Below are 105,594 nucleotides of genomic sequence, written 5' to 3'. Positions count from 1 at the left end.
TAGGAGTCTGGGCCGTATCTCAGTCCCAATGTGGCCGGTCACCCTCTCAGGCCGCTACCCGTCGAAGCCTTGGTAAGCCATTACCTCACCAACAAGCTGATAGGACGCGACCCCATCCCATCACCGGTAAACCCTTTCCCACAATCGCATGCACTCATGTGGAACATTCGGCATTACCACCCGTTTCCAGGAGCTATTCCAAAGTACAGGGCAGGTCAGTCACGCATTACTCACCCGTTCGCCACTCTCACCAGAGTGCAAGCACTCCAGATCCCGTTCGACTTGCATGTGTTAAGCACGCCGCCAGCGTTCATCCTGAGCCAGAATCGAACCCTCCACAAAAAAACTTGCAAAGAGAACCAACAATGACTCTCATACATATTGACGGAACATCCTATAAGGAAGGACATTCACACAAAAACCTTGCCATCCATTACCTGCTCACACAGACCCACCACCACAAACAGCAGCAGGCGGACAACAAACTGGCAATCAAAACATTGACTCTAAAAAGTAGTACAAACACGCTCTTGAGTTCTCAAACCACCACCACACGATCAGTCCGCAACCCCAAAGAAGAGAACCACTCGCTGACCGGCAGCAAGAGATAAACATACACGACAACCCACAACCACGCAAACCAACAAACACAACAACACCCCAAAACCACTGAAAACACACGACTCCCTCGGCGTGTCGCAAACGCACCAAACCACGTCTACAACCATCCTAAACCCCAAAAACAACACCCAGATGAACAACACACAACCAATAGACGGCGTGTCACAACAGCTTCATCACGCAAAGCTCACGGGAATCCCGCGAAGCCCACCCGTCATCGCCAACGCAACCAAACCGCATAACCAGCACCCCGTAACCAGCACACAACCAAACGACACCGCCGTGCGTAGCGATACGCAACGCATACACGCGGAACATATGCGGAACGTATCCCACCCGCGCACATATACGCATAAACGAACAGGGTTCCGTCTCCAGCAAGACGAAACCCTGCATCAATTCCGATTCCCATACGCGTCATACATTGGCCACATCAGCGGCGATGCGCACAACGTAAGCGGCATGGACTACACCGGTAGCGACGATCAGACGATCACTCCTCGGTGATCTCCGAACCGAACAGCTCGGCGAGCATCTGCTGACAGGAAATGCCCTCCGACAGCACGCGGCTCATCGCAAACGCCAGCGGCGTCGGCACGCCGAGCTCGTCGCCGAGCGCAACGACCGCATCCGTCGTCGGCACGCCCTCGGCCACGCCGTTGCTCACGCGCGTCGCTTCCTCGACGGACAGGCCCTTGCCCAGATTCGAGCCGAACGTGTAGTTACGGCTCAGCGGCGAACCGCACGTTGCAATCAGATCGCCCACACCGGCGAGTCCGGCGAACGTCTTCGGATCGGCGCCGGCCGCCTGGCCGAGCGCGGTGAGTTCGGCCAGACCGCGGGTCTCGATCATCGCGGCCGTGTTCTCGCCGTAGCCCGCGCCGCGCGCCATGCCGACGGCGAGCGCGACCACGTTCTTCAGCGAGCCGCACATCTCCAGGCCGATCACGTCGGTGGTGACGAACGCCTTGAAATAGTCGGTGGTGCAGGCGGCGGCGACCTTGCGCGCATTGTCGATGTTCGCGCAGCCGACGACCGTGGCCGCGGGCTGACGGTCGGCGATCTCCTTGCTCAGGTTCGGGCCGGAAATGGCGGCGAACCGGTCAGCCGGCAGGTCGAGCGCCTCGCGCACGACTTCGTCCATGCGCTTGCTGGTGCCGCGTTCGATGCCCTTCATCAGGCTGACGACGATCGCGTCGGACGGGATGAGGCCCTTGAAGTCAGCAAGCGCGACGCGCGCGAACTGCGCAGCGATGGCGACGACGACGATTTCGGCGTCCTTGACGGATTCGGCGCGGTCGCCGGTGGCGGTCATATTGTCAGGCAGCTTCTCCACGGACGGCAGACGTACGCCGTTGTGGTGGTGGTCGCGGATGCCTTCGACGATTTCGGGCTCGCGCGCCCACATCGTCACGTTGTTGCCGGCGTCGGCCAGCACCTGGCCGAAAGCAGTACCCCATGCGCCCGCGCCCAGTACCGTTATGTTCATTACGTTGCTCCTTTGTTCCTGTTCCGTTCAGTCCTTGACACGCTTCATGGTGCGGTAGTCCCAGTAGCCGTCCGGCGCGGATTCACCGCGGATTTCGGCCATGATCTCGGTCATGCGCACGCGGATGCGGCGGGTGAGCTCGTCGGCGAGCGCAGCCGGCACACCGTCAATGCCCTCGGTCCAGTCGCCGCTGCCCTCCAACAGGTCCGCGTAGTCGAGCTGCGCGTCGTAGCACATGACGACGTTCTTGCGCGGCCACGGCCACCAGTGTTGATGCTGGCCGCGCCCCACGTCACCGCACAGAACAGCGGAACCTGGTGGCCGAGCCGGCGCGAGGCCTCGAGCGCGATCACGCCGACGCCGTTCTTCATGCTCATCGGCCATTTCTTCGGGTCTCGCGTCACGGTGCCTTCCGGCCAGACGGTGAGCGGACGGCCGGAGGTCAGGATTTCGATGGACGTTTCCTCGATCGCCTTGGCCTTGCCGCTGCGGCGCTGTACGGGCTGCATGCCGACAAGCTGGAACCATTTGCCGATGACGGGCCAATGGGCCATTTCGGCCTTGGCCATGTAGCGCGGGCGACGGCCCATGTGGAACAGGCTGGCCATCGGCACGAACACGTCGAACATGGTCACGTGCGTGGCGGCGGTGATGAACGGGCCGGTTTCGGGGATGTTGTCAAGTCCCCACGCGAGCGTTTTGCAGCTGGCGTTGAAGACGACGTCGACGCCCTTGAGCAGGCGCGCGGTGCCTTTGGGATGCTGCGCGTCAATTTCGGCCTGGTTGATGCGCCGGTTCGGCCCGGTCGGCAGGTCACGCATCGGGTCGACCAGATGGTGCGCCTTTGCCAGTTTCGTCACCTGCGCGTCGGAGAGCGGCTTGACCGCGGAGCGCGGTGACGGTTTTCCTTTGGATGCCATGCGCCCCATTGTACTGATGATTGTGTTCAGCGAATCGTGCTCAATAGGAAAAGTGTGAGGATCGCCCGGTCCGAATCGAACATATGACTCTCGCCGGCGTTGCGATTCCAACGGTTCTTAGGATGTTCAATTGAGCGGTATTGTGCGTTTGGCTCGCACTGTTCTTATCGAGAATGGTTCACTGAACAGCGAACGGGAAACCGACGACACACACCCCTTTTACATACCGACCGTTGGTATGTAAAATGCCGCAATATCGTCTGGACAGACGGGCATAGGGAGGCACACATGGCACGCAACGCGCACCCGGAAGTCACCGAGCGACGCATCCTTGACGCCGCGCGCGAGCTGTTCGCGGAGCAGGGCTACGAGAAGACAACCATCCAGGACATCGTCAACCGCCTCGGCGACCTGTCGAAAGGCGCGATCTACCACCACTTCAAGTCGAAGGACGCGATTCTGGAACGGCTCAGCGACGACGACTGGGCCGCATATCGGAATCTGAAGGAACAGATGGACGCGCGCGACGATCTGACCGGACTGGAGAAGATCCGACTGCTGTTCTCCACATCGATGAACAGTCTCGAACACCTGAACCTCGCGCGCGAGACGATGCCGTTTCTCGATGATCCGGCGACGCTCGCCTCGAATCTGCAGTTCTGGTCAACCAAGCTGCCGGAGTTCCTCCGCTCGCTGATCGACGAGGGCGTGCGCGACGGTTCGATGCCGACCGAATACCCGGCAGAAGTCGCGCAGCTACTGGCGCTGTTGTGCAACTACTGGCTGATGCCGCACTTCTACCCCGCCACCCGCGGAGAGATGGAGCGTCGCGTGCGATGCCTGCGCACGATGCTCGACGCGGTCGGCGCGCCGGTATTCGACGACGATCTCGAACAGCAGACGATCGATGGCATGATGCACGTCGCGCGAACGCAGTAGCCGACACGCAATACGGCCGGCAGCCAGCATTCCGACAGTCGGCCCGGCAGGCAAGGCGACAGCCGACACCAGCAATCAGACGGCACGGCCGGCGGCATCGTTTCATGGCGGCGGCCGCCGGCGGAACATCACCGGTACGGCGTTCACTGTCGCATCAGCAACGACATCCGCCATCGCAACAGCAAAGGACATTCCAGCAATCATGCGCAATCCATCAGCGGTCGTCAATGCAACGGTTTTATTCATACCGTCGGTCGGTATGAATAATCGAGCACCGCCATCAACGCATCCACGCATCAGCGCAACCGCGGCAGTGCAACCAGCAACGCAAGAAAGGAACCATCATCATGACCCATCCAACCGAATCGCGGCAGCAGCCCGCATCATCAGCATCAACGTCCCTCCCGACGTCCCCTACGCTCCCGCACGGCAACGCTCCGGACGGCACACCCGCAGCCAATACGAAAAGCTCGCCCGACGGCACGGTCTCCCCGCTCAAATCGCGCGACTTCGCGCTGCTCATCGCCGGTCAGGGCATCTCCCTGTTCGGCGACGCGACGCTCAGCTTCGCCATGGCGATGTGGGTGCTCGATCGCACCGGCTCCGCCACCGTCTTCGCGTCGATCCTAGCCGCGGCGGTCGTGCCGACCATCGTCTGCTCGCCGTTCGGAGGCGTGCTCGCGGACCGCATGAACCGCCGCACCATCATGGTCGCACTGGACGCGGGCCGCGCAGCCATCGTGGCAGTCAGCGCAATCGTGTTCGCGACGGCAGGCTTCAGCATCGCCGCCGTCGCGGTCATGCAGATTCTGCTCGCCGTGCTCGAGGCGTTCGAAACGCCGACCGTGCAGGCCGCGATTCCGCAAATGTACCGCCGCTACGGTGAGGAGACCGTACGGCAGGCCACGGCCGTGACCAATCAGGTGCAGATGCTCTGCAACCTGCTGCCGAGCTTTCTCGGCGGCGTGCTGTACTCGGCGCTCGGCATTCGTGCGATGATGCTGATCGCCGTGGTCAGTTTCGCGGCGGCGGCCGTGCTCGAACGGTTCATCCGGCTCGGCGCGCCGGAACGCGACGGCGAACTGCCCTCGCCGTTCGACGATTTCAAGGCCGGACTCCGATTCCTGCTGCGCGACCGGCCGAACGTGTTTAAGCTGGCGCTATTCGCGGCCGGGCTGAACTTCGTGATCATCGGATATTCGAACGTCGGCGTCGCGTACACGATCCGCACCGTGCTGGGATTCGACGCGACCGTGTACGGCGTGGCCGACGGCATGGTTGGCGTGGCGGGAGTCGCCGGGGCGATCATCGCCGGAATGTTCGCCGCGAAGCTGTCGATGGACCGTATGCCGGCCGCGCTCGTCGCGTTCACACTGACGCTGCTGCCGCAAGGACTGGTGTTCCTGCTGCCGGTCGGCGCATGGACGAAGCTCGCGGTGATGGTCGCGTTCGAATGCGCGTCGATGATCTGCTGCTGCTTCACGAACCTGATCGCCGCGCCGGCGATTCAGATGAGCACGCCGGAAGCGATGACTGGCAAGGTGATGTCGATCTTCGGCGCGCTGTGCATCTGCGCACAGCCGCTCGGACAGATGACGTACGGCTGGACGTACGACCGGTTCCCGGTCGCGGCGATCCTGCTCGTCACGACCGCGGCGTGCGGTCTGGTCACGGCCATGATGACGCCGTTCTCGCGCCGGTTCGATGAGTAGCGGCTTGCCTCGCACGACGGTCACGCACGACATCGCACGACGTCACGATGGTCGCACGCAATCATCGCATGCGACTGTCGCGTCCGATCCAACGCACGCAATCATCGCGCGCAGCGGATCATGCAATCGTGCATAACGAAACGGCCGACACCCGTACCATACGGATGCCGGCCGTCAGCCGATCAGCCAGCCAAAACTATTGGCCGCGATCAGTCAATCAGCGATCAGTCAAAGTCCGCGCCGAGCGCCTCGAGCTTGCCGCGGAAGTCCGCGTAACCGCGGTCGATGAGCGAAATGCCGTGCACGTCGGACGGACCGGACGCGGCGAGCGCCGCGATCAGGTGCGAGAATCCGCCGCGCAGATCCGGCACGTCGATGTCGCGGCCGGTCAGCGGCGTCGGTCCGAAGATCACGGCCGAATGCTTGTAGTTGCGCTGTTGGAAGCGGCACGGCAGCGAGCCGAGGCATTCGCGGTACAGCTGGATCGTCGCGCCCATCTGCACGAGCGGCTTGGTGAAGCCGAAACGGTTCTCATACACGGTTTCGTGCACGATCGACAGGCCGTTCGCCTGCGTGAGCGCCACGACCAGCGGCTGCTGCCAGTCGGTCATGAAGCCGGGGTGCACGTCCGTTTCGATGGCGACCGGGTGCAGGTCGCCGCCCGGATGCCAGAAGCGGATGCCCTTGTCAGTGACTTCGAATTTGCCGCCGACCTTGCGGAACACGTTGAGGAACGTGATCATTTCCGGCTGGGTCGCGCCCTTGACGAAAATGTCGCCGTGCGTGGCGAGCGCGGCGGACGCCCAGCTCGCGGCCTCGATGCGGTCAGTGAGCGACGTGTGCGTGTAGCCGGACAGTTCCTTGACGCCTTCGATGCGGAACGTACGGTCGACGTCCACGGAAATGATCGCGCCCATCTTCTGCAGCACGCAGACCAGGTCCATGATTTCCGGCTCGGTCGCGGCGCCCGACAGCTCGGTCTTGCCTTCGGCGAGCACGGCAGCGAGCAGCGTCTGCTCGGTCGCGCCGACGGACGGATACGGCAGGTGGATCTTCGCGCCGTGCAGGCCGTTCGGCGCGGTGATGTGGATGCCGTCCTTGTGCTCCTTGTCGACCGTCGCGCCGAGCTTGCGCAGCGTTTCGAGATGGAAGTCGATCGGACGGCCGCCGATGTTGCAGCCGCCGAGCGCGGGGATGAACGCCTCGCCCAGACGATGCACGAGCGGGCCGGAGAAGAGGATCGGGATACGGGACGAGCCGGAGAGCGTGTCCACGTCAGCCACGTCGGCGAGCTGGACATGCGACGCGTCGATCGTGACGATGCCGTTCGCGCCGTCCACGTCGACCTCGACGCCGTGCAAGCGCAGCAGATCGGACACGACGTGCACGTCGCGGATTTCGGGCACGTTCTTGAGCACGGACTTGCCGGGCGCGAGCAGTGCGGCGACCATGGCCTTGCTGACGAAATTCTTCGCGCCGCGCACCTTGATCGTGCCGTTCAGCGGCTTGCCGCCCTCGACGTGCAGGACGTCTTCCTCCGGATTCATGGCCACGCTAACCTCTTTCAGATGCTGGTGATGCTTGGAACGCTCACTTGCGGAAAACAACTACTGATAGTTTGCCACAAGGTGTGTGGTGACGCGGTGAAAGCGCGGCAAAGCCACTCGCAGAGCGGAAACGGTGTATAGTGGTACCTCGTAATTGACGACACGCGAACAGCATTCGCTTGGATTCAAAGCCCGGCTGGTTGGCTTGGCAGTTCAATGTCGGTACCCCTAGGCGTAGGCGGGTGAGAGTCCCGTCGAGGCCCATCCCGTGGGGAGACCGGCGGGATGAACCTTCGTAATACCAGTATGTTGCAGACATTTCTCATTGCCGTTTCCGTTTCCATGGACGCCTTTGCCGTTTCGATCGGCAAGGGGCTCACCGTGCGCAAGCTGCGTCACGTCGACGCGCTCAAGACGGCGCTGTGGTTCGGCGGATTCCAGGCGCTGTTCCCGTTGCTCGGCTTCTTCTTCGCTTCCACGTTCTCCCACTACGTGACTGCCGTCGACCATTGGATCATTTTCGCGCTGCTCGCGTTCATCGGCGGCAACATGATCCGCGAGGCGTTCGAGGAGGACGAGGAGAACGCGAAGGAAACCGCGGAATTCGACTGGAAACACATGCTGCCGCTCGCCGTGGCGTGCAGCATCGACGCGTTTGCCGTGGGTGTGAGCTTCGCGTTCATGAAGGTGAACGTGTGGTCGTCGGTGCTTACGATCGGCGTCACCACGGGCGCGTTCTCGGCGGCGGGCCTGTATATCGGCCGCATGTTCGGCTCGCGCTGGCAAAAGCCCGCGCAGATCGCCGGCGGCGTGGTGCTGGTGCTGATCGGCCTCAAGGTGCTGCTCGAGCATCTCGGCGTGCTGTGAGACGCATGATGAGACGACACATAGCGCAACGTGGGGAAATCGCAGTATGACCGGCCGTTTCGCCCCCACCCCGTCCGGCCGCATGCACATCGGCAACATCTATGCGATGTTCGGCGCGTGGCTTTCCGCCTCCAGCCGCGGCGACGGCGTGATCCTGCGCATCGAGGACATCGACCGTCCGCGCGTGCGCCCGGACGCCGACCGTTGGATCATGGACGATCTGCACTGGCTCGGCCTTGACTGGACCGGCGAGCCGGTGTACCAGTCGCAGCGGCTCGACCGGTACGAGGAGGCGCTGCGCGTGCTGCGCGACGCCGATCTCGTCTACCCATGCTTCTGTTCGCGTGCGGATATCCGCGCCGCGTCCGCGCCACAAGAGGGCGACGGATTCGTGGTGTATCCGGGCACCTGCCGCCGACTGTGGCAGGCCGATCCAGACGAATCCTGGCGTCGGGCGGACGCGGGCGCGCGCCATTCGCTGCGTCTGGTCGCGCCCGACGTCAGCGTCGCGTTCAACGATCGCGTGTTCGGCGCGCAGTCGTTCAATCTGGCCCGCGATTTGGGCGATACGGTGATGCGCCGCGCGGACGGTCTGTTTGCGTACCAGCTTGCGGTGACCGTCGACGATCTGGACATGGGCGTCACCGACATCGTGCGCGGGCGCGATCTGCTGCGTTCGACCGCGTTGCAGCTGTACATCCGCGATCGGCTGGTCTCGCTCGGATTCGGCTCGGCGGGCGGCGAGCGCAACGACGTTCCCTCGTTCGCGCATCTGCCGCTGATCGACAATGCAGCCGGCCGGCGGCTGGCCAAACGCGAACGTTCGCTGGACATGGGCACGCTGCGTGGCGAGGGGCTCTCCCCCGAACAGATCATCGGCTACTGCGCACGGTTGCTGGGATTGTCCGACGCGTCCGCCAACGACGCGGACGACCCGTTCGGCACGCCCATGAGCCTTGACGAGGCGCTGGAACGGTTCTCGTGGAATCGAGTCCGCTCGAATCTCGCCGATCGCCGCACCGAACTCGGCTAGCCAGGCGCGTCGGTCGGCCGCGTCGGTCGGCCGCGTCAGCCGATCCACAGTTCGCCGTCGAGCGGCCACTCGTTGGGCGTGCAACCGTCGAGATGCATGGATTGCTGCAGCATGAGCGGCGCCGGCTGGCCGCTGCCGGCGCAGGCCGTTTCGTTGTCGTAGTGGCCGAGCCGGTGGCCGACCTCGTGGTTAACGACCATTTCGCGGTAGCGCGCGAGCGTACCGCCCGACTTCAGCCAGTCTTCCGCGCCGCCGTTCCAACGGTCGAGGTTGATGATGACCTGATTGTCCACGCGGCAGCTGTACGCGTCCGAACAGCCGGCGGAAAACCCGGACATGTACTGCGCTTCGGACAGGATGAGCGTCATGTCGGCGTTCGCGCAGTCGTCGCCGTCGAGGCGCTCGAACGTCGCGCCGGCGCGCGGCCAGCCCTTCGCGTTGTTGAGCGTGCGGAACACGGTGTTGGCGAACGCGGTCGTGCTGCCGACGTCGCCCTTGGTTTCCAGACAGTACGTGAACGTTTGCGGCGTGTTGCCGCTGGAGGCCGCCGTCGATTGCGCGTCCTGCAGAATGGTATTGCGTTCGGCGTCGCTGAGCGGTTTAGCCGACGCGTCGGATTTCAGCGTTGCGGCGATGTCCGCGGCCTGCGGGTCGGCTTTTGCTGCGGCTTGGGACTTGCCGCTGCCCGCGTTCGACCCGGACGACGACGTGCCGGGCTGCTTGCTGGATTTGCGGTTCGCGGTCGCATCCGCCGACTGCGACGACAATGCGCCGGATTGCGCGCGCACCCGTTCCAGTGTGCCGCCGGCGACGACGGTGGACCAGACCACGGCCGCGATGAACACGACGATCAATGCGGCGGCGATCACACGGCGGATCACGTACTTGGGTTCCCGGCTGAATCTGCCGGCAAAGCGTCGGACAAGCGCGATTCCCGGGCCGAACGCCCCGTGCGATTCCCGCCGATCGGCGCCGCCTGCAGGGACTGGGCCGGGATTGTCGGGCGTATCAGCGTTTCCGGTGCGCTTGGCGTTGCCGGCCTTGCCCGGGAACGATGTTTGCCTCCCACCCGCCATATCTGACGATCGCGTTTCGCGACTGGATTCAGTGAAACGCGACATGGTTTCCTCCTCGCTCCGTCATCCGTGGGGTGTCCGGACGACGACCGTTTCCCGCACTCCGTTGGCGGGCATGATGATGCAGCCGCTACGGGCCGATGCGCTCAGTATAGGCCGCCCCGCGCCCATGCAGCGGGCCGGCGCTGCGGGCGGACGACCGGAACACGGCGTGCGCCTGGGCACCTCGATCGTCGGGATACCAGGAGCATACGGAAAGGCCCGCTCCGGGAACAACCGGGAGCGGGCCTTGTGCAGGTCGGCTGTCGTGCACTGCCGACCGAAGATGAGGCATGGAGATCAGGCGAAGAAGGCGTTGAACAGCCAGGCGCCGATGATCGCGCCCACGATCGGGGCGACGACCGGGATCCACGCTTCGTTCCAACGCGAGGTGCCCTTGGACGGGATCGGCAGGATGGCGTGCAGGAGTCGCGGCATGAGGTCGCGGGCCGGGTTCAGGCCAGGGCCGGTCGGGCCACCCATGGAGGTGACGAGGCCCCACACGATGAAGCCGACAACGATCGCGGCCGCGGCCGGATCCTTCTCGCCCCACGGGTCCATCAGGCAGCACAGCGCACCGAAGACGAGCACGAGCGTGCCGAACATCTCGTTGAGGAAGTAGTTGAGCTTCTTGTTGTCCGCGTCGGTGGTGCAGAAGGTCGCGAGGATCGCCTCAGCGTCCTCGGTGTCCTTGTAGTGCGGGTAGTAGGTCAGGTAGACGATGAACTGGCCGAGTGCCGCGCCGAGCAGCTGCGCGATGATGTACGGCAGCACCTCGTTCCACGGGAACATGCCGTTGATGGCCTGGGCGAGGGTCATGGCCGGGTTGATGTGCGCGCCGGAGACCGCGCCGAACATGAGCACCGGGAACATGACGCCGAAGCCGTAGCCCATGGCGATGTTCAGCCAGCCGGCGTGGTGGCCCTTGGTGTTCTTGAGCTCGACGTTGGCGACGGAGCCGTTGCCGAAGATCATGAGGATGGCAGTGCCGAAGAACTCGGCGGCCAGCTTGGTAAAGAGGGAGTATTCCACTGCTTCTTCTTTTCTTCTTGTCCTGTTGGATGGTCTATTGAAGATGACGTGACGCCGGCGCGAATGCGCCAAGCAAACTAGACAAGTGTACGCCGAGGGCTGAACCGGGACCGCATGGCGAACGACGAGGGCTGGACACGAAAAAGGCCGGAATCTTTCGATTCCGGCCTTGACCGTGCCCCCGCAGGGATTCGAACCCTGGACACGCTGATTAAGAGTCAGCTGCTCTAACCAACTGAGCTACAGGGGCATTGGTTAGATGTTGAAGTGTTCCTTGCAACGAGTGATAAATATACACGATCTCAGCGCGAGCGCAACTTACGGCGTGTCGCCTTTGTTTTCAAGGGTTTTGAAATCAGCTCCAAACCACTGCCCCACACCCGTGCCATCCCCTGCATCACACACGATCCGCATATTCACATTTCCATCACACTTTTGTCTGTCTTCGGCATCATCCGACGGCAACAACGTCATTGCGTGCGCACGATCGGACGAATCGCGCGCACATAGTGGCGTTTCGGACCACCTGATCGTCATTGTATGCGCGCACGTCACGCGATCACGCGCGCAATGACGATCAGATCGCCCGTGAATACGAAAAAGCCCCGCCGGACGGAAACCGCCTGACGGGGCAATGCTTAAGCTCAGACTTTATGGAGTCTGGATGATTCCGACGGAACGAATCCGCCGGAACGGGGTCACTCGGCGACGACCTTCACGAAGAAGGAAGCCGTGATCTCCGGGTGCAGAGCAACCTTGGCCGGGAAGTCGCCGGTGGTCTTGATCGGCTCAACCTCGATGTTCTTCGGGTTGACGGCGGCCTTGTCGGACAGGGCGATCGCGATCTTGTCGGCGGAGATGCCACCGAACAGCTTGCCGGACTCGGAAACCTTGGCGGCGATCTCAACGGTGGTGCCCTCGATGAGCTCCTTGGCAGCAACGGCCTCTTCGCGGGTGGCGACGGCCTTGGCCAGACGGGCGCGCTTCATCGCCTCGACCTGAGCGGCAGCACCCTTGGTCCACGCGAAGGCGAGGCCCTGTGGGAACAGGTAGTTGCGGGCGTAGCCGGACTTCACCTCGACGACGTCACCGGAGTGACCGAGGTTGGCAACGGTAGCGGTGAGAATAACCTTGGTATCAGCCATGTTCCTTTACCTCCTCAATCAGCGGCCGGAAGTGGCGTACGGCAGCAGAGCCATCTCGCGGGCGTTCTTGATCGCCTTCGAGATCTCGCGCTGCTCCTGGACGGTGACGCCGGTGATGCGACGGGAACGGATCTTGCCGCGATCGGAGATGAACTTGCGCAGCAGCGCAACATCCTTGTAGTCGATCGTGGTGATCTTGGCAGCCTTCAGCGGGTTCGGCTTCTTCTTGAACGGCTTGACCGGCGGCTGCGGCCTCTTGCGTGACATGATGTTCTCCTTAAAAACTGTGTTGTTGTTCGCTTGGTAAGCGGTATGCAAACGCCGTACGGCGGTTTGCTCGCGGGATCCGGAAGGCCGGATCAGAACTCGGGCTCGTCGGACGATCCGCCGAAATCGGTGGAACCACCGAAATCGGAGCTTCCGCCGAACGACGAGAATCCGCCGTTCGAAGAATCGGAGGATCCCCACGGATCGGCTGCAGGCTGCTGGGGCTGGGCATGAGGGGCCGCGGCCGGCTGCTGCATGGCGGACGCGCCACCGGAGTAGCCTGCGCCACCCTGATAGCCGCCGTTGTTGCCGGCATATCCGGCACCACCGGAATAGCCACCATTACCGCCGAAACCGTTGTTGCCGGCGTTCTGTCCGCCGAATCCGCCCTGGCCTCGGCCGGCGAATCCGCCCTGACCGCCAGAAATGCGGTTCACCTGGGCGGTGGCGTAGCGCAGCGACGGGCCGATCTCGTCGACCTGCATCTCCACCACGGTGCGGGTGGAGCCGTCCTGCGCCTGATAGGAACGCTGCTGCAAACGGCCCTGAGCGATCACGCGCATGCCCTTGGTCAGGGTCTGGGCGCAGTGATCGGCCAGATCACGCCATGCGGAGCAGCGCATGAACAGCGCCTGACCATCCTCAAACTGGTTGGTCTGACGGTTCCAGGTGCGCGGCGTCGAGGCGATGGTGAAGCTCGCGACGTTGGCGCCGGAGCCGATGGTACGCAGCTCAGGATCGGCGGTGAGATTGCCAATCACGGTGATAATCGTTTCGCCTGCCATGACGTTACCTTCTTACCTTGCGATTCAGCGATATCGCTGAGGGAAAGCTTACTTGGCGTCCTTACGAAGGATCTTCGTACGGATCACGGACTCGTTGAGGTTCAGCACGCGGTCGAGCTCGTCGCTGACGGCCGGCTCGCAGGTGTAGTTCACCACGACGTAGTTGCCTTCGGTCTTGCCGGCAATCTCGTAAGCGAGCTTGCGACGTCCCCAAATATCGGTGTTCTCAACGGAACCACCTTCCTTGGTGACGAGTTCCAGATACTGCTCGGTCAGCTTCTTCAGACCGCGCTCATCCAGCTCGGGATCGGCAATGAACATCAGTTCGTACTTATGCGCAGACATCACCCACCTCCTTCGGACTATTCGGCCACGGACGTTCCGCGGCAGGAGTGTGTATACGCGCTGCCCGCGCGTGCGGGCAACCTGTACAGAGTATCCCCACGCTCAGACAGCGTCTTCCGCGCGGGGTGTCGACTCCATGCACGTTGTTATATTGGAATGTGGCTTAAATTTACCCGTTGGAGCAATTGGAAGGCGGATCATGTCGGCGATTCTCGAAGGCACACCGGATAAGCGACTTGTGCTGGTCACGGGCCGCGCATACCCCGAACTGGCGGACGAGGTCGCCTCGTGTCTGGGCACCGAAGTGCTCGAGACCACGGCGTACGACTTCGCGAACGGCGAGATGTACATTCGTTACACCGAGCCGGTGCGCGGCGCGGACGCGTTCATTCTGCAGTGCCACACCGAACCGATCAACAAGTGGATCATGGAGCAGCTCATCATGATCGACGCGATGAAGCGCGCATCGGCACGCTCCATCACCGTGGTCGCGCCGTTCCTCGGCTATTCGCGCCAGGACAAGAAGCATCTCGGCCGCGAGCCCATCACCGCGCGCCTGATCTTCGACCTGTTCCGCGCCGCCGGCGCCGACCGCATGATGACGGTCGACCTGCACGCCACGCAGGAACAGGGCTTCTTCGACGGCCCGGTCGACCATCTGACCGCCACGCCGATCCTGCTCGACTACGTGCGCAACAACGTGCCGATGGAGAAGGCGACCATCGTCTCCCCGGACGCGGGCCGTATCAAGGTCTCCGAACGCTGGGCGGCCAAGCTCGGCAACCTGCCGCTGGCCTTCATCCACAAGACGCGCGACACAACGCGCCCGAACCACGCGACCGCGCACGGCATCATCGGCGAGGTCGAGGGCCGCGACTGCGTCGTCGTCGACGACATGATCGACACCGCGGGCACGATCTGCGAGGCGGTGCGCACGCTGCGCAACGCCGGCGCCGCATCGGTGACGCTCGTCGCCACGCACGGCCTGCTGTCGGGACCGGCGACGGAACGTCTGCGCGACTGCGGCGCACGCGAGATCATCGTGACGAACACCGTGCCGGTGCCGGACGCGAAGCGACTGCCGAACATGACCGTGCTGTCCGTCGCGCCGCTGCTGGCCGCGGGCATCCGCTCCGTGTTCGAATCCCGCTCGGTCACGCACCTGCTGGAAGGTCTGCCGGCCGACATGCGTCCGCGCAACATCTACGCCTGATCGGCGTTCCGCATTATCCGCGGCGCGCGAACGATCATCGGTGACGGAGGCGGCCCCCGCAATGGGGGCCGCCTCCGCGCGTATAGCCCCCGTGCGTTAGTCTGGGATACCGAAAACGGCACATTTTGCATGGAAGGTTTGTACGATGGCGGAAAACGTGCAGTATCCGGATCTGGTGATCGTGGGCGCGGGCCTGTTCGGTCTGACCGTGGCGCAGCAGGCGGTCGAGCGCGCGGGGGCGCGCGTGCACATCATCGACGTGCGCGACCACATCGGCGGCAACGCGTACAGCTATTTCGACAAGGAGACGGGCGCGGAGATTCACAAGTACGGCGCCCACCTGTTCCACACGTCCAACAAGCGCGTGTGGGACTACGTCAACCGCTTCACCGAGTTCACGAACTACGTGCACCGCGTCTACGCAACGCACGACGGCGTGGTCTATCCGCTGCCGATCAATCTTGGCACGATCAACCAGTTCTTCGGCGCGTCCTACACGCCGGACGAGGCGCGCAAGCTCATCGAGGAGCAGGCGGGCGAACTGGCCGGCACCGATCCGCAGAACCTCAACGATAAGGGCATTCAGCTGATCGGCCGCCCGCTGTACGAGGCGTTCATCAAGAACTACACCGGCAAGCAGTGGCAGACCGATCCGGCCGAGCTGCCGGCCGACATCATCAAGCGCCTGCCGGTGCGCTTCAACTACGACAACCGCTACTTCAAAGACACGTGGGAGGGGCTGCCGAAGGACGGCTACACCGCGTGGATGGAACGCATGATCGACGACCCGCGCATCACCGTGTCGCTGGGCGTGGATTTCTTCGACGAGTCGCAGCCGTACAACAAGAAGGCGCTGCTCGCTGCCGGCGTGCCGGTCGTGTACACCGGCCCGGTCGACCGCTACTTCGACTACGAGCTGGGCGATCTCAAGTGGCGCACGGTCGACTTCAAGGAAGTGCGCTACGACGAGGACGACCACTTCGGCTGCCCGGTGATGAACTACTCCGACGCGGACGTGCCGTACACCCGCGCGATCGAGTTCAAGAACTTCAACCCGGAGCGCTACGACTCGCAGAACCACTCCAAGACCGTGGTGTGGGAGGAGTACTCGCGCTTCGCCGAGCGCGGCGACGAGCCGTACTATCCGATCAACACCGACGAGGACAAGGCGCTGTACGCCCGTTACGCCGAGAAGGCCGCGGCCGAGCCGAAGGTCGTGTTCGGCGGCCGCCTCGGCACATACAAGTACTACGACATGCACAACGTGATCGACACGGCGCTCACCGCGTTCGATGAGCAGGTGCTCCCGCTCATCGCGAAGTAGGCCGGGACGCAACGCATGCAGATCGACATCATCGCCGTCGGCAAGGTCAAGGAATCGTACCTGCGCGACGCCATCGCCGAATACAGCAAGCGGCTCGGCCGCTACTGCAAGCTCGGCATCATCGAAGTCGCCGACGAAAAGACCCCCGAGAACGCCAGCGAGGGGGTCGAGCGGCAGATCAAGGCCAAGGAGGGCGAGCGTATCGCCAAGCACCTGCGCGACGGTGCCTACGTGATCGCGCTTGCGATCGATGGCAAGATGCTGTCGTCGGAAGGCCTTGCGAACGAGATCAGCCAGCTGGGACTGCGTGGCGTGAGCCATATCCAGCTCGTGATCGGCGGGTCGATCGGGCTCGACGACGCGATCCTGAGCCGCGCCGACTACAAGCTCAGCTTCTCGAAGATGACGTTCCCGCATCAGCTCATGCGCGTGATCCTGCTCGAGCAGATCTACCGCGCGTTCAAGATCAACGCGCACGAGCCGTATCACAAGTAGCTTCGTGAGTCGGCGCATGCCCGCATTCGCCGACTTGTGCCGACGTGGCGGTTTTCGTCGAGCGGAGCAGCTGTTTGGGCGGGACGTGCGCAGCCGTTTACGTGCACGGCATACGTACGCGCAGCCGGGTCCGCCAGTCGCCGACGACCTTGGCGTACGCGGTCAGATCGCCGCGGATCAGTGCGGCACCGGCCTGGCGCGCAACGTCGGGATCGGGCAGATAGGCGAGCATGACGGCGGCCATGTCCGCTTCGACGCGAGCGTGCACGCGCAGGCGACGATCGCGTTCGCTGAACGACAGTCGTTTCAGCTCGCCGAAATTCGGCGATACGGACGGCGCCAGCAACGTCGGCGCGGCCGTCAGCCCGGCGTTGCGCACGATCGCGACAATCTGTTCCACGCCTGGCGACGCCACGTTCGAAACGTTCCCGGTCGCGCGCGGCGAATCCGTCGGCCAGATCGGCGGCCGACGCGGCACCCAGCAGCATCTCCGCGATCATGCGTAGATAGATCCGGTTACGCCACAGACTCGCGCTTGGCGGATCGGCGCCGTGCCCGATCTCGGCAAGCCGCACGCCGTCGTCCGGCAGATTCCATAAACCGCGGTACGCGGCAATCACGTGCCGCGCGTCGAACAGATACCGGCGATCGACGTCCAGCAGTTCCTTCGGCTCCCCTTTCCCTCCGCGGTCGAATTCCGCGGAGTCGGGCTCGCCCTCGTCCGCACGGCGGTTGATCGCCGCGAGGTCCTCCGGCAGAAAACCAACCGCGCCATGCTGCGCGCATACCCACGCGTATTGCCGGTCGGCCTGTTCGCGCAATGCGGCCAGATATTCGGCGATTCGCCGTGCGGCGGCATTCCGCGAGGCGGAGCCGCGGCCGGTCGCGCGCGTCTCGTGCAGCATGGCCGCGCCGATGTTCGGACGGGTGAGCAGCATGAACGCGATGCCGTTGTCGCGTTTGCTGTTGCCCCATTGCAGCAGGCTGTATGCGGCGAAACGGTGCGTCTGCTCGCAGTGTTCGACGATGACTTCGCTGCGGAGCCTGCGATCGGAGATGTAGCGCGCGCCGCTGGCGATCGTGCATTGCCGGGCGAGCTTCACGTCTCCCATCGAACGGATCAGCAGCGGCATGCGCGAGGACGGGACGCCGGTGAACGCGGCCTGCCGCGCGTCGTCGATCAAATCGCAGAGCCATGCGTGGAGGCCGAGTCTGGCAACGGTTGCAACACTGTCGCGCAGGAATGCCCTGCATTCGTTGGCAACCGATTCCTCGCGGGTGGCCGCCGCGATGCAGAACATGGCCGACCATGACGATCCGCCGTACATTCCGCCGGACAGGATGAATAGCCTCTTGTCGACCGTCGAGCCGATGAGGCGGCCCGACGCGGCCGACATAAGCCGGGTGCTGGGCGGCTCCGGGGGCTTGCGTCTGCGCGGCCGACGACGGCCCGGGCCGCTGGCTCCCCTCGGTTTGGGCGGTCCAGCCCGCTCGGCTTGCCATTCCGGAGCTTGGGTTTCGTCGCGGTCGTCGACACGGCTCATCAGCATGTCGAAGCGTCGTTCGAGCTGTTTCGCCGATTTCAGAAAACCGACGACGTTCAAGGTATGCGCACCATCCACGGTGGCCTCTTTCTTCCTGTTGATTTCTCTCTGATCTCTCTGGTGATCGTTTCGCATATGGACAATCTGTCACCATGTTGTCGCGGACGTCCTTGCGTGTGACGCCACGATATTGCATACGTTTGCACAACGGGCGCAGTCGCACACGACGGAAACGCAAAAAAATTACGACGACAACAATGAATGCCTTTTGGGCAAGGCCCTTATCATGTCATGCCTTCATTGGCTGAACAATAGGCCGTCTCTATACGTGGACAGTCATTCGGACAGACCGACTCGCTGTTAGCGGCGGCCCACCGGTCTCCTCTGCTTGTTCAGTTTGCGGGATGCAGCACGCGATATTGCGACGAATAGCACACGCGCGGCTTCACACCGGTCGAAACGCCGGCTCGCGCCGGCTGCGCAACGACAAAGCCGAGCTTGGATTTCATGCCGGACCGATTCGTCCCAGACAGATTTGCTCCGGACAAATCAGGCTGTGCAGGCCGGAACGACGATGAACCCGACACCACGCGCGACTGCTGCGGCGGCATCGGAACGACAATCGGCCGCATACGGCCCGTGGTGTTGCTGGGGAAAAAACTTGGAGGCGGAGGCACCGGAGCCGACCCTGAATCGGACAACGGTTTCAGCGGCACGGTCTCCTCGAGCCGTGCATCGGCCGCGCCAGACATGCGCGACGATACGGCGGCGCGTTCCGCAGTCACCACGTCGGCGGGATCAACCGGCATGGTCGGAATCGAATCGGACGATTCGGATTCTTCGGAGTCGGACGACTCAGATTCGGCCCGTGCAAGGGACGCGGGCCGCGCATCGGACGAAACGCCGGGTCGTACATCAGGCACAGGCAAGGCGGACGCATCAGGCGCATCAGGCGCGCCCGACGTGTCAGAAGACGGGACAGACGACGCATCGGAGTCACCCTGAGGCGCACCGGAACCGGATTCCCCCGCCATGGCATCGCCCGCTTCGTCCGCATCGTCAGGCCACCCGCTGACAAAATGGATAGAAAGCGACGGATCGTCGTCAAAAGACTCAGTCAGCGGGAGCATGACGGTCGGCAGCATACCGCCAGACGCGAGGTGGTCACCCTGATCACGGCGCACATCCGACATGCCGGCTCCCTCAATCGTTACTCGCTACAACTCCACCGAGCGTATCGCACGCGGCACAAATCGGACTGCAATATGCGACCATGTGCGCAACTCCCCCACTATAACGTTACGTTTGCCACAGGTTGCCGTCATTTGCGGCATGCATTCACCACCTGACACAGCACCGATCCCCACAAGCACCCTCACCAACATTCGAGACAGCCATCGAATTCAGCCAAGCGGCTCCAAGCCACGGGGAACAGCTGCCACAGCAGCCCAAGCCCGACGGGCGACGGCATCACGATGCGGTATCGGACGGCATCTCGGGCAGCCTTCCGGCAAAACTTTCAGTCAACTTCCGGCCCGCATCGGACGACGGTCGCGACACGCCGAACCCACCAATAAATCGAACATCATGTATGTTCGATTTTGTTTGCCCCGAACATCAACCGGAACACCATATCCCTTGCCGCACCAACGCGGCACCCGCACCTCCAAACCACCAGTAAAACGAACATTCCAACGGTTTTCCGCACATCGAATCGGTGGTAGCTTAAATCACGTCAGCAATCAGCGACAACACAACAATCGAATACAGCGAGCGGTTCATCTGTGAGATGTAACACGTTCACCCTCGATTCAAATCATCGCCACCATCGCAACAAAGGACCAACCATGACTCAAGACAAGACCATCATCGTGAAAACCACATTGTTCGGCGAAGACCCGGCCACCAAGACCGCCGAGGCCAACAAGGTCGCCAAGAGCTTCGGCATCAGCGACGAGGCGCTGGCCGCCGTCGAAGACTTCAAGCAGGCGCTCACCGACCACAACGCCTGGGACCTGCCGTTCATGGGCTACGTGAACGAGGACGGCTACGGATACGCCTACGTGCCCGACCAGGCCATCGCCGCACCGAACTGGGACGCGCACAAGGCGTTCAAGTCACTGCCCGAGGACGTGCAGGTCGCGTTCGCCATTCGCATGCTCTTCACCCATCGCGATGTGGATCGCTACGGCGCCAACATGTTCCTGCACTACGAGCACGGCTTCACCGTGCGCTTCGAGGGCCCCGGCTCCAACAACTACTGATTCGTACTGATCCGAACTGGTTCAAACCAAACCGTCGAGCGAAATTATCGGGCGCGGTCGGTAAGTCCACAAGCGACGTCACCGGTCGCGACACGCTGGACGCGCACCAAATGCAGGATCGTGTGCATATCGACGCCGCGGCCGCTCGGCAAGCATCATCACGCCGCAGCAACAATCGCGACACGCCGAAAGACCGCCTTTCGGCACATCACGCAACCATCGTTGTGGGAATCTCAAAATCGTTGGAAATACTGGGAAGATAGCGGAATAACACACCTCGGTATCTTCCCTCACGAGTTCGAATCTCGTATCCTCCACCAATCTCGATTTGGCATATCCGGAAAACATGCTAGTATCTACTGATTGTGTGCTGATGCGTTCGCGCGGAGGTAACACGAATGGAGGATTCGCCTAGTGGTCTATGGCGCACGCTTGGAAAGCGTGTTGGTGTAACAGCCTCACGAGTTCGAATCTCGTATCCTCCGCCATCACCCCGGGGATCATTCGATTCCCGGGGTTTTTGCTTATCCGACAAATTTTCGGACAACCTGGGCAACCATCTGCTCCAGCTCCGAAAATGGAATCAGGCAAGGATGAGGTATCTTCCGCAACATCGGTCTGGCCGATGAACTCGGCAGCGACATGCGCAACCTGTACAAGTACTCGAAGCCCTACTCCGGCAAGGATCCCGTACTCGACGACGGCGATGTGTTCGAGGCGTTCATCCCCGTGCGCTGGGTGGAAGGCAACACCGCCGAAAACGATGCGACTGCTCGCAATGAGACTGAACATAACCCCAATGAACAGGTACATGGACCAGATAAAACCGTAAACGATCTCCATGAGCAGGAAAATGAGCAGGAAAAAGAGCCTTCTCGGGAGCAACTAATTCTTGATCTGATTCGTGTAAACCCGGCAATTACCTACCACGAGGCAGCGGACACTCTGTCCGTGTCCTACTCCACGGCCCGAAGAGGCTTCCAAGCACTACGGGAATCCGGGACAATCGATCGCATCGACTCAGACAGGCGCGGCACATGGCGCATCCTCACCCCGCCACAACCATCCCGCGAGTGATACCAAAGCCCGTCACGACATGATGCAGATATCCGCGTCAACGCACTGGAAGGCAACACCGGAACAGATTCTCATCCATCAAAGTACGTCGAATGGCTCGCATCCCCTGAAACGTCCTCCGATTCCCTTCGCGACTCCATTCGGCGCTCAGCATGTTTTGGCCTGTCGGTACGCCGATTTGCGCAATGCGCGATTCCGTGGCATGATGTTCAGGTTGCTCGACGAGGTCAGGCCAAATAGCCTGAGCGTCGTCCATCATGCCCCGATAGCTCAGTGGTAGAGCACTTCCTTGGTAAGGAAGAGGTCGTGAGTCCAATTCTCACTCGGGGCTCTTTCTTGTTCTCTCTTGCTTTCCCTCTTCCCGTTTTTCCACAAACAGAAACCATCTGACGCCACGTACCGTCAACGGCATGGGGACACGCCGGCGCATCGGCCCGCCAATGACGGTATTTGCTAGGTTCCGACTCGCTCTCCCCCTACCAGACACGGCCGAAAGTTGCGTTGGCGGCAGAATGGTGTATATTAGTCACTCGTTGCGCAAGCGACATCTAACCAAGCCCCTGTAGCTCAGTTGGTTAGAGCAGCTGACTCTTAATCAGCGTGTCCAGGGTTCGAATCCTGCGGGGGCACCATCAAGGCATCGACTTCGGTCGGTGCTTTTTTGTTTTCTCCGAAGATCACAATCCCGTCCATAGCAGCGACGCAAACGAGGGGCACGGGCACTTTCTGCCGGCAGGCAAGAACCGCCGCGCAGCGGGCGGAATGGCGGAGGACGAAAATTGTCCGGTTATTAGGATTGACGGCAAATGGCCGAATATGCAAACTCAACGAAGAAGGAGACCCGTCCATGACAGCACTGTCCAACGAACCCAACACCAACAACATCAATATCAACAACACCAACATCCATGCCGGCACCACCGTGAACGCCGACGTCGCCGGCACCAGCCGCATCAGCGCGAGCGTCGCGCAACTGCACGCGGCCGTGTACGGCCAAGCCGTTGGCGACGCGCTCGGCGTGCCCTACGAGTTCGAGCCGCGCGACTCGTTCGCATGCACCGGCATGACCGGTCACGGTTCGCACAACCAGCCAGCCGGCACATGGTCGGACGACACGGCCATGATGCTCGCCACGCTCGATTCGCTGTCCGACCACAACGGCCAGGTGGATACGGCGGATATGCTCGCCAAGTACCGCGCTTGGATCACGCGCGGCGAATACACGCCGGACGGCACCGTGTTCGACGTGGGCGGCACCACCAGTCGCGCGTTGGCGAGCGGCCGCGGCGGCACGCGCGAGCGCGACAATGGCAACGGTTCGCTGATGCGTATTCTGCCGTTGGCGTTCACCGATTGTTCCGATGATGATATTCGTCGCGCGAGCGCCGTCACGCATGCGCATGAGATCAGCACGGAGGCGTGCGTGCGTTTTGTCCGCGTCGCCCGCCTGCTGATTGAACACGGCCGCGGTTGCTCCGACGCGGAACTGTGCCGTGCGGCGGGTCTGCCTGCCGATCTGCGCTCCCGTTCGCGCGATGATATTCCGTCCAGCGGGTTTGTGCTGGATACATTGCAGGCGGCGATGTGGTGCCTACTCACGACGGACAGTTACCGCGATTGCGTGCTGACCGCCGTGAATCTGGGCAGCGATACGGATACGACCGCCGCCGTCGCGGGCGGCTTGGCCGGGCTCGCGTACGGTGACGGGGAGAATCCGTGGGAGCGTGAGATGCGCAATACCGCGCTGTTGGAGTCGCTGATCGCGAAGGCGGTTGACGGTCTGCCTGCACTGCACGCCCGCGCATGATGCCAGTCAACGAACCGACAATGGTCCGTTGACACGGGCGCGACGCCGCGCCGTTTCAGAAGACGGACGTCAATTCGTCCGTTTTCCGTACTCGAAATACCGATGAATCAGTGCTCGATGCCGTACTCGGCGAACATGTAGGCGTCGTACTGGCGTTCGCCGGAGTACTGCGGTTCGGTGTGATGCATGTCGTAATGGTTGCCGTTGTTGTTCATGATCGTTCCTTTGCTCAACTTCCATCCATGTCATGTTCTGGTGTACTGCGCCCATGTTTCCGGATGATGTGCGTAGAACCAAGCGCAGATGAACTCGTCCGGACAGCAACATGAACATGCGGGTACCTGCACCTGCAAAGGCCAAGTTCGGTCAGCCCACCGCGGATGGCAGTGCGCGCAACGCCGCCGCGGAACGACGGACAACCCCAAGAACCCAGAAAGCCCGGCCGATCGGGGCCGGGCTTTCAGAGGAAGAAAGGAGAGAGAAGAAGAAAGGTTCAGTTGTCGCGGCCTTTCGGCTGCTGACTCATAGTTAATCACCCGTTTCCGAGCGTACGATCGAGGATTCCTGAAAGTATTCTGAAAATCCTCAACCGCACGCCGCAAACACTGCCCAGCGATACTCGGAAGCAATGCTCGAGACCCGCTGAGCAAGCGGGTCGACCTCGACCGCCCGTTACCGCACGGCGAAGATGCGCGCCGACGGGCGGCTGTCGTCGGATACGATCAGCCGGACCGTCCGGTCGTCTACACGTTCGACGGACCACGGTCGAGCCTGCGGAGCATGGCCGAACGCCGCCGGCGAGGGGAAGATCTGCTTGACCGTGCGCCCCGCCGGCACGTTCAGATCAACGTACGGCAGACCATCGCGACGCCAGACCGTCACGTACGCCGTGCCGTCGCCGGAGCGGACCGCGTCGATTCCACCGGACGCATTGACTCCAACGTTCGCAGCATTACTCGCGACATCGTCGGACGCAGCATCAACGGACGTATCGGCGTCGTCGACCGACCGCAGGCCCGCGACAAGCCAATCGCCGGTGAAGTCGGGCAGTCCGGCGGGCCACCACGGCACGAGCCGCTCCTGTTCGGCGAGCACGCGACGGTGCAGGCTGACCGCGTCGCGCACGAGCGCCAGTCGCGTGTCGTTCATGCGGTTGATGAATCCGGACAGGTACAGGCGACCGAGCACGCCGCTTGCCAACGTGAGCACGGCCGTCTCGTCGTCCATCTCCTGCTGCGCGTAACCCCAGTTGCCCTGCTGTTCGGGCAGGATCGTAAGTCCCGCGCCGGCCGCGATGGCCGCGTAGATCAGCGGATCGCACTGGTCGGACGTCGACTGCAGGTCCAGACGCGACAGCTGCGCGTAATCCGCACGCATCGCGCCGGAACCACAGTTCTCGATCATCACGTCTGGATGACGGCGACGCACATCGTCCAGCCAGTCCAGATACGCGCGGCAGTGCGCGAGCAGGCCGCCGCCGACCGACTCGGCGTCGCGATCCGTGCCCGCGCCGGGGATCGTGTTGTAGTCGAACTTGAAGAACTCCACGCCGAATTCGTCGATCAGACGGTCGACGGTGCGCGTGACGTGCTCGCGCGCGGCCGGAGAACGGAAGTCGAGCAGATATCGGCCGGAATCGCATACGCGCACGCCGTGACGCGTGAAGAACGCATCGTCCGGCAGGCTTGCGGCGAGCGGCGACTTGACTCCGATCACCTCGGGCTCGAGCCACAGGCCGAGACCCATGCCATGTTCGCGGATCACGTGCGCCACGCCGGCCAGTCCGGCCGCGCCGAAGCGGTTCGTGGACGGTTCCCACTCGCCGACCATGTCCCACCAGCCGCCGTCGGTACTGTCGTACCAGCCCGCGTCGATGCAGAACACGTCCGCACCCGCCTTCGCCGCGCCTTCGATCAACGGCAGTTCCTTGTCGAGCCGCGGGTCGCCGAACAACGTATTCATGTAATCGTTGTATACGACCAATCCCTGCGAACGTTCGAACTGCGGCAAACGTCCCAATTCGACGGCCTTCGCGCGACGCAGCGCGCGTCGCTGTAGCGTCATCTCCCCCGCCGCGCGCTGCCAGTCGCCCGCCGCAATCGCGAACGAAACCGGCACGCTCGTGAAATCATGGCCCTCGCCGAGCGCCGTATACCACTGGTGGTCCACGTACTCCGGACCGAACGCGGTCACGTGCAGTCCGGGGTCGTTCTCGCCGACCTCCCATTCCCACGCGCCGTTGTGTTCGATCTGCCACATCACGGAGAACGCCGGCTCGCCCGACTCGCGACCAGCCTCGAACGCTTCGACGATGCCGGCAGGCTGATGCGAGCCGGTCGACCACGTTGACGTCGAGCTCAGCGCGAACCGCGAACTCGACTCGCCGGGATTGATGCGCTGGTTGCGTTCGCGCACGACTGTGTCATGCAGCGGGGCGCAATGCCAATCGTTTTCAACCGCCCACGCCGAATCGCCCCAATAGAGACGCGACGAATCCGCGGTGGCCCCATTCGCATCCAACGGCAGCGTGAGGCTCAGCGAGGACACCGCTTCGATCGGCAGCGGTTTTGGCGAGCGCAGCACCGTATGGGCTCGCACCGCGGACAGGCCGGGGAACGCCTCGAACACGGAGATGACGGTCAGCCCGTCGCCGCAATCACTGCAATCGTGAACATTGCCATCGTGGGCACTGGTCGTCGTATCCGCGGCGGGATCAGCTGTGCTCGAGACCTCGGACGCCGCCGCAGCCTTGGCGAGCCGGCGCGCGGCGGCCGGATCGGCACTGTCCAACGGACGCCCTGCCGGCCGAAGCTGGTCGTACGGCGCGAATTGGGTGATTTCCAACCGGTACGGTTCGATAGCATTCGCCGATACGCCGGCGGCGCCGATCACCGGATCGGCCGTCGGAACGGTCTCCCGCGCGCCGACGAATCGCAGCTTCGATCCCGCGACGGTGGTGACCAGCGTGAGTCGGTTGTCATTCGAACCGGTGCCGGATGCAAGCACCTCCACGATCGGCCGGGGATCACGCTGCGCAGTCCAATCATCGACGGCGGCACGCGAATCCTCTTCACCACAGGAACCGGTCGAAGACATACCGCGCCCGGACAGTCCGACCAAGCGCACCGGATGGTCGGCTCCAGTGTCGAACACCATCGTCACCACGCCGTTGCCCCAAGCGAACCGACCGTGGACGTCGGGCGTCAGTCGTCGCGCCTTCGCCTTGTCCCGCCCCTGCGTGCCCGAGCCGTTATCGTTCATTGCAGCATCTCCTTGCCGTGTCGTCGCAACACCGTTGCCCCGAATTTTGAACCGATTCATCAATCGACGTTCATCAGCTTAGGACGGCCGAACCCGCAGTCCGCCGAATCATCCAGCACGCAAACGTGAGCCCAGACACACAGGGAACCGTATGCCGACGTCGGCGTAGGCACGACGGCACGCAGGCACGGCGGCAATTCGCGCCGACATGCGCGCATTCACGTTCACGCGAACGCTGTGCACCGCAACGCCGTTCACGCGCGTTCGCCGCTGCCGCGCGCGACGACGGCATGGGACACGGTCATCGTACGCGCATCGGTGGGAGTCGTCCCGTCGATGCGCGCCAACAGCAGGTCAAGGCAGTCACGGGCCATTTCGGCCGGATCGATGCGCACGCTGGACAATCCGGGCGTCATAAACCTGCCTTCGGCCACGGCATCGAAGCCGACGACCATCACGTCCTGCGGCACGCGCACGCCGGCGTCGGTGAGCGCCTTGAGCACGCCGATCGCGATCGGGTCGCATACGCAGCATACCGCGTCAAAACCGAGCGTTTCCAACACGTTGCAGCCGTCATGCCAGCCGCGCTCGGTTAGCAACCGCGTCATCGTCTCATAGCCGGTTTCGCGCCGCCACGCGCACGGCAGCACGGCGCCGGCGACGATCGCGTCCTCGCGGGATCGATATGCACCGGCTTCCACCAGCGCGTCCAGTGCGCCGCCCAGCCGCAACGCGGACGAGCTGGGCGCCGACCGTTCCAGCAGTTCAGGTTCGGCCCCCATCACCAGCACGCGTCGCGCGCCGTGGCGCAGCAGGTGATGCACGCCGGCCGCAGCGCCGTCGGCGCAGGGCGTGAACACGCCGTCGACCTGCCCGGCAAGTTCGAACGCGTCGAGCATCACGAGCGGATGCCGACGGGAGAATCCGACGAAATCGGCGGCCGCGCTGCGCGGCCAGCATACGATCGCACCGTCGCAGATCTGCATGGACGCGCTCGACAGCATGGCCTGCTCGTAGTCGGCGGAAAAGCGCGTCTGCTGCGCGACAATCTGATAGCCGCGTTTGCCGGCCTGATCTGACAGCGCGGCGACCAGTTCAGCCGGGAAAATCAGGTCGAAGTCGGTCAGGGAGACGCTGATGACGTGCGTGCGGCCGGAACTGAGCTGCTGCGCGGCGATGTTCGGCCGATATCCCAGCTGTTCGGCCGCGTCGAGCACGCGCCTCGCGGTTTCAGGCCGGACGATCGCCTTGCGCCGCAGGGCGTTCGACGCGGTCATGCGCGATACGCCGGCGAGCGCCGCAACATCGTCGAGTGTGACCATCGTGCCTCCTTCGTCCTTGAGGGCCCCATTGTATACCGGGAGTTCGGGCATATCGGGAGTATCGGGAGTATCGGCCGGGTCGAAGCCGGGCCAGTCCGGGCCACGCCGGATCAAACAGACCGGGCCGCCCCCATCGGCCAGCCCGGTCGGATCATCAGATCAGTCCCTGCAGTCCGTGGTCGTGGCCGTCGCGCGCAAACGCCGGTACCACGTCGAGCGGGGCATCGACGGTGATCGTCTGTCCGCCGGCGAACGTCTCGCCGGTGTGCAGGTTCATCCACGAGGTGTCCGAACCGCCCGGCAGGTATACGCTGCGCGAGCGCGCGCCAAGTTCGGTGACGGGCGCGACGAGAATGTCCGGGCCGAACAGGTATTCGTCGGCGACGTTCGCGGCCGCTTCCTCGCCGGGGAACTCGTAGAACAGGCCGCGCACAAGCGGCTGACCCGATTCGTGCGCCTCGGCGAACAGTTCGCGCGTGTACGGGCGCATGGCCTCACGCAGGTTGATGTACTTGACCATGATGCGTTCGACTTCCGGCCCGTACGTCCACGGTTCGTTGTCTGCGCCGGTGGTGATGTGGTCGATCGGGTTGCCCTTGCGGTCGAACGTGGGCTTGCCGGGCACGCGCGTGGCGGGCATGCGGTCGCCGTGGTTGCGCATGACGGCGCTGAACGCGGAGAACTGGCACCAGCGCACGTACAGTTCGCGGAAGTCCTCGCTGGTCGGGTCGCCGCCCGCGAAGCCGCCCATGTCGGTGGTGAACCACGGGATGCCGGCGGCGCCCATGTGGATCGCGCAGGTGATCTGCGCCTTCAGGTCGTCGAACGTGGAGTGCACGTCGCCGCTCCACACGAGCGAGCCGTAGCGCTGCGAGCCGGCCCATGCGGCGCGGGTGAGGTTGACGATGTCGTCCTTGCGTCCGATCGAGAGCTGGCCGTCGTAGAACGTCTGGTTGTACTTCTGCGGGTAGATGTTGCCGACCTTGCCGACGGGGCCGATGTGGAACAGGTAGTGCGCGTAGTCGTAGTCGCCGCCCCATTCCGGTTCGGCCTCGTCGAGCCAGAACGCGTCGACGCCGAGGTCGGTGTAGTTCTTCTTGGCGAGCGCCCACACGAAGGCGCGCGTGTCGGGGTTGGTGGCGTCGAGGAACTGGTTGTCGCGCGGCCACCACATGCCCACGTCCTTGCCTTGGCGGGTTTTGGCGAGCAGGTTGCGGCGGCGCATTTCGTCGTAGTTTTCGGATTCGAGGTCGATCTGCGGCCAGACGGAGACCATGAGCTTGATGCCCATCTTGTGCAGTTCGTCGGCCATGGCCTTGGGGTCGGGCCAGAATTCCTCGTCGAAGCGGAAGTCGCCCATGAGCGGCCAGTGGAAGAAGTCGATGACGATCAGGTCGATCGGAATGTTGCGGCGCTTGAATTCGCGCGCGGTTTCGAGCAGCTGTTCCTGATTCCAGTAGCGCAGCTTGCACTGCCAGAAGCCGAGTCCCCATTCGGGCATGACGGGCGCGTGGCCGGTCGCGTCAGCGTACTGCGCTTCGATCTGCGCCGGGGTGTCGCCGGCGGTGATCCAGTAGTCGATCTGGTCGGCGACGCCGGAGCGCCATTCGGTGTGGTTGGTGCCGAACGTGACCTGGCCGACGGCCGGATTGTGCCACAGGAAGCCGTAGCCGCGGCTGGAGACCATGAACGGCACGCTGACCTGCGAGTTGCGGTGCGCGAGTTCGAGCGTGGAGCCTTTGAGGTCGAGCACGGGATGCTGGTATTCGCCCATGCCGTAGATGTGTTCGCCGTCGTACGCTTCGAACGAAGCGACGGGCGATTCGGCGCCGCTTTCGAGCGGATGGTGGGCGCGGGCACGCAGTCGGAGCGCGCCACCGTCGCTGGCTTCACGCAGCAGGATTGCGCCGGTGGACGCGTTGAGGAAGGTGAGGCGCAGTTGGTCGTGCTGCCAGCCGATCAGTTCGAGTTTGACGGCGATGTTGCCGTTGACGATGGCGGCCGCGAGTTCGCCGATGACGATTTGCGGCTTGGCCGCGTCGGCCGGCGGGGCGAGCAGCGCCCAGTCGGCGTCGATGACGCGCTGCATGAGGCGGGAGCGCACGCGCACGCTGTTGGCGCCCCATGCGTCGATGCGCACGTATTCGCCGTCGCCGTTCCATTCGATAGCATTGCCGTCGGCGGCGGCGTGGAATGCCTGTTCGGCGATGCTGCCTGCCGTGCGGGATGCACCGGAGGTTTCGACGCTGACGCTGCCGGCGCCGTCGGCCGCGGTTCCGGCGAGTTGTGCGGCGAACGCGTGCTGTGCGTCCGTAGAAAGGGTTGATGATGCTGAGAAGGTCATGTCCGCTCCTTGCGTGAATGCGACGGATTGTCCGGTGCGGGCACGGCATCTGCACCGCCTCCGCGCTTGGTATCCGTCTTTACAACCGTACGCTGTGTTGTAGCGCTATAATTATAGCGCTACAACAAATCGACACGCCATCCCAACCAACAAGGAGAGTACCGATCATCCACAAAGCCACGCACGGAAGCCTCATCCGCGCGATCAGCCGACTATCCGCAAGATCACGCCAAAAGACCCTCCAGCGTGACATCGCCGTCGGCATATTCCTTCAACCATCCGCAATGTCACGCCAGAAAACCCTCCAGCGTGACATCACAGCCAGTACGTCCCCTCAACTATCAGCAATGTCACGCCAGAAAACCCTCCAGCGTGACATCGCGGATAGCAAGGCGTGGGAACCATCGCCAAGGCCACGCAATCATGCCGATACGATATCGGAACGATCAGCCGAACGCAGCGACGAGACGCTCGCGTTCGGCGGCGGTGATCGGCATCACCGTGCCATGCCGCGGCTTGCCGCCGTCCGGGCTGACCGGCAGCCCCTCGCGCAGCTTGCCACTCACCGGCGCCCAACCGTTCGGATCGGCGAGATCCTGCGTCGCGAAGCCGATGTAATGGTTCGGACCGTCGTGATAGCTCGGCTGGTCGATGAACAGGAACCAACGGTAACCGTTCACGTCGCCCGGATTCGCCGGGAAAATGCACGGACCTTCGCCGCGCGTGAACGGCTTGGGCGAACCATCCTCCGCCTTCTCACCGTTCGACAGGCCGACGCCGACGTTCTCGCGCACCAGCTGCCAGCCGCCGTCCGACTCGCCGTCCAGGGTCGCATCGTTTTCATCCAGCGCTGACAGCGAGTCGAACGAGCTGAACATCTCCCCCGGCAGCATGCCGTGCACCTTGCCGAGCAGATCATGCGAACGTTCCTCACGGATCGTCATCGTGCGCTCGTCTTTGACGAAGCGGTACCACCAGTCACCGTCACGGGCGACGGTCGCGTCGATCAGGCCGCGTCCGTCATGGCCGTTGCCGCGGCACACGTCCATCCAGACCTGCGGCGCGCTGAACGTGCGGAAGTCCTTGGTCGTCGCGATCATCATGCGACCGTAGGTCGGCTCGTTACGCAGCGCACCGTCGGTCGCGGCCGCGCCGTCGTACAGGTTCGACGACCAGTAGACCGCGTACGCGCCGATTTCGTCGTCCCAATACGCTTCGGGTGCCCACGTATTGCCGGCGGCCGGCGGCGAGACGAGCACGTGCCGCTGGTCGCCCCAATGCACGAGATCGGTCGACTCCCAGATTTCGAGATAGCGCGAGCCGGTGCGCTGGGCTTCGCTGAAGCTGCCGTTGAGCGCGGCGACTTTGAGGTCAGTGGCGATGATGAAGAACCGGTCGCCCTCGTGCGAGCGCATGATGAACGGGTCGCGCAGGCCGCGCGTGCCGAACGTCGATTCGAACAGCGGTTTGCCACCGTTCAACGCGTGCCAGCTCAGCGCGTCGTTGCCATTGGAGACGGCGAGGCTAATTTTCTCGCTGTCGCCGCGGTCTCCGGTGAAATACGCCCACGCGTAGGCTTCATACGGGTCACTCATGCATACCACCAACCCTTCTGTTCACAGCATTGTTAACGCTAACGTACGTTGATGTACGTTAGCGTACCACCATTCAGCCGATCGTGCCGTCAGCCGCGCGCAAACGGTCGTATTCCGCACGGGACAGGGACATGACGCCGCCGTGCTTGGTGTGCGGGGCCATGTAGAAATCGTCGGAACGCAGGTAGTCGAGGCCCTTGTCGAGATCGGTCGTGACCATCGGGCGGTAACCGATGGACGGGATCACGTCCACATACAGGTACACGCGATCGTCGGAATGCGAGGCGAAGAACGCAGGGCCCTCCACACCGCCAGGGTTGCCGTTCTTGGTCCAGTCCTTGCCGATCTCGTACTGGACGGGCGTCCACAGAACGCCCGACTCCCACCAGCGCGGCGCGTCGGTGCGGTCGACCCAAATGCCCGGGTGCAGGCCGTTGTCCTTAGTCGCGCGGTAGGTGCGGATCGTGCCGTCCGGCAGTTCACGCTGGAGCATGGTCGTGTCGATCGTCGCATGGCCGGCGTCGATGAACACGCCGCCGTACTCGAACGTCTCGTTCGTGAAGTCGCTCGTCGCGCCCCACATAATGTGATCGTAGGAATCCGGGTCCGCGTGTTCAGTGTCGGAATCGGCGAAGGTCTTGCTCGACCAGTACAGCACGAACGCGCCGCGGCTGCCGTTGTGCTCGGCCTCGGAGCCTTCCGGATAATAGTCCGGCACCCACAGGGCCTCGGGCGCCCACGCCATGCCGAGTTGCGCGTCGGTGCCGTCGGGGCGACGCGCGACGTTGAGCTCGTGCGGCTCGCTCCAGTGCACCAGATCGTCGGAATGCCAGATGATGAGGTTCGTGCTGCCGTGATGCGACCACTCGGTCCAATTCTGCTTCGACTGGTCCGCGTTCGGGTCGAACACGCGCAGGTCGGTGGCGATGACGTACACGCGACCGGTTTCCGGATTGCGCGTCAGATACGGGTCGCGCACGCCGGTGGTGCCGAGCGGCGAGGTAAGGATCGGCTCGCCGTTGTTGAGCGGATGCCAGACCTCGGGATTGTCGCCGTCGGACAGGTCGAGATAGATGCGCTCGGCGTAGCCGTCCGGGTTCTCGATGAAATGGACGAGCAGATAGCCGTAGGGGTCCGCCGGCGGTTGCGGCTGCGGTGCGCGCTTGATGATGGCCATGATGAGGCTCCTTTTCTGTATGTGTAACGATAAAAGTGTAATGGGTGTGCGGATATAAAAAACGGGGATGGAACGCTTGGCGAGCAAGCTGGAAGGAGAAGGGAAACCTCCTCGCCTCGGGTTCCATCCCCGAAGGATTGCGCTGCGCGACTTCCGGCCTGATGAGCTGTCGGAAGCCGCCGCGAAGTGCGGTATCGCGTTTTGCGCGATGCTGTGTTGTTGACTCAGCCCTTGACGGCGCCGATCATGACGCCCTTGTTGAAGTACTTCTGCAGGAACGGGTACAGGATCAGCAACGGTGCGGTGGAGACGATGATCACACCGTACTTGATCTGGTCAGCCAACTGCTGCTGCTGGAGTGCGCTCTGGCCACCGTTACCGGCACCACCCTGCTGAGTCTGGTTCGCCAAGAGGATGTTCTGCAACACCATTTGCAACGGCTGCTTCGTATCCGTACGAATATAAATCAGGCCGGTGAAGTAATCATTCCAATGACCCACGAAGTAATACAAGCCCAACACGGCGATAATCGCACTGGACAGGGGGATCACGATCTTGAGGAAGTAGCCGAAGAACGAGAGACCATCAATCTGCGCCGCATCATGCAGTTCTTCAGGAATCGAGGTTTCGAAGAACGAACGCGCGATAATCAAATTCCACACACTCACGGCACCCGGCAGGATGAACACCCACATGTTATCCAACAGGTTCAAATCCTTATACAACAAGTAAGAAGGGATCAGACCACCAGCGAAGTACATCGTGAACGTAAACAAGAACAAAATCACACGACGCGGCTTGAAATCCACCCGGCTCAACGCGAACGCGGCAGGCAGGGTCACGATCATGTTCAACGCCGTACCCACCACCGAGTAAATAATCGTGTTCTTATAACCAATCCAAATACGACTATCAGAGAACACTTTCTCGTAACCACCGAAGTTAATATCCACCGGCAGAACAGTGACCTTACCAGTCGAGACCATCGCGGGATTCGAGAACGAGGCGATCACCACGAACCACAACGGGTAAATCACCACCACCACAATCAAAGCCAACAAGACCCAGATCACGATATCCGCAACCTGAAGTGGCCTGATTTTTGTTCCGTCTCTGCTATGAGACGGCTTGTGCCATCTGCTTTTGATAATACTCGTTCTCGACCTGTTCCGGTGTCCTGTAGCCCAGGGAGGCGTGCAGTCGCTTCGAGTTGTACCACGAGACCCACCGCATCGTCGCATACTCCAGCTCGGCCACACTCCGGTAGGGCTTGTTGACCCAGATCAGCTCGCGTTTGTACGTGTTGTTCGTGCGTTCCGCCAGCGCGTTGTCGTACGAGTCGCCGACCGTGCCGGTCGAGGGGAGCATGCCCGCGTCAGCCACGTGCGTGGAGTACACGAGGCTGATGTACTGCGAGCCGTGGTCGGAGTGATGCACGCACCCGTCGGCGCCGCCGTGGCATCTCGCCCACACGACGGCCTGCTCCAACGCCTGCAACGGCAGTTCCTCCGTACGCATCGTGGAGGCCGTCGCCCAGCCGACGATTCTTCTGGCGTACGCGTCGGTGACAAACGCGACGTACGCGAACGAGCCGTCCGCCAGGCGAACGTAGGTGATGTCGGCCACGTGCAGCCGGTTCGGCGCCAAGGCGGCGAACTTGCGTTCGACCAGATCCAGCCTGCCGCCACGGCCCTTGGCGGGAACCGTGGTGACCGGCCTCCTGCCGCCCCGAACGCCTTGGAAGCCGAGCCCGCGCATGATGCGGGCGACCTGGTCCCTGCCGACCTCCCGTGGATCCCAGCCCTGACGGATGAGCTGGTGCCATACCTTCCGGTATCCGTACACGCGCATGAACTCGTCCTCCCGGATCACAGTGATGTCACGCGCCAACGCCTCGTGGCGCGCCCCCATACGACTGACGGGACGGCGTTTGAACATGCGGTAGCCGCGCGCGGTCAGGAACCCGCAATCCAACGCGGCCGACAGGACCCGGCAGATCGGCCCGACCCCGAAACGGTCCCTGAAGGCGTCGATGTACGCGGCCTTCAACGCCGTGTCGGGTCGAGCCTGGCCGCGAAAAAAGCCGACGCCGTCGTCAGTATCTCGTTCGCCTTGCGCAGCTCCGCGACCTCGGCGCGCAGACGTTTCAACTCGGCGGCCGTCTCCTCCGCGCTGATCGCGGACTGTTCGGCGGTCGTCCGGTCGGCCTTGTTCCTCCACCTGCGCAACGTCTCCGGGGCGATGCCCAGACTCTGCGCGACGGAGGCCACGGCCTTCGTCTCCGACGAATGATTCGCACGCGCCTCCTCCAGAAGCCTGAGCGCCCTCGCCTGGAACTCCTTCGTATAACGAGTCTTTCCGGTCATGTTCCTAGTCTCCCATCAATGAGATAAAACACGGAACAAAAACCAGGTCATATCAAAAGACGCCAAACGCACCAAGGATTTGGAAGCTGAAAACCCATTGGTGCTGAGATTCGCGAACAACCAAGTGGATCGCATGTTCAACGAGGCGTGCATGGAGATCGACCGAGTGGTGACAGCAAGAATTGCCATGCAATAAGAGGGCGTTGCGGCTCTGGTAATTGGTATCGCGCTATGCGCGATGCTGTGTTGTTGGCGGCACTAACGTGCCGCGACGCTCCCCCAGTCGACCTTCGGTCGACAGCGTCCTGCAATTATGGACTCGCTTCGCGAGCAGTATTGCTGGCTCGCTATCGCTCGCTCCTCGCCTAAAAACAGTCCACTGGACTGTTTTCTTCACGGCTCGGCCTAGCCGAGGGGGCCGAGGCTACCGCCAGCATCACAAGCGTTGAACACACGCCGGAGCGGCAGCTACCGCTGCCGCTGACAGCACGGCATCACGCGACAGCGCGATTCCGACACCCACCGGGCAACGCCCGTACACAACAAAATACGAAGAGCCCGTATATGTCACCGGGCCGGCCGGGCTGCATGAGACAATGCGAAGAGCTTGTTCCGCCCGTGGCGACACGCCCGGCGTAAATCGGCGGCGGTGCGTATGATGCTGAACCATGAGTGACTACAAGGCCGAACGGGAGCAGCGCGAACGTCGCCGCCGCAGCATCGTGCGCGCGGTGTGCATCGTCGTATCCGCTGCCATGCTGCTCAGCCTTGTCATTCCCGCAATTTACGCGGGTCTTTGACGCTCCTTTTCGGCCGTTTTCTTCGTCTGCACGCATCCGCACCCGCCAACCGAACCGCCTCAACCGAACCAGCCGATCGAACCAACCGATCGAACCAACCGGCACGGGCGGCGCACACCGTCCGGCCGTCATCGGGCAAGGCAAGCGGCGCGGGAGCACAGGACAACGCAAGGCAGGGAAGCCGGCCGACGCCGCAACGCCGCGCAACCGCACATCCGCGCACAATCGCGGACACCAACGCAAACGCAGGCGTACGGCAAAGGAACGCACGGCACGCAAGTGCAGTCGGCACACAGCAGACAACGACACAACAACAGACCAACGAACAACAGAACAGCAACCAGAAACGCACGGTGGTAACGATGGCAGAATTTGACTACGGACAGGCAATCGGCGACGCGCGCGCCAAATACGAATCGATCGCCAAGGCGCTCGACACGGACCGTCTCAAGGCCGAAATCAAAGACCTTGAGCAGAAGGCGGCCGAGCCGGGCCTGTGGGACGACCCGGACAACGCGCAGAAGATCACGAGCAAGCTGTCGGCCGCGCAGGCCCAGCTGCGCCGCCTCAACTCCGCGAACCAGCGCATCGACGACGTGGAGACGCTCGTCGAGCTCGGCCGCGAAATGGAGGACGCCGACTCGCTCGCCGAAGCGCAGACCGAAATCGGTAAGATCCAGCAGGATCTCGACGACATGGAAATCCAGACGCTGCTCGACGGCGAATACGACGAACGCTCCGCGGTCGTCACGATCCGCTCCGGCGCGGGCGGCGTGGACGCGGCCGACTTCGCGCAGATGCTGCTGCGCATGTACCTGCGCTGGGCCGAGCGCAACGGCTACAAGGCCAAGGTGATGGACACCTCGTACGCGGAAGAGGCCGGCATCAAGTCCGCGACGTTCCAGGTGGACGCCCCGTACGCGTTCGGCCGCCTGTCGGTCGAAGGCGGCACGCACCGCCTCGTGCGCATCTCCCCGTTCGACAACCAGGGCCGCCGCCAGACCAGCTTCGCCGCGGTCGAAGTCGTGCCGCTCGTCGAGGCGACCGATCACATCGACATCCCGGACACGGACATCCGTGTCGACACGTACTGCTCGTCCGGCCCCGGCGGCCAGGGCGTGAACACGACCTACTCGGCCGTGCGCATCACCCACCTGCCGACCGGCATCGTCGTGACCATGCAGGACGAGCGCTCGCAGATCCAGAACCGCGCCGCCGCCATGGCCGTGCTCCAGTCCCGACTGCTCGTGCTGCGCCACGAGGAGGAGGCCAAGAAGAAGAAGGAGATCGCCGGCGACATCAAGGCCAGCTGGGGCGACCAGATGCGCTCGTACGTGCTGCACCCGTACCAGATGGTCAAGGACCTGCGCACCGGCTACGAGACCAGCCAGACGCAGGCCGTGTTCGACGGCGACATCGACGCGTTCATCGAGGCGGGCATCCGCTGGCGTCACGAGCAGCGTCGCGCGGTCGCGGCCGAGGCCGAAGCCGCCGAAAAGTAGTCGATTCTCGGCTCCCGCCATCGGGAGCCAAGGAGGATGGAAAGCATATGGCACTCATCTCGTTGGATCATGTGAGCAAGATCTACCCGCGCGGCACGCGGCCCGCGTTGGACGACGTCAACCTGCACATCGACCGCGGCGACTTCGTGTTCCTCGTCGGCGCGTCCGGCTCCGGCAAGACCACGCTGCTCAGCCTGCTGCTGCGCGAGGAGGAGGCCACCGACGGCGAGATCCACGTCGCCGGCAACGACCTGCGGCGTCTCACGAATCGTCAGGTGCCGCAGTACCGTCGTTCGATCGGCTTCATCTTCCAGGACTACAAGCTGCTCAACAACAAAACCGTCTGGCAGAACGTCGCGTTCGCGCTCGAAGTGATCGGCACCCGCCGATCGACCATCAAGTCGCTTGTGCCGAAAGTGCTCGAAACGGTCGGCTTGACGGGCAAGGAGAACAGCTATCCGCACGAGCTGTCCGGCGGCGAGCAGCAGCGCGTCACCATCGCCCGCGCGTACGTGAACCATCCGCAGATCCTGCTGGCCGACGAGCCGACCGGCAACCTCGACCCGACCACGTCGCTCGGCATCATGGAGGTGCTCGACGCGATCAACCGCACCGGCACCACGATCGTCATGGCCACGCACAACGAGGAGATCGTCAATTCGATGCGTAAGCGCGTCGTCGAACTGCACGCCGGCAAGATCGTGCGCGACGAGCGGCAGGGATCGTATGATTCCGCGCTGTATTTCCCGGACGCGGAGGTCGAGTCGCGCTCGCAGCAGGCGCTCGGCATGGGCGGCGACGCGCGGTTCCGTCCGGGTGCCGCCGGTGTGGACGCCGCGACGACTGGTCCGATCGCGGCCGTGGCCGGTGCTAGTGCGAACGTTGCGCATGATGACAACGTTGCGCAAAACGCTGATGCCGGATCGACGACGGCCGAAGGACGCGGCGGTGCGCACAGCAAGCGCAATTCGCGCGCGCGTCAGGCCGAGCGCGTGATCGACCAGGTGACTGAGGCGATCAACGGCGACCAGACCGACGAGGGCATCGCCCGACTTGCGAACTCCGTGCACTCCGGCCGCACGGGCCGGTACGGCGAAGTGTTCGCGCCGGTCGAAACGACGCTGACGTGGGGCCGCGGACTCAAGCTCGACGAATACGAGGCGTCGCTCAAGGCGGGCGAGTCCGTTTCGTCCGATGCTGCGGTCGCCGATACCGGTATTGCGGTCGGCACGTCCGCTGCTGATGCTGTTACCGATGCTGTTGCCGATGCGGCTGTCGACGCTGAGTCGGCAGCGACCGCCGCCGATCGCGCTACCGCCGGCGGTATCGATGCTACTGCCGCCGGCGCCGCAGCCAATGCCGCTGCCGATGGTGCCGCTGCCAACGTTGCTGTCAACGGTGTCGCTGCCGACAGTGCCGCTGCCGAAGGTGCCGATGACAGCGCCGAGACGCCGGCCGCAGCGACCGACATCCCCGATATCGTGATCGCCGATGCCGTCGAAACGCGCGTCGACGCCGAATCGCAGACGTACACGCCGTCCGCCGGCTCCGATCGTGTCGATCGTGCCGATTTCACCGATCATGCCGATCGTGCTGATCTCGTCGATCATCGGCCGGAACCGGCCGCCGCCGATGATCCGCACGCCAGGTTCCGTCCGGTTCGTCCGCAGGCCGGCGATCAACCCGCCGAGCGCAATGACCGGCCCGCCGAACACGACGCGCAGTCGCACGAACAGTCGACGGAACAGCGCGAGCAGCGTCCGGACGAGCTGATGCCGATCGACGCGCGCACCGATCGTCGCGCGGCGTACGCGGCCGCGTCGTCGGTCACGGCGATGCCGAAGCTGCCGTCCATTCCGGACTCGCTGCTCATGCCGGCGGTGTCGTCGACTCCGACGCAGACCGATCATTCGGACGCACAGCCGGCCACGCAGACGGTCGCGCAGCCCGCGCAATCAACGGGGGAGTTCCACGTGAAACAATCCGTGGAACATCAGCCGGACGCATCGCACGTGCCGAACGCATCGCACGTGCCGAACACATCGCACCAGTCGCACCAAACGCAGCAGCAGAACCAGCCGAACCAGCCGGCGAGCGGCCAGCCGCAGCAGCTGCTCGCCCCGCCGATGCCGCCCGCGCCGCCGGCGCAGCCGTCCGCACGCCAGCATCAGTTCGACCATGCGAATCGCAACAACAAGGAGGACGAGGAAACCCGATGAGACTGCGATTCATCCTCTCCGAAACCTGGACGAGCCTGAGGCGCAACGTGCCGATGCTGCTGTCCGTCATGCTCGTCACGTTCATCTCGTTCCTGTTCATCGGCGCATCCGTGCTCACGCAGGCGCAGGTCGTCAAGGCGAAGGCCGGTTGGTACGACCAGGTCGAGGTCGTCGTCTGGCTGTGCCCGGACGGTCCCAGCCAATCCGCGAACTGTGCGGACGGCAAGTCGCCCTCCGCCGCCGAAGTCGACGCGATCCAACAGAAGATCCGCGACGAACTGCCCGACGTGGTCGCGAACATCACGTACGTGTCCAAGGAAAAGTACTACAAGGACACGTTCCTCAAACGCTACCCGAACGGCGAATTCCAAGGCCGCACGCTCACCGCCGACGACATGCAGGCGTCTCTGTGGCTCAAGCTCAAGAACCCGGAGAAATACCAGGTCGTCTCCGAAGTGCTCTCCGGACAGGACGGCGTCGAGGAGGTCTCCGACCAGAAGCAGATCTTCGACCCGGTGTTCGCCGTGCTCAACCGCGCCACCGCCGTCACCGCCGTGCTCGCGGCCGTGATGGTGCTCGTCGCAATCATGCTCACCGCAACAACGATCCGCATGTCCGCCGCGTCGCGCAGCAAGGAAACGGAGATCATGCGACTCGTCGGCGCGTCCAACTGGACGATTCGCCTGCCGTTCATTCTCGAAGGCACGGTTGCGTCGCTCGTCGGCTCCGTGCTCTCGTGCGTGATGTTGTCCGTGATTGTGCGCGTGTTCGTCACCGGTTGGCTCGCACAGTCCGTGACGTGGATCCCGTACGTGGACCAGGCGACCGTGCTCATGATTTCGCCGTTCCTTGTGCTGGGAGCGATATTGCTGTCGATGATCGCGTCGCTGATATCGCTGCACCGTTACCTGAAAGCGTGACGCAAAGCTTGATATCAGGCCGTTTGACGGGCGTGTCCCTGCCGCACCGGCATTGCGCGGCGGGGACACGCCTTTTCAGATTCGTTTGTTATGGTGGGATCTGTTTGACGAAAGGAAACGTTGATGATCCGTTCTTCACGAGTTGGGGGAGTCCGCAAGCCCGTACTGGCTGCCGCTTCGGCGATGATGCTGTGCGCTACGATGGCCGTGGGCACCATCACCGCGCCCGTGCCGGTCGCGAACGCCGACACGTACGCCGATCTGCTCGACACGCGCGCACAGAAGCAGGCCAGCGCGCAGCGCGAAGCCGAGCTGAAGGCGAAACTGGCCGGAGTTAGCAGCGCGCTCGCCGACAAGATCGTCGAACTCGACAATCTCACCAGCGTGAAGATCCCTGCGGCGCAGAAGGCCGTCAACGAGGCCAATCAGGCCGCTGCCGTCGCACAGGCCGAAGCCGATGCGATGGCGTCCCGACTCGAAGCCGCCAAGAAGGACAAGGCCACGCTCGAGGAGGAAATCAAGAAAACCGGCAAGGACTACGACGACGCGCACGCCGCCGTCGCGCAGATGGCGCGCGAATCCATGCACGGCTCCAACGCGTCCGACGTGATGAGCGTCGTTACCGGCTCGACCAGCACCAAGGAATTCGTCAACGCGATGCAGACGCGCGACGCGCTCGCACGCACCGAATCGAACGCCGCGTCCGAAGCGGCCGTCTCGCTCAACACGTCAATGAACCGCGGCGAACGTCTCGCCGCGATCGAAAAGACCATCGCCGAACTTAAGGTCAAGGCCGACGAAACGGCCGCCGCGGCCGAAGCCGCCGCGGCCGACGCGCAAAGCGAACGTGACGCGCTCGACAAGCTGCGCGAGGAAGGCGAAGCGAAGCGCGCCGACCTCGAAGCGCAGCAGGCGCAGATCACCGACGCCAGCGCCAAGCAGGCCGCGCAGACCGTGCTACTCGACTCGCAGATCGACTCGCTCAACCGCAAGTACGCGGCTGAACAGGCCGCCGCCGCGTCCAAGCCGACCGTCGGCCCGCAGGGCACCACCAAACCGGTCGTCAACAACAACGCGTCGAACAACAACACGTCAAACGGCAACGCGAACACCAACACGAACACGAATTCGGGCGGATCCACGTCCGGCGGCTCGTCGTCGGGCGGTTCGACCGGCGGCAACACGGGCGGATCGACCAACAATTCGACCAATACGAACACGAATTCGGGCGGTTCGTCGTCGAGCGGCACGTCCGGCGGACAGGGCACCAGCAACGGCGACTCCGGCAACGCGTACGCCGGCGGACAGTGCACGTGGTACGCCTACAACCGCCGCAAGGAAATGGGCATCGGCACGCCGTCCTATCTGGGCAACGGCGCCGACTGGGCGAACACCGCGCCCTCGTACGGCCTGCGCGTCGACAACGTGCCGCAGGTCGGCGCGGCCCTCTCGTTCTATCAGGGACAGGACGGCGCGGACGGCACGTACGGCCACGTCGCGGTCGTCGAAGCGGTGAACGCGGACGGCACGATCCTCATCTCCGAAATGAACGTGCAGGGACTGTACGTCGTCTCCTACCGCACGCTCACCAACAACGGACAGTACCGCTTCGTGCACTGATCCGTGCGGACTCGCGATTTCGCGGGAATCGCAGGAATCGCGCGGCCTGGCCGGTCTTCGCCTGCAGCGAGGACGGACCGGGCCGTTGTGCTATCCTGAGATGTTGCGTTGCAAGACCGCCGCATAGTCGCAAGATCGTTGCATGACGAAAGGAGGGGGACGGATGCCCAAGGAAGAAGGCACGAAACTCATCGTGCAGAACAAGAAAGCCCGGCACGACTACGCCATCGAAGACCACTACGAGGCCGGACTCGTGCTCACCGGCACCGAGGTGAAGTCGCTGCGCGAAGGCCGCGCGTCGCTCGCGGAGGCGTTCGTCTCCATCGACCGCCGAGGCGAAATGTGGCTCGAAGGCGCGAACATTCCCGAATACCTCAACGGCACGTGGAACAACCATGCGCCCAAGCGTAAGCGCAAGCTGCTGCTGCACGAGCGGGAAATCGTCAAGCTGTCACGCCAGTCCGAGGCCAAGGGCTACACGATCATCCCGATCAGCCTTTACTTCAAGAACGGCCGCGTCAAGGCCGAAATCGCGCTCGCCCGAGGTAAGAAGGAATTCGACAAGCGCCAGGCCCTGCGTGAGGAGCAGGACAAGCGCGAAGCCCTGCGCGTCATGCGCTACAAGAACATGCGCTCGCGCTGACGGCCGAACGTCGCCGATTGCCCGCCGACTGTCCACTGCGTGTCCACGGAGTGAGCAATCGGCGTTCGTTTTACGAACATGTAGCATAGGGCACCTACTCTCGCGAATTAAACGGAAACATACCCGCCGGCCGACATTCGCAAGAGAGGAAATCCTAATGTCTTACAGCAAGGGAATACGTCGCAACCTGCGCTCCATCGCAGCGGCCACGCTGGGCGCGGCCATGATCTTCGCCGCAGCGGCCTGCGGCACCACCGATACGGGCGACACGAGCGCGTCCGGCGGCTCCGGCTCGTCATCGTCCGGCTCCGGCAGCAGCTCCAGCTCGACCACCAAGGGCTTCGACACTAGCTCCATCCAAAAAGACGACGCGATCGCCGCGCTCCTGCCCGACTCCGTCGCCGGCGACGGCACGCTCACCGTCGGCACCGACACGTCGTACGCGCCGGCCGAATTCCTCGCCGAAGACGGCAAAACCGCCGTCGGCTTCGACGTCGACCTGTCCAAGGCGCTCGCCGCCGTGTTCGGACTCAAGGAAAACACCGTTTCATCCACGTTCGACTCGATTATCCCGTCCGTCGGCAGCAAATACGACATCGGCATCTCCTCGTTCACCGTCACCAAGGAACGCATGGACGCGGTCGACTTCGTCACCTACTTCAAGGCCGGGTCCACGTGGGTCGTGCGCAAGGGCAACCCCGACAAGGTCGACACGTCGAACCTGTGCGGCGTAAAGGTCGCCGTGCAGACCGGCACCACGCAGGAAGAGGAAGTCAACAAGGCCAACGAGCAGTGCAAGGCCGACGGCAAGGACGCGATCGACATCCAGTCGTCCAAGCTGCAGACCGACGTGACCACCGCCGTGGCATCCGGCAAGGCGTCGATCTTCTACGCCGACTCGCCGGTCGCCGGATACGCGATCAGCCAGACCGGCGACACGTTGGAAACGCTCGGCGACGACACGGGCGTCACTCCGGAGGCCGTGGCGATCAAGAAGGGCGACTCGAAGACCGCCGAAGCCGTGCAGAAGGCCATCCAGAAGCTCATGGACGACGGCACGTACAAGAAGATCCTCGACACGTGGGGCGTCTCGTCCGGCGCGATCGACAAGGCCGAAATCAACCCGTCCGTGTGATTGAGAACTTGTCATATCGACCGGAATGACGGCTGTTCTCTTGTCATTTCGACCGGAATGACGGCTGTTCTCTTGTCATTTCGAGCGAGGCGAAGCCGAGTCGAGAAATCTTGAGAGAGGTGCTGGCTCTGAGGAAGATTTCTCCGCTCGCTTCGCTCGGTCGAAATGACGATGAGTGGGTTTGCTTTGTCCGGTCGAAATGACGGTGAGTGGGTTTGCCTTGTCCGTTCGAATGGCAGTGGCGGATTTGCTGGGCCTGAACGACCGCGCACGGCACGGTAACAGGAAAAACCTGTCCTCTCTGTATACTCGGTAAACACATCGAGAACCGAGAGAACAAGAGAGGAACCATGATGTTCAAGAACCTCAAGACCGCCGCCGCGCTCGCGCTGAGCGCTGCGATGCTGCTTGCCACGGCGGCCTGCGGCACCACCGACACGACCACCGACTCCACCACGGGCACCGCGTCCAACGCGACCGAAGGCTACGATCTGAGCGGCGTCAAGACCAACGACGCCGTCGCCGCGCTCCTGCCGAGCAAGGTCAAGAGCGCCGGCAAGCTCACCGTCGGCATGGAACTGTCGTACGCGCCGGCCGAATTCCTCGCGGAAGACGGCAAGACGCCGGTCGGCTACGATGTCGACATCGCGACCGCGATCGGCAAGATCGCCGGCGTCAAGACGGAAATCGTCTCGTCCACGTTCGACTCGATCGTCCCGTCGGTCGGCAGCAAGTACGACCTCGGCATCACCGCGATGACGATCACCAAGGAACGCCTCGAAGCCGTAGACTTCGTCAGCTACTACAAGTCCGGCTTCAGCTGGATCGTCAAGAAGGGCAACCCGAACAAGGTCGACACCACGCAGCTGTGCGGCCTGAAGATCGCCGTGCAGACCGGCACCGTGCAGGAAGAGGAGGCCAACAAGGCTGCCGAACAGTGCAAGGCCGACGGCAAGGATGCGACCGAAGTGCTGTCCACCAAGCTGCAGACCGACGCGGCCACCAGCGTGGTGACCGGCAAGGCTGACGTGTTCTACGCCGATTCGCCGGTCGGCGGCTACGCGATCAGCCAGACCGGCGGCGAGCTCGAAATGCTCGGCGACGTGGAAGGCACCGCGAAGCAGGGCGTGGCCATTGCCAAGGGCGATGAGGAGATGGACAAATTCATTCAGGCCGCCGTGCAGGAGCTCATGGACGATGGCACGTACGGCAAGATCCTCAAGCACTGGGGCGTCGAATCCGGTGCGATCGACAAGGCCGAGATCAACCCCACCGATCTCGCGTAACCACAACTCTCGGCTCCCCTTGTCAGGGGAGCTGTCAGCGAAGCTGACTGAGGGGTAGTCAGAAGATCAAACCTTCTTTTCTCCCTCAGTCAGCCTGCGGCTGCCAGCTCCCTCGTCAGAGGGAGCCAAGATACGGTAAGGACTGAAACATTTATGGCGAAGAAACAAGCTGACGGCGACGGACTGAACATCCCGAACCGCATCGACGCGCTGCCCGTGCGCCGCCCCGGCCCGATCGTGGCCGCCGTGATCGTCGCATTGCTCGCGGCGATGCTCATCCAGGGCATGATCACCAACCCGCGTCTCGAATGGCCGGTCGTCTGGAAGTACCTGTTCAACGAGAACGTGCTCGAAGGCATCCGGTACACGCTCGAGCTGACCGTCATCTCCATGGTCATCGCGATCATCCTGTCGGTCATCCTCGCGATCATGCGCAAGTCGATCAACCCGGTGCTGCGCGGCGTCAGCTGGTTCTTCATCTGGTTCTTCCGCGGCACCCCTGTGTACACGCAGCTCGTGTTCTGGGGCCTGTTCGCCGTGCTCATCCCGCGCATCAGCATCGGCATCCCGTTCACCGACATCTCGTTCTGGAGCATCAGTTCGCAGGACGTCGTCACCGCGTTCAACGCCGCATGGATCGGCCTAGCCCTGAACGAGGCCGCGTATTTGTCCGAAATCGTGCGCGCTGGCCTCGAAGCGGTCGACCCGGGCCAAACCGAGGCCGCGCAGGCGCTCGGCATGAAGCGCACGCTCATCATGCGCCGCATCATCCTGCCGCAGGCCATGCGCATCATCATCCCGCCGACTGGCAACGAGACGATCGGTATGCTCAAGACCACGTCGCTCGTGACCGCTGTGCCGTTCACGCTGGAACTGCAGTTTGCGACCGGCGCGATCGCCAACCGCATCTACAAGCCGATCCCGCTGCTGCTCGTGGCCTGCTTCTGGTACCTGCTCATCACGTCGATCCTGATGGTGTTCCAGTCAATGCTTGAGAAGCATTTCGGCAAGGGCTTCGACGCGCGCGCGATGGGCACGCGCGGCAAGCAGGCGCCGCTGCCGGGCAAGACCGAAGGCGAGCCGAAGGACAACGTGAACAAGATCAACGAGGCCGGGTTCACCGGCATGACCGCGTGAGCCGGGGGAGTGAGAAACCATGACTGATATGACCGCATTCCCGGCTTCTGGCGCAACCGGCGTGAACGGTGCGAACGCTCGCACCGGCGCGACGCCGGCCGTCAAGGCCACGCAGGTGCACAAGGCGTTCGGTTCGCTGCACGTGCTCAAGGGCGTCGACCTGACCGTCATGCCCGGCACGGTGACCGTGATCCTCGGACCCTCCGGTTCGGGCAAGTCCACGTTCCTGCGCCTCATCAACCAGCTCGAAACACTCACCGGCGGCACGATCGAAGTCGACGGCGAGATGATCGGCTACAAGCCGACCGGCCGCACGGACGCGGAAGGACGACCGATCCTGCAGACGCTGGATGACAAGGCCGTCGCCGCGCAGCGTTCCAAGCTCGGCATGGTGTTCCAGCGGTTCAACCTGTTCCCGCACATGACCGCCATCGAAAACGTGATGGAAGCGCCCGTGCACGTCAAGCACATGAGCAAATCCGAAGCGCGCGAACTGGCTATTGCGGAGCTGAACCGTGTCGGCTTGGGCGAGCGGTTGGACTATTACCCGGCCGAACTGTCCGGCGGTCAGCAGCAGCGCGTCGCGATCGCCCGTGCGCTGGCGATGAAGCCCGAAATCATGCTGTTCGACGAGCCGACTTCGGCGCTTGATCCGGAATTGGTCGGCGAAGTGCTCAACGTGATGCTCTCGCTCGCCAAGGAGGGCATGACGATGATCGTCGTCACGCACGAGATCGGCTTCGCCCGCGAGGTCGCCGATCAGGTCGTCTTCATGGACGGCGGCGTGGTCGTCGAACAGGGTGGTCCCGACATCATCGACCACCCCACCGAACCCCGCTTCAAGGACTTCCTGCAGCACGTGCTGTAGGAAGACCGTTTACCTCGTATTATCGTCGCCCGTGGATAGTTCATTGAACTGCCCACGGGCGATTTCACTGTTATCCCGTAGATCGTCCGGGAAAGCGCTCGTCTCGTCAGTGCATCACAGGAGTGTTGTTGCCGACGTTTTACAATGGGAGCCGACGGCAACGGCAAGGAGATGACCATGATTCCGATCGAGGACGTGTATCGGCAGATTGTCGAGTTTGCCGTTGACGCGGGAGCTGCGAAGGTCGTGCTGTTCGGTTCGCGGGCCAAGGGTACCGCGCGTCCGAAAAGCGACATCGACATCGCGATCGCCGGATGTCCTGATTTCGACCGGCTGTACCGACGGTTGCAGGATGACTTGTGGTCGCTGCTCAAAATCGACGTGATCAACCTGGACGAGCCGATCACCGACGAACTGCGCGACGAGATCGCAGCGACCGGAAAGGTCCTCTATGAAAAAGTATGAGAACTACGCCTCCGCCCTACGCTCGTTGCGTCAGGCTCCCGATCAGGATCTCAGCAATGAGTTCGTGCAGAGCGGCGTGATCGACAAGTTCGAGTTGCAGTTCGAACTCGGATGGAAGCTGTTCAAGGCATTGCTCGCATACGAAGGCGATCCGGTGTCGGCCTCCGGCTCGCCCCGCGACGTGCTGAAAACCGCGTTCCAGTACTACGACTTCGTGGATGAATCGACGTGGCTGCGTATGCTGCGTGATCGCAACGATTCAGCGCATATCTACGACGCGGACAAGGCATCGCGCTTGGTGGACGCGATCATCGCCGACTACATTCCCGAATTCGAGCGCGTGAATCAAGGACTGGTCGAGCGATACGGTGCAATGCTGACCGAATAGGCGCTCTTAGCCTGGCTGTCTGCATGGCTGTCTTTTGACGCGGCCATCTCTCAGCGTGGCGGATTGGTTAGTCCGTCTCCGTATTGTCCCGCTGAGACCCCTGTCGGCGTAGTGTTTTGGCAACGGTCTGTTCATTTCGCCACGCTTGGCTGTCCCAGCGTTGCAAAGCAGCTAGTTCTTCGCCTAACCGCTTCGCTGGAATGCCTGCCAGCATGGTGTTTTTGCGACAGCCTATCCGTTTTGCCACGCCGAACCGAAATGCTAATCAGTTATGTCGTCGGCGGGCGTGAAATTGATGGTGAGGGTGCGGCCCATGCCGTGGGCCAGCGCCTCGAGCGTTTTGAACGACGGGTTGATGCGCGCGTTTTCGATGCGTGCGATGGTGATGCGCGACACCTGCGACCGTTCCGCCAGCTGGTCCTGCGTCAGTCCCGACTCCTTGCGCGCCCGCAGCAGCGCCTGTCCGATCTGCGGGTAGATGCCGTTCTCGGTTTTGTGTTCGTTTGCCATGATCTGACTCATTTCATTGTGGCGAGAGATATTCCAGTATTATTGTAGCGTTGATGATGCTCTGGACGTTTCGGTGGCAATGCCCCGACAAACGCAAAGACTCGGCGGAAACCGGCTCTTCGTGTTGTGGTGTGTATGGGTTGTGTGGTCTGATTCGGGGGTGTCGTGGCGGCTTCTCGCGGGGCAATCCTTCCCTGCTGCTGCTTGGCTCGTAATGATTGTGGGCATGGGCGGGATGTCTACGACGGTGATTGACAAGGGAATGAACGCCGCTCATCCCGTCGGGAAACGATTGTGGGCATAACCGGTACGTGGCGCGCCCCGATTCGTGGGCACGGACGGTACATGGAGAAGATCGTGGGCATAGGCCGGCCATGAAGAGCCGGTTGTGAGCCCGTACATGGTCGGTGTATGCCCACGATCCTGTGGACGGGCGGACAAATGGACGGTTCATGCCCACATTCAGACGAGGAAGACGAGAGGACGCCGGGAGATACCGCCGGCATCGGAGGAAGTGTTGAAACCGTAAGCAGCGCGGCAGCCACTGCTGCCGCCGGCCGCACAGCATCGCGCGATAGCGCGATTCCGATACAACAGGCATGCGTGCCATACGCACCACAATGCGAAGAGCCGGCGGAAAACGGCGGGTTGCGGTTTCGCGTTGCAATGTGCGTCCGGTAGGGTAGTGGGCTATGTGTGGAATCGTTGGATATGCAGGAAACGTCGAAACCGCGTGCGGCAAGCCGCTGGAAGTGTGCTTGCAGGGCCTGAAGCGCCTCGAATACCGCGGGTACGATTCGGCCGGCGTGGCCCTCTCCGCCCCCGGCATGGAGCAGGTGGCCGTGCGCAAGAAGGCCGGCCGTCTCGCCAATCTCGTCGAGGACATCGAACGCAACCCCATGCCGGCCGCCACCGTCGGCATCGGTCACACGCGCTGGGCCACCAACGGCGTGCCGAGCGACGTGAACGCGCACCCGCACACCAGCCGCGACGGTAAGGTCGCCATCATCCACAACGGCATCATCGAAAACGCATCCCAGCTGCGGCTCGACCTGCAGGCCGAAGGCTACCGGTTCTCCTCCAGCACCGACACCGAGGTCGCGGCGAAGCTGCTCGGCAAAATCGTCGACGCGATCATCGCGGAAACCGGCAAACCGGACCTGTTCGAGGCGATCCGCCGCCTCGCGCGCATGCTGGAAGGTGCGTTCACGATCCTTGCCACCGACTGCCGCCAGCCGGACATCGTCGTCGGCGCGCGCCACGATTCGCCGCTCGTCGTTGGCCTCGGTGACGGCGAGAACTTCCTCGGCTCCGACGTGGCCGCGTTCGTCGCGTACACGAAGCGCGCACTCGAAGTCGACCAGGATCAGGCCGTGTGCGTTTCAGCGAACCAAGTGACCGTCACCGACTTCGATGGCAACGTGATCGAGAATCCGAAGACGTACACCGTCGACTGGGACGCGTCGGCGGCCGAAAAGGGCGGCTGGGACTCGTTCATGGACAAGGAGATCCACGAGGATCCAGCCGCCGTCCAGCGCACGCTGCTCGGCCGTCTCGACAAGCACGGCGACATCAACCTTGACGAGGTGCGCATTGAACCGCACGATTTCAAGGCGATCGACAAGATCATCGTCATCGCGTGCGGTACCGCGGCCTACGCCGGCATGGTCGCCAAGTACGCGATCGAACACTGGGTGCGCATCCCGGTCGAAGTCGAGCTCGCGCACGAATTCCGCTACCGCGACCCGATCCTCACGCCGCGCACGCTTGTCGTCGCGATCTCGCAGTCCGGCGAGACGATGGACACGTTGATGGCCCTGCGTCACGCGCGAGAACAGGGGTCCAAGGTGCTCGCGATCTGCAATACGCAGGGCGCGAGCATTCCGCGCGAATCCGACGCCGTGCTGTACACGCACGCCGGCCCGGAGGTCGCCGTCGCCTCCACCAAGGCGTTCGTCGCGCAGATCACCGCCGCGTACGTGCTCGGCCTGTACCTCGCGCAGGTCAAGGGCGCGATGTTCCGCGACGAAATCCAGTCCACGCTTGACGCGCTCAAGGCCATGCCGCGCAAGATCCAGTGGATCCTCGACACGCAAACCGCGGCCATTCAGAAGGCCGCCGAGCAGATGGTGAACGCGAAGTCGTTCCTGTTCCTCGGCCGTCACGTCGGATACCCGGTCGCGATGGAGGGCGCGCTCAAGCTCAAGGAGATCGCGTACACGTTTACGGAAGGCTTCGCGGCCGGCGAATTGAAGCACGGCCCGATCGCGCTCGTGGACGAAGGCGAGCCGATCGTGTTCATCGTGCCGCCGGCGCGCGGTCGCAACGTGCTGCACGCCAAGGTGATCTCCGGCATTGAAGAGGTCAAGGCGCGCGGCGCGTTCATCATCGCCGTGGCCGAGGAGGGCGATCCGGACGTGGAACGCTACGCGGACGTCGTGTTCTGGCGGCCGAAGGCGCCCACGCTGATGAGCCCGCTCGTCGACGTGGTGCCGCTGCAACTGTTCGCCATGGACATGGCCAAGCTCAAGGGCTACGACGTCGACAAGCCCCGCAACCTTGCCAAGTCCGTCACCGTCGAATAGACGCTGGAACTGACGCGTCCGGCGAACGTTGCGGCTACTGGCCGAGCGGATACCAGGTGGGTTCGTCGTCGCCGACGCGGCCGATCACCAGTCGATTGGCCGCCATGCACCCGGCTGCGACCGGATTGCTTAGATCGACGGTCGCCGACGAGTCGTTGGCTCGGTATTTTTCGATATCCTGCTCAAGCTGTTTGACGGTGTATTTCGAATCGGCTAGACCCTCTTGCTTGAGGCAGTCCACGGTACCGGGATAGGGATGCGAATAGAGCTGTGGGTTGCCGATTTGCATGCCGTACACGGTGTCGACGTCAAGCACGTGAATGGTCTTGCAATCGGTGTCGTCTTCGGTGAACTTGTCCCGTTTGCCGGATGCGGGGTCGATGTACGCGCCGGCTTCCTGCATGATGCCGTTTGAGTATTTGATGAGCACCGGCGTCGTGTATCCCTTGTCGACCATGCATTGCTTATAGTTCGACCATGCGGCCTCATAATCGGAGACGGAGATTTCGCCGCCGTTATCGATGGCGCGCTGCAGTATCGCCTTCTGTTCCGGAGCCATGCGGATCTGATCGTCGGAGCGCTGCGAGTCTAGGTCGATCAGACGCTGCTCGTATTCCCGCAATGACGAGGCGACTCGTTCGCCCTGCGACGGCGTTTTGCCGTTCTGCTGCGTCGAGGACTGCTGCTGCGCGCTTTGTGAAGCGCTGTCGCCGGGTGACGAGGAACATCCCGGAACGGCGCACAGCATGAGCATGATGCACACGATTGCGGCGACGTGGATGGTGCGGGCGGGTTGGATTCGGAGCGACTTCATCGTGATCTCCTTTATGCGTTCGGACGCATCGTTGCCGGGGAGGCAAGGAACATCCTATTGCTGCATAGTGTGACACGGCAAAAACGGCAACACAACCCGTACGCATGTTGTGTATGCGCAGGGATGCGTGCCGGCCGATGATCTGTTGCGCCGTCGCCGGATCGTCGCCGGAGTCGGGGAAGATGGCGGCATGACGACGCAACATCATCGCTGGGTGACGGACGAGCCGCGGATTCCGTTTGATTTTGACGTGCTGTATGAGGATGCGGGGATTATCGTGATCGACAAGCCGCATTTTCTTGCCGTTACGCCGCGCGGCATGTGGTATCGCGAGACGGCGTTGATCCGGTTGCGCGAGCGGTACGGCGAGCCGGACATCGTGCCCGCGCACCGGCTGGACCGGTTGACGGCCGGCGTGGTCGTGTTCGTGCGCGATCCGGCGTTGCGCGGGGCGTATCAGATGCTGTTTCAGGAGCGGCGTACGACCAAAATATACGAGTGTCTTGCTCCGGCCGCGCCGATTCGACAGCCACGATACGGTACGATCGAGCCGCTCGAGCCGCCGCGCGTGTTTCCGCTGCGGCGCCGCTCGCGCATCGTCAAGCAGCGCGGCATCCTGCAGGCGTACGAGGAGCCGGGAGCGGTCAACGCGGAAACGGTGATCGAACTAGGGAAGCCGGTCTCGCACGAGCCGACGCGAATATCGTCGTGCGCATCATCGCAAACGTCAGCGCACACGCCATCGACGCATGCAGCGTCGGTCCGCGCGTACACGCTGCATCCGCGCACGGGCAAAACGCACCAGCTGCGCGTCCACATGAACTCGCTGGGCCTGCCGATCGTCGGTGACGACTTTTATCCGCGCATCGAAACGCGTGCGTACGACGATTTCTCCCAACCGCTCGAGCTTGTCGCGCGGCAGCTGTCATTCGTCGACCCGGTCAACGGCGAGCCGCGCGCATTCGTCTCGCGCGTGCCACTGGGAGCCGCGTAGGCCGGCCGGCAACCGCGCTAGGCGTTCAGATCGCGCACGGAACCGCGCTCGACGAGTTCGGTGGGGATCACGGTTTTCACGTTCGCGGGCACGTCCGTGCCTTCGCACATGTCGCGCACCATCGAGAACGCCTTGCGGCCGATCTGGTCGAACGGCATGCGCATGGTGGTCAGTTCGAGCCGCGGGATCGTGCCGGCGAGCGAATCGTCCACGCCGATCACGCTCACGTCTTCGGGCACGCGCTTGCCGGCCGCGCGCAGGCCGAGCATTGCGCCGTACGCCATCTGGTCGTTGGCCGCGTACACGGCCGTGCAGTCGGCTTCGTGCGCGAGCGCGAGACCGCACTGGTAGCCGCTGTCGGCCTCCCAGTCGCCCGTGTACAGCGGCGGCACGGTGATGCTGCGGGCCGACAGCGCGTCGCGCCAGCCCTGTTCGCGGCTTTGCGCGGCGCGCGACGCGGCCGGTCCGGAGATGTGGTAGACGGTTTGGTGGCCTTTGCCGAGCAGGTAGTCGACGATGGCCTGCGAGCAGCCGTACTGGTCGGCGTCGACGGTCGGACAGTACGGGGCCGGGTTTTCGCTGAGTAGCACGACGGGCAGTTCGGCCGCCGGCTGGAAGTCGGAGAAGTCGGCGAGCTGCTCTTCCATGACGATGATGACGCCGTCCACGGGCAGCTGCTTCATGCGTTCGACGGCGGCTTTGATGCTGCGGTCGCGGCCGCGTCCGATGGAATGCACGGTGATTGCGTAATCATCATTGTTGGCGGCGGTGGCGATGCTGTCGAGGATGCGCGCGTTGCCGAACGACGACAGATTGAACATGACGACGCCGATGTCCTGGAAGCGGCCGTGCTTGAGCGCGCGGGCTGCGTAGTTGGGCCGATATCCGAGCTTTTCCATTGCGGCCTCGACGCGCAGGCGTGTTTCCGGTCGAACCGCGCTGCTGCCGTTGGCGACGCGGGACACGGTTTGCGGCGAGACTCCGGCTTCCTTGGCGACGTCCTGCATTGAGACCGATGCCGTTGTTGTGCGTTCCATACTGCCTACTACCTACTTCTCCATGAAACGGCGGTGTTTTCGTTATCAGAATCTACCATACCATCCGTGTTCCGTGCCACGCCGGAGGCTGGATATTGTCGATGATCGTGTTAGTATGGTAACGCAAACATCGATATGGTCCGCGAATGCAGCGGAACGACACGATGCAACGAAAGGACAGCAATGGCGCACAGACCATTCCGTTGGCCGCAGCCGCTTGAGGGCCAGGAAGCCCGCATCTGGTACGGCGGCGACTACAACCCCGACCAGTGGCCGGAAGACGTGTGGGACGACGACATCCGGCTCATGACCAAGGCCGGTGTGAACCTCGTCTCCGTCGGCATCTTCAGCTGGGCGAAGATCGAACCGCGCGAAGGCGTGTTCGACTTCGACTGGCTCGACCGCATCATCGACAAGCTCGGCAAGGCCGGCATCGCCGTCGACCTCGCCTCCGCCACCGCCTCGCCGCCGATGTGGCTCACCCAGGCCCATCCGGAAGTCCTCTGGCAGGACTACCGCGGCGACGTGTGCCAGCCCGGCGCACGCCAGCACTGGCGTCCCACCAGCCCGGTCTTCCGCGAGTACGCGCTCAAGTTGTGCCGCGCCATGGCCGAACACTACAAGGACAACCCGTACGTCGTCGCATGGCACGTGAGCAACGAATATGGCTGCCACAACCGCTTCGACTACTCCGAGGACGCCGAGCGCGCCTTCCAGGACTGGTGCAAGGAGCGCTACGGCACCATCGACGCCGTCAACGACGCGTGGGGCACCGCCTTCTGGGCGCAGCACATGAACGACTTCTCCGAAATCGTCCCGCCGCGCTTCATCGGCGACGGCAACTTCATGAACCCGGGCAAGCTGCTCGACTGGAAGCGCTTCAGCTCCGACGCGCTCAAGGCGTTCTACATCGCCGAGCGCGACCTGCTCGAAGAGCTCACCCCGGGCCGTCCGCTGACCACCAACTTCATGGTCTCCGCCGGTGGCACCGGCATGAACTATGACGACTGGGGTGCGGAAGTCGACTTCGTCTCCAACGACCACTACTTCACCCCGGGCGAGGCGCACCTCGACGAAATGGCCTACTCGGCCGCGCTCACCGACGGCATCGCCCGCAAGAACCCGTGGTTCCTCATGGAGAACTCCACCGGCGCCGTCAACTGGCGTCCGATCAACTACCGCAAGGAACCCGGCCAGCTCGTGCGCGACGCGCTCGTGCACCTGTCCATGGGCGCCGACGCGATCTGCTACTTCCAGTGGCGCCAGTCCAAGGCCGGCGCGGAAAAGTTCCACACCGCCATGGTGCCGCACGCTGGCGAGGATTCGCAGGACTTCCGCGACGTGTGCGAACTCGGCAACGACCTGCAGCGCCTGGCCGACGAGGGCCTGCTCGGCACCAAGCTCGCCAAGTCGCGCGTGGCCGTCGTGTTCGACTACGAGTCCGAATGGGCCACCGAGCACACCGCCACTCCGACCCAGCAGGTGCGCCACTGGACCGAGCCGCTCGCATGGTTCCGCGCGCTCGCCGATCAGGGCGTGACCGCCGACGTGGTGCCCGTACGCTCCGACTGGGATTCGTACGAGGCCGTCGTGCTGCCGAGCCTGTACATTCTGGACGAGGAGACCACGCGCCGCGTACGCGACTACGTGGCCCGCGGCGGCAAGCTGTTCGTCACTTACTACACCGGCATCTCCGACGAGAAGGACCACATCTGGCTCGGCGGCTACCCGGGTTCGATCCGCGACGTGGTCGGCGTGCGCATTGAGGAGTTCGCGCCGATGGGCTCCGACTTTGAGGGCACGCTCGATCACCTCGACCTGACCAACGGTACGGTCGCGCACGACTTCGCCGACGTGATCACGTCCGTTGCTGACTCGGCGCGCGTGCTCGAAACCTACAAGTCTGAGCCGTGGGTCGGCATGAACGGCGTGCCGGCGATCACCGTCAACGAATACGGCGACGGCAAGGCCGCGTACGTCGGCTGCCGACTTGGCCGCGACGGCATCGCCAAGAGCCTGCCCGAACTGCTCGACGCGATGGACATCGACGTGCCGTCCGTCGCCGGCAACGGCGATGTGCTGCGCGTCGAACGTACGAACGAGACCGGCGACGTCACGTTCGCGTTCCTGTTCAACCGCACGCACCGGTCCGTCACTGTGCCGGTCGACGGCGAGACGATCGTCGCCTCGCTCGCACAGGCCAACGACGACGGCACCGTGACGATCGACCCGAACGGCGTCGCCATCGTCAAGCGCTAGTCCGGGCTGATTCGGACCGGTCCAAACGGGTCCGGTGCGTCGCACTGACCGGTAACGGCTTCTCTCACGATCGACGTGAGGGGAGCCGTTTTCTTATGCCTGCGAGGCGCATCGGATGGACGTTCGCCGAATTGCCCCGCTGAGGTGTCTCTCAGCGAGGTGTTTTTCCGAAGGTCTATCTGATACGCCTCGCGTGGGGTTGTAGGCGGTGCATCTTGGTTGGATCTTCGGTGTTTTGCTTCGCTGGGGTGTCTCTTAACGGGGTGTTTTTCCGAAGGTCTGTCCGAATTGCCCCGCCGGGAAGCTGTGCATGCTGCGATTCCGCGCGCTCAGGACGGTGTCGTACACTCGATACGATGATGAAACGGTGTGAACCAATCGCGGATAAGGATGGCGGGGTGCAGGCATGATGCCACGACGACGGATGAATAATCGTGCGGCGAAACGCGCGATCGCCGCCGTCTGCGCGCTCGCCGCCACGGTCGCGCTCGCCGCATGCGGGCAGCGGGACACGCGCACCGAACTCGTCGTATGGTCGTGGGAGCCCAGCATGAGCACGCTGGCGCGCGACTTCGAAAAAACCAACCCGGACATCCGCATCACCATCAAGAACACGAGCGGCTACGAGAATCTCAACAGCGCGATCCAGGACGGCTACGGTCTGCCCGACGTCGCGCAACTCGAATACTTCGCCCTGCCGCAGTACGCGGTCAGCAGCCAGCTGCTCGACATCACCGACCGGGTCGACGGCTACGACAGCGTGTACACACCAGGCACATGGGCGTCCGTGCACCTCGGCGGGCGCGTGTACGGTCTGCCGATGGACTCCGGCCCGATGGCGTTCTTCTACAATGAGGACGTGTTCCGCCAGGCCGGCGTGGACGCCACGAAAATCAAGACTTGGGACGACTACTACGAGGCCGCAAAGAAACTCAAGGAGATCGGCGCGTACATTGCCGCCGACTCGGGCGACGCGAGCTTCTACGACGCGATGATCTGGCTCGCCGGCGGCCGCCCGTTCCACACGTCGAATGACGGCAAAACCGTGACCATCGACCTCTCTGACGATGCCGGCACGAAAACGTTCACCGCGTTCTGGCAGAAGATGATCGACGAGGGGCTCGTCGACACGCGATCGACGACGTGGTCTGAATCGTGGAAGCGCAAGCTCGGCTCCGGCGCGGTCGCGTCCGTGTTCGCCGGCGCGTGGATGCCGTCGCTGCTGCTGTCCGACGTGCCGGGCGGATCCGGACTGTGGCGCGTCACGCAGATGCCGACCGCCGACGGCACGCCGGCCAACGCGGAAAACGGCGGATCGGCGCTGTCCGTACTGCAGTCCAGCCGCAAGCCGGACGCCGCGTTCCGCTTCCTCGACTACGTGTGCCACAGCAAGCACGGCATCGCCACGCGCGTCGACGGCGGCTCGTTCCCCGCCGACAAGGCCACGCTCAGCAGCGCCGCGTTCCTCGACAAGACCACCGTCACCGACGAGCGCGGCATCGCCATCCCGTACTTCGGCGGTCAGCGGTACAACCGCGTGCTGGCCGAAGCGGCCGAAACCGTGTCCACCGGATACCAGTACCTGCCATTCGAGGTGTACGCGCGCAACGACTTCTCGTCCACGGTCGGCAAGGCGTACGACTGGTCCACGGCCAAATACAAGTACGATCAGGCTGTCGCGCGCATCGAGGACGGCGTGGTCGGCTCCGACGGCAAGCCTCCGAAACTGCCCGAGCATCCCGGCAAACGCATCGCGCTGACCGACGGCATTGCCTCGTGGCAGAAGGACATTAAGGAGTACGGGTTCAACCAGGGCTTCACCATCGAATAGCGGAAATCCGCGGGATTTGGCTGTCGGTCAGGGGCGTTGCGTCGGGGGCCGAGTCGAGAGATTGTAAGAAGCATCGTCTCCAGGAAGATTGCTCCGCTCGCTGCGCAACGCGAAATGACAGGATATGTTATCGCGCGTTGCGCCGGTAGATCTCCTCCATGCCCTTGAAGATCAGGTCCGGATCGTACACGTCGATCAGGTCCGTGTCGTCCTTGAACACGCGGCCCAGTCCGCCGGTCGCCACTACGGTGAAGTCCTCGGGGATTTCCGCGTGGAACTGCTGGATCGTGCGTTCGATGCCGCCGAGGAAGTTGTAGTAGAGGCCCGCTTGCATCGCCGTTTTCGTGCCGGTCGCCAGAACCGAGCGCGGCCGCGTGATCTCCACCTCCGGCAGCTGCGCGGTTTCGCCCCACAGCGCGGCGGCGGCCGTGCGGATGCCGGTCGTGATGAGCCCGCAGGTGATCGTGCCCGTGGCATCCACGTAGTTGAACGTCGTGGCCGTGCCAAAATCTGCCACCAGCACGCGCCCGCCGTACTCCGCGTACGCGCCCACGCAGTCCGACAGGCAGTCTGCGCCCAGCGACTTCGGATCGTCGATGCGGATGTTCATGCCGGTCTTGACGCCCGGCCCCACGATCATCGGCTCCAGCCCGAGGAACTTGACGATGCTCGCACGGAACGAGTGCATCACTTTCGGCACCACCGAGCAGACGATCACGTCGTCCACGTCGTCCGGCGTGAAATGGCTGAACCCGAGGAACTGCGTGATCATCAGCCCGTACTCGTCCGACGTGTGGTGCGCTTTGGTGGAAATGCGGTACGTGCCGACGATGCGGCTGCCTTCGATGAATCCGAGCACGATGTTGGTGTTGCCGATGTCGACCGCGACAAGCATGGAAATCCCCTTCGTTGGCTGTGGTGCGCCGATTGGACGCGCGATTGCACACCAGTCTAGCGCCGGTCGGGCGCCGGTCGCGCGCGTTGGCAAGCGTTGGCGTGCATTGGCGTAGGATGATGCGGATCGACTCGCGCTGTTGCAATCGTTGTCACAAGATGGATTTGCGGCAAACTTGCGGCAGATTTGCGGAACATGATCCGTATGCGGGCAATCGACGGCAATTTTCCGCCGGCGAGCGGGACCGGCGAGTACAGTTTCGCGTATGAGCGAACGTATGGAAACGAATGGAAACCAGCCGATCGCGACGTCAGCCGCGACGGCGGCGGCGACCGACGGCGGCGGACTCGAGCGTCTCGACCGGCGCAGCGTCGTTGTGCTGATCTGCGTGGGACTTGCGTGCGGCATACTGTCCGGCCTGTTCGGCATCGGCGGCGGCACGATCATCGTTCCCGCGCTGGTATGGCTGGGCCTGAGTCAGCGGCACGCGGCAGCGACGTCGCTCGCCGCGATCGTGCCCACGTCGATTTCCGGCGTGGTCTCGTACGCGACCGGCGGCAACGTTAACTGGATCGCCGCGCTGCTGCTCGCGCTCGGCGTGGTCGTCGGCAGCCAGCTCGGCTCGCTGCTGCTCAGCCGACTGCCCGAGGTCGCGTTGCGCTGGATTTGGGTCGTGTTCCTGATTTTCGTGATCATCCAGCAGGTCACGTTCACGCCGCCGCGCGAGGGGCATATCGTGCTGCACGTGTGGTCCGGCCTGTTTCTGATACTGCTGGGATGCGTGACCGGCGCGCTCGCCGGCGTGCTCGGCATCGGCGGTGGGGCGATCATGATGCCTGCGTTGTCGTTCCTGTTCGGCGCGAGCGATCTGATGGCGCGCGGCACGTCGCTGCTCGTGATGTTTCCCGGCGCGATTTCCGGCACGGTCGCCAATTGGAAGCGCGGCATCGTGCATTTGAAAAGCGGGCTGATCGTCGGCTGCTGCGCGGCCGTGACTGCGCCGCTCGGCACGATGATGGCCGGCTGGCTGACTCCGCGCGCCGGATCGCTGCTGTTCGCCGCGTGGCTGACGTTCTTGGCGGTGCGCAGCACCTGGACCGCGCTCAAGGCGACGCGTGCGGCTCGTGGCAATTAGTGCTTTGTCGGGCTTTTGCTGTGGTGTTTTATGTTCTCGGCTCCCCTTGTCAGGGGAGCTGTCACGCAGTGACTGAGGGGTAGTCAAACCCATCACATTACGTCCGACAGAGCGCCAGGCATGGCATCCCCATATGTGGGATCGGAGCGGAGTTCACGTGACCAAACGGTAATTTTCCGCGTGTTTGCATCGCGCTTCCAGCAAATCCACCGAAACCGGGGTAGGATGGGAGCCGTTGACAACCGCAAGGCCACGTGAACGGGGACGTTCCGCGGCCGCTGTTTCGAAGGAGAACCAGTATGGTCTACCGCATGATTTACCGGAGACCATAAGAAACCGCGAAATTCCAACGTTTTTAAGCCTGCCAAAACCCCGAAAATCGGGGTTTTTCTTTTTACCCGACGTTTTATCATGGAGGCATGAAAGACACCAGCCTGACGGCCTCGCGGGGCCACGCTACGCTAACACCAAGCATCACCGTGGTCAACACGCACGGCACGAAGAAATACCGGGCCTACGTCTGCTATCGCACCGCAGCCGGGGAGTGGAGGCAGGTAACGGGGAGTGCGCCCGTGCCGAACGTGCCCGAGGAGGAGAACCCCGCCGTCCATGAGATGGCCAAATCAATGGCCGTGGCCGCGATGGAGAAGAACATGCGCGGCAAGCTCGCCACCGGCAAGACCGGTACGCCGCGCACGCACAGGCTCAGCGAGGCGATAGAGCTTTTCTGGAAGGACAAGACGAAGCGCAACGTAAGGGGCAACACACGCTACACATATGAAAAGCAACTTGCCGCCGTAGGCAAGCGGCTACCGGACAAAAGCATCAGCGCATACAGCACGGAAGAACTGCAAGCCGTTGTGGATGCAATACCTGAAGCGGCCAAGGTGCTGAAAAGCATATACTACCAAGCCGTCCGCGAGGGCTGGATACGAGCGGCGGACGACCCGACGCGCTACCTACGCATCCCAGCCAAGCCGAAGGTACGCAAGGCACAAACGAAGCATACGGAAGATTGGATAGCGCAAGCGCCGGGCCTGCTCCTATGGCTAGCCGAGCCGAACACGACCGACCCCACCACAGGGGAGAAGGAGCAGAACCGTTTCCACCGCTTCTATGCGCTATACCTCATGGAGATGGGTATGGGCCTACGTCGCGAGGAAGTGCTGGGCCTGCAATGGAAAGACGTTGATTTCGACCACAAGCGCGTCAGCGTGGCCGAGCGCGTCATCATCGAGCTACGGGGGAAAGCGACGGTCAAGACGTCCGGCAAGACCGAATCAGCGGCAAGGCTCCTACCGCTATCGGGAAGGATAAACGACGTATTGCGTGCCAAGCGGGATGCCGAACGGGGCAAACCGGATGACTGGGTTTTCCGCACCGGCAAGGGCACGTTTTTCAAGCCGTCGTACCTTACGGCCATCTGGCAAGAATTGCTTCTGGCCTACCATAATTGGGCCATACGGGACGACATCGCCCGGAGCCGCAAGACAGGCAAGCCGCGTCAATGGCCGGACGAGAAGGAAATGACGAAGAAGCAATGGAGCGCTACAGGGTACGGCCCGTGGAAATGGAGGCAACACGACAACCGGCACCTAGCCGAATCCATCATGGAGATGTACAGCGTCGATTGGGCCGTGCGAAAAGATATCCTCGGACATAAGACGGAGTCCGACGTGACCGCGCGATACACGCACACCACCGAGCAGAAACGCCGGGAGGCCATCGAACTAATCGACAACGAGCTAACCCCGAAGGAGCCGGAGGAAAGCTACCTCACAGCCGAACAGCTACGGGCCATCGAAGAAGAACCCGACTACAGCTGACAAGCGCGGTACGAGCGCGGTACGCACGCACCACGCAACGCGCCGCGCGAGCATCGCCGGGTACATGCGGGGGCACCGCCGCCGTCCGGCACATCCCCGGCGTTCCGCCGCGCAAAGCACGACTCCACGGCGGGGGCACCGGACGGCTTGCGGCACATCGCCCGCGCACCGTCGCCCCGCGCTTATGCGTCACTACCGCACGGCGTACTGCTACGGCCCCGTACCACGCCCCTACGGGGTCATTCAAGGTCAATCGGGATGCCATCAGCACCGACCACAAACGGTAGCGCCGTAGGGCTGGACATATCCACGGGGTATGCCTCATCATCCGCCACCGGCTGAGGTGCTTTGGCCGGTGCTGTTTCGGGCTTCTCGACGTACCCGTGACCATCAGCACCCGAGGGGGTTACGCCGGTGGACTCACCTATCATCGCCCGTAGCGATTCATCCGCGAGCGTTTCGGGCCATTCAGGGCCTGCAACGTGACGGAAGCTGATTGTGTCCCCGTCCGAGCCGAGCGACGCACACACCGTACTAACACGCCGGTTTATAGGCCCCTGCTTCGGCTCGAATTCATCGTATCCATACCAGCCCGACATTGGCCGGTTCGAGGTAAAAATCACCGTGGTGTACAACGCATGTTTGTTTGCGTACCGAGCCGTCAGCTCCACGGGGTACCTATCCGTCCAACGCAACACGTCATCGAGCCGCATCCTGCCGTCGAAGTCCTCGACGATGACCACAGACTCGCCCCGGTAGTTGTCCCAAGGATGCGCGTAATCGGTCAGTCTGTATACATCCGCATTGTGCCGTTTGCCATAGAGCCATGCCCATAGGCTTTTCCCGACCCCGGTTTCTCCGTAGACATACAGCGTATGCACGTCACGCATTTTCCTGCCCTTCTCCTTCATTGCGATTTCATACGCCCGGTCGAGGTACCGGTCATAAGCAATTAGTTTCGGGTCATCCCTCATCAGCATGTCCGGGATGGCACCGGCCAATACTTTTTTCACCGCGTCATCGCGGGTTTTCAAGTCGGTGCGTTTGCCCTGCCCAGCGGGGTCGAATCCCTCGGATTCCCAAGGGCCGCCATCCACGCCGTCGTCTTGCATCGTCAAGCGGGTATCGTATTTCGTGACGTACCGCTCAACGACCTTGGGGGTTCTCTCCACCGGGTCTATGTGGGCCTGCGTCGGAAAGTGGTCGGCAAACGTTCCCATTCTCATGCGCGGGGTATAGACGATGAAATGCCCATGCCTCATTCCCCGGTATTTGCCGCCGCGACCGTACAAGAAGTTTCCGTCATCATCGACCGGCCTTTTGCCCTTATTGGAGGCCATACGTTTGCCGGTTCCTTCTTCGGCCTGTCCCATGTACGACCAGCCGTAGGCCGTCATGTCGTTCAGCTCGTCCAGTATCACCGACCAGTCCCCGCACACGTACTTCGAGGCAATCGTCACCATCCATGCCCGTGAACGTTTATGCCGGTTCAGCTTCTTTTTCTTCTCGTCATCGGGATAGCGAATCTCGCGAACCAGCGATAGCGATTCCCCATCCTGCTCGGATATTCCAGCCATAGGATGCCTCCTAGTCTCGCCCCGCGAAGTCCCCAGCTTCAAGGGGCATTTCGTTTTCTGTCCCAAGGTTAAGGTTTTGTCCCAAAGTTAAAGGGCCTTGTCCCAGAAGTTAAAAGGCCCCGCGAGGCCAATGATTTCAACGGTTTTCATAGCTTTGTCCCAAAGTTCCCTAATAATACTGGCGCGCCCGGGCGGCAAGCCGCCCGTCGCGTCTGCGCGCCCCTACGGGGCGCTTGACCCCCGCGACAAGCGCGGGGGCCAGCGGGAACTTTGGGCATGTCCACAAATGTGGACATTACTTCTGCCGGGACTGACGCCAGCTCAGGACGTCAACGAGCCGGTACCATGCCCGCCCGTTCTGCTTCTTGATGGAATCGCGAAAAACGCCCTGCGCGGTAAGTCGCATGATTTGCGTGTCCGAGACCTCACCCAACACCGCTACATCGGATTGACTGACATAGACGTCACCGTCGATAATCCTCATCATCGTCCTCACCTCCTTTCTCGTCCCAGTAGGCCTTATAAGCCCGTTCCCGTTCCCGGCTATGACTCCATGCCTCAGCCAGCTCACGGGCAAAAAGCCCAATAAAAAGAGCAAGAACTGCGACCCATACCGGCACGTGCGTAGACACGAGCCATTCCAGCACCTCATGCGCCGTCATCAACCCGCCTCCGAATCTTGCGTAGCCCGCGCCTCGGCCCGTTCGCGCCGCCATCGCTCGTAGCCGCCCTTAGAGACCTCGATACGGTCGCCACGCGGGGGTCTATCTCCTCCTCCGTCAGCCCCTCCAGCCGGTCGGGGTTCGTCACGTCCAACGGCTTCTGTTGGGCTTGTAGCCGCGCCAGTTCCCGGCGCACCGCCACCCCCACGAGTTTCGAGATGGTCATGCCCGGTATCGCTGCGGCCCACATCCGAAGGGCCGAGTACGTCGCCGGTTCCAGCCACGCTTTCACGGGCCGTTTCTGTTTTCCGTCCATTGTGAAAGTCCTTTCCGTCCATCCACACAATCGCAACAAAAATCGTTGCCGCCGTTATCAGCCCCAGCAGAAAACCGAGGGCAAAAGAGACAAGAAGCTCAATCATGCGAGGCCTCCCATCGAAGCTCCTGGGCTTCCTCGCGTTTCTCATTCCGCCACTCACGCTCCATCTGCTCAGCAAGGCCGTCGTGCGTCTCGCCGCCACGCAACATCTGCGACTGCATACGTCGAACGTCAGCCATGCCTTTTCGCATCAGCCCCGCGTTGAATGAGACCGCGAGCGGTTCGAAAAGCACGTCTTCGGCAATGGCCGAATCAATGGACATCATCCCAATCAACCCCCATTGCCCTTCTACTGCAATAGGTTTATTGCCGAAGTAGTGCCAAAGCTCCACGTACTCGGGCAAGCTCATATCCGTTCCCTGCAATGCCTCAGCGAGAGGCACGACACCGCTCGGAATAGCCATAAGAACACCTCCTTGCGAGGGGCGGGGCCGAAGCCCCGCCAGTCGTACCAGTCCGATTACTTGCCTTGCACCGGTTCGAGGTCGTCCACGATGACGCTGTAGCGCACCGAAGCGTACTTGCCGCTCACTGCGGCATATGGTGTTACGATGACCTTTTCACCAGCCGGGGCGAGCGGTATGTATTGCGGCCAGTCCTTAGCGACGCGGGCCTTGACGCTGATGCCCTCGGCCACAACCCACGCCCCGGCATCATTCTGAATCTGCACGACCACACCGCGAAGGGGATAGACCGGCTTGCCGTCAACCAGCTTCTGCGTAGTGGAGGGCTTGCCATCAGCTCCACGCTCCATCTGAGGTTCCGCATCCTTATAGCCCTGAAGGCATACAATGCGCATCAGCCAAGCGCTCGTAGGAAGAATGAGCCGAGAAATCCTGCCGTCCATGATGAACGTCCTTTCAATATTCGCGTCGGCCTTTCCGACGTGTCACCGTGGAAATATCGGACAGCACGTTTTTCAAAAACCTCGGTGGACTGGGGGTTTCCGCGCGACAAGGAAATAGTTAACATGTTCGTAACATAAGTTTTACAAACACGTAACATAACCTCAAGAAGCGGCTTGCGAAGGCCATGAAAACGGGGCCTATGAGGGGCCTGTAGGTGACAAAAAGTCACCGTGGCCGATATTAACCTTGCGAGGCCGGAAAGACCGGCACGGAAAGGCAAACATGAAGACGATACGAATCACGAGCGACCGGGGGCTGGCCTTGCCCCAAGGCCTCGAAGCTGCCTATGAGGGGAATGCGACCGTGACCATTGAGGGCATGCCGATGGAGATTATACGCGAGGACATTCTGGACGGCGCGACCCGGATTGCAACCGCCGCGATGGAGTGCCTCGGCCTGCCTCTCCTGAGCGAAGAGGAAATGCCCACAGAAGACGACAAGCAAAGGCTGCTGGACGTCTTCGATGATTGGTTCTTTGAAGACCGGCCAAAAAGCGAACGGGACACGTTCGACACATATAACACCGCCGCCATTCGAAGCACGGGCCCACTGACATGGGATTGGGACATTTATAAACCCAGCAAACGGCTTCTATGCCGGTGCCTCTCCGCGTGGGTGCTATGCCCCGAAAACATGATAGGCATCCCCTGCACCGAAGCGACGATACGCAAGACAAAGCGAAAGTGCCCCAAACTCCACCTGCCCATCATGGGAACGAACCAAGCCTACGCCGCTACCGGAATGCTCGACGACGCGGCATGCTGGATTCGATACGCAAAGAGCCTCCCCGATGCCGAACTGCAAATGCTGCTCAGCAGTGCGGTGGATGACCCCCGGTTTGCCATGCAGCAGCTATGCAAAGCGCGGGGAATACTCACCCCCATTCTCTAACACACAAAATGCGGGATGTCATACCATCCCGGCCTATAATCATTCGTGAAGGTGTCGTGTTCTTTTACCGGACTTTTTACCGGGAAGAATACGACACCAGAAAAACCCAATAGTTCCAATGCAAAGGAGCATAAAAATGGTTTATCGCATGATCTTCAATCAGACCGCCTATTTCGGCCGTGGCGCGATCAAGGAGATCCCGGCCGTTGCCAAGCAGCACGGCTTCACCAAGGCGTTCATCGTCACCGATCCGGTGCTGCTGGAGACTGGCACCGCCGAGAAGGTCACCAAGGTGCTCGACGAGGCGGGCCTGCCGTATGAGGTGTTCTCCAACGTCAAGCCGAACCCGCCGGTCGAGTGCATCAAGGACGGCGTCGCCAAGTTCGCCGAATCCGGCGCCGACTTCCTGATCGGCCTCGGCGGCGGCTCGCCGCAGGACACCTGCAAGGGCATCGGCATCATCACCGCCAACCCGGAGTTCGCCGACGTGCTCTCGCTCGAGGGCGTCGCCGATACGAAGAACCCGTCCGTGCCGATCTTCGGCGTGCCGACCACCGCCGGCACCGCGTCCGAAACGACCATCAACTACGTCATCACCGACACCGCCAACAAGCGCAAGTTTGTGGCCGTCGACCCGCACGACATTCCGATCGTCGCGTTCGTCGACCCGGACCTGACCGATTCCATGCCGCGCGGCCTCAAGGTCGCTACCGGTCTCGACGCGCTGACCCACGCGATCGAGGGCTACATCACGCCGGGCGCGTGGAGCCTGTCGGACTGCCTGTCCATGCAGACGATCCGCATGATCGCCAAGAACCTCGCCAAGTCCGCCGACGGCGACATCCCGGCCGGCGAGCAGATGGCGTACGCGTCCTACATCACCGGCATGGCCTACTCGAACGTCGGCCTCGGCCTGGTGCACGGCATGGCCCACCCGCTGGGTGGCCGCCTCGGCGTCGCACACGGCGTGGCCAACGGCATCCTGCTGGCCCCGGTCATGGAGTACAACAAGGACTACACCGGTGAGAAGTACCGCGACATCGCCGACGCGTTCGGCGTCGAGGACGCCTACACCGGCGACCTCGAGAAGGTGCGCGAGGAGGCCGTGCAGGCCGTGCACCAGCTGACCGTCGACCTCAAGAACCCGACCACGATCTCCGAGGTCGGCGCGACCGAGGCCGATCTGGCGCCGCTGGCCCACGACGCGTTCAACGACGTGTGCACGCCGGGCAACCCGCGCAAGGCCACCGAAGAGGACATCCTCGCGATCTACAAGTCGCTGATGTGATGCCTTCCGGTTCCCGGGATTCCCCGTAAAAATCCCGGGAACTGAAAACCTCACAATAATGCACAGGCCCGGAACCATGAACCGCATGATTCCGGGCCTGTTTATGTTCATATGAACAGACCCCGGTTCCCGGGATTTTCACGCGCGAATCCCGGGAACCGGGGAAGGACGCCGTCATGCGCCTTTATGGGCGATCGGCTTCCACTGGGCCTTGGCGAAAATCGCCTGGAAAGAAATCGGCACATAGCTGAGCATGTAGATCGGGAAGCTCAGCACATACGCGAACAGCTCCTTGTTGGTCGCGCCAATATGGTCGCGCTCCACGATGATCGTCAGCGCGGCAAGCGCCATCATCGTCAGCACCGCCATCACAATGCCATTCGACCAGCCCAGCAGCGACTGCACCTGCGACTGCCACGTCACGAATCCGCACGCAGCGAACAGCCATCCCAGCAGAATGCGCGTAATCGTCAGCACGGTGAACGGGCACAGCAGCAGCGTAAAGTCCACGGCCGAAAAATCGCGCTCGCGCACCGCGCGCTTGATCAGCGCCGGGCCGTAATAGCGGAACACCTGCAGGAATCCCTTGCTCCAGCGCAGCCGCTGACGCCAGCTCTGCTGGAACGTGACTGGCTGCTCGTCGTACAGGATCGCCGTGCCGCAGTAGCCGATGCGGTCGCCGTGCAGCACCGAGTCCATCGTGAACTCGAGGTCTTCGGTGAGCAGATGGAACTTCCAGCCGTTGTTGCGCTTCATCACCTCGCGCGAGAACATGAAGCCCGTGCCGCCCACGTGGCAGCTGGTGCCGAGGCGCATGCGCGAGGCGCTCAGGAATCGCGACTCGCGGATGAACCACAGCGCCGAACCGCTGGATACCCAGTTGTCGGACAGGTTCACCGAATTGCGGTAGCTGGTCAGGATCTTGAACCCGGCCTGGAACGCCTTGTTCATTTCCTCAAAATAGTGCTTGTCGAGCCGGTTGTCGGCGTCGAACACGAAGAACGCGTCGTAGTCGTCGCTTGCGCCGGACTCGTTCATCTGGTCGAGCAGGTAGGTGAGCGCGTAGCCCTTGCCGATGAGCTCCTTGTTGAAGCGTTCGATGACGTGGCAGCCTTTGGACCGCGCGAGATCGGCGGTATGGTCGTCGCAGTTGTCGGCGACGAGCCAGATGTCGACGAGCCTGCTCGGATACGTCTGCGATTGGATGTCGTCGATGAGGTTGCCGATCACGCTTTCCTCGTTGCGCGCGGAGATGAGCACGGCGTAGCGTTTGTCCATCGGCGCGTCGGGGAAGGCGATCGGCTTGGCCACCAGCGAGACGACGACGCAGATCGCCTGGTACACGATGCCGACGATGCCGATGATGTACATGAGAATGTCGAGTACGGACAGGAGTGCCATCAGCGCCACCTGCTTCGCGGATTGTCGGATGCGGATTTGTCTGACGTTGCGGATTTGCCCGACGCCGGTTTGACGGATGCCGGCCGGTCGGTTGCGCCAGCCGCGTCGTCCGCGGAACCGGACTTCGCGTCGCCGTCACGATCGTCGTCGCTGCCGTCGCCGCTCGGCCCGTCGTCCGACGTGCCGGACAGGCCGGCCAGACCGTGCCGCTCCTCATCCCATTTGCCGAGCGCGCCCTTCGGTATCGCCATCGTCTCCGACTCGTCGAGCTGCCGCGCGGTCGGCAGGTGATACACCTGCTCGGCCAGATGCTGCAGCTCCTCGTTCATCGGCACGCGCGCGCTCGACCCCTTGGCCGCACGCGGCATGTGACTGCTCACCGGTTTGATCACATGCTCGCCGAACGCCTCCGCGCCCTCGACGACCTTCGACTTCTTTACCGTGTCCGGATCGTACAGCAGCGGCGAATCAACCAGTTCGTAGCGCTTCGTGTACACCTTGAAAATCGCCTGCAGACTGGCCGTGATCGGCAGCGCCAGGAACGCGCCGAGCGCGCCGAACACCGAACCGAACACGAGCACCGCAAGGAACGCGATCGCCGGATTCAGGTCCATCGTGCGTTCGGAAATCTTCGGCGAGAGAATCAGGTTCTCGAACTGCTGGTAGACGGTGATGAACACGAGCACGCCCACCGCATACCAGATGCCGTTCGACCCCCACGCGAACACGACCGGCAGCGCACCGCCGATGTACGTGCCGACGGTCGGGATGAACTGCGAGACAACGCCGCAGAACAACGCCAGCGGCAGCCAGTACGGCACGTGGATGATCTCGAGGAAGATCGCCGTGCACGTCGCGTTGATGAGCGCGAGGATCGAACGCGAGAACAGGAAGCCGGAAATCTGGTCCTGCACGATCGTCCACGCGAGCAGGAAGCGGCGCTGCTGGCTGTCGCCCAGCCACTGGCACATGCTGCGGCGCATCTTCGGGCCCGCCGCCGACATGTAGTACGTGACCATGAACACGGTCATGATGTTGAGCAGCGCGCTGAACAGGCCCACCGTGGTGTTGAGCGCCTGGCCGGCGAAGTTCGTCACCCACGAGGTCTGCAGGTTCTTGAAAATCTCCGTGCCGAGACTGTCGATCTCCGGCATGTGGAAGTTTGAATACTGTTCGACCGCGTCCTTGATCTGATCGTAGAGCGCCGGCAGCCCGCGCACCATCGAGATCACCTGCTGCACGAACATCGAGCCGAACAGCGAAAACAGGGCGACGACGATGATCGTCAGTCCGATCAGCGTGATCGCGGCCGCAACGCCGCGCTTCCAGCCGTGACGGACCATAATGAGCACCATCGGCTCCATCGCAAGCGCAAGGAACACGGAAATCACCAGATCGAGCACAATGTAGTCGATCTTGCCCCACGACTGCCACACGAAAATAGACAGGAACACGGCAATCGCCGCATACAGCAGGCCACGGCCCCACCAGTCCGGCGGCTTGCGTGGATCGCCCTTGGCCGGGAACACGGAGGCGAAATCGATTCTTTGCTCATCCTGCTTGGTCATGGCTCCCCATTCTAACGTCGGCGGGTCATTTCGGCATGGTCCTCGCGGACGATGTGGCAGTTCGCGGCGCGCTTGTATGCTGAAGATATGCTGAATGTTTCGATCGTCATCCCCGCGTGGAACGAAGCCGAACGCATCGCCGACTGCCTGCTCAACACCGTGAGGCAGACCGTGATGCCGTACGAGATCATCGTCGTCGACAACCGGTCGACCGACGATACGTGCGCGATCGTGGAGCGCTTCATGAAGGAGCATCCCGAAGCGCCGATCAAGCTGCTCCATCAGAACGACGAGCAGGGCTTGATTCCGACGCGCAACTTCGGCCTGAACGCCGCCACCGGCGACGTGCTCGGCCGCTTCGACGCGGACTGCATGATCAAGCCGGACTGGGTGGAGGTCGTCGCTGGCATTTTCACCGAGGATCCGGAGGCGATGGGCGCGACCGGACCGGTCATGTACTACGACATGCCGTCGCGGCATTTCGGCTTGAAGGGTGACAATTCGATCCGCAAGCGCATCTATCGCGCCGACGGCGGGCAGCCGCTGCTGTTCGGCTCGAACATGGCCGTGCGGGCGAGCGCGTGGCGGCAGATCGCGGGCGAAGTGTGCCGCGACAAGTCCGACGTGATGCACGAGGACATCGACCTGTCGCTGCACCTGATCGGCAAGGGGCTGAAAACCGTGTACTCGCCGCGCATGATCGCCGGCATGAGTGCGCGCCGCATGGACACGTCGCTCGGCTCGTTCCTCAACTACATGCGCCGGTTCAAGAACACGTTCGACGCGCATCCGCAGCATTGGCGCAAGCACAAGCCGGAAATCCTGTTCACCGCCATGTATCCGGCGATGCACCTGTTCTATCCGGTGTGGCAGAAGGTACTCAACACGGCCGACATCAACCCGGCCGAAGCCGCGTGGATCAACGAGCAGATGAAAATCGCCGAAAAGCAGGGTCACGAACTCTACGACGAAACCCCCACCGACGAGGAGTACGACGAAAAGCACGAGTAGCGGGTACACATGCGTCCACGGGATGACGGCGTGTTGTGAACCGCTGGTCTAGAGTGGATGTATGAGCATAGACAACACTCAGGGGAATGTTGGTTTTCAGCCGCAGCCGCCGATGATGGCGGCGCCTCAGCCAGTTCAGCCGCAGTCGCAACCGTATCCGTATCCGCCGCAGCCGGTGCCGCCGAATCCGGCCGCGGCGGTCTCCATTCGTGGCCTGTTCAAACGCTTCGGCGAGAAGGTCGCCGTTAACGGCCTCTCGCTTGACATCCCGGTCGGCTCGTTCTACGGCTTGGTCGGCCCGAACGGTGCGGGCAAGACCACCACGCTTAACATGGTCACCGGTCTGCTCGTGCCCGACGGGGGACTGGCGATGATTCTCGGCCGCGACGTGTGGAGCGACGTGAACGCGGCCAAGCGCGCGATCGGCGTGATGCCGCAGCCCGGCCAGATCTTCGACCGGCTCACCGGCCTGCAGCTGCTCGTCTATTCGGGCATGCTGCGCGGCATGGGCCGTGACGAATCGTTGCGCCGCGCGAACGACCTGCTCGCTGCGTTCGACCTGACGCAGGCGGCGAACAAGATGGTTTCCGACTATTCGGCTGGCATGACTAAGAAAATCTGCCTCGCGTCCGCGATGATCCACAGTCCGCGCATCCTCGTGCTCGACGAGCCGTTCGAATCGGTCGACCCGGTCTCCAGCGCGAACCTCAAGGACATTCTCGTCGAATACGCGGGCACCGGCGGCACGGTCATCATCTCCTCGCACGTGATGGCGTTGGTCGAGAAAATGTGCACGCACGTGGCCGTGGTCAACAACGGCCAGGTGTGCGCGGCCGGTACGGTCGACGAGGTCGCCGCCGGCGAGGACCTTGAGGACCGCTTCCTGCAGCTGGTCGGCGGACGCCACGCCGCCGCGCACATCGCCTGGCTCGACGGCGGCGCGGCCACCACGTCCGCCGGGGATCCGGCCACGCCGGGAGCCCGATCATGAACGCCGCGTTCACGCTCGTGCGCATGCGCTGGGCGCTCACCCGCGCCACACTCACCAAATCCGTGTGGCAGACCGTCGCCTACGTGTTCGCGATCCTGTTCGCGATCGGCACGGTCATCGCCACCGCGTCCGCCGCATGGAACATCGGCGACTGGGCCGCGTTCGTGCAGTTCCGGCCCGGCACGGCCCCCATCAACGTGCTCGGGCCGCACGGCATCGTCAATACGGCCGTCGTGATTCTCGGCGCGGCCCTCACGCTCATGGTCGGCCTCGTGCAGATCATGCTGCTTGGCGAAGGCTCCACGATGAGCCCACGCAAGTTCGCGCTCTACGGCATTCCCGACCGCGAACTCCAATTCGGCCTGCTGCTGTCCGGCCTGTCCGGCATCCCCGCGATTACCGGCGTGCTCTCGCTCATGCTCTGGTCGCTCGCCTACCGCGCGATGGGCCCGGCCGTCGTGCTCGCGTCCATCATCGCCGCGCCACTCGCCGTCATCACCATGATGAGCGTGTCCAAGCTGCTGCTCGCGCTCGCCACCACGCTCATTACGTCCAAACGCGGCCAGGGCGCGTTCTACATGGTCGTCGTCATACTGTTCGTCTCCGTTTGCCAACTGCCGAACATCCTCGTCAACTCGGGCGCGGCCGACAGCGTGAGCCTCGATGCGGCGTGGGGCACGGCAAATGTCATGGCGTGGACGCCGTTCGGCGCCGCGTTCCAGCTGCCGTACGACGCGCTCGTCGGCAACTGGTTGGCGTTCGTTGCGCGCGTCGCGATCCTCGCCGTCGCATGGATCGTCTGCTTCGCGCTGTGCGTATGGTGCATCAGGCGCGAGCGGCTCACCGTCGGCGCGGCGGAGAAAACGGTCACGGCCAAAGGCATCGGCGCGTTCGGCAACATGCCTGACTCGCCGTCCGGAGCCGTGTCCGCGCGCCTGATCACGTATCTCAAACGCGACCCGCGCCAGGCGATGATGTTCATCATGCCCGTGTTCGTCACCATCGTGTTCGGCCTGCAGTCGCGAGCCATGCCCGGCATGGTGTGGGGCTCGCTCGTCATGTCCGGCTGGATGATGGCCATCGCCGAAAGCAACGGACTCGCCTACGACGGCCGTGGCTTCACCATGCAGGTCATCGCCGGCGTGCCGGGGCTCACCGACCGCATCGGCCGCGTGCGCGTGTACGCCATCATCATCGTCGCCTACCTGCTCGTGCTCACCGTCGCGATCGCCGTGTTTACCGGCGACTGGGCCAGCCCGGCCGGCCCGCTCACGGGCGCGACGTTCGCTGCGCTTGGCATCGGCGTCGCGTTCGCCGCCCTGGGACTCGCGGAAATCACGTCGTGCACGCTCATGTATCCGGTCGCTTCGCTCGACAAACCGTTCTCCGCGCCGCAGGGCCGCGCGATGGCGCAGGGCTTCTTCCCGTTCGTCTACATGTTCGGCAGCCTGCTCGCCATGCTGCCGACCGGCATCGTCGCGATCGCGCTGCTCGTCGCTGGAGCGTTCGATGGCCTGTACTGGCTGCTGATCCCGGTCTCGCTCGTCAACGGCGCGGCCGCGCTCGCGGTTGGTACATGGCTCGGCGGTAAGCTGATGGACGCGCGGATGCTGTCGATCGTCGCGACGCTCGACTCGTTCGCGTCATTGCAGAAATAGTTTTTCTCGACCGTGCGGACGGGCCGCGCGGACGACCGGCTCGCGCGTATCCAGGCAGCCGGGACGGACGGTTGCCGCGGACGTCGAAACGGACGCCGATACGATCGATACGGTCGATATGGATAGCACAGAAAGTAAGGAGCGCGACGTGCAGGACGGGACGACGCAACAGCCGCAACGCGGGAGGTGCGCACGACGCCGTACGATCAACGTCGCCGTGTCCGCGATCGTCACCGTGGCCCTGTGCGCGGGATACGTCGCGCTCGACATCGCCGACCTGGCACCAGGCCCGCTCACCATGCGGCAGGTGACGCGCCGCACGATCCCCAACGCTCCCGACGCGCTCGCCGCCGGATCCGTCGCCGGCACGCTCGACGCAACGCGTGCGGTCGACAAGTCCGCCGCCGCGGTGCTTATCAGCGCGTTCGGCAAGACGGGCGGCGTAGGCGACTCGTATTCGGTGATCATCACCGACGCGAACGGCGATCCAGTCGCCCAACGCAACGCGGACACGCCGCGAGAGCCGGCATCGACGATGAAAACGCTGACCGCGCTCGCCGCCTCGTCCACGCTCGACATGGGCACCACGCTCGACACGCAAACCTATCTCATCCAGCATGACGACGGCAGCGCCAGTCTCGTGCTCAAAGGCAACGGCGACATGCTGCTCGGCTCCGGGACCAGCGACCCCGACCACGTCAACGGGCGCGCCGGACTCGCCACGCTCGCCGCGCGCACCGCCACGGCGCTTAAGGCGCGCGGCATCGGCACGGTCACACTCACGTTCGACGACGCGCTGTTCGGCAACGACCGGTACCCGGACGGCATCGACGAGAACAACGAAGGCGACCTGTACTACACGGGCGTGAGCTCCATGGCCATCGACGGCGGGCGGCAATGGGACGGCGGCGCGCCCACCGACCCGGACACGTTCAGCGCCTACCCGCGCCTCAGCCAGCACACGGCGGAAGACGCGGCCGACGTGTTCGTCGACCGGCTCGCCGAGCAAGGCATCACCGTGAACGGCGACGTGACCGACGGCACTGCGCCAAGCGATTCCAGCCCCATCGCCTCAGTCAGCTCCGCCACGCTCGCTGAAATCCTCGCGTTCGCACTGCAGCACTCCGACAACACGCTCGCCGAGGAATTCGGTCGGCTCACCGCGATCAAGCTCGGCGAAGACAACTCGCCGAAAGGCGGCGTCGCGGCCGTGCGCAAGGAACTCGGCACGCTCGGCGTCGACACGACCGGCCTGACCATGGCCGACTGCTCCGGACTCACGCCCGGATCGAAACTCACCGTGCGCACGTTGGCAGCCGTGCAAGCGCACAATCTCAGCGTCTCCGGCGGGGCCGCCGCAGCCGAAGGACTGTCCATTCCCGGACTTGTCGGCACCGCGCTCAACCGCGCGGTCAGCGAGGACACGGCCGGACTGCTACGCGTGAAAACCGGCAGCCTCGGCGAAGTCACGTCGATGACCGGCAACGTGTCGCGGATCGGCGGCGGCGCGCTCGCGTTCGCCGTGATCGTCAACAAGCCCGACGACATGACCGCCGCGCGAGCCGCCATCGACCAGTTCGTCGACGACTTGGCGAGACTGTAATGGAATAGCGCTACGCGCGATGCTGTGTTGTTGGCGGCTTTACGGCCGTGACGCTCCCTCAACCAGTCTGTCGGCTGACAGCTCCCTCAGCCGAGGGAGCCGAGGGAGCCGAGGCTCTGCCAGCATCGTAAGGCGCCGAACGACAAGGAAAGCATATGGCGTATTCGGGAAGGATGAAGGCTGGGATCGGGGCCGTGCGCGCCACGCTCGCAGGGCTCGGCATCGGCGTGCAGGACGCGCGGTTCACCCGGCACGGCGAACACGAGCCGGACGCGGACGCGCCGCTCGTGCTCGTCGCATGCTCCGGCGGACGCGACTCGATCGCCTTGGCCGCACTCGCCCGGACCGTGTGCGCGACGCTCGGCGTGCGCTGCGGTGCGGCGATCATCGACCACAATATGCAGGCCGGATCGGCACAGGTCGCCGATCAGGCAGCCGACCGTTGCCGCGCGCTCGGACTCGACCCGGTCATCGTGCGCCAAGTCCGCGTCGACGACGACGACAGGGGAGCGGAGGCGGCCGCGCGCGACGCACGATACGCGGCGCTCGCTGACATCGCCCGAGACCAGGACGCGAGCGTCGTGCTGCTCGCACATACGAAAAACGACCAGGCCGAAACCGTGCTCATCGGGCTGCTGCGCTCCGCTGGCGTCGACGCGCTCGCCGGCATGCCCGCCATGTTCCGGCGCGACGGCGTGCGCTACGCGCGTCCGTTGCTCGGCCTCACGCGCGCCGACACCACCGGCATCTGCGAGGGTCTCGGCCTCGCATGGTGGGACGATCCGACCAACGGGGACATTTCCTCGCCATGTCATCTCGACCGGAGCGAAGCGGAGCGTAGAGAGCTTGTGGAAGAAGCAGACGGAACGATTGCTCGACCCACTGCGTTTGCTCGAAATGACCGTGGAGGGGGCCGTGGAGAGAACCATGGAAAGGATGCCTCGCTGCCGCTGCGCTCGCGCATTCGCCACGGGCTGATCCCGTATCTGGAGGATTTCGCCGGACGCGATATCGTCGCGCATCTGGCCGACGGCGCCCGGCCGGTCCGCCGCGACAAAGAATATATGGACATGCAGGCGGACGCGGCGGCCGCACGCGCGCGGCTCGACCCGGCCGGCGACGTGCTGCGATGGTCCGTCAAGGCGCTGGAATCCGAGCATCCAGCGATCCGCGCGCGCGTCATCGCCCACGATCTGGCCGCTGCCGGGGTTGCGGCGACCGCCCGTCAGATCGAATCCGTCGACCGGCTGGTGGCCGACTGGCACGGGCAGTCCGCTGTGCAACTTTCCAGAGGTTATTCAGTATTTCGTCAGAAACACGTCATTCGCGTGTGCCAAGATGGTGGGCATGCGAATCGCTGATGTGCACAATGATATTGACCGCGAACTGGTCAGCAAGGAACAGATAGACGAGAAAATACGCGAGGTCGCCGCGCAGGCGAGCGACGACTACCGCGGCAAAGACCCGCTGCTGATCGCGGTGCTCAAGGGGGCGGTGAACACGATCGCCGCGTTCTCGCAGGCGATGAGCATCCCCGTCCAACTCGACTTCATGAGCCTGTCCAGCTACGGTTCGGGCACCGTTTCGAGCGGCACCGTCACGATTCGGCAGGATCTGTCCACCGACGTGCGCGGCCGCCACGTGCTCATCGTCGAAGACATCATCGACTCCGGCCGCACGCTCGCATGGCTGGTTGAGGAACTCAAGCGGCGCGGCGCCGCCTCGGTCGAGATCTTCGCGCTGCTCGAAAAGCCGTCCCGCCACGAAGTGCACGTCGACGTGAAATACCACGGTTACGAGATCCCTGACGAATTCGTCGTCGGATTCGGCCTCGACTATGACGAGCGCTACCGCAACCTCGACTCGATCGCAGTGCTCAAGCCCGCAGTGTACCAAGGAGAAAATGCATGAGCTACCCCCAGGGGCCGCAGGGACCGGGCAACAACAATAACCCGTTCAACCCCTTCAACGGCAATCCGTTCAACCGCGGCAACGACAACAACGGCGGCAACGGCAACAACGAGAACAACGGCGGCAAGAAGCCGTTCTGGCAGTCCCCGTGGCTGTGGGGCGTGCTGATCGTCGTCATCGCGATCGTCTCGTTCCAGATCTTCACCGGCACCGGCGCACAGACCATTGACACGAAGGACGGCATCTCGCTGCTGCAGTCCTCGCAGATCAAGTACGCGGAAATCGTCGACAACACGCAGCAGGTCAAGCTCGAACTGCCCAACGACTACGTGAAGGCCGATCCGGACACCGGCAAGACGCGCAACTACGGCAAGAACGTGCAGTTCTACTACGCGTACGCGCAGAGCGCGCAGGTCGTCCAGCTCATCAACAAAGCCAATCCGACCAACGGCTGGAACACGACCATGCGCCAGAGCGGCATTCTCAGCTATCTGGCGAACATGCTGTTCCCGATCATCCTGCTCGTGGCGCTGTGGTGGCTGCTCATGCGCAACATGGGCGGTGCCGGCGGCATGTTCGGCATGGGCGGCAAGAAGAACAACGGCAAGCTGCTCGACGGCCAGACCCCGAAGACCAAGTTCGCCGACGTGGCCGGCGAGGATGCGGCCGTGCAGGAGGTCGAGGAGATCAAGGACTTCCTCAAGGACCCGTCCAAGTACAAGGCGCTCGGTGCGCGCATCCCGCGCGGCGTGCTGCTGTACGGCCCTCCGGGCACCGGCAAGACGCTGCTCGCGCGAGCCATCGCAGGCGAGGCGGGCGTGCCGTTCTATTCGATGGCCGGCTCCGACTTTGTGGAAATGTTCGTCGGCCTCGGCGCATCCCGCGTCCGTGACCTGTTCGACGAGGCGAAGAAGAACGCCCCGGCGATCATCTTCATCGACGAGATCGACGCCGTCGGCCGCAAGCGCGGCTCCGGCATGTCCGGCGGCCACGACGAGCGCGAGCAGACGCTCAACCAGCTGCTCGTCGAAATGGACGGCTTCGACAACGACACCAACCTCATCATCATCGCCGCGACCAACCGTCCCGACGTGCTCGACCCGGCCTTGCTGCGCCCGGGTCGCTTCGACCGCCAGGTCGCCGTCGAAGCCCCGGATCTCGAAGGCCGCGAGCAGATCCTCAAAGTGCACGCCAAGGGCAAGCCGTTCGTGCCGGACGTCGACCTGCACATGGTCGCCGTGCGCACGCCGGGCTTCACCGGCGCCGACTTGGCCAACGTGCTCAACGAGGCCGCGCTGCTGTGCGCCCGCGCCGGCGCGCAGCTGATCGACAACCGTGCCATCGACGAGGCCATCGACCGCGTGCAGGCTGGCCCGAAGCGCCGCTCCAAGGGCATGGCCCTCGACGAGCTGCGCAACACCGCATACCACGAGGGCGGCCACGCGCTCGTCGCCGCCGCGCTGCACAACACCGACCCGGTCACCAAGGTCACGATCCTGCCGCGAGGCCGCGCGCTCGGCTACACGGCCGTCATGCCGACTTCCGACCGCTACTCGCAGTCGCGCAACCAGCTGCTCGACCAGATGGCGTACGCGATGGGCGGCCGCACCGCCGAGGAGATCGTGTTCCACGATCCGACCACGGGCGCGTCCAACGACATCGAAAAGGCGACGAACATCGCCCGCACGATGGTGCTCGAATACGGCTTCTCGAAGAAACTCGGCGCGATCAAGTGGGGCACCGACGACACGAACGGTGCCGACTACGACGCGCTCGCGCCGCACAAGTACTCCGACCAGACCGCCGAGATCATCGACGACGAGGTCCGCCAGCTCGTGGAGACCGCGCACACCGAGGCGTGGAACATCATCAACGAGAACCGCGACGTGCTCGACGAGCTCGTCCGCCAGCTGCTCGTCAAGGAAACCCTGAACGAGAAGGAGCTGGCCGAGATCTTCTCGAAGATCAGGAAGGCTCCGGAACGCCCGGTGTGGCTGTCCGACGACCGCCGTCCGGATTCCGACATTCCGCCGGTCGAGATCCCCGAATCGCTCAAGCGTTCGGTGGGCATGAAGCCGGGCGAATGATCGGCCGATTGATCTGAATTGATATGAACGGACAGTGAGGGGCATGTCAGGCACATGACATGTCCCTCGCCGTTTTTATGAGCGGTTTGCATGCAGGGACGCCGGACCATCGTGGCTGCGTGCGGAGTGGAGCCGCGATGACGCTCGGATGGCCCGGACGTCCCGGACGGACGGAGACGATGCTTGGACGGACAGGAAGGAACGATTGCTTATGAAGATAACCGCGACCGACGTGACGCTGCACGTCGATCTTGACGGCGACGCCGACGCCGAGGACGTGCTCGCGCTGCTGCGCGACCATGCGCATGTCGACGTCATCGTGCACTGCGATGATCCACGCGTCGAGACGATGCTGTCCGGGGCACGGGTGCGCGTCAGCGTCGCGTCCGACGCCGGCAACGGTGACGGGGATGACGATGCGGATGACGTTGCGACTGCCGTCTCGGATCAGTCATTCGGCCGGTCATGGCCGGTCGACGATGCTGCGGCGTCCGGCGAACGTCCGGCGTCCGGCGATCACGCGATCGGCGACGCGGTCGGCGTGGACGACGCGACGTACCGCACGGCCGTCATCTCCATGGACAGCACGTCCACCGACGCGGAACGACTGTTCCGGTCGGCGATCGTCGCGCTCGACGGCATCCCCGGCAATCAGGTCGACGGCATCTCGCCGCTGTACCACGTCAGCAACGTCGACGGGCCGGACGCGATGGCCGCCGTCATGCAAATCACCACGAAACTCACCGCACGCCAGCTCATCGCGACGCTCGGCTCGGTCGAAGCGTCGCTCGGCAGCGACGTCGATCTCGACCTCGTCGACATGCCCGGCGTGACCAGCGACGAGCCGGACTGCCGCGTGCCGTGGCCGAGCGCGCGCGAACATGCCGCCGTGCTCGCCCCGTGGATGGACATGGACCCGGAGGCGCGGCTCGGCAAAGACCCGGTGTCGTTCCTGCTCGCCATGGCTCCCGACGCCGGGCGCGTCGGACTCCTGTCGGACAACTGGATCATCGGAGGCACGCTATGAAGGCGCATCGCACCCCATGGTGGTACTACTTGGTCGCGATGATCTGCGGCCTGTTCGGCGGCATGTTGCTCGTCAAATACGACGAGCTGTCCGGACTCGCACTGCTCGGCGTGCCGTGGTTCATCTCCGCGCTGCTGCTGCTCATCGGCGTCAGCGTGCTCGTCATGGCGCTGCAAGTGCACAAGTACGCCACCACCGATCCGCGCAAACGCGCAGAACTCAAGCCGTTGGACCCGCAGAAGGCCGTGTCCACGCTCGTGCTTGCTAAATCGCTTGGACTGGTCGGCGCGGCGCTCACCGGCTGGTACGGTGGGCAGATCCTGCTCAGCGTTTCGCACATGGAGGCCGCCTACTATTCGCAGGCCGTGCTCGAATGCGCGATCGCGTGCGCGGCGTGCCTGATCGACATGATCATCGGCATCGTGGGGGAGTGGCTGTGCCAGCTGCCGCCCATGGACGGGCCGGAAAGCGACAAGATGAAGGCCTCGCAGCCACGGCGCAACGTGGCCCCCGCCGCCGTCAAGACGCGGCACTGATTGATTGGTGCGGCGTCACTGCTGGGGGACGCGGATCATGGCCTCCTGGGCCATCGCGGCGACCAGCTCGCCGTCCTGCGAGTAGACCTTCGCGACGCCGAGACCGCGGCCGTGCGCGGCGGTCGGCGTATCCTGCATGTACAGATGCCACTGGTTGATGTCCACGTCGCGATACCACCACATCGAATGGTCGATCGACGCGTACGAAATGCCCGGCGTCGAAATGCTCAGGCCGGCGCGGCGCAGCACCGGCTCCATCATCACCTGATCGCAACCGAGCGCCAGCATCGCGCGGTGCATCACCTGCGGCACGTCGACCGTGCCGTCGGCCTTCATCCACACCATCTGCTTGCCTGAATCATGCGCGGCGCTCTCCTTGTCCGCGCCGAACATGATCGTCTGCGTCACATGGCGAATGTCGAACGGCGACTTCTTCGCATAGAACTTCGCGAACGGCGACTGGTCGGCGTACGGTTCCATCAGCTCCTTCGCACTTTTCAGCGTTTCCGGGGCCGGCACGTCCGCCGGCATCGGATCGGCGAACTCCACGCCCGACTGTCCGGCGATCTGGAAACTAGCGATCGCGGTCAGGATCGGCCCCTCGGACTGCGTGACGTTCACGCGACGGGCCGAAAACGAGCGGCCGTCGCGCAGCTTCTCCACATCAAACAGCAAATCCTGACGAATGTCGCCGGCTGCGATGAAATAACCGTGGATCGAATGCGGCAGACGCGCCGGATCGACCGTCTTCGACGCGGCGACCAGCGACTGCGCGATCACCTGGCCGCCGTAGACGCGGCCCGTCGGGAAATACAGGCTTTCGCCGTTGATATACGAGTGTCCGCGGTATTCGGACGGTTCCCCCAACCGCAGCACCTTCACCAAGCGCTCCAGCGGTGTCAGTGTGTCCGACTTCGTCATCGTGTTGCTCCTGCCTCTTGACTGTGACTGGAGAGCAGTTTATCCGCTTGAGGTAAAGAGCTGCGGGGAGTTTTGTAACGAGCGTAAGGCGCGGGTAAGGCGCAAGTGAACTGTGACGGTGATGCGGCATGCAAAAAGGGTTGATCGTTCCCGTAGGAACGATCAACCCTTTCGGATTGTTGCTTAGCGATTATGGACTCGCCTACGGCGAGGCTCATCGTTACCTCGTGGCTGTCGCCACTCGGCTGACCCTACGAAATGCCCACCGGGCATTTCGCTTAACGGGTCAGCTTACGATGCAGGCGATGCGGACGGGCGGCGTCCTCGCCGAGGCGGGCGACGCGGTTCTCCTGATACGCCTGGAAGTTGCCCTCGAACCAGTACCACTTGGCCGGATTCTCGTCGTCGCCCTCCCACGCGAGGATGTGCGTGGCGACGCGGTCGAGGAACCAACGGTCGTGGGAGATGACCACGGCGCAGCCCGGGAAGCCGAGCAGCGCATTCTCAAGCGATTCCAGCGTCTCGACATCAAGGTCGTTGGTGGGCTCGTCGAGCAGCAGCAGGTTGCCGCCCTGCTTCAAGGTCAGAGCAAGATTCAGACGGTTGCGCTCACCACCGGAGAGCACACCCGTGAGCTTCTGCTGGTCGGAACCCTTGAAGCCGAAGCTGGCCACGTAGGCGCGGGTCGGCACCTCGGTGCCTGCCACGTCGATGAAGTCGAGACCGCCGGACACCGCCTCCCACAGGTTCTTGTTCGGGTCGAGGCCCTCGCGGTTCTGGTCGACGTAGCTGATCTTCACCGTGTCGCCGATCTTCAGCTCGCCGCTGGTGAGCGGCTCGAGGCCGACGATCGTCTTGAACAGCGTGGACTTGCCGACGCCGTTCGGACCGATCACGCCGACAATGCCGTTGCGCGGCAGCGTGAACGACAGGTCGTCGATGAGCACGCGGTCGCCGAACGCCTTATGGATGTGCTTCGCCTCGAGCACCACCGAACCCAGACGCGGACCAGCCGGAATCTGGATCTCGGAGAAGTCGAGCTTCTTGTTGTTGCGCGCCTCCTGCTCCATCTGGTCGTAGCGTTCCAGACGGGCCTTGTTCTTGGCCTGACGGGCCTTCGGCGAGGAACGTACCCAGTCGAGCTCGTCCTTGAGGCGCTTGGCAAGCTTCGCGTCCTTCGCGCCCTGGATCTCCATACGCTTGGCCTTCGTCTCCAGATACGTGGAGTAGTTGCCCTTGTACGGGTACAGGTGACCGCGGTCGACCTCGCAGATCCACTCGGCCACGTTGTCCATGAAGTAACGGTCGTGGGTGACAGCGATGACCGCGCCCTTGTACTGGTGCAAGAACTTCTCCAGCCACAGGATCGACTCGGCGTCCAAGTGGTTGGTGGGCTCGTCGAGCAGCAGCAGGTCCGGGGCCTCAAGCAGCAGCTTGCACAGGGCCACGCGGCGGCGTTCGCCACCGGAGCACACCTTCACCGGGGTGTCCGGGTCGGGGCACTGCAGCGCGTCCATCGCCTGATCGAGCTGCGAGTCGAGATCCCAGCCGTTCGCCGCGTCGATCTCGGTCTGCAGCTTGCCCATCTCGTCCATGAGCGCGTCGAAGTCGGCGTCCGGGTTCGCCATCTCCTCGCCGATCTGGTTGAAGCGCGCCACCTTCTCGGCGATCGGGCCGAACGCCATCTTGATGTTCTCGCCCACGGTCTTCGTATCGTCCAGCGGCGGCTCCTGCTGCAGGATGCCAACCGTGAAGCCCGGCGTCAGGTACGCCTCGCCGTTGCTCACCGTTTCGAGGCCGGCCATGATCTTGAGCAGCGTCGACTTGCCCATGCCGTTCGGGCCGACCACGCCGATCTTCGCGCCAGGCAGGAAGCTCAGCGTCACGTCGTCAAGGATCACGCGCTCGCCGAACGCCTTGCGCGCCTTGATCATCTGGTAAATGAATTCTGCCACTTGCAGTTACTCCTTAAATAAAGGTTGGAATTCCGCCGTTCCTAGGTTTGCGCAGGTCGGCCGCCCCGTGCGGCGCCGTTGTCGTGTTCGTCCGCATAGCGGTCGTATCCGTGCCAAACCACCGCCCACCATGGTATCGGAAGGGCTGGAATGGCACGGTTCGGCAGGTGTCTCCGCCTTCGCTGTTGTCTTCGGCTGCGGCCGGGATTGTGACTGGGATCGGGACCGGGTCTCGAACCTCACCGAATTGACGGCGGAACCGTGCCGGAAGAGCATGCATTGCGGTATGGTCGAACGAATCAGCAGGAACACGATAAAACGCGACAAAACGTGACGGAACGCAACGGAACACTACAGAGGAAAGGAACCTGCGCGCATGCTGCCGAATTTCACCGAAGACGCCAATCTGGACAAGATCGCGATCATCGCGAGCGACATGGACTGCACGCTGCTCGCCGACGACGGCACGATGCCGCCGCATATGGCCGATCGCATCCGCGAGCTCGACGCGGCGGGCATCACGTTCTGCGCGGCGAGTGGACGGCCGAACTACACGCTGGCCGAAATGTTCCCCGGACTCGACCGCCACATGGCGCTGATGTCGGACAACGGCGCGGCGATCTACTGCCGTGGCGAACTCATCTACGAAAGCCTCATTCCCGTCGACGAATACCAGCGGATGATCCGCTACACGCTCGACGACGGCCGCGGCTGCCCGACGGTCTGCGGCATCGACGCCTGCTACATCCGCTCGTGCGACGAACGCTATGACGAGTACTTCCGCACGTTCTACAAGAAGATCGTCTACATGGACGATCTGACCACGCTCGACCGCGACGTCAACAAGTACACCGTGTTCTTCCCCGGCAACGATTCCGAGGAAGTGTACCGCGAAACCTACCGCGACGCCTGGTCGGACCGCTACACGGTGACGAACGCCGGCAAAATGTGGATCGACATGATGAATCCCGGCGTGGACAAGGGCTCGGGCCTTGCCCGCTTGTGCGAGCATCTCGGCGTGGATATCAAGGACGCGTGTGCGCTCGGCGACACGTACAACGACGTGCAGATGCTCGAGGAGGCGGGCCACGGCTACGTGGTCGCGAACGCCGAGGAGCATATGCACGAGCACGCGGGCTGGCTGGCCCCGAGCAACAACGACCGGGGCGTCGCCGCGGTCATCGACGCGGTGCTCGCCGCGCGCGCATAGCCGGTCTCGAACGGAACAGCGGCCGCAGGCTGACGCTCTGGCGTCGGCTGAATGGCGGGGTGATGGCCGCGAAGCGCGGTCATCACCCCGTTCCGTAGCGCGACGATCGTCGCATGGCACGCTCAGCAGCGGTCGAACGAGAACCGCGCGATGTCGTCGAGCGCCCGCTGGCTTTCGTCCAGCCACGTCATGCCGACCGGATAGACGTGACCGAGCGTTTCGTGACGCGCGACCTTGCGGTCGGACAGCTCGAAATCGGCGCCCTTGCGCGACAATGCGGTCGCCAGCGCGAGCGCGTCCGCCTCGAGGAAATCGTCGCTGGACGTGAGAATGAACAGCGGTGGCAGATCGACGTTGCCGACGATGCCCTCGGCCGTCAGATACGTCGGATCGGCCGCGTCGAGCCCGTCGAAGAACTCCGTGCCGAGCATTTGCTCAAGCATGAGCCGCTTGGCTGGATCGTAGCCGGCGCCGGTCGAGCCCGCGCGTTCGATCGCGGCGGGAGAGGCGAGCGAGTACACGCCGCACACCAGCGCGCCGCCGGCGAACTTCAGTCCGGACGGTTCCGCGACGCCGAACGCGCGCGCTGCGTCCGCGCTGTTCTCGATCGCCAGCGTGAGCAGCGCGAGCGCGCCGCCGGCCGAGTCGCCGGTGACGAACACGGCGTTCGGATCGACCGGATACTCGCCCAAGTGCGCGCGCAGCCAGCGCAGCGCCGCCTGCACGTCAGCCAGCTGCCCCTTGAGTCCGGTCTGCGGGGCAGGACGATAGTTGAGCGACACGACCGCGAATCCGCGCGACGCCAGATGCGTGTTGAAGTTGCGGTTGAGCTCCTTGTACCCGTATGTGAAGCCGCCACCGTGGATATCGATGTAGACGGGCGTCGTGTGCCCGCCGCGCACCGTCGCCTCATGCGGCAGGTAGATGTCGAGCAGATGGCCGCGGCACTGGCCGGTCGCGCGGTCCGTGCCGCCGTCCGGCAGGTACGCGATGTCGCAGATCGCGTCCACATTGTCCGGATCATGCCAGTATTCGGAACGTGGCAGGTCGAACAGCGCGGTCTGATAGCGGTTCATGCGGAACGCCTGCGCGCGTTCTGGCGACAAGTCGAGCCCGTCGAGATCGCCGTCGATTTCGGTCCAATGCTCGAACTGTTCCGCGAGCGCCGGGTCGAACGCGGGCTGCGCGGGGCCCGCGCCCGCCGCGGCATCCGAAACGCTGCCGGGGATGTTGCCGTTGTTGCCATTGCTGCCGGTATTGCCGTGGGGATCGGTGATGACTGTCATGCCGCCTCCATTGGTAGTGGGTCAATGGCTTCCATCATAGCGGGCGGAAGCATGCGCGGCGGGCATGAGTCGCGGCCGCGGGCGTCCCGGTCCGACCGGTTCCGACCAGTTCCGAACGAATGAGTGGCGTGCGCTTCCGACCGGCACGTTGCCCGAACGCGCATGAACATGTCTCGTGGCCTGCCGACCGGGCGGACGAATGGCTGCCGCCTGAATGTCAGCCGTCGAGCGAATGCCCGGCGAGCGCGTCGAATGACGTTTGCCGGGCCGGATCGTCGGAGTCCGGCCTTGGCCGGTGGTTCTCGATCCTGCGCACCTCCGTTTTGATCAGATACGTCTCCGCAAAATCAAGCGTCGTATACACCATCGTTGCCCCCTGTCAGTGGTTCCGGCGCATCTTCCCCTCCGCCGTGCCAACCATGAAACCACAGAACGCCGCGCGACACAAGAACCCGCATATAACAAACCCCGATAGCCCGCTATAGCCGCTCGCGAAGACCGGCAAGAATATCAAAAAGGCTTGGAACCGTCAGGATTCCAAGCCCGAAAAACTGTGCCCCGGATCAGATTCGAACTGACGACACCCGCTTTAGGAGAGCGGTGCTCTATCCCCTGAGCTACCGAGGCGACGATGTTCTATTGTACATGCGGCCCGTACAGCGCCTCGCCGCAGCGAGGAACAGGCAATTCGCAGATCGAGATGTGATTGTGCAGGTCATATGGACCTGTTTTGCAAATTGAGCGGTGCCCATGTGCGCGGAACGGCCGTTTGGCGGCATGATTGCCTGTTGTGGCAAGGATATTGAGCCGGATTGGTTCAGGTGGCGTCGCTTGATTTGCGAAACGACCGTCGCCTGCAACGAAGAACGCCGCTCGATTTGGAGAATGTACAGAATGTACATGGACAATGCGCGAAACGGCGTATGAGATTCGCGGGGAATGACGGAGCGCGAGCGCGCATGCGCCATTGCAAAGACGGCCGATGCCGTTGTGGCTCCTGTGAATGGTTCATGCGGATGTGCGGCCGGCCGCTCGCCGCACGATATGGTGGTGGCGGAAAGGAACGGGATGCGCATGGCAGCAACGGCAAACGGTGCTCGCAGATCGGCAAACGGCCGATCGGGCGGACGAGGAAACGGCACGGACGGTGCCGGACGCTCCTTGCGAGTCGGCACGGCGGGCGCGGCACGGGGTTCCGGACATTCCGTGCGATCCAATGCCGGCCGGACTCCCGCCAAATCGACCGTCACGTCATCCGCCAGATCGTCACGGCGCCCGGCGTCCGCCCGTTCCGGCGGCGGTTCCGTCCGGACGAAGCATCCCGCCGGACCGGGCATTCTGGTCGGTTCGGTCGTTCCGGCCGTGGATCGACGGGTGTGTCGTCGTCGCTATGGCGCCGCGTTGCCGGCGTGCTGGCGTGGATGCTGGCCGTGGCCTCGCTGCTGGGCTCCGTTGCCCGCGTGTTGCCGGCCGACCTGCAGGCGCTGCCGTACATGCCGGTGCTGATCGCGGTGACGCCGTGGTTCGCGCTGTCCGCGATCGTTGCGCTCGTGTTCGCGTGGGTCGGCAAACATTGGATTGCGATGCTGCTTGCCATCGTGTGCATCGTCGCGCAGGCGTGGTGGCAGCGGCCGTTTTTCTCGCCGTCGGATCGTCTGTCGCCGGCTGCGATCGCGGCCGTGTCCGGCGCGTCCGCGAACACGCGCGACGTGTACGCCCGTGTGATGACGTGCAACGTGTACAAGGGGCGGGCCGACGCCGCGTCGATCGTCAAACTGGTCAGCGAGCAGCGCGTGGAGATCCTCGCGCTGCAGGAAACGACCGACGAGTTCGTGCGGGCGCTGGACGACGCCGGCATCCGCGACTATTTGCCGTACTCGCAGGTGTCCACGTCGGACGGCGTGTATGGCAACGGGTTGTGGTCCGCCACGCCGCTCGGCGACCCTGCCGACGACGACGTGAATTCGAGCGCGTCGTTCATGCCGGGCGGCACGGTTGAATTTGACGGCACGGACGTGCGGTTCGTGTCGGTGCATACGACGTCACCGACGCGCGGATATTGGCGTCAGTGGAAACGTTCGCTGGATGAGCTTGGCCTGATGCGCGCGCACGAGGGCTCGCGATACGTGTTCATGGGCGATTTCAACGCGACGACCGACCACGCGCCCTTCCGCGATTTTCTTGGCAATCGTTTTTCGGACGCGGCGCAGCAGGCTGGGCGTGGATTCACGTTCACGTGGCCGGCTGACCGGTTTCCGCTGCCTCGGTTTGCTGGCATCGACCACGTTGTGCTCGACAAGGGCATGACGGCCGGCCAGCTGCAGGTGAAGCAGATCCCGGGGTCCGATCACGCTGCGTTGCTCGCCACGATCGCCGTGAAGTGAGCGGCCGCGGTAGCGAGTCGCGAAGGGAACTCAGTCCAGATTGGACTGGGCTGAGCTGCCGAACCGTTAAGCAGACGCCCCAGTGGGGCGTCTGTAGGTGAGGGGAGCGGCTATGCCGCGACGGGCGAAGTGAGGCCGTAGACCGAAGGGAACTCAGTCCAGATTGGACTGAGTTCCAGCGGTGTTCGCGCTGGTGGCCTGTTCGGCCTGCGCCGCGTCGAGCTTGGCCTTGACGTCGTTAAGCAGGCTCTGCGCGCGCTTGGCGAGCGCCTCGCCCAGCTCCCACTGCCGCATGGACTGGTCGAGGTTCAGGCCGCCCGCCTCGAGCGCCTGCACGGCTTGGATGAGCTTGTCGCGTGCCTCCTCGTACGGCATCTGCGCGATGGCCTCGCGCTCCTTGTCGGTCAGGGAGGATGCGGTGGGGGTTGCGGTGCTGCTGGTTTCGTCGGTCATGGTGTTCCTTTGTGCTGTTGGTCGTTGCCGTCGTTCGGCGGCGTTGCGTGATGGGCTGATGCCGGGGCTGCAAGCGTTGCCGGTGATCGACCGGCGCGCGCGTTACGAGACGGTCGCGTTGAGCGGTCCGTGCTTGAGCGTGACGGTGATCGGATCGCCGGTCGAGACGGCGGCAGGATCGTCGATCACGTGCCCGCTGGCGGTCTGCACGACGGCGTAGCCGCGGTCGAGCGTGGACTGCGGGCTGAGCGCGGTCAGACTCGCATGCAGCTTTTCAATCGTCAGGCTCGCATCGTCGGTGATACGCCGCAGACCGATGTCCATGCGGCGGCGAGCCTCGTCGATGAACCGCTGATGCGGTTCGAGCATGGTGAGCGGCCGGGTCAGGCTCGGCCTGTTCGCGTAGCCGTCGACGAGCCGCATTTCGTTAGACACGCGCGATTCGATGCGCATGCGCATGCGTTCGATCGCGCCGGTGACCAGCTGCCACTGTTCGTTGACGTCCGGCACGACCTTTTTCGCCGCGTCGGTCGGCGTGGACGCGCGTAGGTCGACGGCGAGGTCGATGAGCGTCCAGTCGTCCTCGTGTCCGATCGCGGACATGATCGGCGTCGCGCACGCCGCTGCCGCGCGCACGACGGATTCGTCGGAAAAGCCGATCAGATCCTCGAACGCGCCGCCGCCGCGCGCCACGATAATCACGTCCACGTCCGGATCGGCGTCCAGCATGCGGATCGCGGCGACGATGTCTGGCGGGCACTGCGGTCCCTGCACGTGCGCGTGCACGACCTTGAACCTGACGGACGGCCAGCGCAGGTTCACGTTGGTGATCACGTCGCCCTCGGCGCGGGCCTGCGGCGCGCAGATCAGGCCGATGCACGACGGGAACTCGGGCAGGGGGATCTTACGGTCGGCGTCGAACAGGCCCTCGCCCTTGAGCTTGCGGCGCAGCTCGTCGATCTGCTCCTTGAGCCCGCCGCCCGAGCCAAGCTTGCGGATATCGTCGCCGATGAAGCTCAATCGCGTCTGCTTGATCCAAATATCGGCCTTGCCGTGGATCACCACGCGGTCGCCTTGCCGGAATGCGGCGGCCTTGCGTGCGAAATCGCGCCATCCGGACACGGAGATCGCCACGTCCTCAAAATCGTCACGCACGGTCAAATACGCCGAACCGGCGCGACGCGTGTTGATCTCGGTAATCTGCCCGCAGATCCACGCGGCGGGCCACTTTTCCACGGCGACGTGGAACTTCTGGCTCAGCACGGACACGGGCCACGGGTTTTCCGCCGTGGTCTGACTGGCCAGCCGCGGCAGCTGGTCGATCGGCTTGGGCGCGGCCGGCGCATTGCCGCCCGCGAAGGACGGCATGCCCGTCTGATATCCCATATCCTGGTTCATGCCCTCCAGATTCGCCCATTGGCCGGACGACGGCGTGTCCGTTGCGGTGATGCCGTATCCTCGTGTGGGCCTCTCAGGGGCACCCCGGCAACCGTCCGGAGGAACCGCCCGCCGCGACACGCGGAACGTCGATCGTCGCCTAAATCACATATCGCTATTTTCCGGCGTCATTCCGCCGAAGACCACTATATGTAGGTTTGGGGCGGCGGGTCGCCACTAGATATCGGGGTGGGGTTGCCGTACAGTACTTAAGGCCGCCGAACGCGCGGCGCTGCTACACCGGCCTCAAAGGGCCGTCCGGACAAGTGAACACAGACAGGAACAGCAGACATATGGAAGGACTTCAGATGGAAGCTCAGATGATGAACGACACCGCATCGGGCACCCGCGGCGCCGTAGGCACCGTGCTGGTGGAGAAGCGTGACGGCCGCGTGGTCGACTTCGACCCGGTCAACATCATCGAGGCCGTGAAGTCCGCCTTCGGCGACCTCGACAAGCAGGTCGGCCCCGAAGAGGAACAGCTCATCCGCGGCTTCGCCAACCAGGTCGAAGGCGAAATCAAGGAACGCTACAACGGTCCCGCCAAAATCGAGGACATCCAGAACCTCGTCGAGCACGCGCTCATCGACGCGCACCTGTACGACGTCGCGCGCGCCTACACCAACTACCGTCTCGACAAGGACATCCAGCGCGCCAAGGCCACCGACGTGAACGAGGCCGTCGCCCGCTTCATCAACCAGGACCCGACGCTCATCCACGAGAACGCCAACAAGGACGCCAACGTGTACGCCACGCAGCGCGACCTGCTCGCCGGCGCCGTCTCCAAGGCCGCCGCATTCAACATGCTGCCGCCGGCCGTCTCCAACGCGCACATGAAGGGCGACATCCACTTCCATGACGCCGACTACTCGCCGTTCACCGCGCAGTCCAACTGCAGCCTCCCGAACTTCTGGGACATGCTCGCCAACGGCTTCACGCTCGGCAACGCGCCGATGGCCTCCCCGAAGTCCATCGCTATCGCCGCCACGCAGATCACGCAGATCATGAAGGACGTGGCCTCCAGCCAGTACGGCGGCCAGACCGCCAACCGTGCCGACGAGCACCTCGCCGTCTACGCGAAGAAGGACTACGAAAAGTTCCTCGAGGAAGCCCGCGAAACCATTCCCGACGGCATGCCGGTCGAATTCGCCCGCCGCCAGGTCGAGAACGCGAAGGCCAACGAGCCGTCCAAGCTGCACTTCGGCAACCGTGAACCGCTGCCGATGGACACCCCGTTCCACACCGACGTCGACGAACTCGAGCAGGAGCGCGAGATCCTCGCCAAGATCCGCACCCGCAAGTCGATCTACGACGCCATGCAGACCATGGAGTACCAGATCAACTCCAACCGCGTCTCCAACGGCCAGACCCCGTTCGTGACCATCGGCTTCGGCCTCGGCACTGACTGGTTCGCCCGCGAAATCCAGCGCGCGATCCTCCTCAACCGCATCCGCGGCCTCGGCAAGGAACACCACACCGCTATCTTCCCGAAGCTCGTGTTCACCCTCAAGCACGGTGTGAACGCCGACAAGGGCGACCCGAACTACGACATCAAGCAGCTCGCGCTCGAATGCGCCACCAAGCGCATGTACCCGGACGTCGTGTTTTACGAGAACATCGTCAAGATCACCGGCTCCTTCAAGGCGCCGATGGGCTGCCGCTCCTTCCTGCAGGGCTGGATCAACCCGGCCACCGGCAAGGACGAGGAGGACGGCCGCATGAACCTCGGCGTCGTCTCCGTGAACGTGCCGCGTATCGCGCTCGAATCTCACGGCGACAAGGCCCGCTTCTGGAAGCTGTTCGAGGAGCGCATGGAAGTCGCCCACCAGGCGCTGCAGTTCCGCATCATGCGCTGCAAGCAGGCCACGCCGGTCAACGCCCCGACCCTGTTCCGCTTCGGCGCGTTCGGCCGCCTCGGCGCGAACGACAACGTCGACCAGCTGTTCAAGAACGAGCGCGCCACCGTCTCGCTCGGCTACATCGGCCTCGCGGAGACCACCGCCGTGTTCTACGGCAAGAACTGGATCCGCGACCACGGCTGGGATCCGGAAGGCAAGGAGTTCGCGCTCTCGATCGTCAAGCGCATGAGCGAGCTGTGCAAGCAGTGGAGCAAGGCGGAGGGCTACCACTACTCCGTGTACTCCACGCCGGCCGAGTCGCTCACCGACCGCTTCAACCGCATGGACCGCGAGAAGTTCGGCCGCGTCGAAGGCGTGACCGACCACGACTTCTACACCAACTCGTTCCACTACCCGGTCTGGCTGCAGCCCACCCCGATGGAGAAGCTCAACTACGAGAAGGACTTCCCGTACTATGCTTCCGGCGGCTTCATCAACTACTGCGAGTACCCGTGCCTGCAGGACAACCCGAAGGCTCTCGAAGCCGTGTGGGACTACGCCTACAACATCGGCATCGGCTACCTCGGCACCAACACGCCGATCGATCACTGCTTCGTGTGCGGCTTCCAGGGTGACTTCGAACCGACCGACGAGGGCTTCAAGTGCCCCGAGTGCGGCAACTCCGACCCGGACAAGTGCAACGTGACCAAGCGTACCTGCGGCTACCTCGGCAACCCGGTCCAGCGCCCGATGGTGCACGGCCGTCACGAGGAGATCTCGCACCGCGTCAAGCACATGAGCGGCGAGACCGGCCACGTGACGCTGGCCGACGGCTCCGAGCGCGAGTGGTTCGAAGAGGCCAAGTAACTACTGGTATTGCGAAGGTGTCCGCAAGGGTCGCCGGCATGTATTGTCTGACACACTCAAGGCCGTTCGGCCAAGCCTACGGTCAGACAACACATGCCGGCGACCCTCGCTCGTTTTCGCGTAACGTTACGGTTGGTGGGAGCGGAAAAGTTTGCGGCTGATCGCGTTTGACGGTTATGTTGCGGTTGGTTGCGAGGCTATATGAGGAGGCTGATGATGGACAGGACGCCGATGTTGCATGATTTTGCGGCGGGGGAGACCGGGCGCGGGCCGTCGATTCCGACCGACGAGGCGAACAACCCGCGCGCCGGACAGTGGGATGGCCGGCGCATGTCCCGGCGCATGATCGCCGACTACAAGACGTTCATCGTCACCGACGGCGAGGGCGTGCGCAACTCGCTGTATGTCTCCGGCTGCCCGTTCCACTGCGTCGACTGCTTCAACTCGTCCATCTGGGATTTCCAAGCCGGACACGAGTACACGCAGCGGCTCGAAGACAAGATCATCGACGATCTGAAGGCGCCGTGGGTGCAGGGCATCACGTTCCTCGGCGGCGAACCGCTGCTGAACACGCCCGTGCTCGTGCCGCTCGCCGAACGCATCCGCGCCGAATTCGGCCACGAGAAGGACATCTGGTGCTGGACCGGCTACACGTGGGAGGAGCTCATGCGCCCCGGCGAAACCGAGGACAAGATGGCGCTGCTGCGCCTCATCGACATCCTCGTCGACGGCCGCTACATCAAGTCGCAGCACGATTCGCTGCTGCAGTTCCGCGGCTCGAAGAACCAGCGCATCCTCGACGTGCCCGCCTCGTTCGCGGCCGGCAAGCCGGTCATCTGGGCCAAACTCCACGACCAGGAGCGAGACATCCCCGAAATCTACCTGAAGGACCGCATGGCCGGGGAGGATTCGAAGTCCTCGTCGTGATCCCATTGCGCGATGCCCGATCGAGCGGGGCGCGCGACGGAGAAACCGTTGTTTCCGTCGCGCGACTTCAATGGCGGTCGCCCGCAACCCGACAAACTCCGGCGACGCGCGGGGTTTCGCCGCTTCCTCTGTTAGATAAATCACGGCGGGGAGGCAGTTCGGCCGGTCTCTTGGGCGGGGCTACAGACTAAAGTAAGGAACCTGAGAGGCCGGGCAATGCGCGGAATGCGTTGCGCCGCCGGGGATGCGGACGCCAGTGCGAACACCCCGCGAGCGCCGGAAAACTGGAACATTCGCGCCCCGGAAATTCGTTAAAGAGGTTTACATGGTGAACGAAGCACATACCGCGGCGGCACGCCACGATACGAAGTCGTTGCGCGTGGGACTCGACATCGGCTCCACCACGGTCAAGGCCGTGGTGCTCGATCAGTCCGACTCCCTGAGCGACACCATCTTCTCCGACTATCGCCGACATCACGCCAACGTGCGCGCTACCGTGGCAGGCCTGCTCGTCGACATCCACAAGGAACTCGAGGGACGGGGCCGCGGCGACGAGCCGATCCGCCTTGCCATCACCGGTTCCGGCGGCCTCGCGCTCGCCGACAGCATGCACGTGCCATTCGTGCAGGAGGTCATCGCCGAAACCGAGGCGATCGACAAGGAATACCCGGCGGCGGACGTCATCATCGAGCTCGGCGGTGAGGACGCGAAGATCACGTACCTCAAGCCCACTCCCGAGCAGCGCATGAACGGTTCGTGCGCGGGCGGCACCGGCGCGTTCATCGACCAGATGGCCACGTTGCTCGACACCGACGCGTCCGGCCTGAACGAAATGGCGAAAAGCTACGAGAACCTGTATCCGATCGCGTCGCGCTGCGGCGTGTTCGCCAAAACCGATCTGCAGCCGCTCATCAACGATGGCGCCGCCAAGCCGGACCTCGCCGCGTCGATCTTCACGGCCGTCGCCACGCAGACCATCGCCGGCCTCGCCTCCGGCCGCCCGATCCATGGCACCGTCATCTTCCTCGGCGGTCCGCTGTTCTTCATGAGCGAGCTGCGCGCCGCGTTCCAGCGCGCGCTCGACGGCAAGGTCGACGAGTTCATCGTGCCGACCAACGCGCACCTGTACGTCGCCTACGGCGCCGCATTGCAGGCCGACATGGACAAGGACGACGAAGGTCACCATTTCGAGGCGCGCACCTGCGACGACATTCTCAAGCGGCTCGACGAGCTCAAGAACCTCCCGTCCAACACGCCCACCATGCCGCCGCTGTTCCCGACCGAGGCCGACCGCGAGGCGTTCAACAAGCGCCACCACCGCGAGCACATCCACATCGGCACGCTCGAGGGCGCGCACGGCCCGCACTTCCTTGGCATCGACGCGGGTTCGACCACCATCAAGGCGACCCTCGTCAACGACGACCGCGAAATCGTGTGGTCCTCCTACGCGAACAACGAGGGCAGCCCGCTGACGGCCGCCATCAACATCGTCAAGCAGATCCAGTCCCAGTTGCCTCAAGGCGCGTGGATTGCGCGATCCTGCGCGACCGGCTACGGCGAAGGCCTCATCACCACCGGACTGCACTTGGACGAAGGCGTGGTCGAAACGATGGCGCACTACCGCGGCGCTGAAATGGTGAGCCCTGGCGTTACCGCCGTGATCGACATCGGCGGCCAGGACATGAAGTACCTCGCCATCACCGACGGCGTGATCGACTCGATCGCCGTCAACGAGGCGTGCTCGTCCGGCTGCGGCTCGTTCCTGCAAACCTTCGCCATGTCGATGGGCCTGACCATTCAGGAATTCACGCAGAAAGCTTTGGCGTCCACGCATCCGGTCGATCTCGGCTCGCGCTGCACCGTGTTCATGAACTCGTCCGTCAAGCAGGCGCAGAAGGAAGGCGCCTCGATCGAGGACATCGCCGCCGGCCTGTGCTATTCGGTCGTGCGCAACGCGCTGTACAAGGTCATCAAACTGCGCGATTCCGGCGAACTTGGCGACACAGTCGTCGTGCAGGGCGGTACATTCCTCAACGATGCCGTGCTGCGCGCGTTCGAACTGCTCACCGAACGCGAGGTGACGCGACCGAACATCGCCGGCCTCATGGGCGCGTACGGCGCGGCGCTCACCGCGCGCATGCACTACGAGGACGTCGCCGACGACGATCACGAGCACGTGCTCGCGGACGGCACGTCGGCCGAATCGACGAACGATACGGCAAACGTTGGCGCGAACGATACGGGCGACGCGACGTCCGACGTTGCGGCCGATCACGCGAACGAAGTCGTCGTCGACGGCGTGCATCACACCGCATCGTCGATCCTGACCGGCGACGAACTCGATCACCTGTCGATGACCACCGAACGCGACGTGTGCAAGCTGTGCCAGAACCACTGCAAGCTCACCGTCACCACGTTCTCCGACGGCTCGCGATTCGTGACCGGCAACCGCTGCGAACGCGGCGGCGACGCGAAAAAGCAACGCTCCGACCGACCGAACCTGTACGACTACAAGTACAAGCGCTGCTTCGCCTACCGTCGCCTCACGGACAAAAAAGCCACGCGCGGCGAAATCGGCATTCCGCGCGCGCTCAACATGTACGAGAACTACCCGTTCTGGTTCACGCTGCTCACGTCGCTCGGCTTCAAGGTCATGATCTCCGGCCGCAGCTCGCACGAACTGTTCGAGACGGGCATCGAATCGATCGCATCCGAGAACATCTGCTACCCGGCCAAGCTCGTGCACGGGCACATCAAGTGGCTCCTCAACAAGGGCGTCAAGACCATCTTCTACCCGTGCGTGAGCTACGAGGACAACCTCGTGCCCAACACCGACAACCACTACAACTGCCCGGTCGTGGCGAACTATCCGCTCGTCGTCGGCGCGAACATGCCCGAACTGCGCGAAGACGGCGTGCGCTACATGCACCCGTACTTCAACCTCGCTAACCACGAGCTCATGGTCGACCGCATCGTCGAGGAGTTCGCGTGGGCGAACGTGACGCGCGAAGAGGCCGAGACGGCCGTCAAGGCCGCGTACGCCGAAGACAAGGTGTTCAAGAACGACGTGCAGCAGGAAGGCCTGAAGGCGCTCGCCTATATGAAGGAGCACGGCTGCCGCGGCATCGTGCTCGCAGGCCGCCCGTACCACGTCGACCCGGAGATCAACCACGGCATTCCCGAGACGATTTGTTCGCTCGGCATGGTCGTGCTCTCCGAGGACTCGATCTGCGAACTGCAGCCGGGCCAGAAGCTCGACCTGACCGAATTCCTGTCCGCCGGCGAGGAGGACCCGCGCAAGAAGAACGCGAACGGCTTCCGCCACGTCGGCGATCGCAAGGTGAGTGTCAACCGCATGCCGCTGCGCGTGACCAACCAGTGGGCGTACCATTCGCGCCTGTACGCGGCGGCGCACTTCGTCGCCTCGTATCCGGGACTCGAGCTCGTGCAGCTCAACTCGTTCGGATGCGGCCTCGACGCGATCACCACCGATCAGGTGTCGGAGATTCTCGCCGACAAGGCCGACGTGTATACGCTGCTCAAGATCGACGAAGTGTCGAACCTGGGTGCGGCGAAGATCCGTCTGCGCTCGCTCAAGGCCGCGGTCGAGGAGCGCGAACGCAACAAGGCGAAGGCCGTCGCGGCCGTGTCCGCCGCGCACGGAGCCGGTGCGGCCGGTGCCGGCGCGACCGGTTCGTCCGCCGCGCAGCTCGTCGGCAAACAGGACCAGACGATCGTCGCCGCGCCGTCCGCCGCCGAAATCAAGGCGCGCGAGGCCGCCCAGGCCAAGGCACAGGCCGATCTGGCCGCCGCCGAAACGCAGCTCGCCGCGGCGAAGGAACAGCTCGCCGCCGCGCAGGCCGCGGTCAAGGCAGCGGAAGCCAAGCGCGCGGCCGCCGATTCGGCAGTCGCTGACGACGAAACGGCCCAGTCCGCCGCGCCGAAATCGACCGGATTCCGCAAGACCGGTTCGCAAGCGCCCACCCCGGGCCGTCAGGTCCTGCTCGACACGACGATGGCCGCCAACCCGAAGCTCACCGAATCGGTGCGCCGCGCCTCGCGCCTCGCCGCACAGCGCGACATCGAAGCGGCCGTCAACGCCAAGACCGTGCTCGCCGGATCCGACGGCACGGTGGACACACCCGGCAAGACCGCCCAAAAGGCCAAGTCCGGCCACAACAACGCGACCATGTCGCGCTACGCGCACCGTCAGAAGTTCGTCAAGGACATGAAGAAGGACTACACGATCGTCGCCCCGCAGATGAGCCCGATCCACATGTCCCTCGTCGAAGCGGTCATCCGCTCCGGCGGCTACAAGTTCGACATCCTCAAGCACGCCAGCCGCGGGGACGTCGAAACCGGCCTCAAATACGTGAACAACGACGCCTGCTACCCGGCCATCATGGTCATCGGGCAGCTCATCGACGCGATCATCCAAGGCAAGTACGATCCCGACCACGTCGCGCTCGCCATCACGCAGACCGGCGGCATGTGCCGCGCGACCAACTACTTCGGCCTCATCCGCAAGGCGCTGATTGACGCGGGCTATCCGCAGATCCCGGTCATCGCGATCTCCACGCAGGGCCTCGAGGACAACCCGGGCTTCAAGGCCACGCCGGTGCTGCTGCACCGCGCAATCAAGGCGCTGATCCTCGGCGACCTGCTCATGAAGTGCCTGTACCGCGTGCGCCCGTACGAGGTCGAGCCGGGTGCGGCGAACCGCCTGTATGAGCAGTGGGACGTGATCGTGCGCGAGACGCTCGAACACCACGCTTCTCCAAGACCGCGGCCAAGACGCCGTGGCTCAAGAAAGCGTACCTGCCGTATCCGGTACTCGCCAAGGAGATCGTGAAAAGCTTCGACGCACTGCCATTGCGCGACATTCCGCGCAAGGTGCGCGTCGGCGTCGTCGGCGAGATCCTCGTCAAGTATCAGCCGGACGCGAACAACCACGTGGTCGACGTGATCGAATCGCAGGACTGCGAGGCCGTGGTGCCCGGCATCATGGAGTTCATGACGACCCGCCCGTACATCACCGACTGGAACGAACGCAACCTCGGCATGGGCGGCAACCAGCAGCTGTACGCGCTCATGCGCTGGGGGCTCGACCGGTACAACGCGCCGATCAAGGCGGCAATCGCCACCGCGCACGGCAAGTTCAAGCAGGACGATCCGATGCCCGAGCTGGTCAAGAAGGCCGCCGAAGTCACGTCGATCGGCGTGCAGGCCGGCGAAGGCTGGCTGCTCACCGCGGAGATTCTCGAACTGATCGAACAGGGCTGCCCGAACGTGATCTGCGCGCAGCCGTTCGCCTGCCTGCCCAACCACGTGACCGGCCGCGGCATGTTCGGCAAGATCCGCCGCCTGCACCCGGAGGCCAACATCGTCTCCATCGACTACGATCCGGGCGCGAGCGAGGCGAACCAGCTCAACCGCATCAAGCTCATGATCGCGGCGGCGAAAAAGGCCCACGACGCCAAATTCGCCGCTGCCGGCGAGCCGCAGGGCTTCGCGTCCGCCGACTGACGGCAGGCACTCTAGTCTGTTATCGATTTTCCATATAGCCGTCCGGCCGCGTCGCCGGACGGCTTTCGGCTAAGCTGGGCGCATGAGTACACCGCGTATCAGTTATGCCCATTTGCTGGCCAAGCCGAATCCGAAGCACGTCCAGAGCCTGCTCGACTTCTTCGAGCACGGCCGGTCCAAACGCGGCACGGGCGGCTTCGGCGTGGAGATCGAGCATCTGCCGGTGCATAACAGCGACGATACGGCGGTGAGCTACTACGAGCCGAACGGCATCGAAACACTGCTGCGTCGCATCGCCCCGTACTACGACAAGGACAAGGAGTACTGGGAGAACGACCATCTGGTTGGTCTTGCGCGCGAGGGCATCACCGTGTCGCTCGAGCCGGGCGGTCAGGTCGAATGTTCGCTCGGCATTCTCAAGAAGCCCGAGGATCTCAACACGCTGTACCGCACGTTCCGCCGCGACGTCGACCCGGTGCTCGACGAACTCGACTTCCGCCTCGTCAACTACGGCTACCAGCCGAAGTCCAGCTATGCGGACGTCAAGGTCAATCCGAAGGACCGCTACGACGCGATGACCGCATATCTCGGCCGCGTCGGCCAGTTCGGCCCGTGCATGATGCGCTGCTCGTCGTCCACGCAGGTGAGCATCGACTACGTCGACGAGCAGGATTCGATCGAAAAGCTGCGTCTCGGCACGATCGTCGGGCCGATTCTCGCCTGGTATTTCCGCAACACGCCGTATTTCGAGGGCGAGCCGAACCCGTGGCCGCTGCTGCGCCAGCGCATGTGGGATTATCTCGACTTCCAGCGCACGAACGTGATCCCCGGCCTGTTCGACCCGCGTTTCGGTTGGGAGGATTATGCGATCGACGTGCTGTCCACGCCGCTCATGTTCGCCGACCTGACGCACACGCCCGAAGCCGAGGGACTGAGTGGCAAGGAACTGCACCATCCGGCGTTCTACGAGAACGCGGGCGACGTGTACCCGGACCGCGAACTCAACCCGTACGAGATCAACCACATCATCTCCACGCATTTCAACGACGTGCGGCTCAAGAACTTCATCGAACTGCGCCACTGGGATTCGCTGCCGGTTGCACGCGCCGAACGACTCACCGAAATCATCGCGTCGCTGTTCTACGATCCGTCGAACCGCCAGCGGCTCGTCAGCTACTTCGACGGCATCCGCGAGGAGGACGTGTTCGAAGCGAAGGCCAACCTGCAGGCGCACGGCCGCAATTCGTCGCCATACGGCCAGCCGCTCGAATTCTGGAAGGAATTCCTCGGCATCGAGGGCATTCTTGCGGACGAGCCGGGCGATCCGAAGCATCCCGACGTGTTCCAGGCGTAGCGGCCGCAAGTCGCGACGGCGTCCATGATGAGATCCTGCGCGACCATCTTGTTTAGGCGTGGTATGTCCGGATCGGCGACATCGTCGACATCGCAGTGATACGCCGGTGCGTATCGATGAGGTGTTCGACCGTGTACGCCGATCCGGGTGCATGCATGTTTCTCCAACAACGATGTTGTTGCACCGCAGTTGTCTTAATCGCAGATCACGTATACGTGGTCTATGACGTTGAAGGATCTCTGATGATCAGAACAGCGGTTCCATGCTGCTTTCCGGCTTGTCCCTGTCCTTACTCTTGGCGGCCGGATGCCCCTTCCAACGCGCTTCGACCACCCATTCGCCGTTGCGGTTCACGGTGCGCGCCTCGAACATGCGGTCCTCGAAGCCGCGGCGTGTGCCGTGCGAGATTTTCCATGCCGCGTTCCATGCGCTGCGTCGGTTCGCGGAGGCGAGCACGACCTGCCATCCGCGTTTCGCGCGCAGCCATGCGGCCAGATCCGGGCCGTTGTGCTTGATGTCGCCGATCGGACGGGAGTCCTCCAATTGCGCGTTCAAACCCTTCCTGCGGCATGACTGGAGGAAACGGGCCGCTTCGAGATCGTCGTCGAAGCTGACGCGAATGACCGTCTGCTTGCTCATGGCATTGATTGTAGCCGTTGCCGCGTCCGGCGCCGGCATACGTGGATTTCGCGCGCAGGGTTGTCCGAAGCTGTTCGGATTCGCGGTGATTCGTTCGGCTTTGTCCGTCGCCGGTCCGCCCACTGGCGATCGGTTGTGTGCGAAGATGCCTGATGATGGTTGATACTGTTCGTTTCGGCTGGCGCACGCATTACGATGGTACCGATACGGTTCGGTTGCCGCGGACGATGCGCGGCGGAAAGGCGGATCCGATGGGGAATGGCGCGCGGCACGGACGGCACAGCGGTCGATCCGGCGGAGGATCCGTCGCCGAAAGCGGTCGGAATGACATGCGGTCCGTCGCTGACGGGCCTACGCGACGTGACGATCGCCGGCATGCCGGTCGCGTCGCAGCGCCCACGTCGTCGTCACGGGCGTCGTCACGGGCGTCGGTGTCCGCACAATCGTCGTTCACGCCGCAATCATTCGCCGAAGCGATCAACGTGAAAGACGTGATGATCCTGCGCCGCAAACTGCGCCGGTCGCTGATCACGATGCGAGCGTTCGCGGTGCTGCTTCTGATCGCGGCGATCGCCGTTGCCGGATATCCGCTCGCGCTGCAATACCGCAACGCGGTCGAACTGCAGCGCACGTCGGACGCGATCGCCGCGCGCGTCGCCGGCTGGTCGCCGCAAAAAGTGAGCGACGAACTCGCGTCGGCGCGCGAATACAACAAACGGCTCGCCGCATCCGGGCAACCGGTGCTGGGCGAGGCGATCGACCCGTTCTCAACGCAGGGCGGCGGCTCTCAGGCCAAAGGCGAGGACACCACGTCGGCCAAGGACAAGGACTATCAGGCGCAGCTCGACACGGGCGGCGGCATTATGGGCACCGTGCGCGTGCCGAAAGTGTCGATCGACCTGCCGATCTACCACGGCACGTCGCAGGAGGCGCTCGCATCCGGTGCGGGGCACCTGTACGGCACGAGCCTGCCGGTGGGCGGCAAGTCGACGCATTCGGTGATCACCGGCCATCGCGGATTGGTCGAGGCGCTCATGTTCACACGACTCGACGAAATGCAGAAGGGCGACTTCTTCTACATCGAAGTAATGGGGGAGACGCTCGCGTACGAGGTGGACCGGATCAGCGTGATCAAGCCGGACGACACTCGTCTGCTGCGCATCGTGAACGGGCAGGATCGCGTGACGCTGATGACGTGCACGCCGTACGGCGTGAACACGCACCGACTGCTGGTGTCCGGTCACCGCGTGGCGATTCCGGTGCCGGCGCCGGATCCGAGCGACGTGATCGATGGCCGTACGGTCGGCGTGATGATCGGCGTCGGATTGCTGGTCGTCGGTTGGATTGCGATTGTCGCGCTGCGGCGGCGGAACCGCGAGCGGCCGGTGATGGCGATGCGGCATGCCGCCGCCGGAGCCGCTGCCGGCGGAACGACCGGCGGTGCCGTCGGCGACGCGAATGACGGCTTGGCCGGCATCGCTGTTGGCGGTGCGGATGCTGGTTTGCATGACGGTCGTCTGGTTGACGATGCGGCTGGACGTGTCGCGGTGTGATGCGCGGAGGATTGTTGTGGTTCGCGCATATGTCGTGTCGCGTTCACGTTGGCGTTTCCTGCGGGGATTAGTCTGTGCGGTAGCGGCTTGGAGTGTGGCGAGGCCGGCGATCGGGACGGATTGACGGCTCTGCGACACGCCGATGGATACCTGTTGTTGCAACGGTTTTGGCCGTTTTTTGTGTTGCCGGTTTGCGTTTGGTGGCTGGTGCGTGTAAGTTAATCACCTGTTGCCGCTCGGCAAGCGAGCTTCTCTTCTTGGGTTGTGGGTTTGCTGGTGTGGTGGTGGTTTGAGAACTCAAGAGCGTGTTTGTACTACTTTTTAGAGTCAATGTTTTGATTGCCAGTTTGTTGTCCGCCTGCTGCTGTTTGTGGTGGTGGGTCTGTGTGAGCAGGTAATGGATGGCAAGGTTTTTGTGTGAATGTCCTTCCTTATAGGATGTTCCGTCAATATGTATGAGAGTCATTGTTGGTTCTCTTTGCAAGTTTTTTTGTGGAGGGTTCGATTCTGGCTCAGGATGAACGCTGGCGGCGTGCTTAACACATGCAAGTCGAACGGGATCTTCCAAGCTTGCTTGGGGGTGAGAGTGGCGAACGGGTGAGTAATGCGTGACTGACCTGCCCTGTACTTTGGAATAGCTCCTGGAAACGGGTGGTAATGCCGAATGTTCCACATGAGTGCATGCGATTGTGGGAAAGGGTTTACCGGTATGGGATGGGGTCGCGTCCTATCAGCTTGTTGGTGAGGTAATGGCTTACCAAGGCTTCGACGGGTAGCCGGCCTGAGAGGGTGACCGGCCACATTGGGACTGAGATACGGCCCAGACTCCTACGGGAGGCAGCAGTGGGGAATATTGCACAATGGGCGCAAGCCTGATGCAGCGACGCCGCGTGAGGGATGGAGGCCTTCGGGTTGTAAACCTCTTTTATCAAGGAGCAAGGCGGCCTTTTGGTTGTTGAGTGTACTTGTTGAATAAGCACCGGCTAACTACGTGCCAGCAGCCGCGGTAATACGTAGGGTGCAAGCGTTATCCGGATTATTGGGCGTAAAGGGCTCGTAGGCGGTTCGTCGCGTCTGGTGTGAAAGTCCATCGCTTAACGGTGGATCTGCGCCGGGTACGGGCGGGCTGGAGTGCGGTAGGGGAGACTGGAATTCCCGGTGTAACGGTGGAATGTGTAGATATCGGGAAGAACACCAATGGCGAAGGCAGGTCTCTGGGCCGTTACTGACGCTGAGGAGCGAAAGCGTGGGGAGCGAACAGGATTAGATAC

The 105,594-nt window shown here is 63.4% G+C and carries 81 protein-coding genes, 5 tRNA genes, 2 rRNA genes and 6 pseudogenes; 53 read left to right on the top strand and 41 right to left on the bottom strand.

Annotated elements, in window-relative coordinates; translation table 11 throughout:
- Positions 1 to 342, bottom strand: a 16S ribosomal RNA gene (locus BBIA_RS01300); the annotation flags it as partial.
- A 23-nt stretch (positions 343 to 365) separates the two neighbouring features.
- On the opposite strand from BBIA_RS01300, the gene BBIA_RS14080 reads away from it, so the two are divergent.
- On the top strand, positions 366 to 611 hold the full coding sequence (locus BBIA_RS14080; RefSeq protein ID WP_156103658.1) for a hypothetical protein: 246 nt from the start codon (positions 366 to 368) through the stop codon (positions 609 to 611).
- Positions 612 to 1,114: 503 nt separating this feature from the next.
- On the opposite strand, the gene BBIA_RS01290 is transcribed toward BBIA_RS14080, so the two are convergent.
- Both BBIA_RS01290 and BBIA_RS01285 read right to left on the bottom strand, forming a co-directional pair.
- Positions 1,115 to 2,110, bottom strand: coding sequence for an NAD(P)H-dependent glycerol-3-phosphate dehydrogenase (locus BBIA_RS01290; protein ID WP_033496405.1), 996 nt, complete (start codon positions 2,108 to 2,110; stop codon positions 1,115 to 1,117).
- A gap of 27 nt (positions 2,111 to 2,137) precedes the next feature.
- A pseudogene (locus tag BBIA_RS01285) lies at positions 2,138 to 3,030 on the bottom strand (lysophospholipid acyltransferase family protein).
- Positions 3,031 to 3,318: 288 nt separating this feature from the next.
- On the opposite strand from BBIA_RS01285, the gene BBIA_RS01280 reads away from it, so the two are divergent.
- The gene (locus BBIA_RS01280) at positions 3,319 to 3,969 is read left to right on the top strand and encodes a TetR/AcrR family transcriptional regulator (RefSeq protein ID WP_033496401.1); all 651 of its coding nucleotides are present in this window, start codon (positions 3,319 to 3,321) and stop codon (positions 3,967 to 3,969) included.
- Between the two features lie 102 nt (positions 3,970 to 4,071).
- On the opposite strand, the gene BBIA_RS14075 is transcribed toward BBIA_RS01280, so the two are convergent.
- On the bottom strand, positions 4,072 to 4,215 hold the full coding sequence (locus BBIA_RS14075) for a hypothetical protein (RefSeq protein ID WP_156103657.1): 144 nt from the start codon (positions 4,213 to 4,215) through the stop codon (positions 4,072 to 4,074).
- Positions 4,216 to 4,316: 101 nt separating this feature from the next.
- Between BBIA_RS14075 and BBIA_RS01275 the strand changes: the two genes are divergently transcribed.
- Entirely contained in the window at positions 4,317 to 5,681 is a 1,365-nt protein-coding gene (locus BBIA_RS01275) for an MFS transporter (protein ID WP_081891799.1), read from the top strand.
- A gap of 224 nt (positions 5,682 to 5,905) precedes the next feature.
- Here the strand turns inward: BBIA_RS01275 and murA are convergent, their stop codons facing one another.
- Positions 5,906 to 7,228, bottom strand: a complete 1,323-nt coding sequence (gene murA / locus BBIA_RS01270) for a UDP-N-acetylglucosamine 1-carboxyvinyltransferase (protein WP_033496399.1) — start codon at positions 7,226 to 7,228, stop codon at positions 5,906 to 5,908.
- A gap of 306 nt (positions 7,229 to 7,534) precedes the next feature.
- Between murA and BBIA_RS01265 the strand changes: the two genes are divergently transcribed.
- Positions 7,535 to 8,095 carry a manganese efflux pump MntP gene (locus BBIA_RS01265; RefSeq protein ID WP_420796672.1) on the top strand — a complete coding sequence of 187 codons (561 nt, stop codon included), beginning with the start codon at positions 7,535 to 7,537 and terminating at the stop codon, positions 8,093 to 8,095.
- 46 nt (positions 8,096 to 8,141) lie between these two features.
- The gene (gluQRS, locus tag BBIA_RS01260) at positions 8,142 to 9,128 is read left to right on the top strand and encodes a tRNA glutamyl-Q(34) synthetase GluQRS (RefSeq protein WP_033496394.1); all 987 of its coding nucleotides are present in this window, start codon (positions 8,142 to 8,144) and stop codon (positions 9,126 to 9,128) included.
- 35 nt (positions 9,129 to 9,163) lie between these two features.
- Here the strand turns inward: gluQRS and BBIA_RS01255 are convergent, their stop codons facing one another.
- The 7 genes from BBIA_RS01255 to rpsF all read right to left on the bottom strand — a co-directional run bounded on the left by BBIA_RS01255 (position 9,164) and on the right by rpsF (position 13,817).
- Complete coding sequence (locus BBIA_RS01255; protein WP_238548395.1) at positions 9,164 to 10,249, bottom strand: DUF3152 domain-containing protein; 1,086 nt, start codon at positions 10,247 to 10,249, stop codon at positions 9,164 to 9,166.
- Positions 10,250 to 10,543: 294 nt separating this feature from the next.
- A complete protein-coding gene (locus BBIA_RS01250; protein WP_033496392.1) occupies positions 10,544 to 11,275 on the bottom strand; it encodes an MIP/aquaporin family protein in 732 nt (243 codons plus the stop codon).
- Positions 11,276 to 11,451: 176 nt separating this feature from the next.
- A tRNA-Lys gene (locus BBIA_RS01245) sits at positions 11,452 to 11,525 on the bottom strand.
- A 448-nt stretch (positions 11,526 to 11,973) separates the two neighbouring features.
- Complete coding sequence (gene rplI, locus BBIA_RS01240; RefSeq protein ID WP_033496390.1) at positions 11,974 to 12,420, bottom strand: 50S ribosomal protein L9; 447 nt, start codon at positions 12,418 to 12,420, stop codon at positions 11,974 to 11,976.
- Positions 12,421 to 12,438: 18 nt separating this feature from the next.
- On the bottom strand, positions 12,439 to 12,687 hold the full coding sequence (gene rpsR, locus BBIA_RS01235) for a 30S ribosomal protein S18 (protein WP_033496388.1): 249 nt from the start codon (positions 12,685 to 12,687) through the stop codon (positions 12,439 to 12,441).
- A gap of 92 nt (positions 12,688 to 12,779) precedes the next feature.
- On the bottom strand, positions 12,780 to 13,472 hold the full coding sequence (locus tag BBIA_RS01230; protein WP_033496386.1) for a single-stranded DNA-binding protein: 693 nt from the start codon (positions 13,470 to 13,472) through the stop codon (positions 12,780 to 12,782).
- 48 nt (positions 13,473 to 13,520) lie between these two features.
- On the bottom strand, positions 13,521 to 13,817 hold the full coding sequence (rpsF, locus tag BBIA_RS01225; protein ID WP_033496384.1) for a 30S ribosomal protein S6: 297 nt from the start codon (positions 13,815 to 13,817) through the stop codon (positions 13,521 to 13,523).
- A gap of 199 nt (positions 13,818 to 14,016) precedes the next feature.
- Here rpsF and BBIA_RS01220 point away from each other — a divergent pair, with 199 nt between their 5' ends.
- From BBIA_RS01220 to rlmH, 3 genes are all read left to right on the top strand, one after another.
- Positions 14,017 to 15,030, top strand: coding sequence for a ribose-phosphate diphosphokinase (locus BBIA_RS01220; protein WP_033496382.1), 1,014 nt, complete (start codon positions 14,017 to 14,019; stop codon positions 15,028 to 15,030).
- A gap of 145 nt (positions 15,031 to 15,175) precedes the next feature.
- Positions 15,176 to 16,354, top strand: a complete 1,179-nt coding sequence (glf, locus tag BBIA_RS01215) for a UDP-galactopyranose mutase (protein ID WP_033496380.1) — start codon at positions 15,176 to 15,178, stop codon at positions 16,352 to 16,354.
- A gap of 15 nt (positions 16,355 to 16,369) precedes the next feature.
- Positions 16,370 to 16,849, top strand: coding sequence for a 23S rRNA (pseudouridine(1915)-N(3))-methyltransferase RlmH (gene rlmH / locus BBIA_RS01210; RefSeq protein ID WP_033496378.1), 480 nt, complete (start codon positions 16,370 to 16,372; stop codon positions 16,847 to 16,849).
- Here rlmH and BBIA_RS01205 read toward each other — a convergent pair.
- Positions 16,840 to 18,471, bottom strand: a complete 1,632-nt coding sequence (locus BBIA_RS01205; RefSeq protein WP_156103656.1) for a hypothetical protein — start codon at positions 18,469 to 18,471, stop codon at positions 16,840 to 16,842. The two genes, rlmH and BBIA_RS01205, sit on opposite strands and share 10 nt — an antisense overlap.
- A gap of 314 nt (positions 18,472 to 18,785) precedes the next feature.
- Complete coding sequence (locus BBIA_RS01200) at positions 18,786 to 19,586, bottom strand: hypothetical protein (RefSeq protein WP_033496374.1); 801 nt, start codon at positions 19,584 to 19,586, stop codon at positions 18,786 to 18,788.
- Positions 19,587 to 20,240: 654 nt separating this feature from the next.
- On the opposite strand from BBIA_RS01200, the gene BBIA_RS01195 reads away from it, so the two are divergent.
- From BBIA_RS01195 to BBIA_RS01165, 6 genes are all read left to right on the top strand, one after another.
- Positions 20,241 to 20,657, top strand: coding sequence for a hypothetical protein (locus tag BBIA_RS01195; RefSeq protein ID WP_033496373.1), 417 nt, complete (start codon positions 20,241 to 20,243; stop codon positions 20,655 to 20,657).
- A 400-nt stretch (positions 20,658 to 21,057) separates the two neighbouring features.
- A tRNA-Ser gene (locus tag BBIA_RS01190) sits at positions 21,058 to 21,145 on the top strand.
- 154 nt (positions 21,146 to 21,299) lie between these two features.
- Positions 21,300 to 21,734, top strand: coding sequence for a DeoR family transcriptional regulator (locus tag BBIA_RS01185; RefSeq protein WP_033496371.1), 435 nt, complete (start codon positions 21,300 to 21,302; stop codon positions 21,732 to 21,734).
- A 259-nt stretch (positions 21,735 to 21,993) separates the two neighbouring features.
- Positions 21,994 to 22,065, top strand: a tRNA-Thr gene (locus BBIA_RS01175).
- Between the two features lie 225 nt (positions 22,066 to 22,290).
- Positions 22,291 to 22,366: transfer RNA gene (locus BBIA_RS01170), tRNA-Lys, on the top strand.
- Positions 22,367 to 22,581: 215 nt separating this feature from the next.
- Positions 22,582 to 23,541: an ADP-ribosylglycohydrolase family protein gene (locus tag BBIA_RS01165; RefSeq protein WP_081891796.1), complete on the top strand. Its 960-nt coding sequence runs from the start codon at positions 22,582 to 22,584 to the stop codon at positions 23,539 to 23,541.
- Positions 23,542 to 24,213: 672 nt separating this feature from the next.
- On the opposite strand, the gene BBIA_RS01160 is transcribed toward BBIA_RS01165, so the two are convergent.
- From BBIA_RS01160 to BBIA_RS01130, 7 genes and pseudogenes are all read right to left on the bottom strand, one after another.
- The gene (locus BBIA_RS01160; RefSeq protein WP_081891794.1) at positions 24,214 to 26,802 is read right to left on the bottom strand and encodes a beta-L-arabinopyranosidase; all 2,589 of its coding nucleotides are present in this window, start codon (positions 26,800 to 26,802) and stop codon (positions 24,214 to 24,216) included.
- Positions 26,803 to 27,056: 254 nt separating this feature from the next.
- A complete protein-coding gene (locus tag BBIA_RS01155; protein ID WP_033496367.1) occupies positions 27,057 to 28,124 on the bottom strand; it encodes a LacI family DNA-binding transcriptional regulator in 1,068 nt (355 codons plus the stop codon).
- Positions 28,125 to 28,278: 154 nt separating this feature from the next.
- Complete coding sequence (locus BBIA_RS01150) at positions 28,279 to 30,468, bottom strand: glycoside hydrolase family 31 protein (protein ID WP_081891792.1); 2,190 nt, start codon at positions 30,466 to 30,468, stop codon at positions 28,279 to 28,281.
- Positions 30,469 to 30,914: 446 nt separating this feature from the next.
- Positions 30,915 to 32,063, bottom strand: coding sequence for a glycoside hydrolase family 43 protein (locus tag BBIA_RS01145; RefSeq protein WP_051923618.1), 1,149 nt, complete (start codon positions 32,061 to 32,063; stop codon positions 30,915 to 30,917).
- A gap of 73 nt (positions 32,064 to 32,136) precedes the next feature.
- On the bottom strand, positions 32,137 to 33,240 hold the full coding sequence (locus BBIA_RS01140; protein WP_051923617.1) for a glycoside hydrolase family 43 protein: 1,104 nt from the start codon (positions 33,238 to 33,240) through the stop codon (positions 32,137 to 32,139).
- 224 nt (positions 33,241 to 33,464) lie between these two features.
- Positions 33,465 to 34,340, bottom strand: a complete 876-nt coding sequence (locus BBIA_RS01135) for a carbohydrate ABC transporter permease (protein WP_238548396.1) — start codon at positions 34,338 to 34,340, stop codon at positions 33,465 to 33,467.
- Positions 34,310 to 35,606 (bottom strand): annotated as a pseudogene (locus tag BBIA_RS01130) (IS3 family transposase). The gene BBIA_RS01135 and the pseudogene BBIA_RS01130 overlap by 31 nt, the downstream one beginning before the upstream one ends.
- 49 nt (positions 35,607 to 35,655) lie before the next feature.
- Between BBIA_RS01130 and BBIA_RS15155 the strand changes: the two are divergent.
- The 13 genes and pseudogenes from BBIA_RS15155 to BBIA_RS01070 all read left to right on the top strand — a co-directional run bounded on the left by BBIA_RS15155 (position 35,656) and on the right by BBIA_RS01070 (position 48,589).
- The gene (locus tag BBIA_RS15155; RefSeq protein ID WP_156103659.1) at positions 35,656 to 35,802 is read left to right on the top strand and encodes a DUF559 domain-containing protein; all 147 of its coding nucleotides are present in this window, start codon (positions 35,656 to 35,658) and stop codon (positions 35,800 to 35,802) included.
- A gap of 472 nt (positions 35,803 to 36,274) precedes the next feature.
- The gene (locus BBIA_RS15025; protein ID WP_274518571.1) at positions 36,275 to 36,406 is read left to right on the top strand and encodes a hypothetical protein; all 132 of its coding nucleotides are present in this window, start codon (positions 36,275 to 36,277) and stop codon (positions 36,404 to 36,406) included.
- A 362-nt stretch (positions 36,407 to 36,768) separates the two neighbouring features.
- A complete protein-coding gene (prfB, locus tag BBIA_RS01120; RefSeq protein WP_033495870.1) occupies positions 36,769 to 37,908 on the top strand; it encodes a peptide chain release factor 2 in 1,140 nt (379 codons plus the stop codon).
- 47 nt (positions 37,909 to 37,955) lie between these two features.
- Positions 37,956 to 39,050, top strand: a pseudogene (ftsE, locus tag BBIA_RS01115) (cell division ATP-binding protein FtsE); the annotation flags it as partial.
- A gap of 1,073 nt (positions 39,051 to 40,123) precedes the next feature.
- Entirely contained in the window at positions 40,124 to 41,047 is a 924-nt protein-coding gene (gene ftsX, locus BBIA_RS01110; protein WP_033495872.1) for a permease-like cell division protein FtsX, read from the top strand.
- A gap of 123 nt (positions 41,048 to 41,170) precedes the next feature.
- Positions 41,171 to 42,667 (top strand): CHAP domain-containing protein, encoded by a 1,497-nt coding sequence (locus BBIA_RS01105; RefSeq protein WP_033495874.1) that lies wholly within the window; start codon positions 41,171 to 41,173, stop codon positions 42,665 to 42,667.
- 163 nt (positions 42,668 to 42,830) lie between these two features.
- A complete protein-coding gene (smpB, locus tag BBIA_RS01100; protein ID WP_033495876.1) occupies positions 42,831 to 43,310 on the top strand; it encodes an SsrA-binding protein SmpB in 480 nt (159 codons plus the stop codon).
- 157 nt (positions 43,311 to 43,467) lie between these two features.
- Complete coding sequence (locus tag BBIA_RS01095) at positions 43,468 to 44,445, top strand: ABC transporter substrate-binding protein (protein WP_033495878.1); 978 nt, start codon at positions 43,468 to 43,470, stop codon at positions 44,443 to 44,445.
- A 353-nt stretch (positions 44,446 to 44,798) separates the two neighbouring features.
- Positions 44,799 to 45,731, top strand: a complete 933-nt coding sequence (locus tag BBIA_RS01090; RefSeq protein ID WP_033495880.1) for an ABC transporter substrate-binding protein — start codon at positions 44,799 to 44,801, stop codon at positions 45,729 to 45,731.
- Between the two features lie 153 nt (positions 45,732 to 45,884).
- A complete protein-coding gene (locus BBIA_RS01085) occupies positions 45,885 to 46,868 on the top strand; it encodes an amino acid ABC transporter permease (protein ID WP_033495881.1) in 984 nt (327 codons plus the stop codon).
- Positions 46,869 to 46,896: 28 nt separating this feature from the next.
- Positions 46,897 to 47,736 (top strand): amino acid ABC transporter ATP-binding protein, encoded by an 840-nt coding sequence (locus BBIA_RS01080; protein WP_081891790.1) that lies wholly within the window; start codon positions 46,897 to 46,899, stop codon positions 47,734 to 47,736.
- 177 nt (positions 47,737 to 47,913) lie between these two features.
- Positions 47,914 to 48,201, top strand: a complete 288-nt coding sequence (locus tag BBIA_RS01075; protein ID WP_033495956.1) for a nucleotidyltransferase family protein — start codon at positions 47,914 to 47,916, stop codon at positions 48,199 to 48,201.
- Entirely contained in the window at positions 48,188 to 48,589 is a 402-nt protein-coding gene (locus BBIA_RS01070; RefSeq protein ID WP_033495883.1) for an HI0074 family nucleotidyltransferase substrate-binding subunit, read from the top strand. Before BBIA_RS01075 ends, BBIA_RS01070 begins: the two co-directional genes overlap by 14 nt.
- Before the next feature lie 261 nt (positions 48,590 to 48,850).
- On the opposite strand, the gene BBIA_RS01065 is transcribed toward BBIA_RS01070, so the two are convergent.
- On the bottom strand, positions 48,851 to 49,099 hold the full coding sequence (locus BBIA_RS01065; protein WP_051923616.1) for a helix-turn-helix transcriptional regulator: 249 nt from the start codon (positions 49,097 to 49,099) through the stop codon (positions 48,851 to 48,853).
- Positions 49,100 to 49,791: 692 nt separating this feature from the next.
- Here BBIA_RS01065 and glmS point away from each other — a divergent pair.
- A complete protein-coding gene (glmS, locus tag BBIA_RS01060) occupies positions 49,792 to 51,684 on the top strand; it encodes a glutamine--fructose-6-phosphate transaminase (isomerizing) (RefSeq protein WP_033495887.1) in 1,893 nt (630 codons plus the stop codon).
- A 34-nt stretch (positions 51,685 to 51,718) separates the two neighbouring features.
- Here the strand turns inward: glmS and BBIA_RS13135 are convergent, their stop codons facing one another.
- Entirely contained in the window at positions 51,719 to 52,498 is a 780-nt protein-coding gene (locus tag BBIA_RS13135; RefSeq protein WP_051923615.1) for a hypothetical protein, read from the bottom strand.
- Between the two features lie 190 nt (positions 52,499 to 52,688).
- On the opposite strand from BBIA_RS13135, the gene BBIA_RS01050 reads away from it, so the two are divergent.
- On the top strand, positions 52,689 to 53,492 hold the full coding sequence (locus BBIA_RS01050) for a pseudouridine synthase (RefSeq protein ID WP_051923623.1): 804 nt from the start codon (positions 52,689 to 52,691) through the stop codon (positions 53,490 to 53,492).
- Between the two features lie 17 nt (positions 53,493 to 53,509).
- On the opposite strand, the gene BBIA_RS01045 is transcribed toward BBIA_RS01050, so the two are convergent.
- The gene (locus tag BBIA_RS01045; RefSeq protein ID WP_152600643.1) at positions 53,510 to 54,499 is read right to left on the bottom strand and encodes a LacI family DNA-binding transcriptional regulator; all 990 of its coding nucleotides are present in this window, start codon (positions 54,497 to 54,499) and stop codon (positions 53,510 to 53,512) included.
- Between the two features lie 213 nt (positions 54,500 to 54,712).
- Between BBIA_RS01045 and BBIA_RS01040 the strand changes: the two genes are divergently transcribed.
- Positions 54,713 to 56,788 (top strand): beta-galactosidase, encoded by a 2,076-nt coding sequence (locus BBIA_RS01040; protein WP_033495891.1) that lies wholly within the window; start codon positions 54,713 to 54,715, stop codon positions 56,786 to 56,788.
- A 424-nt stretch (positions 56,789 to 57,212) separates the two neighbouring features.
- Positions 57,213 to 58,619, top strand: coding sequence for an extracellular solute-binding protein (locus tag BBIA_RS01035; protein WP_033495893.1), 1,407 nt, complete (start codon positions 57,213 to 57,215; stop codon positions 58,617 to 58,619).
- 127 nt (positions 58,620 to 58,746) lie between these two features.
- On the opposite strand, the gene BBIA_RS01030 is transcribed toward BBIA_RS01035, so the two are convergent.
- Positions 58,747 to 59,514 (bottom strand): type III pantothenate kinase, encoded by a 768-nt coding sequence (locus tag BBIA_RS01030; RefSeq protein WP_033495895.1) that lies wholly within the window; start codon positions 59,512 to 59,514, stop codon positions 58,747 to 58,749.
- Between the two features lie 277 nt (positions 59,515 to 59,791).
- Between BBIA_RS01030 and BBIA_RS01025 the strand changes: the two genes are divergently transcribed.
- Positions 59,792 to 60,649, top strand: a complete 858-nt coding sequence (locus BBIA_RS01025) for a sulfite exporter TauE/SafE family protein (RefSeq protein ID WP_033495897.1) — start codon at positions 59,792 to 59,794, stop codon at positions 60,647 to 60,649.
- Positions 60,650 to 61,068: 419 nt separating this feature from the next.
- Positions 61,069 to 62,475 carry a tyrosine-type recombinase/integrase gene (locus BBIA_RS01020; RefSeq protein WP_033495899.1) on the top strand — a complete coding sequence of 469 codons (1,407 nt, stop codon included), beginning with the start codon at positions 61,069 to 61,071 and terminating at the stop codon, positions 62,473 to 62,475.
- 239 nt (positions 62,476 to 62,714) lie between these two features.
- Here BBIA_RS01020 and BBIA_RS01015 read toward each other — a convergent pair whose 3' ends face one another.
- The 5 genes from BBIA_RS01015 to BBIA_RS00995 form a co-directional block, all read right to left on the bottom strand.
- Entirely contained in the window at positions 62,715 to 64,052 is a 1,338-nt protein-coding gene (locus BBIA_RS01015; RefSeq protein WP_033495900.1) for a P-loop NTPase family protein, read from the bottom strand.
- Between the two features lie 295 nt (positions 64,053 to 64,347).
- A complete protein-coding gene (locus tag BBIA_RS01010; RefSeq protein WP_033495901.1) occupies positions 64,348 to 64,539 on the bottom strand; it encodes a hypothetical protein in 192 nt (63 codons plus the stop codon).
- Positions 64,540 to 64,700: 161 nt separating this feature from the next.
- The gene (locus BBIA_RS01005; RefSeq protein ID WP_033495903.1) at positions 64,701 to 65,030 is read right to left on the bottom strand and encodes a hypothetical protein; all 330 of its coding nucleotides are present in this window, start codon (positions 65,028 to 65,030) and stop codon (positions 64,701 to 64,703) included.
- A 98-nt stretch (positions 65,031 to 65,128) separates the two neighbouring features.
- Positions 65,129 to 65,497: a hypothetical protein gene (locus tag BBIA_RS01000; protein WP_033495906.1), complete on the bottom strand. Its 369-nt coding sequence runs from the start codon at positions 65,495 to 65,497 to the stop codon at positions 65,129 to 65,131.
- A 56-nt stretch (positions 65,498 to 65,553) separates the two neighbouring features.
- Positions 65,554 to 65,847, bottom strand: a complete 294-nt coding sequence (locus BBIA_RS00995; RefSeq protein ID WP_152600642.1) for a hypothetical protein — start codon at positions 65,845 to 65,847, stop codon at positions 65,554 to 65,556.
- 376 nt (positions 65,848 to 66,223) lie between these two features.
- Here BBIA_RS00995 and BBIA_RS00990 point away from each other — a divergent pair, with 376 nt between their 5' ends.
- Both BBIA_RS00990 and fucO read left to right on the top strand, forming a co-directional pair.
- Complete coding sequence (locus BBIA_RS00990) at positions 66,224 to 66,892, top strand: hypothetical protein (RefSeq protein ID WP_033495910.1); 669 nt, start codon at positions 66,224 to 66,226, stop codon at positions 66,890 to 66,892.
- Positions 66,893 to 67,028: 136 nt separating this feature from the next.
- Positions 67,029 to 68,180 (top strand): lactaldehyde reductase, encoded by a 1,152-nt coding sequence (gene fucO / locus BBIA_RS00985; RefSeq protein WP_033495912.1) that lies wholly within the window; start codon positions 67,029 to 67,031, stop codon positions 68,178 to 68,180.
- Positions 68,181 to 68,354: 174 nt separating this feature from the next.
- Here fucO and BBIA_RS00980 read toward each other — a convergent pair whose 3' ends face one another.
- Both BBIA_RS00980 and BBIA_RS00975 read right to left on the bottom strand, forming a co-directional pair.
- Complete coding sequence (locus tag BBIA_RS00980; protein ID WP_033495914.1) at positions 68,355 to 69,581, bottom strand: glycosyltransferase family 2 protein; 1,227 nt, start codon at positions 69,579 to 69,581, stop codon at positions 68,355 to 68,357.
- A complete protein-coding gene (locus BBIA_RS00975) occupies positions 69,581 to 71,149 on the bottom strand; it encodes an AI-2E family transporter (RefSeq protein ID WP_033495916.1) in 1,569 nt (522 codons plus the stop codon). Before BBIA_RS00975 ends, BBIA_RS00980 begins: the two co-directional genes overlap by 1 nt.
- A gap of 87 nt (positions 71,150 to 71,236) precedes the next feature.
- Between BBIA_RS00975 and BBIA_RS00970 the strand changes: the two genes are divergently transcribed.
- The 9 genes and pseudogenes from BBIA_RS00970 (at position 71,237) to BBIA_RS00930 (ending at position 81,973) form a co-directional block, all read left to right on the top strand.
- Positions 71,237 to 72,160 carry a glycosyltransferase family 2 protein gene (locus BBIA_RS00970; protein ID WP_033495963.1) on the top strand — a complete coding sequence of 308 codons (924 nt, stop codon included), beginning with the start codon at positions 71,237 to 71,239 and terminating at the stop codon, positions 72,158 to 72,160.
- A gap of 61 nt (positions 72,161 to 72,221) precedes the next feature.
- Complete coding sequence (locus BBIA_RS00965; RefSeq protein WP_420796671.1) at positions 72,222 to 73,151, top strand: ABC transporter ATP-binding protein; 930 nt, start codon at positions 72,222 to 72,224, stop codon at positions 73,149 to 73,151.
- Positions 73,148 to 74,809 carry a hypothetical protein gene (locus BBIA_RS00960; RefSeq protein ID WP_033495918.1) on the top strand — a complete coding sequence of 554 codons (1,662 nt, stop codon included), beginning with the start codon at positions 73,148 to 73,150 and terminating at the stop codon, positions 74,807 to 74,809. Before BBIA_RS00965 ends, BBIA_RS00960 begins: the two co-directional genes overlap by 4 nt.
- 118 nt (positions 74,810 to 74,927) lie before the next feature.
- Positions 74,928 to 76,412, top strand: a complete 1,485-nt coding sequence (locus tag BBIA_RS00955) for a D-alanyl-D-alanine carboxypeptidase/D-alanyl-D-alanine-endopeptidase (RefSeq protein ID WP_033495921.1) — start codon at positions 74,928 to 74,930, stop codon at positions 76,410 to 76,412.
- 155 nt (positions 76,413 to 76,567) lie between these two features.
- Positions 76,568 to 77,773, top strand: a complete 1,206-nt coding sequence (gene tilS, locus BBIA_RS00950; protein WP_033495923.1) for a tRNA lysidine(34) synthetase TilS — start codon at positions 76,568 to 76,570, stop codon at positions 77,771 to 77,773.
- The gene (gene hpt / locus BBIA_RS00945; protein WP_193786485.1) at positions 77,760 to 78,323 is read left to right on the top strand and encodes a hypoxanthine phosphoribosyltransferase; all 564 of its coding nucleotides are present in this window, start codon (positions 77,760 to 77,762) and stop codon (positions 78,321 to 78,323) included. The genes tilS and hpt overlap by 14 nt, the downstream gene beginning before the upstream one ends.
- A complete protein-coding gene (ftsH, locus tag BBIA_RS00940) occupies positions 78,320 to 80,410 on the top strand; it encodes an ATP-dependent zinc metalloprotease FtsH (protein WP_033495927.1) in 2,091 nt (696 codons plus the stop codon). The genes hpt and ftsH overlap by 4 nt, the downstream gene beginning before the upstream one ends.
- Positions 80,411 to 80,921: 511 nt before the next feature.
- A pseudogene (locus BBIA_RS14735) lies at positions 80,922 to 81,437 on the top strand (2-amino-4-hydroxy-6-hydroxymethyldihydropteridine diphosphokinase); the annotation flags it as partial.
- Positions 81,434 to 81,973 carry a DUF3180 domain-containing protein gene (locus tag BBIA_RS00930; RefSeq protein WP_033495929.1) on the top strand — a complete coding sequence of 180 codons (540 nt, stop codon included), beginning with the start codon at positions 81,434 to 81,436 and terminating at the stop codon, positions 81,971 to 81,973. The pseudogene BBIA_RS14735 and the gene BBIA_RS00930, both read left to right, overlap by 4 nt.
- 15 nt (positions 81,974 to 81,988) lie before the next feature.
- Here the strand turns inward: BBIA_RS00930 and BBIA_RS00925 are convergent, their stop codons facing one another.
- Entirely contained in the window at positions 81,989 to 82,894 is a 906-nt protein-coding gene (locus tag BBIA_RS00925) for an acyl-CoA thioesterase (protein WP_033495932.1), read from the bottom strand.
- 278 nt (positions 82,895 to 83,172) lie between these two features.
- Positions 83,173 to 84,849: an energy-dependent translational throttle protein EttA gene (ettA, locus tag BBIA_RS00920; RefSeq protein ID WP_033495934.1), complete on the bottom strand. Its 1,677-nt coding sequence runs from the start codon at positions 84,847 to 84,849 to the stop codon at positions 83,173 to 83,175.
- A gap of 376 nt (positions 84,850 to 85,225) precedes the next feature.
- Here ettA and BBIA_RS00915 point away from each other — a divergent pair, with 376 nt between their 5' ends.
- Positions 85,226 to 86,059, top strand: a complete 834-nt coding sequence (locus tag BBIA_RS00915; protein WP_033495936.1) for a Cof-type HAD-IIB family hydrolase — start codon at positions 85,226 to 85,228, stop codon at positions 86,057 to 86,059.
- Between the two features lie 122 nt (positions 86,060 to 86,181).
- Here BBIA_RS00915 and BBIA_RS00910 read toward each other — a convergent pair whose 3' ends face one another.
- The 3 genes from BBIA_RS00910 to BBIA_RS00905 form a co-directional block, all read right to left on the bottom strand.
- Positions 86,182 to 87,345: an alpha/beta hydrolase gene (locus BBIA_RS00910; RefSeq protein ID WP_081891782.1), complete on the bottom strand. Its 1,164-nt coding sequence runs from the start codon at positions 87,343 to 87,345 to the stop codon at positions 86,182 to 86,184.
- A 217-nt stretch (positions 87,346 to 87,562) separates the two neighbouring features.
- Complete coding sequence (locus tag BBIA_RS14065) at positions 87,563 to 87,712, bottom strand: hypothetical protein (RefSeq protein WP_156103655.1); 150 nt, start codon at positions 87,710 to 87,712, stop codon at positions 87,563 to 87,565.
- Positions 87,713 to 87,899: 187 nt separating this feature from the next.
- Positions 87,900 to 87,972, bottom strand: a tRNA-Arg gene (locus BBIA_RS00905).
- A 794-nt stretch (positions 87,973 to 88,766) separates the two neighbouring features.
- On the opposite strand from BBIA_RS00905, the gene BBIA_RS00900 reads away from it, so the two are divergent.
- Complete coding sequence (locus BBIA_RS00900; protein WP_051923620.1) at positions 88,767 to 89,729, top strand: endonuclease/exonuclease/phosphatase family protein; 963 nt, start codon at positions 88,767 to 88,769, stop codon at positions 89,727 to 89,729.
- 153 nt (positions 89,730 to 89,882) lie between these two features.
- Here BBIA_RS00900 and BBIA_RS00895 read toward each other — a convergent pair whose 3' ends face one another.
- Together BBIA_RS00895 and xseA are read right to left on the bottom strand one after the other, a co-directional pair.
- A complete protein-coding gene (locus tag BBIA_RS00895; RefSeq protein ID WP_033495940.1) occupies positions 89,883 to 90,182 on the bottom strand; it encodes an exodeoxyribonuclease VII small subunit in 300 nt (99 codons plus the stop codon).
- Between the two features lie 102 nt (positions 90,183 to 90,284).
- Positions 90,285 to 91,580, bottom strand: coding sequence for an exodeoxyribonuclease VII large subunit (gene xseA / locus BBIA_RS00890; protein ID WP_033495942.1), 1,296 nt, complete (start codon positions 91,578 to 91,580; stop codon positions 90,285 to 90,287).
- Between the two features lie 347 nt (positions 91,581 to 91,927).
- Here xseA and nrdD point away from each other — a divergent pair, with 347 nt between their 5' ends.
- The 5 genes and pseudogenes from nrdD (at position 91,928) to BBIA_RS00870 (ending at position 102,131) form a co-directional block, all read left to right on the top strand.
- On the top strand, positions 91,928 to 94,324 hold the full coding sequence (gene nrdD / locus BBIA_RS00885; RefSeq protein WP_033495944.1) for an anaerobic ribonucleoside-triphosphate reductase: 2,397 nt from the start codon (positions 91,928 to 91,930) through the stop codon (positions 94,322 to 94,324).
- 216 nt (positions 94,325 to 94,540) lie between these two features.
- Positions 94,541 to 95,251 (top strand): anaerobic ribonucleoside-triphosphate reductase activating protein, encoded by a 711-nt coding sequence (gene nrdG, locus BBIA_RS00880; protein WP_152600644.1) that lies wholly within the window; start codon positions 94,541 to 94,543, stop codon positions 95,249 to 95,251.
- A gap of 325 nt (positions 95,252 to 95,576) precedes the next feature.
- A pseudogene (locus BBIA_RS15150) lies at positions 95,577 to 98,876 on the top strand (acyl-CoA dehydratase activase-related protein); the annotation flags it as partial.
- 315 nt (positions 98,877 to 99,191) lie between these two features.
- Positions 99,192 to 100,777, top strand: a pseudogene (locus BBIA_RS15145) (activase); the annotation flags it as partial.
- An 82-nt stretch (positions 100,778 to 100,859) separates the two neighbouring features.
- Entirely contained in the window at positions 100,860 to 102,131 is a 1,272-nt protein-coding gene (locus BBIA_RS00870) for a glutamate-cysteine ligase family protein (RefSeq protein ID WP_033495948.1), read from the top strand.
- 246 nt (positions 102,132 to 102,377) lie between these two features.
- Here BBIA_RS00870 and BBIA_RS00865 read toward each other — a convergent pair whose 3' ends face one another.
- Positions 102,378 to 102,770, bottom strand: coding sequence for a hypothetical protein (locus BBIA_RS00865; protein ID WP_033495950.1), 393 nt, complete (start codon positions 102,768 to 102,770; stop codon positions 102,378 to 102,380).
- Positions 102,771 to 103,099: 329 nt separating this feature from the next.
- Between BBIA_RS00865 and BBIA_RS00860 the strand changes: the two genes are divergently transcribed.
- Positions 103,100 to 104,323: a class C sortase gene (locus tag BBIA_RS00860; RefSeq protein ID WP_081891801.1), complete on the top strand. Its 1,224-nt coding sequence runs from the start codon at positions 103,100 to 103,102 to the stop codon at positions 104,321 to 104,323.
- 67 nt (positions 104,324 to 104,390) lie between these two features.
- Here the strand turns inward: BBIA_RS00860 and BBIA_RS14060 are convergent, their stop codons facing one another.
- A complete protein-coding gene (locus BBIA_RS14060) occupies positions 104,391 to 104,789 on the bottom strand; it encodes a hypothetical protein (RefSeq protein ID WP_156103654.1) in 399 nt (132 codons plus the stop codon).
- A 23-nt stretch (positions 104,790 to 104,812) separates the two neighbouring features.
- On the opposite strand from BBIA_RS14060, the gene BBIA_RS00855 reads away from it, so the two are divergent.
- Positions 104,813 to 105,594: ribosomal RNA gene (locus BBIA_RS00855) — 16S ribosomal RNA — on the top strand; the annotation flags it as partial.

This window comes from Bifidobacterium biavatii DSM 23969 (genome assembly GCF_000741165.1).
Classification (GTDB): domain Bacteria; phylum Actinomycetota; class Actinomycetes; order Actinomycetales; family Bifidobacteriaceae; genus Bifidobacterium; species Bifidobacterium biavatii.
The sequence above is the reverse complement of the archived record's forward strand: the minus strand, read 5'-3'. Positions and strand labels throughout refer to the sequence as shown.

Excerpts from the sequence above, each read along its gene's own strand:
- BBIA_RS14080 (WP_156103658.1), top strand. The coding sequence starts at position 366 with ATGACTCTCATACATATTGACGGAACATCCTATAAGGAAGGACATTCA.
- BBIA_RS01290 (WP_033496405.1), bottom strand. The coding sequence starts at position 2,110 with ATGAACATAACGGTACTGGGCGCGGGCGCATGGGGTACTGCTTTCGGC.
- BBIA_RS01280 (WP_033496401.1), top strand. The coding sequence starts at position 3,319 with ATGGCACGCAACGCGCACCCGGAAGTCACCGAGCGACGCATCCTTGAC.
- BBIA_RS14075 (WP_156103657.1), bottom strand. The coding sequence starts at position 4,215 with ATGAATAAAACCGTTGCATTGACGACCGCTGATGGATTGCGCATGATT.
- BBIA_RS01275 (WP_081891799.1), top strand. The coding sequence starts at position 4,317 with ATGACCCATCCAACCGAATCGCGGCAGCAGCCCGCATCATCAGCATCA.
- murA (WP_033496399.1), bottom strand. The coding sequence starts at position 7,228 with ATGAATCCGGAGGAAGACGTCCTGCACGTCGAGGGCGGCAAGCCGCTG.
- BBIA_RS01265 (WP_420796672.1), top strand. The coding sequence starts at position 7,535 with ATGTTGCAGACATTTCTCATTGCCGTTTCCGTTTCCATGGACGCCTTT.
- gluQRS (WP_033496394.1), top strand. The coding sequence starts at position 8,142 with ATGACCGGCCGTTTCGCCCCCACCCCGTCCGGCCGCATGCACATCGGC.
- BBIA_RS01255 (WP_238548395.1), bottom strand. The coding sequence starts at position 10,249 with ATGTCGCGTTTCACTGAATCCAGTCGCGAAACGCGATCGTCAGATATG.
- rplI (WP_033496390.1), bottom strand. The coding sequence starts at position 12,420 with ATGGCTGATACCAAGGTTATTCTCACCGCTACCGTTGCCAACCTCGGT.
- rpsR (WP_033496388.1), bottom strand. The coding sequence starts at position 12,687 with ATGTCACGCAAGAGGCCGCAGCCGCCGGTCAAGCCGTTCAAGAAGAAG.
- BBIA_RS01230 (WP_033496386.1), bottom strand. The coding sequence starts at position 13,472 with ATGGCAGGCGAAACGATTATCACCGTGATTGGCAATCTCACCGCCGAT.
- rpsF (WP_033496384.1), bottom strand. The coding sequence starts at position 13,817 with ATGTCTGCGCATAAGTACGAACTGATGTTCATTGCCGATCCCGAGCTG.
- BBIA_RS01220 (WP_033496382.1), top strand. The coding sequence starts at position 14,017 with ATGTCGGCGATTCTCGAAGGCACACCGGATAAGCGACTTGTGCTGGTC.
- glf (WP_033496380.1), top strand. The coding sequence starts at position 15,176 with ATGGCGGAAAACGTGCAGTATCCGGATCTGGTGATCGTGGGCGCGGGC.
- rlmH (WP_033496378.1), top strand. The coding sequence starts at position 16,370 with ATGCAGATCGACATCATCGCCGTCGGCAAGGTCAAGGAATCGTACCTG.
- BBIA_RS01200 (WP_033496374.1), bottom strand. The coding sequence starts at position 19,586 with ATGTCGGATGTGCGCCGTGATCAGGGTGACCACCTCGCGTCTGGCGGT.
- BBIA_RS01195 (WP_033496373.1), top strand. The coding sequence starts at position 20,241 with ATGACTCAAGACAAGACCATCATCGTGAAAACCACATTGTTCGGCGAA.
- BBIA_RS01185 (WP_033496371.1), top strand. The coding sequence starts at position 21,300 with ATGCGCAACCTGTACAAGTACTCGAAGCCCTACTCCGGCAAGGATCCC.
- BBIA_RS01165 (WP_081891796.1), top strand. The coding sequence starts at position 22,582 with ATGACAGCACTGTCCAACGAACCCAACACCAACAACATCAATATCAAC.
- BBIA_RS01160 (WP_081891794.1), bottom strand. The coding sequence starts at position 26,802 with ATGAACGATAACGGCTCGGGCACGCAGGGGCGGGACAAGGCGAAGGCG.
- BBIA_RS01155 (WP_033496367.1), bottom strand. The coding sequence starts at position 28,124 with ATGGTCACACTCGACGATGTTGCGGCGCTCGCCGGCGTATCGCGCATG.
- BBIA_RS01150 (WP_081891792.1), bottom strand. The coding sequence starts at position 30,468 with ATGACCTTCTCAGCATCATCAACCCTTTCTACGGACGCACAGCACGCG.
- BBIA_RS01145 (WP_051923618.1), bottom strand. The coding sequence starts at position 32,063 with ATGAGTGACCCGTATGAAGCCTACGCGTGGGCGTATTTCACCGGAGAC.
- BBIA_RS01140 (WP_051923617.1), bottom strand. The coding sequence starts at position 33,240 with ATGGCCATCATCAAGCGCGCACCGCAGCCGCAACCGCCGGCGGACCCC.
- BBIA_RS15025 (WP_274518571.1), top strand. The coding sequence starts at position 36,275 with ATGAGTGACTACAAGGCCGAACGGGAGCAGCGCGAACGTCGCCGCCGC.
- prfB (WP_033495870.1), top strand. The coding sequence starts at position 36,769 with ATGGCAGAATTTGACTACGGACAGGCAATCGGCGACGCGCGCGCCAAA.
- ftsX (WP_033495872.1), top strand. The coding sequence starts at position 40,124 with ATGAGACTGCGATTCATCCTCTCCGAAACCTGGACGAGCCTGAGGCGC.
- BBIA_RS01105 (WP_033495874.1), top strand. The coding sequence starts at position 41,171 with ATGATCCGTTCTTCACGAGTTGGGGGAGTCCGCAAGCCCGTACTGGCT.
- smpB (WP_033495876.1), top strand. The coding sequence starts at position 42,831 with ATGCCCAAGGAAGAAGGCACGAAACTCATCGTGCAGAACAAGAAAGCC.
- BBIA_RS01095 (WP_033495878.1), top strand. The coding sequence starts at position 43,468 with ATGTCTTACAGCAAGGGAATACGTCGCAACCTGCGCTCCATCGCAGCG.
- BBIA_RS01090 (WP_033495880.1), top strand. The coding sequence starts at position 44,799 with ATGTTCAAGAACCTCAAGACCGCCGCCGCGCTCGCGCTGAGCGCTGCG.
- BBIA_RS01085 (WP_033495881.1), top strand. The coding sequence starts at position 45,885 with ATGGCGAAGAAACAAGCTGACGGCGACGGACTGAACATCCCGAACCGC.
- BBIA_RS01080 (WP_081891790.1), top strand. The coding sequence starts at position 46,897 with ATGACCGCATTCCCGGCTTCTGGCGCAACCGGCGTGAACGGTGCGAAC.
- BBIA_RS01075 (WP_033495956.1), top strand. The coding sequence starts at position 47,914 with ATGATTCCGATCGAGGACGTGTATCGGCAGATTGTCGAGTTTGCCGTT.
- BBIA_RS01070 (WP_033495883.1), top strand. The coding sequence starts at position 48,188 with ATGAAAAAGTATGAGAACTACGCCTCCGCCCTACGCTCGTTGCGTCAG.
- BBIA_RS01065 (WP_051923616.1), bottom strand. The coding sequence starts at position 49,099 with ATGGCAAACGAACACAAAACCGAGAACGGCATCTACCCGCAGATCGGA.
- glmS (WP_033495887.1), top strand. The coding sequence starts at position 49,792 with ATGTGTGGAATCGTTGGATATGCAGGAAACGTCGAAACCGCGTGCGGC.
- BBIA_RS13135 (WP_051923615.1), bottom strand. The coding sequence starts at position 52,498 with ATGAAGTCGCTCCGAATCCAACCCGCCCGCACCATCCACGTCGCCGCA.
- BBIA_RS01050 (WP_051923623.1), top strand. The coding sequence starts at position 52,689 with ATGACGACGCAACATCATCGCTGGGTGACGGACGAGCCGCGGATTCCG.
- BBIA_RS01045 (WP_152600643.1), bottom strand. The coding sequence starts at position 54,499 with ATGCAGGACGTCGCCAAGGAAGCCGGAGTCTCGCCGCAAACCGTGTCC.
- BBIA_RS01040 (WP_033495891.1), top strand. The coding sequence starts at position 54,713 with ATGGCGCACAGACCATTCCGTTGGCCGCAGCCGCTTGAGGGCCAGGAA.
- BBIA_RS01035 (WP_033495893.1), top strand. The coding sequence starts at position 57,213 with ATGAATAATCGTGCGGCGAAACGCGCGATCGCCGCCGTCTGCGCGCTC.
- BBIA_RS01030 (WP_033495895.1), bottom strand. The coding sequence starts at position 59,514 with ATGCTTGTCGCGGTCGACATCGGCAACACCAACATCGTGCTCGGATTC.
- BBIA_RS01025 (WP_033495897.1), top strand. The coding sequence starts at position 59,792 with ATGGAAACGAATGGAAACCAGCCGATCGCGACGTCAGCCGCGACGGCG.
- BBIA_RS01020 (WP_033495899.1), top strand. The coding sequence starts at position 61,069 with ATGAAAGACACCAGCCTGACGGCCTCGCGGGGCCACGCTACGCTAACA.
- BBIA_RS01015 (WP_033495900.1), bottom strand. The coding sequence starts at position 64,052 with ATGGCTGGAATATCCGAGCAGGATGGGGAATCGCTATCGCTGGTTCGC.
- BBIA_RS01010 (WP_033495901.1), bottom strand. The coding sequence starts at position 64,539 with ATGATGAGGATTATCGACGGTGACGTCTATGTCAGTCAATCCGATGTA.
- BBIA_RS01005 (WP_033495903.1), bottom strand. The coding sequence starts at position 65,030 with ATGGACGGAAAACAGAAACGGCCCGTGAAAGCGTGGCTGGAACCGGCG.
- BBIA_RS01000 (WP_033495906.1), bottom strand. The coding sequence starts at position 65,497 with ATGGCTATTCCGAGCGGTGTCGTGCCTCTCGCTGAGGCATTGCAGGGA.
- BBIA_RS00995 (WP_152600642.1), bottom strand. The coding sequence starts at position 65,847 with ATGGAGCGTGGAGCTGATGGCAAGCCCTCCACTACGCAGAAGCTGGTT.
- BBIA_RS00990 (WP_033495910.1), top strand. The coding sequence starts at position 66,224 with ATGAAGACGATACGAATCACGAGCGACCGGGGGCTGGCCTTGCCCCAA.
- fucO (WP_033495912.1), top strand. The coding sequence starts at position 67,029 with ATGGTTTATCGCATGATCTTCAATCAGACCGCCTATTTCGGCCGTGGC.
- BBIA_RS00980 (WP_033495914.1), bottom strand. The coding sequence starts at position 69,581 with ATGGCACTCCTGTCCGTACTCGACATTCTCATGTACATCATCGGCATC.
- BBIA_RS00975 (WP_033495916.1), bottom strand. The coding sequence starts at position 71,149 with ATGACCAAGCAGGATGAGCAAAGAATCGATTTCGCCTCCGTGTTCCCG.
- BBIA_RS00970 (WP_033495963.1), top strand. The coding sequence starts at position 71,237 with ATGCTGAATGTTTCGATCGTCATCCCCGCGTGGAACGAAGCCGAACGC.
- BBIA_RS00965 (WP_420796671.1), top strand. The coding sequence starts at position 72,222 with ATGAGCATAGACAACACTCAGGGGAATGTTGGTTTTCAGCCGCAGCCG.
- BBIA_RS00960 (WP_033495918.1), top strand. The coding sequence starts at position 73,148 with ATGAACGCCGCGTTCACGCTCGTGCGCATGCGCTGGGCGCTCACCCGC.
- BBIA_RS00955 (WP_033495921.1), top strand. The coding sequence starts at position 74,928 with ATGGATAGCACAGAAAGTAAGGAGCGCGACGTGCAGGACGGGACGACG.
- tilS (WP_033495923.1), top strand. The coding sequence starts at position 76,568 with ATGGCGTATTCGGGAAGGATGAAGGCTGGGATCGGGGCCGTGCGCGCC.
- hpt (WP_193786485.1), top strand. The coding sequence starts at position 77,760 with ATGCGAATCGCTGATGTGCACAATGATATTGACCGCGAACTGGTCAGC.
- ftsH (WP_033495927.1), top strand. The coding sequence starts at position 78,320 with ATGAGCTACCCCCAGGGGCCGCAGGGACCGGGCAACAACAATAACCCG.
- BBIA_RS00930 (WP_033495929.1), top strand. The coding sequence starts at position 81,434 with ATGAAGGCGCATCGCACCCCATGGTGGTACTACTTGGTCGCGATGATC.
- BBIA_RS00925 (WP_033495932.1), bottom strand. The coding sequence starts at position 82,894 with ATGACGAAGTCGGACACACTGACACCGCTGGAGCGCTTGGTGAAGGTG.
- BBIA_RS00915 (WP_033495936.1), top strand. The coding sequence starts at position 85,226 with ATGCTGCCGAATTTCACCGAAGACGCCAATCTGGACAAGATCGCGATC.
- BBIA_RS00910 (WP_081891782.1), bottom strand. The coding sequence starts at position 87,345 with ATGACAGTCATCACCGATCCCCACGGCAATACCGGCAGCAATGGCAAC.
- BBIA_RS14065 (WP_156103655.1), bottom strand. The coding sequence starts at position 87,712 with ATGGTGTATACGACGCTTGATTTTGCGGAGACGTATCTGATCAAAACG.
- BBIA_RS00900 (WP_051923620.1), top strand. The coding sequence starts at position 88,767 with ATGCTGGCCGTGGCCTCGCTGCTGGGCTCCGTTGCCCGCGTGTTGCCG.
- BBIA_RS00895 (WP_033495940.1), bottom strand. The coding sequence starts at position 90,182 with ATGACCGACGAAACCAGCAGCACCGCAACCCCCACCGCATCCTCCCTG.
- xseA (WP_033495942.1), bottom strand. The coding sequence starts at position 91,580 with ATGAACCAGGATATGGGATATCAGACGGGCATGCCGTCCTTCGCGGGC.
- nrdD (WP_033495944.1), top strand. The coding sequence starts at position 91,928 with ATGGAAGCTCAGATGATGAACGACACCGCATCGGGCACCCGCGGCGCC.
- nrdG (WP_152600644.1), top strand. The coding sequence starts at position 94,541 with ATGGACAGGACGCCGATGTTGCATGATTTTGCGGCGGGGGAGACCGGG.
- BBIA_RS00870 (WP_033495948.1), top strand. The coding sequence starts at position 100,860 with ATGAGTACACCGCGTATCAGTTATGCCCATTTGCTGGCCAAGCCGAAT.
- BBIA_RS00865 (WP_033495950.1), bottom strand. The coding sequence starts at position 102,770 with ATGAGCAAGCAGACGGTCATTCGCGTCAGCTTCGACGACGATCTCGAA.
- BBIA_RS00860 (WP_081891801.1), top strand. The coding sequence starts at position 103,100 with ATGCGGTCCGTCGCTGACGGGCCTACGCGACGTGACGATCGCCGGCAT.
- BBIA_RS14060 (WP_156103654.1), bottom strand. The coding sequence starts at position 104,789 with ATGACTCTCATACATATTGACGGAACATCCTATAAGGAAGGACATTCA.